This window comes from Kribbella sp. NPDC051137 (assembly GCF_040682535.1).
In the GTDB taxonomy this organism is placed as follows: domain Bacteria; phylum Actinomycetota; class Actinomycetes; order Propionibacteriales; family Kribbellaceae; genus Kribbella; species Kribbella karoonensis.
Map to the genome: position 1 here is coordinate 1,063,040 of NZ_JBFBBI010000003.1, position 113,167 is coordinate 1,176,206.

The 113,167-nt window shown below is 69.7% G+C and carries 106 protein-coding genes (1 of these 106 only partly in view); 65 read left to right on the forward strand and 41 right to left on the reverse strand.

The features are described from left to right. On the forward strand, positions 1 to 14 hold the final stretch of the coding sequence (locus AB0M51_RS20255) for a DJ-1/PfpI family protein (protein ID WP_344197664.1). The gene continues 904 nt to the left of window position 1, outside the view; 14 of the gene's 918 nt are visible here — the last part of the coding sequence; the start codon falls outside the window, past its left edge; it ends in the stop codon at positions 12 to 14. 34 nt (positions 15 to 48) lie between these two features. Here AB0M51_RS20255 and AB0M51_RS20260 read toward each other — a convergent pair whose 3' ends face one another. Beyond that, complete coding sequence (locus AB0M51_RS20260) at positions 49 to 711, reverse strand: hypothetical protein (RefSeq protein ID WP_344197666.1); 663 nt, start codon at positions 709 to 711, stop codon at positions 49 to 51. Between the two features lie 107 nt (positions 712 to 818). Here AB0M51_RS20260 and AB0M51_RS20265 point away from each other — a divergent pair, with 107 nt between their 5' ends. The 3 genes from AB0M51_RS20265 to AB0M51_RS20275 all read left to right on the forward strand — a co-directional run bounded on the left by AB0M51_RS20265 (position 819) and on the right by AB0M51_RS20275 (position 7,436). Then, positions 819 to 2,648 carry a S8 family serine peptidase gene (locus AB0M51_RS20265; RefSeq protein ID WP_344197668.1) on the forward strand — a complete coding sequence of 610 codons (1,830 nt, stop codon included), beginning with the start codon at positions 819 to 821 and terminating at the stop codon, positions 2,646 to 2,648. A gap of 82 nt (positions 2,649 to 2,730) precedes the next feature. Beyond that, positions 2,731 to 3,693, forward strand: coding sequence for an LLM class F420-dependent oxidoreductase (locus tag AB0M51_RS20270; protein WP_344197670.1), 963 nt, complete (start codon positions 2,731 to 2,733; stop codon positions 3,691 to 3,693). A 116-nt stretch (positions 3,694 to 3,809) separates the two neighbouring features. Continuing rightward, the gene (locus AB0M51_RS20275; RefSeq protein ID WP_344197672.1) at positions 3,810 to 7,436 is read left to right on the forward strand and encodes a S8 family peptidase; all 3,627 of its coding nucleotides are present in this window, start codon (positions 3,810 to 3,812) and stop codon (positions 7,434 to 7,436) included. A gap of 112 nt (positions 7,437 to 7,548) precedes the next feature. Here AB0M51_RS20275 and AB0M51_RS20280 read toward each other — a convergent pair whose 3' ends face one another. Next, a complete protein-coding gene (locus AB0M51_RS20280; protein WP_344197674.1) occupies positions 7,549 to 8,913 on the reverse strand; it encodes a lytic murein transglycosylase in 1,365 nt (454 codons plus the stop codon). 256 nt (positions 8,914 to 9,169) lie between these two features. Between AB0M51_RS20280 and hemL the strand changes: the two genes are divergently transcribed. The 9 genes from hemL to AB0M51_RS20325 all read left to right on the forward strand — a co-directional run bounded on the left by hemL (position 9,170) and on the right by AB0M51_RS20325 (position 17,978). Beyond that, on the forward strand, positions 9,170 to 10,492 hold the full coding sequence (gene hemL / locus AB0M51_RS20285; protein ID WP_344197676.1) for a glutamate-1-semialdehyde 2,1-aminomutase: 1,323 nt from the start codon (positions 9,170 to 9,172) through the stop codon (positions 10,490 to 10,492). A gap of 37 nt (positions 10,493 to 10,529) precedes the next feature. Next, positions 10,530 to 11,153 (forward strand): histidine phosphatase family protein, encoded by a 624-nt coding sequence (locus tag AB0M51_RS20290; RefSeq protein WP_344197921.1) that lies wholly within the window; start codon positions 10,530 to 10,532, stop codon positions 11,151 to 11,153. Further along, the gene (locus AB0M51_RS20295) at positions 11,153 to 11,716 is read left to right on the forward strand and encodes a TlpA disulfide reductase family protein (protein WP_344197678.1); all 564 of its coding nucleotides are present in this window, start codon (positions 11,153 to 11,155) and stop codon (positions 11,714 to 11,716) included. The genes AB0M51_RS20290 and AB0M51_RS20295 overlap by 1 nt, the downstream gene beginning before the upstream one ends. A gap of 4 nt (positions 11,717 to 11,720) precedes the next feature. Beyond that, complete coding sequence (locus AB0M51_RS20300) at positions 11,721 to 12,464, forward strand: cytochrome c biogenesis protein CcdA (RefSeq protein WP_344197680.1); 744 nt, start codon at positions 11,721 to 11,723, stop codon at positions 12,462 to 12,464. Between the two features lies 1 nt (position 12,465). After that, positions 12,466 to 14,046, forward strand: coding sequence for a cytochrome c biogenesis protein ResB (locus tag AB0M51_RS20305; RefSeq protein ID WP_344197682.1), 1,581 nt, complete (start codon positions 12,466 to 12,468; stop codon positions 14,044 to 14,046). Continuing rightward, positions 14,043 to 15,119 carry a c-type cytochrome biogenesis protein CcsB gene (ccsB, locus tag AB0M51_RS20310; protein ID WP_344197684.1) on the forward strand — a complete coding sequence of 359 codons (1,077 nt, stop codon included), beginning with the start codon at positions 14,043 to 14,045 and terminating at the stop codon, positions 15,117 to 15,119. The genes AB0M51_RS20305 and ccsB overlap by 4 nt, the downstream gene beginning before the upstream one ends. Position 15,120: 1 nt before the next feature. Beyond that, positions 15,121 to 15,372, forward strand: a complete 252-nt coding sequence (locus tag AB0M51_RS20315; RefSeq protein WP_344197686.1) for a DUF4229 domain-containing protein — start codon at positions 15,121 to 15,123, stop codon at positions 15,370 to 15,372. A gap of 389 nt (positions 15,373 to 15,761) precedes the next feature. After that, positions 15,762 to 16,358 (forward strand): TetR-like C-terminal domain-containing protein, encoded by a 597-nt coding sequence (locus tag AB0M51_RS20320; RefSeq protein ID WP_344197688.1) that lies wholly within the window; start codon positions 15,762 to 15,764, stop codon positions 16,356 to 16,358. 57 nt (positions 16,359 to 16,415) lie between these two features. Next, positions 16,416 to 17,978: an MFS transporter gene (locus AB0M51_RS20325; protein ID WP_344197690.1), complete on the forward strand. Its 1,563-nt coding sequence runs from the start codon at positions 16,416 to 16,418 to the stop codon at positions 17,976 to 17,978. Between the two features lie 70 nt (positions 17,979 to 18,048). Here the strand turns inward: AB0M51_RS20325 and AB0M51_RS20330 are convergent, their stop codons facing one another. The 3 genes from AB0M51_RS20330 to AB0M51_RS20340 are packed head-to-tail and all read right to left on the reverse strand — an operon-like array spanning position 18,049 to position 19,917. Next, on the reverse strand, positions 18,049 to 18,525 hold the full coding sequence (locus tag AB0M51_RS20330) for a GNAT family N-acetyltransferase (protein ID WP_344197692.1): 477 nt from the start codon (positions 18,523 to 18,525) through the stop codon (positions 18,049 to 18,051). Between the two features lie 38 nt (positions 18,526 to 18,563). Continuing rightward, positions 18,564 to 19,583 (reverse strand): M48 family metallopeptidase, encoded by a 1,020-nt coding sequence (locus tag AB0M51_RS20335; RefSeq protein ID WP_344197694.1) that lies wholly within the window; start codon positions 19,581 to 19,583, stop codon positions 18,564 to 18,566. 19 nt (positions 19,584 to 19,602) lie between these two features. Beyond that, complete coding sequence (locus AB0M51_RS20340) at positions 19,603 to 19,917, reverse strand: hypothetical protein (protein WP_344197696.1); 315 nt, start codon at positions 19,915 to 19,917, stop codon at positions 19,603 to 19,605. A gap of 81 nt (positions 19,918 to 19,998) precedes the next feature. On the opposite strand from AB0M51_RS20340, the gene AB0M51_RS20345 reads away from it, so the two are divergent. Beyond that, entirely contained in the window at positions 19,999 to 21,117 is a 1,119-nt protein-coding gene (locus AB0M51_RS20345; protein WP_344197698.1) for a PLP-dependent cysteine synthase family protein, read from the forward strand. Between the two features lie 364 nt (positions 21,118 to 21,481). Here the strand turns inward: AB0M51_RS20345 and AB0M51_RS20350 are convergent, their stop codons facing one another. Continuing rightward, positions 21,482 to 22,492 carry a zinc-binding dehydrogenase gene (locus AB0M51_RS20350; protein ID WP_344197700.1) on the reverse strand — a complete coding sequence of 337 codons (1,011 nt, stop codon included), beginning with the start codon at positions 22,490 to 22,492 and terminating at the stop codon, positions 21,482 to 21,484. Between the two features lie 103 nt (positions 22,493 to 22,595). Between AB0M51_RS20350 and AB0M51_RS20355 the strand changes: the two genes are divergently transcribed. Both AB0M51_RS20355 and AB0M51_RS20360 read left to right on the forward strand, forming a co-directional pair. Continuing rightward, on the forward strand, positions 22,596 to 23,174 hold the full coding sequence (locus AB0M51_RS20355) for a helix-turn-helix domain-containing protein (RefSeq protein WP_344197703.1): 579 nt from the start codon (positions 22,596 to 22,598) through the stop codon (positions 23,172 to 23,174). Then, positions 23,171 to 23,617, forward strand: coding sequence for an AAA family ATPase (locus tag AB0M51_RS20360; protein ID WP_344197705.1), 447 nt, complete (start codon positions 23,171 to 23,173; stop codon positions 23,615 to 23,617). The genes AB0M51_RS20355 and AB0M51_RS20360 overlap by 4 nt, the downstream gene beginning before the upstream one ends. Here AB0M51_RS20360 and AB0M51_RS20365 read toward each other — a convergent pair. Continuing rightward, entirely contained in the window at positions 23,601 to 24,479 is an 879-nt protein-coding gene (locus AB0M51_RS20365; protein WP_344197707.1) for an AraC family transcriptional regulator, read from the reverse strand. The genes AB0M51_RS20360 and AB0M51_RS20365 overlap by 17 nt on opposite strands. 86 nt (positions 24,480 to 24,565) lie before the next feature. On the opposite strand from AB0M51_RS20365, the gene AB0M51_RS20370 reads away from it, so the two are divergent. After that, the gene (locus AB0M51_RS20370) at positions 24,566 to 25,600 is read left to right on the forward strand and encodes a saccharopine dehydrogenase NADP-binding domain-containing protein (RefSeq protein WP_344197709.1); all 1,035 of its coding nucleotides are present in this window, start codon (positions 24,566 to 24,568) and stop codon (positions 25,598 to 25,600) included. On the opposite strand, the gene AB0M51_RS20375 is transcribed toward AB0M51_RS20370, so the two are convergent. Beyond that, the gene (locus AB0M51_RS20375; RefSeq protein WP_344197710.1) at positions 25,587 to 26,342 is read right to left on the reverse strand and encodes a hypothetical protein; all 756 of its coding nucleotides are present in this window, start codon (positions 26,340 to 26,342) and stop codon (positions 25,587 to 25,589) included. The genes AB0M51_RS20370 and AB0M51_RS20375 overlap by 14 nt on opposite strands. 153 nt (positions 26,343 to 26,495) lie before the next feature. Further along, the gene (locus AB0M51_RS20380) at positions 26,496 to 26,942 is read right to left on the reverse strand and encodes a MarR family transcriptional regulator (protein ID WP_344197711.1); all 447 of its coding nucleotides are present in this window, start codon (positions 26,940 to 26,942) and stop codon (positions 26,496 to 26,498) included. Between the two features lie 79 nt (positions 26,943 to 27,021). Here AB0M51_RS20380 and AB0M51_RS20385 point away from each other — a divergent pair, with 79 nt between their 5' ends. Next, positions 27,022 to 28,218, forward strand: coding sequence for an FAD-dependent monooxygenase (locus AB0M51_RS20385; RefSeq protein WP_344197713.1), 1,197 nt, complete (start codon positions 27,022 to 27,024; stop codon positions 28,216 to 28,218). A gap of 23 nt (positions 28,219 to 28,241) precedes the next feature. Here the strand turns inward: AB0M51_RS20385 and AB0M51_RS20390 are convergent, their stop codons facing one another. Next, positions 28,242 to 29,480, reverse strand: coding sequence for an MFS transporter (locus AB0M51_RS20390; protein WP_344197715.1), 1,239 nt, complete (start codon positions 29,478 to 29,480; stop codon positions 28,242 to 28,244). Between the two features lie 21 nt (positions 29,481 to 29,501). Then, positions 29,502 to 30,374, reverse strand: coding sequence for a 1,4-dihydroxy-2-naphthoate polyprenyltransferase (locus tag AB0M51_RS20395; protein ID WP_344197717.1), 873 nt, complete (start codon positions 30,372 to 30,374; stop codon positions 29,502 to 29,504). A gap of 135 nt (positions 30,375 to 30,509) precedes the next feature. Here AB0M51_RS20395 and menE point away from each other — a divergent pair, with 135 nt between their 5' ends. From menE to menD, 3 genes are read left to right on the forward strand one after another with little or no spacing between them, the layout of a single operon-like run. Next, on the forward strand, positions 30,510 to 31,601 hold the full coding sequence (gene menE, locus AB0M51_RS20400; protein WP_344197719.1) for an o-succinylbenzoate--CoA ligase: 1,092 nt from the start codon (positions 30,510 to 30,512) through the stop codon (positions 31,599 to 31,601). Further along, a complete protein-coding gene (locus AB0M51_RS20405; RefSeq protein WP_344197721.1) occupies positions 31,598 to 32,524 on the forward strand; it encodes an o-succinylbenzoate synthase in 927 nt (308 codons plus the stop codon). Before menE ends, AB0M51_RS20405 begins: the two co-directional genes overlap by 4 nt. Further along, positions 32,521 to 34,161, forward strand: a complete 1,641-nt coding sequence (gene menD, locus AB0M51_RS20410; RefSeq protein ID WP_344197723.1) for a 2-succinyl-5-enolpyruvyl-6-hydroxy-3-cyclohexene-1-carboxylic-acid synthase — start codon at positions 32,521 to 32,523, stop codon at positions 34,159 to 34,161. Before AB0M51_RS20405 ends, menD begins: the two co-directional genes overlap by 4 nt. On the opposite strand, the gene mptB is transcribed toward menD, so the two are convergent. The 4 genes from mptB to AB0M51_RS20430 form a co-directional block, all read right to left on the reverse strand. After that, a complete protein-coding gene (gene mptB / locus AB0M51_RS20415) occupies positions 34,148 to 35,551 on the reverse strand; it encodes a polyprenol phosphomannose-dependent alpha 1,6 mannosyltransferase MptB (RefSeq protein WP_344197725.1) in 1,404 nt (467 codons plus the stop codon). The two genes, menD and mptB, sit on opposite strands and share 14 nt — an antisense overlap. 40 nt (positions 35,552 to 35,591) lie before the next feature. Further along, positions 35,592 to 36,356, reverse strand: a complete 765-nt coding sequence (locus AB0M51_RS20420) for an ABC transporter permease (RefSeq protein ID WP_344197727.1) — start codon at positions 36,354 to 36,356, stop codon at positions 35,592 to 35,594. Further along, the gene (locus tag AB0M51_RS20425; protein WP_344197729.1) at positions 36,353 to 37,339 is read right to left on the reverse strand and encodes an ATP-binding cassette domain-containing protein; all 987 of its coding nucleotides are present in this window, start codon (positions 37,337 to 37,339) and stop codon (positions 36,353 to 36,355) included. Before AB0M51_RS20425 ends, AB0M51_RS20420 begins: the two co-directional genes overlap by 4 nt. Before the next feature lie 63 nt (positions 37,340 to 37,402). After that, positions 37,403 to 38,038, reverse strand: coding sequence for a PadR family transcriptional regulator (locus tag AB0M51_RS20430; RefSeq protein ID WP_344197731.1), 636 nt, complete (start codon positions 38,036 to 38,038; stop codon positions 37,403 to 37,405). A gap of 55 nt (positions 38,039 to 38,093) precedes the next feature. Between AB0M51_RS20430 and AB0M51_RS20435 the strand changes: the two genes are divergently transcribed. Beyond that, entirely contained in the window at positions 38,094 to 38,924 is an 831-nt protein-coding gene (locus tag AB0M51_RS20435; RefSeq protein ID WP_344197733.1) for a GNAT family N-acetyltransferase, read from the forward strand. Here AB0M51_RS20435 and AB0M51_RS20440 read toward each other — a convergent pair. Both AB0M51_RS20440 and AB0M51_RS20445 read right to left on the reverse strand, forming a co-directional pair. Further along, positions 38,917 to 39,534 (reverse strand): MBL fold metallo-hydrolase, encoded by a 618-nt coding sequence (locus tag AB0M51_RS20440; protein ID WP_344197736.1) that lies wholly within the window; start codon positions 39,532 to 39,534, stop codon positions 38,917 to 38,919. The two genes, AB0M51_RS20435 and AB0M51_RS20440, sit on opposite strands and share 8 nt — an antisense overlap. 1 nt (position 39,535) lies before the next feature. After that, positions 39,536 to 40,816 (reverse strand): isochorismate synthase, encoded by a 1,281-nt coding sequence (locus tag AB0M51_RS20445; protein ID WP_344197738.1) that lies wholly within the window; start codon positions 40,814 to 40,816, stop codon positions 39,536 to 39,538. 224 nt (positions 40,817 to 41,040) lie between these two features. Here AB0M51_RS20445 and AB0M51_RS20450 point away from each other — a divergent pair, with 224 nt between their 5' ends. From AB0M51_RS20450 to AB0M51_RS20535, 18 genes are all read left to right on the forward strand, one after another. Continuing rightward, entirely contained in the window at positions 41,041 to 41,739 is a 699-nt protein-coding gene (locus AB0M51_RS20450; protein WP_344197739.1) for a demethylmenaquinone methyltransferase, read from the forward strand. A 154-nt stretch (positions 41,740 to 41,893) separates the two neighbouring features. Then, positions 41,894 to 43,207: a geranylgeranyl reductase family protein gene (locus AB0M51_RS20455; RefSeq protein WP_344197741.1), complete on the forward strand. Its 1,314-nt coding sequence runs from the start codon at positions 41,894 to 41,896 to the stop codon at positions 43,205 to 43,207. A 102-nt stretch (positions 43,208 to 43,309) separates the two neighbouring features. Next, entirely contained in the window at positions 43,310 to 43,669 is a 360-nt protein-coding gene (locus tag AB0M51_RS20460; protein WP_344197743.1) for an NADH-quinone oxidoreductase subunit A, read from the forward strand. Between the two features lies 1 nt (position 43,670). Continuing rightward, on the forward strand, positions 43,671 to 44,225 hold the full coding sequence (locus AB0M51_RS20465; protein WP_131286677.1) for an NADH-quinone oxidoreductase subunit B: 555 nt from the start codon (positions 43,671 to 43,673) through the stop codon (positions 44,223 to 44,225). Continuing rightward, complete coding sequence (locus AB0M51_RS20470; RefSeq protein ID WP_344197745.1) at positions 44,222 to 44,929, forward strand: NADH-quinone oxidoreductase subunit C; 708 nt, start codon at positions 44,222 to 44,224, stop codon at positions 44,927 to 44,929. Before AB0M51_RS20465 ends, AB0M51_RS20470 begins: the two co-directional genes overlap by 4 nt. Then, positions 44,929 to 46,266, forward strand: coding sequence for an NADH-quinone oxidoreductase subunit D (locus AB0M51_RS20475; RefSeq protein WP_344197747.1), 1,338 nt, complete (start codon positions 44,929 to 44,931; stop codon positions 46,264 to 46,266). The genes AB0M51_RS20470 and AB0M51_RS20475 overlap by 1 nt, the downstream gene beginning before the upstream one ends. After that, positions 46,267 to 46,986, forward strand: coding sequence for an NADH-quinone oxidoreductase subunit NuoE (gene nuoE / locus AB0M51_RS20480; protein ID WP_344197749.1), 720 nt, complete (start codon positions 46,267 to 46,269; stop codon positions 46,984 to 46,986). A gap of 2 nt (positions 46,987 to 46,988) precedes the next feature. Further along, positions 46,989 to 48,296, forward strand: a complete 1,308-nt coding sequence (nuoF, locus tag AB0M51_RS20485) for an NADH-quinone oxidoreductase subunit NuoF (protein ID WP_344197751.1) — start codon at positions 46,989 to 46,991, stop codon at positions 48,294 to 48,296. After that, a complete protein-coding gene (locus tag AB0M51_RS20490; RefSeq protein WP_344197753.1) occupies positions 48,293 to 50,722 on the forward strand; it encodes an NADH-quinone oxidoreductase subunit G in 2,430 nt (809 codons plus the stop codon). Before nuoF ends, AB0M51_RS20490 begins: the two co-directional genes overlap by 4 nt. After that, complete coding sequence (gene nuoH, locus AB0M51_RS20495; RefSeq protein WP_344197755.1) at positions 50,719 to 52,026, forward strand: NADH-quinone oxidoreductase subunit NuoH; 1,308 nt, start codon at positions 50,719 to 50,721, stop codon at positions 52,024 to 52,026. Before AB0M51_RS20490 ends, nuoH begins: the two co-directional genes overlap by 4 nt. After that, positions 52,019 to 52,567 (forward strand): NADH-quinone oxidoreductase subunit NuoI, encoded by a 549-nt coding sequence (gene nuoI / locus AB0M51_RS20500; RefSeq protein WP_344197757.1) that lies wholly within the window; start codon positions 52,019 to 52,021, stop codon positions 52,565 to 52,567. The genes nuoH and nuoI overlap by 8 nt, the downstream gene beginning before the upstream one ends. Continuing rightward, complete coding sequence (locus AB0M51_RS20505) at positions 52,564 to 53,403, forward strand: NADH-quinone oxidoreductase subunit J (RefSeq protein WP_344197759.1); 840 nt, start codon at positions 52,564 to 52,566, stop codon at positions 53,401 to 53,403. The genes nuoI and AB0M51_RS20505 overlap by 4 nt, the downstream gene beginning before the upstream one ends. Continuing rightward, positions 53,400 to 53,699 (forward strand): NADH-quinone oxidoreductase subunit NuoK, encoded by a 300-nt coding sequence (gene nuoK, locus AB0M51_RS20510; RefSeq protein WP_130384807.1) that lies wholly within the window; start codon positions 53,400 to 53,402, stop codon positions 53,697 to 53,699. The genes AB0M51_RS20505 and nuoK overlap by 4 nt, the downstream gene beginning before the upstream one ends. An 11-nt stretch (positions 53,700 to 53,710) precedes the next feature. After that, positions 53,711 to 55,579 carry an NADH-quinone oxidoreductase subunit L gene (gene nuoL, locus AB0M51_RS20515; RefSeq protein WP_344197761.1) on the forward strand — a complete coding sequence of 623 codons (1,869 nt, stop codon included), beginning with the start codon at positions 53,711 to 53,713 and terminating at the stop codon, positions 55,577 to 55,579. After that, the gene (locus tag AB0M51_RS20520; RefSeq protein WP_344197763.1) at positions 55,576 to 57,099 is read left to right on the forward strand and encodes an NADH-quinone oxidoreductase subunit M; all 1,524 of its coding nucleotides are present in this window, start codon (positions 55,576 to 55,578) and stop codon (positions 57,097 to 57,099) included. Before nuoL ends, AB0M51_RS20520 begins: the two co-directional genes overlap by 4 nt. 5 nt (positions 57,100 to 57,104) lie before the next feature. After that, entirely contained in the window at positions 57,105 to 58,685 is a 1,581-nt protein-coding gene (gene nuoN, locus AB0M51_RS20525; protein ID WP_344197923.1) for an NADH-quinone oxidoreductase subunit NuoN, read from the forward strand. Next, entirely contained in the window at positions 58,682 to 59,704 is a 1,023-nt protein-coding gene (locus AB0M51_RS20530) for a polyprenyl synthetase family protein (protein ID WP_363749731.1), read from the forward strand. The genes nuoN and AB0M51_RS20530 overlap by 4 nt, the downstream gene beginning before the upstream one ends. Positions 59,705 to 59,743: 39 nt before the next feature. After that, the gene (locus AB0M51_RS20535) at positions 59,744 to 60,196 is read left to right on the forward strand and encodes a hypothetical protein (protein ID WP_363749733.1); all 453 of its coding nucleotides are present in this window, start codon (positions 59,744 to 59,746) and stop codon (positions 60,194 to 60,196) included. Positions 60,197 to 60,219: 23 nt separating this feature from the next. Here the strand turns inward: AB0M51_RS20535 and AB0M51_RS20540 are convergent, their stop codons facing one another. Continuing rightward, on the reverse strand, positions 60,220 to 61,734 hold the full coding sequence (locus AB0M51_RS20540) for a phospholipase D-like domain-containing protein (RefSeq protein WP_363749735.1): 1,515 nt from the start codon (positions 61,732 to 61,734) through the stop codon (positions 60,220 to 60,222). Positions 61,735 to 61,827: 93 nt separating this feature from the next. Here AB0M51_RS20540 and AB0M51_RS20545 point away from each other — a divergent pair, with 93 nt between their 5' ends. The 4 genes from AB0M51_RS20545 (at position 61,828) to AB0M51_RS20560 (ending at position 67,084) form a co-directional block, all read left to right on the forward strand. After that, positions 61,828 to 63,003: a helix-turn-helix domain-containing protein gene (locus tag AB0M51_RS20545; protein WP_363749737.1), complete on the forward strand. Its 1,176-nt coding sequence runs from the start codon at positions 61,828 to 61,830 to the stop codon at positions 63,001 to 63,003. A gap of 125 nt (positions 63,004 to 63,128) precedes the next feature. After that, positions 63,129 to 65,465, forward strand: a complete 2,337-nt coding sequence (locus tag AB0M51_RS20550; protein WP_344197772.1) for a molybdopterin cofactor-binding domain-containing protein — start codon at positions 63,129 to 63,131, stop codon at positions 65,463 to 65,465. A 7-nt stretch (positions 65,466 to 65,472) separates the two neighbouring features. Further along, positions 65,473 to 65,955, forward strand: a complete 483-nt coding sequence (locus AB0M51_RS20555) for a (2Fe-2S)-binding protein (RefSeq protein ID WP_344197774.1) — start codon at positions 65,473 to 65,475, stop codon at positions 65,953 to 65,955. After that, on the forward strand, positions 65,948 to 67,084 hold the full coding sequence (locus tag AB0M51_RS20560; RefSeq protein ID WP_344197776.1) for an XdhC family protein: 1,137 nt from the start codon (positions 65,948 to 65,950) through the stop codon (positions 67,082 to 67,084). Before AB0M51_RS20555 ends, AB0M51_RS20560 begins: the two co-directional genes overlap by 8 nt. Here AB0M51_RS20560 and AB0M51_RS20565 read toward each other — a convergent pair. Beyond that, positions 67,062 to 68,363 carry a cytochrome b N-terminal domain-containing protein gene (locus tag AB0M51_RS20565; protein ID WP_344197778.1) on the reverse strand — a complete coding sequence of 434 codons (1,302 nt, stop codon included), beginning with the start codon at positions 68,361 to 68,363 and terminating at the stop codon, positions 67,062 to 67,064. The two genes, AB0M51_RS20560 and AB0M51_RS20565, sit on opposite strands and share 23 nt — an antisense overlap. 166 nt (positions 68,364 to 68,529) lie before the next feature. Here AB0M51_RS20565 and AB0M51_RS20570 point away from each other — a divergent pair, with 166 nt between their 5' ends. Continuing rightward, positions 68,530 to 70,566 (forward strand): serine/threonine-protein kinase, encoded by a 2,037-nt coding sequence (locus tag AB0M51_RS20570; RefSeq protein WP_363749740.1) that lies wholly within the window; start codon positions 68,530 to 68,532, stop codon positions 70,564 to 70,566. Between the two features lie 30 nt (positions 70,567 to 70,596). On the opposite strand, the gene AB0M51_RS20575 is transcribed toward AB0M51_RS20570, so the two are convergent. Continuing rightward, entirely contained in the window at positions 70,597 to 72,696 is a 2,100-nt protein-coding gene (locus tag AB0M51_RS20575; protein WP_344197782.1) for a hypothetical protein, read from the reverse strand. 101 nt (positions 72,697 to 72,797) lie between these two features. Further along, a complete protein-coding gene (rarD, locus tag AB0M51_RS20580; RefSeq protein WP_344197784.1) occupies positions 72,798 to 73,715 on the reverse strand; it encodes an EamA family transporter RarD in 918 nt (305 codons plus the stop codon). A 109-nt stretch (positions 73,716 to 73,824) separates the two neighbouring features. On the opposite strand from rarD, the gene AB0M51_RS20585 reads away from it, so the two are divergent. Further along, positions 73,825 to 74,577, forward strand: a complete 753-nt coding sequence (locus AB0M51_RS20585; RefSeq protein ID WP_344197786.1) for a TIM barrel protein — start codon at positions 73,825 to 73,827, stop codon at positions 74,575 to 74,577. On the opposite strand, the gene AB0M51_RS20590 is transcribed toward AB0M51_RS20585, so the two are convergent. Beyond that, positions 74,574 to 75,965, reverse strand: a complete 1,392-nt coding sequence (locus tag AB0M51_RS20590) for a hypothetical protein (protein ID WP_344197788.1) — start codon at positions 75,963 to 75,965, stop codon at positions 74,574 to 74,576. The genes AB0M51_RS20585 and AB0M51_RS20590 overlap by 4 nt on opposite strands. Continuing rightward, the gene (locus AB0M51_RS20595) at positions 75,962 to 76,507 is read right to left on the reverse strand and encodes a SigE family RNA polymerase sigma factor (protein ID WP_344197790.1); all 546 of its coding nucleotides are present in this window, start codon (positions 76,505 to 76,507) and stop codon (positions 75,962 to 75,964) included. Before AB0M51_RS20595 ends, AB0M51_RS20590 begins: the two co-directional genes overlap by 4 nt. Positions 76,508 to 76,668: 161 nt before the next feature. Here AB0M51_RS20595 and AB0M51_RS20600 point away from each other — a divergent pair, with 161 nt between their 5' ends. After that, the gene (locus AB0M51_RS20600; RefSeq protein ID WP_344197792.1) at positions 76,669 to 77,415 is read left to right on the forward strand and encodes a D-Ala-D-Ala carboxypeptidase family metallohydrolase; all 747 of its coding nucleotides are present in this window, start codon (positions 76,669 to 76,671) and stop codon (positions 77,413 to 77,415) included. Here the strand turns inward: AB0M51_RS20600 and AB0M51_RS20605 are convergent. The 3 genes from AB0M51_RS20605 to AB0M51_RS20615 are packed head-to-tail and all read right to left on the reverse strand — an operon-like array spanning position 77,412 to position 80,876. Then, entirely contained in the window at positions 77,412 to 78,659 is a 1,248-nt protein-coding gene (locus AB0M51_RS20605) for a DUF445 domain-containing protein (protein ID WP_344197793.1), read from the reverse strand. The two genes, AB0M51_RS20600 and AB0M51_RS20605, sit on opposite strands and share 4 nt — an antisense overlap. Positions 78,660 to 78,694: 35 nt before the next feature. Then, a complete protein-coding gene (locus AB0M51_RS20610; protein ID WP_344197795.1) occupies positions 78,695 to 79,900 on the reverse strand; it encodes an MFS transporter in 1,206 nt (401 codons plus the stop codon). Next, the gene (locus AB0M51_RS20615; RefSeq protein WP_344197797.1) at positions 79,878 to 80,876 is read right to left on the reverse strand and encodes a hypothetical protein; all 999 of its coding nucleotides are present in this window, start codon (positions 80,874 to 80,876) and stop codon (positions 79,878 to 79,880) included. The genes AB0M51_RS20610 and AB0M51_RS20615 overlap by 23 nt, the downstream gene beginning before the upstream one ends. Before the next feature lie 164 nt (positions 80,877 to 81,040). Between AB0M51_RS20615 and AB0M51_RS20620 the strand changes: the two genes are divergently transcribed. Genes AB0M51_RS20620 through AB0M51_RS20645 form a run of 6 tightly spaced genes read left to right on the forward strand, consistent with a single transcriptional unit; the run spans position 81,041 to position 85,505 of the window. Beyond that, positions 81,041 to 81,613 carry a TetR/AcrR family transcriptional regulator gene (locus tag AB0M51_RS20620; RefSeq protein ID WP_363749745.1) on the forward strand — a complete coding sequence of 191 codons (573 nt, stop codon included), beginning with the start codon at positions 81,041 to 81,043 and terminating at the stop codon, positions 81,611 to 81,613. Further along, a complete protein-coding gene (locus AB0M51_RS20625; protein WP_344197801.1) occupies positions 81,597 to 83,261 on the forward strand; it encodes a nitrilase-related carbon-nitrogen hydrolase in 1,665 nt (554 codons plus the stop codon). The genes AB0M51_RS20620 and AB0M51_RS20625 overlap by 17 nt, the downstream gene beginning before the upstream one ends. Further along, complete coding sequence (locus AB0M51_RS20630; protein WP_344197803.1) at positions 83,149 to 84,171, forward strand: alpha-hydroxy-acid oxidizing protein; 1,023 nt, start codon at positions 83,149 to 83,151, stop codon at positions 84,169 to 84,171. The genes AB0M51_RS20625 and AB0M51_RS20630 overlap by 113 nt, the downstream gene beginning before the upstream one ends. A gap of 28 nt (positions 84,172 to 84,199) precedes the next feature. Beyond that, positions 84,200 to 84,451 carry a type II toxin-antitoxin system prevent-host-death family antitoxin gene (locus tag AB0M51_RS20635; RefSeq protein ID WP_344197806.1) on the forward strand — a complete coding sequence of 84 codons (252 nt, stop codon included), beginning with the start codon at positions 84,200 to 84,202 and terminating at the stop codon, positions 84,449 to 84,451. After that, a complete protein-coding gene (locus AB0M51_RS20640; RefSeq protein ID WP_344197808.1) occupies positions 84,448 to 84,828 on the forward strand; it encodes a PIN domain-containing protein in 381 nt (126 codons plus the stop codon). Before AB0M51_RS20635 ends, AB0M51_RS20640 begins: the two co-directional genes overlap by 4 nt. Beyond that, entirely contained in the window at positions 84,825 to 85,505 is a 681-nt protein-coding gene (locus tag AB0M51_RS20645; protein ID WP_344197810.1) for an HAD family hydrolase, read from the forward strand. Before AB0M51_RS20640 ends, AB0M51_RS20645 begins: the two co-directional genes overlap by 4 nt. On the opposite strand, the gene AB0M51_RS20650 is transcribed toward AB0M51_RS20645, so the two are convergent. The 4 genes from AB0M51_RS20650 to AB0M51_RS20665 form a co-directional block, all read right to left on the reverse strand. After that, entirely contained in the window at positions 85,502 to 85,801 is a 300-nt protein-coding gene (locus AB0M51_RS20650) for a hypothetical protein (protein ID WP_344197812.1), read from the reverse strand. The two genes, AB0M51_RS20645 and AB0M51_RS20650, sit on opposite strands and share 4 nt — an antisense overlap. 27 nt (positions 85,802 to 85,828) lie before the next feature. Further along, positions 85,829 to 88,654 carry a hypothetical protein gene (locus AB0M51_RS20655; protein WP_344197814.1) on the reverse strand — a complete coding sequence of 942 codons (2,826 nt, stop codon included), beginning with the start codon at positions 88,652 to 88,654 and terminating at the stop codon, positions 85,829 to 85,831. Positions 88,655 to 88,752: 98 nt separating this feature from the next. Continuing rightward, positions 88,753 to 89,832 (reverse strand): 2-oxoacid:ferredoxin oxidoreductase subunit beta, encoded by a 1,080-nt coding sequence (locus tag AB0M51_RS20660; RefSeq protein WP_344197816.1) that lies wholly within the window; start codon positions 89,830 to 89,832, stop codon positions 88,753 to 88,755. After that, positions 89,829 to 91,796 carry a 2-oxoacid:acceptor oxidoreductase subunit alpha gene (locus AB0M51_RS20665; RefSeq protein ID WP_344197818.1) on the reverse strand — a complete coding sequence of 656 codons (1,968 nt, stop codon included), beginning with the start codon at positions 91,794 to 91,796 and terminating at the stop codon, positions 89,829 to 89,831. Before AB0M51_RS20665 ends, AB0M51_RS20660 begins: the two co-directional genes overlap by 4 nt. Positions 91,797 to 92,056: 260 nt before the next feature. Here AB0M51_RS20665 and AB0M51_RS20670 point away from each other — a divergent pair, with 260 nt between their 5' ends. From AB0M51_RS20670 to AB0M51_RS20685, 4 genes are all read left to right on the forward strand, one after another. Then, the gene (locus AB0M51_RS20670; protein ID WP_344197820.1) at positions 92,057 to 92,824 is read left to right on the forward strand and encodes a hypothetical protein; all 768 of its coding nucleotides are present in this window, start codon (positions 92,057 to 92,059) and stop codon (positions 92,822 to 92,824) included. A 10-nt stretch (positions 92,825 to 92,834) separates the two neighbouring features. Continuing rightward, positions 92,835 to 93,191, forward strand: coding sequence for an NADH-quinone oxidoreductase subunit A (locus AB0M51_RS20675; RefSeq protein ID WP_344197822.1), 357 nt, complete (start codon positions 92,835 to 92,837; stop codon positions 93,189 to 93,191). A gap of 16 nt (positions 93,192 to 93,207) precedes the next feature. Next, complete coding sequence (locus AB0M51_RS20680) at positions 93,208 to 94,557, forward strand: serine hydrolase domain-containing protein (RefSeq protein ID WP_344197824.1); 1,350 nt, start codon at positions 93,208 to 93,210, stop codon at positions 94,555 to 94,557. Positions 94,558 to 94,726: 169 nt separating this feature from the next. Next, the gene (locus AB0M51_RS20685) at positions 94,727 to 94,933 is read left to right on the forward strand and encodes a hypothetical protein (protein WP_344197825.1); all 207 of its coding nucleotides are present in this window, start codon (positions 94,727 to 94,729) and stop codon (positions 94,931 to 94,933) included. 8 nt (positions 94,934 to 94,941) lie between these two features. On the opposite strand, the gene AB0M51_RS20690 is transcribed toward AB0M51_RS20685, so the two are convergent. From AB0M51_RS20690 to AB0M51_RS20715, 6 genes are all read right to left on the reverse strand, one after another. After that, the gene (locus AB0M51_RS20690; protein ID WP_344197826.1) at positions 94,942 to 97,863 is read right to left on the reverse strand and encodes an AAA family ATPase; all 2,922 of its coding nucleotides are present in this window, start codon (positions 97,861 to 97,863) and stop codon (positions 94,942 to 94,944) included. 113 nt (positions 97,864 to 97,976) lie between these two features. Next, the gene (locus AB0M51_RS20695) at positions 97,977 to 98,138 is read right to left on the reverse strand and encodes a hypothetical protein (RefSeq protein ID WP_344197828.1); all 162 of its coding nucleotides are present in this window, start codon (positions 98,136 to 98,138) and stop codon (positions 97,977 to 97,979) included. A gap of 15 nt (positions 98,139 to 98,153) precedes the next feature. After that, complete coding sequence (locus tag AB0M51_RS20700) at positions 98,154 to 98,291, reverse strand: hypothetical protein (protein ID WP_344197830.1); 138 nt, start codon at positions 98,289 to 98,291, stop codon at positions 98,154 to 98,156. Positions 98,292 to 98,770: 479 nt separating this feature from the next. Then, on the reverse strand, positions 98,771 to 99,472 hold the full coding sequence (locus AB0M51_RS20705) for a GntR family transcriptional regulator (RefSeq protein WP_344197832.1): 702 nt from the start codon (positions 99,470 to 99,472) through the stop codon (positions 98,771 to 98,773). Further along, complete coding sequence (locus AB0M51_RS20710; RefSeq protein WP_344197834.1) at positions 99,469 to 99,981, reverse strand: cysteine hydrolase; 513 nt, start codon at positions 99,979 to 99,981, stop codon at positions 99,469 to 99,471. The genes AB0M51_RS20705 and AB0M51_RS20710 overlap by 4 nt, the downstream gene beginning before the upstream one ends. Before the next feature lie 3 nt (positions 99,982 to 99,984). Beyond that, on the reverse strand, positions 99,985 to 101,436 hold the full coding sequence (locus tag AB0M51_RS20715) for a cytosine permease (RefSeq protein WP_344197836.1): 1,452 nt from the start codon (positions 101,434 to 101,436) through the stop codon (positions 99,985 to 99,987). Between the two features lie 88 nt (positions 101,437 to 101,524). On the opposite strand from AB0M51_RS20715, the gene AB0M51_RS20720 reads away from it, so the two are divergent. Genes AB0M51_RS20720 through AB0M51_RS20730 form a run of 3 tightly spaced genes read left to right on the forward strand, consistent with a single transcriptional unit; the run spans position 101,525 to position 103,751 of the window. Beyond that, entirely contained in the window at positions 101,525 to 102,082 is a 558-nt protein-coding gene (locus tag AB0M51_RS20720; RefSeq protein WP_344197838.1) for an NADH-quinone oxidoreductase subunit B family protein, read from the forward strand. Then, complete coding sequence (locus AB0M51_RS20725) at positions 102,079 to 102,816, forward strand: NADH-quinone oxidoreductase subunit C (protein ID WP_344197840.1); 738 nt, start codon at positions 102,079 to 102,081, stop codon at positions 102,814 to 102,816. The genes AB0M51_RS20720 and AB0M51_RS20725 overlap by 4 nt, the downstream gene beginning before the upstream one ends. An 11-nt stretch (positions 102,817 to 102,827) precedes the next feature. Further along, positions 102,828 to 103,751 (forward strand): GNAT family N-acetyltransferase, encoded by a 924-nt coding sequence (locus tag AB0M51_RS20730; protein ID WP_363749755.1) that lies wholly within the window; start codon positions 102,828 to 102,830, stop codon positions 103,749 to 103,751. 58 nt (positions 103,752 to 103,809) lie between these two features. Here AB0M51_RS20730 and AB0M51_RS20735 read toward each other — a convergent pair whose 3' ends face one another. After that, positions 103,810 to 104,976, reverse strand: coding sequence for an NAD(P)H-binding protein (locus AB0M51_RS20735; protein WP_363749757.1), 1,167 nt, complete (start codon positions 104,974 to 104,976; stop codon positions 103,810 to 103,812). A 62-nt stretch (positions 104,977 to 105,038) separates the two neighbouring features. Here AB0M51_RS20735 and AB0M51_RS20740 point away from each other — a divergent pair, with 62 nt between their 5' ends. Next, positions 105,039 to 105,986, forward strand: a complete 948-nt coding sequence (locus AB0M51_RS20740; protein WP_344197850.1) for a complex I subunit 1 family protein — start codon at positions 105,039 to 105,041, stop codon at positions 105,984 to 105,986. Here the strand turns inward: AB0M51_RS20740 and AB0M51_RS20745 are convergent. The 4 genes from AB0M51_RS20745 to AB0M51_RS20760 are packed head-to-tail and all read right to left on the reverse strand — an operon-like array spanning position 105,983 to position 109,483. Continuing rightward, complete coding sequence (locus AB0M51_RS20745) at positions 105,983 to 107,251, reverse strand: ABC transporter permease (RefSeq protein ID WP_363749759.1); 1,269 nt, start codon at positions 107,249 to 107,251, stop codon at positions 105,983 to 105,985. The two genes, AB0M51_RS20740 and AB0M51_RS20745, sit on opposite strands and share 4 nt — an antisense overlap. Continuing rightward, a complete protein-coding gene (locus AB0M51_RS20750) occupies positions 107,248 to 107,913 on the reverse strand; it encodes an ABC transporter ATP-binding protein (RefSeq protein WP_344197854.1) in 666 nt (221 codons plus the stop codon). Before AB0M51_RS20750 ends, AB0M51_RS20745 begins: the two co-directional genes overlap by 4 nt. Beyond that, on the reverse strand, positions 107,910 to 108,989 hold the full coding sequence (locus tag AB0M51_RS20755; protein ID WP_363749762.1) for a peptidoglycan-binding domain-containing protein: 1,080 nt from the start codon (positions 108,987 to 108,989) through the stop codon (positions 107,910 to 107,912). Before AB0M51_RS20755 ends, AB0M51_RS20750 begins: the two co-directional genes overlap by 4 nt. After that, a complete protein-coding gene (locus tag AB0M51_RS20760) occupies positions 108,962 to 109,483 on the reverse strand; it encodes a hypothetical protein (protein WP_363749764.1) in 522 nt (173 codons plus the stop codon). The genes AB0M51_RS20755 and AB0M51_RS20760 overlap by 28 nt, the downstream gene beginning before the upstream one ends. Before the next feature lie 105 nt (positions 109,484 to 109,588). On the opposite strand from AB0M51_RS20760, the gene AB0M51_RS20765 reads away from it, so the two are divergent. The 4 genes from AB0M51_RS20765 (at position 109,589) to AB0M51_RS20780 (ending at position 113,040) form a co-directional block, all read left to right on the forward strand. Continuing rightward, positions 109,589 to 110,245, forward strand: a complete 657-nt coding sequence (locus AB0M51_RS20765; RefSeq protein ID WP_363749766.1) for a response regulator transcription factor — start codon at positions 109,589 to 109,591, stop codon at positions 110,243 to 110,245. A 62-nt stretch (positions 110,246 to 110,307) separates the two neighbouring features. After that, entirely contained in the window at positions 110,308 to 111,453 is a 1,146-nt protein-coding gene (locus AB0M51_RS20770) for a HAMP domain-containing sensor histidine kinase (RefSeq protein WP_363749768.1), read from the forward strand. Positions 111,454 to 111,490: 37 nt separating this feature from the next. Beyond that, on the forward strand, positions 111,491 to 111,832 hold the full coding sequence (locus AB0M51_RS20775; protein WP_363749770.1) for a YciI family protein: 342 nt from the start codon (positions 111,491 to 111,493) through the stop codon (positions 111,830 to 111,832). Then, complete coding sequence (locus AB0M51_RS20780; protein ID WP_363749772.1) at positions 111,829 to 113,040, forward strand: RNA polymerase sigma factor; 1,212 nt, start codon at positions 111,829 to 111,831, stop codon at positions 113,038 to 113,040. The genes AB0M51_RS20775 and AB0M51_RS20780 overlap by 4 nt, the downstream gene beginning before the upstream one ends. Positions 113,041 to 113,167 lie beyond the last annotated feature (127 nt).

Genomic DNA, 113,167 nt, shown 5'->3' on the forward strand with positions numbered 1-113,167 from the left:
GCGTCTCTGTCTAGACCGGTACAACTTCCCCGGAACAGGCCGTGGAATTCACCCGCAGCTGACCAGCCGCATATGCGGACGCTCTCCGGCGGCGAGTTCGGCACGCACCAGCTCTGCGTTGCCGACAGCAACAGTCCCGTACGGCGCGGCCCGCCGACTCGCCACCCAGTCGATCAGGGCGGTCGGGTGGGCGATGTCGCCGGTGAAGTGCAGGAGATTCAGGTACCAGATGTCACGCCGGGTGGTCTCGTACCAAGCGTCTGTCCCGAGCTCGGCAGTCAGCCGGTCGCTGAAAGAGTCGGCGACCGAGCCGACCGGCTCCGCGCAGGCCATCACGGTTCCCGGGGTGAGCGTGAGTCCCGTGACCCGGAACGTCGCCGGGCCGGACAGCTTGGCGCGGGTGAGGGCCGATCGGTAACGGTCGGCGGTCGGATCGTCGGTAGGGATGTGTTCGCGGCGGGGTTCGAGGGCGCGGACCGTCAGGTGGGCGGAACCGAGCTGACCGGTCTGCCAGTGGTCCGGACCTGCCAACGCGGCCGCCTCGCGGGTGAGTACGTCGAGTGACCGGGCGAGCGCCGTACCGGGATCGGGCCGGAGGACGACCGACAGGGGCCAGCGGCCGCCCTCGCGGGGGACGGGCTCGCGGTGGTGGGTGCCGGCGGCGATCCGCGGGGCCGCGGACGTGAACAGCTGGTCGAACTTTGTGGTCACGATGGTGAAACCTCCTCAGGAGAGGTACGACGCAAGTACTGGACAGCTGGTTGGTGGGTAGATGACTGTGGGTCGCGACCGCTCAGGAGGGGGAGAGGACTCACCGAATGAAGCTCCGCTACGTGTTCAGCAGCATCATGTTGATGGCTCCGCTGGCGATGGTTGCCCCGGCAACCGCCGCACCACAGCCCGCACCACAGGCCCAAGCACCCGACCCGGCAGCCGCCGCGAAGGTGCCGTCGATGCTCCGCGACGCCGCCAAGGCCGCGGCAGCCAAGCAGGCCGGCGTGGCCGCGCGGGCGATGGGTGTCGAGAGCAACGGCCGGGTCGGCGTCCAGGTGTACGCCGCCGCGCCGATCACCGCCGCGCAACAGGCCCAGTTGACCGCGCTCGGCGTCTCCGTCGAGAAGAACGCCGCCGACTTCACGAGCACGATCGACCTGCCGACCACCGGCCTGGTCTCCGCCACCGTCCCGTCCGACAAGCTCGACGCCGTCGCCGCACTCGACTGGGTCAGCGCCCTGCGCCCGGCCCTGCGTCCCGCGGTGGACGCCGGCCCGATCACCGCCGAGGGCGTCCGGTTGCACCAGGCCGACAAGGCCCAGGCACGCGGACTGACCGGCCGCGGCCAGAAGATCGGCGTGATCTCCGGCGACGCCGACCACGTCGCGCAGGCGATCGCCGCGGGTGAGCTGCCCGCGGACACCAAGGTGCTGCAGAGCGCGTCGTACGACAACGACGAGGGCACCGCGATGATGGAGATCATCCACGACCTCGCGCCGGACGCGAAGCTGGCGTTCGCGAGCACCCTGGAGACGAACGCCGATTACTTCCAGGCGTTCCACGTACTGGCGGACGCGGGCGTCACGATGATCGCGGAGGACATCGCGCTGGACGACGAGCCGGTGTTCCAGCAGGGGCTGGGTGCCGCGACCGCCGAGGCGCTCGCCAAGCACGGCATCTGGGTCAGCTCGTCGTCCGGCAACCTCGGCAACCGGCACGCCCCGCGGGTGACCGCGGTCGGCACCGGCAAGGGCCCCGACGGCGTCACCGGCCCGTACACGGGCTGCCCGAAGGATCCCGGCAACGTGGTGAAGCTGCGCGGCGACGACACGACGTACGACCTGAATCTCCTGCCCGGTGCGGGGATCCTGCCGACGCTGCAGTGGAGTGAGCCGCGGGCGATCTACCCGACCGCCGGTCAGGGCGGGTTCACCGACCTGAACCTGTACCTGATGGACAGCACCGGCACCAAGTGCCTCGCGTCCAGCACGAACGTCCAGGCGAACGGCGTCGGCGACACGATCGAGCAGTTCCAGTACTTCAACACGACCGGCACGGCCCAGCGGGCGAAGCTCGTGGTGGACGTCGCGGGTACGTCGACCGCGCGGAAGGCGCCGACCCTCGACCTGCGCTGGCGGGCCCTGTCGGCCGGCGTGCAGACGCTCGACCCGACCGACGCGGCCGGCTCGCTGAACCCGGACTCGAACTACACGATCTTCGCCACCAGCGCGGGGGCCGTGAACTCGAGCGTGTCGACGGACCCGGCGACCGCCCCGGTGGAGCCGTACAGTGCCGCCGGTCCGGTGCAGCTCGTCACCACGACCCGCTGTCCGGGCAACCGGCCCGGTCCGTGCACCGGCGTACCGGGGATCGGCGCGCTGAGCTTCCCGGCACCGAACTGGCTGGCCGCCGACGGTGAGTCGGTCAGCGGCGCGGGCGGCTTCGGCTCCGGCACCTGCCCGACCAGCACCGAGGGCGCCTGCCGCTTCTTCGGTACGTCGGCCTCCGCACCGACCGCCGCGGGTGTCGCCGCACTGACCCGGCAGGAGTTCGGCGGCCGGCTCGCCCCGATCGCCCTGAACGCGCTGCTCGCGGCCAACGCCGTACACCGCGGCGAGCCGGGCTCCGGAGCCGGGGTACTGAACGCGAATTAAGAAGTCGTAGTGGTCCGATTGAGAACGAATTCAGTACTCGTATTCATGGACCGATGCCGCCATCCCCGGAAAGGATGGCGGCATGACTACACGTTTCGGGGTATTCGTACCGCAGGGCTGGAAGATGGATCTGGCCGAGATCGCCGACCCGATCGAGCAGTGGGAGGCGATGACCGCGGTCGCCAAGCGCGCCGACGAGCAGTCCTGGGACTCGATCTGGCTGTTCGACCACTTCCACACGGTGCCGGAGCCGAGTGACAACACCACGTTCGAGTGCTGGAGCGCGACCGCCGCGCTGGCCCGCGACACCAAGCGGGTGAACATCGGCCAGATGGTCGGCTGCAACGGCTACCGCAACCCGTCGCTGTACGCGAAGATCGCCTCCACCGTCGACGTCGCCAGCCACGGCCGCCTGTACGCCGGGATCGGCGCGGGCTGGTACGAGCACGAGTGGAAGGCCTACGGCTACGAGTGGACCGACATCCCGCAGCGGATGGCGGCGTTCCGCGAGGCGACCGAGATCATCTACAAGATGTGGACCGAGGACAAGCCGGTCTACAACGGCAAGTACTACTCGATCGACGCTCCGATCAACGAGCCGAAGGGCGTCCGCAAGCCGCACCCGAGCTTCTGGATCGGCGGCGGCGGCCCGAAGGTCACGCTGAAGCTGGTCGCGCAGTACGCCGACGCCGCGAACATCGGCGGCGGCAACCCGGAGACGTTCCGGGAGAAGGCGGACATCCTCCGCGGGCACTGCCAGAAGGTCGGCCGGGACTACGACGAGATCATCAAGTCGACGAACTTCAACATCTTCCCGATCGACAAGGGCGACGACCCGCAGAAGGCGACCGTGAAGGCGCTCGGGCCGATGAACCGGGAGAAGTTCGACCGGGACAACCTGATCGCGACCGAGGACGAGATCGCGGACAAGGTCGAGGCGGTCCTCGAGGCCGGCGCCGACTACGTGATCTTCTACGTCCCCGGCGTCGCGTACGACCTGGACCTGCTGGAGCGCGCCGAGAGAATCGCGAAGCGGTTCGCCTGACCAGATCCGGCCATGGCGGATGTAGGTCAGGGGTAACGGTGGACCGGGACTGAGGGCAACTGTCAGGGTGCCTGACGATGGCCTCGCGTGGGTCGGGGCATCGGAGGTGTCCGCCTGTGTTTTCCCGAATGTTCCGGACCGCGACGGGCCTGCTGACGGCGGCGGTCGTCGGTTCGCTGCTGTCGCCGACCGCAGCGCATGCCGGCACCGCACCGGGCGTCCAGCCGACGCCCGGTGCGACCAGCAAGCGCATCACGCTGGTCACCGGCGACGTCGCCGAGCTGACCACGAACTCGGCCGGCCAGGTCTCCGCCCGCCTGCTCGACGACGAGCCGTACTACTTCGGCACGTTCGACGGCGAGGTCACGCTGATCCCCGGAGAGGCGTACCCGCTGTTGTCCGCGGGCCGCCTCGACAAGCGCCTGTTCAACCTGACGGAGCTGGCCGCCCAGGGGTACGACGACGCGAGCAGCTCCACGCTTCCGCTGCTCGTCACCGGCTCCGCCGCCACGCTGCGCAGTACGGCCGCCACGGTCCGCCGTACCCTTCCCAGCGTCGGCAGCACCGCGGTCTCCGTGCAGAAGTCCGACGCGAAGGCGTTCTGGGACGGCGTCAGCGGGCCGGCCACGTTCAAGTCGAGCCAGATCAGCAAGATCTGGCTGGACGGCCGGACGCACGCCACCGACGAGCAGTCGATGCCGCAGATCGGCGCGCCGACGGCCTGGAAGCAGGGGTACGACGGCCACGGCGTGAAGGTCGCGGTCCTCGACACCGGGTACGACGCCGGGCATCCCGACCTCGCCAAGCAGGTCGTCGCGGCGGAGAGCTTCGTCCCGGACCAGGCGGTACAGGACCTGCACGGCCACGGCACGCACACCGCGTCGATCGTCGCCGGCCTCGGTACGGCGTCCGACGGCAAGCGGAAGGGCGTCGCGCCCGGCGCGGAGCTGCTGATCGGCAAGGTGCTCGACAACGGCGGCAGCGGTACCGACTCCGAGGCGATCGCCGGCATGGAGTGGGCCGTCCAGCAGGGCGCCAAGGTGATCAGCATGAGCCTGGGCGGGCTGCCGTCCGACGGCACCGACCCGATGAGCGAGGCCGTCGACCGGCTGGCCAAGTCCAGCGGCGCGTTGTTCGTGATCGCGGCCGGCAACGCCGGCGCCGAGCAGACCGTCGGCGCCCCGGGCGCGGCGTCCGAGGCGCTGACCGTCGGAGCGGTCGACCAGAACGACAAGCTGGCGAGCTTCTCCAGCCGCGGCCCGCGCCTCGGCGACGGCGCACTCAAGCCGGAGGTGACCGCGCCCGGCGTCGAGATCGCCGCGGCCCGCGCGGCCGGCACCGAGCAGGGCCACGTGCTCGGCCAGTACTACACCGCGATGAGCGGTACGTCGATGGCGACGCCGCACGTCGCGGGCGCCGCCGCGATCCTCGCGCAACGGCACCCGGACTGGACCGGCCCGCAGCTGAAGGCCGCGCTCGCGTCCACCGCCGTACCGTCCGCGGACGCCCGTACCGACCAGCAGGGCCTGGGCCGGATCGACATCCCGAACGCGCTCGACCCGAAGGTGCTGCCGGACACCGCCAACCTGTTCTTCGGCGACCTGTCCTGGACCGGCCCGACCGCCCCCGCGCCGGTCGACCGTACCGTTGCCTACCGCAACAACTCGGGCCGCCCCGTGACGCTCACGCTGTCCGTCGGCGCGCAGTCCGCGGCCGGCGTACCGGCCGGGCTCACCGTGAGCCCGACCCGGTTGACGATCCCGGCCGGCGGTACGGCGTCCGCGACCGTGACGCTCGACCTCGCGAAGACCCGGGCCGGTGACTACGCCGGCGTACTGACCGCCAAGGCCGGCGGAGCGGCGTACCGGACCGGGCTCGGGTTCGCGGCCGGTGGGCGGCTGAACCAGGTGACCGTGAAGGCGATCGGCCGCGACGGGCAGCCTGCCACCACGAAGGCGGGGGCGAGCGGTGTCCAGTTGTGGAACCAGGACACCGGCGACGTCACCGCGATCGCTTTCGACCAGACCGGCACCCGCGTCCTCGACGTACCGACCGGGCGCTACAGCGTGATGGCGTACGCGGTCGGCGGCGACGAGGCCGACTGGGCCAACTCGCTGACGCTGCTCGGTGACCCGGACGCGTGGATCGACGGCGACCGGACGTTCACCTTCGACGCCCGGACCGCGCACAAGGTGACGATCAAGACCCCGAAGCCGGCCGACGCGCAGAGCATCGGTGTCGCCTGGCACCGCAAGGTCGGTGACCGGGACGCGGTGTCCGGCTGGGCGTTCAACGGCAAGATCGCGAACGGCGTGTACGTGCAGGACTTCGGAAAGGTTGCCAACGGCACCTTCCAGGTCGTGCAGCGCTGGGACCTCGCGCAGCCGCAGCTGACCGTCGACCTGCCCGGCACCGGAAAGCTCCCGACTCCCGGCCCGGGCTCGTCGCGGACCGTGTACGTCGGCAACGGGACCCTGCCGCTGTCGAACGGCGGCGACGGCACGCCCGCGGAGCTGGCTGCCGCCAAGGACAGCATCGCGCTGATCCGCTGGGGCGGGTACTCCAAGACGGTCGCGCAGGTCCAGGCCGCGAAGGCGGCCGGCGCCAAGGTGGTGTTCCTCTACAACGAGGCGCCCGGCTGGTGGGGCACCTCGACCGAGCAGGGCATCCCGGTCTACATCCTGCAGTCCGTCCAGGGGAAGCAGCTCATCGAAGCCCTCGCGAAGGGCCCGGTGTCGCTGCAGCTGAGCGGCGTCCGCGACAGCACCTACCGGTACGACGTGGCGCTCGGCCCGTCGGTCGTGAAGGGCGGCCTGACGTACGACGTCGCGAAGATGAACCCGGCCGTCGTGACGACCGACTTCCAGCAGAACGACGCGTTCTGGCTGCACGGCGACAAGCGGGTCGCGCACCTTCCGGGGATCGCCACGGGGTTGACGGCGTCCAGGACGATCGCGGCCGCGGTCAAGCGGACCGACTACCTCGTCACCGACGTGAAGGGTGTGACGTGGGACGAGCAGACCTCCGCGGGCGAGTGGAACGAGACCGGGTTCGAGTCGACGATCCCGCGGTCGTACCGGCCGGGCGAGCACGTCACGCGCGGCTGGTGGGAGCCGCTGACGCGTCCCGCCGTACCGGGGTTGTCCGATGCGCCGGGTGACGTGGCGCAGGGCTGGCCGCCGGCGCGGTTCGAGAACGCGCTGCGGATCGCGATTCCGCAGTACGTCAGCGGGGACCGGAGCGTGTTCGGCTGGGGCGACCGCGGTGACGTGACGAGTATGACGCTGAGCAGCGACGGGGTGCGGTTGGGCAGCAAGAACTGGTCGGTCGCACAGTTCGCGGTCCCGGCGAAGGCGGCCTGGTACGACCTGACCCTCGACCAGAAGCGCGGGCCGAACAGCTGGGCGAAGACCTCCACGTCGACGCACACCCAGTGGCACTTCCTGTCGGCGCCGTCGCGGAGCACCGCCGAACTACCGCTGGTGCAGGTCGACTACAAGCACACGAACGGGTGGCTCGAGCTGACACCGCGGTATCAGCCGGGCGTCCGGGGCGTGGGGCTGTTCCGCACTACCGCGGAGATCTCCTTCGACGGGAAGACCTGGCAGAAACTCCCGCTGGCCGGTTTCGGAACGTTCCGAACACGTGTTCCGGCCGGTTCCTACCCGAGCATCCGGGTGACTGCCACGGACCTGATCGGGAACAGCATCACGCAGACGATCGACCGCGCCTGGCAGAACTGAACGTTAAAAGGGCGACGCCACGAAGCCGGGGGGAGGTGCTCCGTGGCGTCGCCAGGGGCGCGCCGAGGGAGGGGTGGGGGCAGGCGCGCCGGTCTTCGGTTGGTTGGGAGGATCAGCTCCCGAGGACGCCTCCGCCGAGGACGCCCAGCAGGCCGAGCAGCGAGAGCAGGTTACGGATGACCTGGTCCACGGCCTTCGTACCGCCGGTCTGGTAGGCGGTCACGCACTTCTGCAGCTGTGCCTGCGTCGGCTTGGTGATCGTCACCTTCGCCATCTCGGTCTGACAGTACGTTGTGGCCGTCTGCAACTCGTGCAGGGTGCTGCCGACGGTGCCGACGATCAGGCCGGCGGCCGTCTTGAGCGTTGCGACGCCGGGCGGCGTGGTGGTCGTGGTGGGTGTCGTCGGCTTGGCCGTCGGCGTCGGGGTCGGCACCACCGGCGGCGGGGTGGCCGTCGGCTTGCCGGTCGGCTTCTCGGTCGTCGGCCGCGGGGTCGGCGTCGCGGTCGGTCGGGTGCCGCCGCGCTCGTCGGTGATGACCGGCGTCGGCGTGGCCGGCGGCGGCGTCGGGATGTCGCGCGCCTGCGGCAGGTCCTTGTCGGTCGGCGGGTTGATCGTCTGGTCGCCGATCTGGTCGCCGGCCTTCAGGTCGTCGTCACCCGTCGAACCGTTGCCGACCGCGATCCAGCTGCCGCCCGCGTACGCCTTGGCGATGCTGATCACCAGGTCGGCGTACTGCTGCGAGTGGTTGTAGCGCAGGACCGCCGCGTTCAGGTCGCTCGCCTTCGACAGGTCGGTGTTGCCGGAGCACAGGTACACCCCGGTCGACAGCGCCGCGTCGTTGATGTCCTGCGGGTTCCGCACGCCGTCGGCGTCGCCGTCCACCCCGACAGCTCGCCAGGTGCTGGGGATGAACTGCATCGGTCCGACCGCGCGGTCGAACGCCCCGTCGCCGTCGAACGCGCCCGCGTCGGTGTCGGCGATCTTCGCCGTCCCCGCGGAGCCGTCCAGCCGCGGACCGTAGATGCCCGGTACCGCGACGCCCTTGGAGTTCAGCGAGTTGCCGCCGAACCGGCCGTGGTTGGACTCGACCCGGCCGATCGCGGCCACCAGCGTCCACGGCAGGTGACAGCCCGGGTCCGCCTGCGCCAGCAGTTGCTGGGCGCGCGAGTAGGCCTTCAGCGCGGCGTTCGGAATGCCGTTGCCGGACAGCCCCGAGACCACCTGGTTCGGCTGCTCGCCGGGGTCGACCCCCGGCCCGACGGTGCCCGGCACCGGCACGTTCGCCGGCTGCGCGATCGGTTGCTTCGGCACGACGACCGGGTTGTTCCCGGACAGTCCGTTCTCCAGCGACGCGGTGGCGATCACCGGATTGTCCGTGGCACTGACGGTGAACGCACTCGCGAACAACGCCACCGGGATCAGCGGCGCCACCTGACGCCACCCGCTACCCGAGGCGCGGCGCTTGCCCTTCGCCATCGATGATTCCCCTCCGTGACTCATCGACCGGTCCGGCCCCACGCTGCGGACAGTCTGTGCGTCTTGTCGGTTGCCGTCGTAATAGGTCTAACGTCCGCCCCGTTGCGTGGGTTACGCGCCGGACCCAGACCGTCTACGTGCGGTCACCGAGTATCCATACTGGCGCGTAACAAAGCCTGTGTGAACCCCCTGGGAACGATCGGGACCGGAAATCTGCCCTGCCCTGGTGATCGGCCCTTGTGACCACGGGGGGAGAATGGCCGGCGTGCCCGATCACACAGAACAGTCCGCCAAGCTCTTCGCCAGGGCCTTCACTGTCACGCCGGGCGGGGTCAACTCCCCGGTCCGGGCGTTCCGCGCCGTCGGCGGCGTACCGCGCTTCATGGCCTCCGGTGACGGATGTCACATGACCGACGTCGACGGCAACCGGTACCTCGACCTGGTCAGCTCCTGGGGTCCGCTGCTGCTCGGCCACGCCCACCCCGAGGTGATCGCCGCCGTCCAGGCCGCCGTCGCCCGCGGTACGTCGTTCGGTACGCCGAGCGAGACCGAGGTGCTGCTCGGCGAGGAGATCGTCGCGCGGACGCCGGTGGACAAGGTCCGGCTGGTGTCGTCCGGGACCGAGGCGACGATGTCCGCGCTGCGGCTGGCCCGCGGGTTCACCGGCCGCGCCAAGATCGTGAAGTTCGCCGGCTGCTACCACGGTCACGTGGACGCGCTGCTCGCCCAGGCCGGTTCCGGCGTACTGACGCTGGGCATTCCCGGGACCCCGGGCGTCACCGAGGCCACCACGGCGGACACGATCGTGCTGCCGTACAACGACCAGGCGGCCGTGACCGCGGCGTTCGCGGAGTACGGCGACCAGATCGCGGCCGTGATCACCGAGGCGGCGGCCGGCAACATGGGTGTCGTCCCGCCGCGCGACAACTTCAACGGCTTCCTCGCGGACATCTGCCGCAAGCACGGGGCGCTGTTCGTCTCCGACGAGGTGATGACCGGGTTCCGGATCACCAAGTCGGGCTGGTACGGCGTGGACGGCGTCCGGCCGGACCTGATGACGTTCGGCAAGGTGATGGGCGGCGGCTTCCCGGCCGCGGCGTTCGGCGGCCGCGCGGACGTGATGTCGCACCTCGCGCCGGAAGGGTCGGTCTACCAGGCCGGCACGCTGTCCGGGAACCCGATCGCCACCACCGCCGGGCTGACCACGCTGCGACTGGCCACCGACGAGGTGTACGCGAAGATCGACGAGACCTCGCTCACCATCCAGCGACTGGTCTCGACCGCGCTGGACAAGGAAGGTGTGCCGCACGTCATCTCCGCGGCCGGGAACCTCTTCAGCGTCTTCTTCGTGGAGTCCTCGGAGGGACCTGCCGAGATCCGGGACTTCGCCGGAGCCAGTGCCCAGGTGCTGCCCCGGTTCACGGCGTTCTTCCATGCGATGCTGGACGCCGGTGTCTACCTGCCGCCGAGTGCGTTCGAAGCCTGGTTCGTGAGCGCGGCGATCGACGACGACGCGCTCGCGGAGCTCGAGTCCGCCCTGGCGCCGGCGGCCCGGGCCGCGGCCGCGGTACAGAACTGAGAGGACAGCGGTGACCGAAACGACGGTCGTGCACCTGATGCGGCACGGCGAGGTGCACAACCCGACCGGTGTGCTGTACGGCCGGATCCCCGGGTACCACCTGTCCGAGCTCGGCCGGCAGATGGCCGAGCGGGTCGCCGAGCACGTCAAGGGCCGCGACATCGTGCACCTGGTCTGCTCGCCGCTGGAGCGCGCCCAGGAGACGATGGAGCCGATCGCCAAGGTGTTCGGGATCACCCCGGACATCGACGAGCGGGTGATCGAGGCCGCGAACCTGTTCGAGGGCAAGAAGTTCGGCGTCGGTGACGGCGCGCTGAAGAACCCGAGCGCCTGGTGGCTGCTGCGGAACCCGTGGAAGCCGTCCTGGGGCGAGCCGTACCAGCAGCTCGTCCGCCGGATGCGGGACGCGGTCGAGACCGCTCGCGAGAAGGCTGCCGGGCACGAGGCGCTGATCGTGTCGCACCAGCTGCCGATCTGGGTCGTCCGCTCCGCGATCGAGGGCCGCCGGATGCTCCACGACCCGCGCAAACGGCAATGCAGCCTGGCGAGTTTGACGTCGTTCACCTTCCACGGCGACCAGATCGTGTCGGTCGGTTACTCGGAGCCCGCGAAGGATCTGCTGCCCGTGAAGGACCAGAAGAAGTTCGTCGGAGGAGCCTGATGCGTCGCGTCGTAGTGCTGGTCGCCGGTGTGCTGCTGGCGGTGACCGCGTGCTCGTCGGGCCAGCAGGCGGCGCAGAACCGGCAGGGCCAGGCGGGTTTCGTCAGCGGCAACGGGAACGTGTCGATGTTCGCGGCCGCCGACCGCAAGGTCGCGCCCGAGCTGACCGGCAAGACCCTGGACGGCAAGACCTGGACCCTGTCGGAGCAGAAGGGCAAGGTCGTCGTCCTGAACGTGTGGGGCTCCTGGTGCCCGCCCTGTCGCAAGGAGGCGCCGGATCTGGTTGCCGCGGCCAAGGAGCTCGGGTCGTCGGTGCAGTTCGTCGGGCTGAACACCCGTGATCTCGATCCGGCGCCCGCGAAGAAGTTCGTCCAGGAGTTCGGGGTGCCGTACCCGAACGTCTACGACCCGAACGGCAAGGCCCTGCTGCGGTTCCGCGGTCAGATCTCGCCGGCGGCGATCCCGACCACGCTGGTGATCGACAAGTCCGGCAAGGTCGCCGGGCGGGTCGTCGGTGAGGTGACCAAGCAAACGTTGCTGGGCATGGTGAAGGACGCCGGTTGAGCTGATGGGACAGTGGTTCGCCTCGTCGATGACGGGCTCGATGCTGGTCGCGCTGCCGATCGCGGTGCTGGCCGGAGCGATCTCGTTCTTCTCGCCGTGCGTCGTACCGCTGCTGCCCGGCTATCTCTCGTACGTCACCGGCCTGTCCGCCGCCGAGCTCGGCTCCGCGAAGCGCGGCCGGATGCTGGCCGGTACGGCGTTGTTCGTGGCCGGGTTCTCCGCCGTGTTCATCCTCACCGGCGTGCTGTTCGGCAAGGCCGGTGACCTGCTGATCGACCACCAGACCGCGATCACCCGGGTGCTCGGCGGGCTCACCGTCGTGCTCGGGGTCGTGTTCCTCGGCGGCTTCGGGTTCCTGCAGAAGGACGTCCGGGTGCACCGGGTGCCGGCGGTCGGGATCGCCGCCGCGCCGCTGCTCGGCGTACTCTTCGGATTCGGCTGGACGCCGTGCATCGGTCCGACGCTCGGGACCGTGATGACGCTGGCCACCACCCAGGGCAGCACCGGGCGCGGCGCGGCGCTCGCGTTCGTGTTCAGCCTCGGGCTGGGGATCCCGTTCATCGTGGCGGCGCTGGCGTTCCGGCGGATGCTGGCCGCGGTGGCCTGGGTCCGCAAGCACCAGCTGCTGGTGATCCGGATCGGCGGCGTACTGATGATCGCGGTGGGACTGCTGCTGCTGACAGGAGTGTGGGACTCGATGACCGCGGACCTTCGGCAGTGGGTCGCCAACTTCGGGTCGGCGGTGTGACGTGACCGAGGTCAAGGACTCCATCACCGCACCGACCGGCAACTCCGGCAACGAGCCGCCGCCCGCGCTCGGCCTGGTCGGCTGGCTGCGCTGGACCTGGCGGCAGCTGACCTCGATGAAGACCGCGCTGGTGCTGCTGTTCCTGCTCGCGCTCGGCGCGGTGCCCGGTTCGCTGATCCCGCAGACCCCGATCGACCCGATCAAGGTGTCGGACTTCCTCACCGCGCACCCGAAGCTCGGCCCGCTGTACGACAAGCTCGGGCTCTTCGACGTCTACAAGTCCGCCTGGTTCTCGGCGATCTACCTGCTGCTGTTCATCTCGTTGATCGGCTGCGTCGTACCGCGGCTGTCCGTGTACTTCAAGGCGTTGCGGTCCCGGCCGCCGAAGCCGCCGCGGAACCTGAACCGGCTGCCCGGCTACCAGCGCTTCGAGGTCGACGCCGCGGGGGACGTGCTGGAGCAGGCGGCGCGCGAACTGAAGCGCCGCCGCTTCCGCATCCAGTCGTACGACGGGGCGGTCGCGGCCGAGCGTGGCTACCTCCGCGAGGCCGGCAACCTGCTCTTCCACTTCTCGCTGATCCTGGCCCTGATCGGCGTCGCCTGGGGCTCCCTGTTCGGGTACCGCGGCTCCGTACTGGTTGTCGTCGGCAACGGTTTCTCCAACTCGGTGGCGCAGTACGACGACTTCACCCCGGGCCGGGCCTTCAGCGGCGACAACGACCTGCCGCCGTTCTCGCTGACCGTCAAGGACTTCCAGGTGAAGTTCCAGCAGGACGGCCCGCAGAAGGGCGCGGCGCGCGAGTTCAAGGCGCAATTGTCCTACCAGGAGTCGCCGGACGCGGCCGAGAAGTCGTACCTGCTCGAGGTCAACCACCCGCTCCAGGTGGACGGCAGCAGCGTCTACCTGATCGGCCACGGCTACGCGCCGCGGGTGACGGTCCGCGACGGCCAGGGCAACGTGGCGTTCTCCGGGCCGGCACCGTTCCTGCCGCAGGACGGCAACTTCTCGTCGTTCGGCGTGGTCAAGGCCCCGGACGCGCGGCCGCTCACCCTCGGCTTCGAGGGGTTCTTCCTGCCGACCGCGGTGATCGGGCCGAGCGGCCCGGTGTCGGTGTTCCCCGACTCGCTGAACCCGGCGCTGGTGATGACCGGGTACTACGGCCGTCCGCAGCCGGAGACCGGGAAACCCGAGTCCGTGTACCAGCTGGACAAGTCGAAGCTGACGCAGTTCACCAAGGACGGCGACAAGTGGCGCTTCCAGCTCGCACCGGGCCAGAGCGTCGCGCTGCCGGACAAGGCCGGGTCGATCACGTTCGACGGATACAGCCGCTGGGTGAAGCTGCAGGTCAGCCACACGCCCGGGACCGGGCTGGCGCTGGCCGGCATACTGCTGGCGATCCTCGGCCTGATGGGCTCGCTGTTCGTGCATCCGCGGCGTACCTGGGTGCGCGTCCGCGAGCAGGACGGGCGTACCGTGGTCGAGGTCGCCGGTCTGGACCGTGGCCCCGAGCGGGGGCTCGGTGAGGAGATCCAGGCCGTCACGGACCGCTTGAAACCTTCGAGCAACCAGGAGCAGCCATGACCCCGGAGACCTATGCACACGTCTCCAACCTGCTGATCCCCACCGCCACGGTGATCTACGCCCTGGCGATGGTCTCGCACGCCATGGAATGGGCCCTCGGCCGCGCCGCGGTCGCCCGCAAGACGGCGCCCGCCGAGCAGGCGGAAGCGCAGGTCCTGGTCAGCTCCGCCGCCACAGCGAACTCCGCCACGGTCTCCGCCGGCGTGGGGACGACCACCGGCGTGGGTACGGCCACCGCTGTCGGCACGACCTCCGCCGCTGGTGGCTCGGGTGCCTCCTCCACCTCTGGCGCCGCGGGCGCCGCGACCGAGCGGTTGGATGCCGCGAGCCGGATCGGGTTGCTGCTGACCTGGATGGGCTTCGTGTTCCACCTCGGCGGTGTGGTGACCCGCGGCCTCGCGGCCGGGCGGGTGCCGTGGGGGAACATGTACGAGTTCTCGATCACCGCCTCGCTCGCGGTGGCGATCGTCTACCTGATCTTCGTGCAGCGCTACAAGCTCCAGTGGCTCGGCCTCGGCGTGACGCTGGTGGTCGCCAGCGTCCTCGGCCTCGCCTCGCTGGCGCTCTACACCCCGGCCGGCCCGCTCGTCCCGGCCCTGCACTCGTACTGGCTGGTCCTGCACGTGTCCGCGGCCGCGACGTCCGGCGGCGGCTTCACCGTCGGCGGCCTGATCTCGGTGCTGTACCTGCTGAAGGCCCGCGCCGAGCGCCGGGTCCTCGAGGGCGGCACGATGTCGACGGCCCTGCGCCGGCTGCCGAGCGCCGAGTCGATGGACGGTACGGCGTACAAGGTGCTGGCGTTCTCGTTCCCGCTATGGACCTTCGCGGTGCTGGTCGCCGGGCCGATCTGGGCGCAGTACGCCTGGGGCCGCTACTGGGGCTGGGACCCGAAGGAAGTCTGGTCGCTGGTGACCTGGGTGGTGTACGCCGCCTACCTGCACGCCCGCGCCACCGCGGGCTGGCGGGGCCGTCGGGCCGCGACGATCGCGATCGTCGGCTGGTTCGTGTTCCTGTTCAACTTCGTCGGCGTGAACCTGTTGGTCTCCGGCATGCACTCCTACGCCGGGGTGTGACATGAAGGAGTTCGGCATCTACACCGGCCTCCGGGCCGGGCTGTTCGCGGTCTGCCTCGGGGTGCTCTGGCTGGCGCTGCACAGCTGGCTGTCGATCTGGCCGATCGCGCTGCTGGCGCTGATCGTGTCCGCGATCCTGTCGATCTTCGTGCTCCGGGCCGCCCGTGACCGGCTGGCCGGCAAGATCGACACCCGGGCCGCGAAGATCTCCTCCCGCCTCGAGCAGGCCCGCTCCGCCGAGGACGACGACTAACCACCCACGTCGCTCGGTTCAGCGCGGGCAGGGTGTCGTTCGCCGTGACGACAACCGCCCAAACGCCTCCACCCCGACCCAACCGGCATCCCGGCACCGGCCCGGCCCGGCGCCAACCCGCCAAGCGGGCGGGGGCTGAGACCCCTGGTCGGGGCCGCGCACAGGCAATATCAGGTCCCCGGCCACCAGGACCTGTCTCAGGGCACGCCAGCTTGACTGCACGCTGCCCAACGCCGTACCAGTGATTGACTGGTACGGAGAGTGACCTATGCCACTCGTGAATTCCGGGCAAATTCGTTTGTGCACTCCTTCACATGAGTCGTAACGTAGTGGATGAAACGAAACGGTTTCGTTCCATCGTGATGATGCGGCTACGCAGGGTGATTGATGTGGAGACAGCGCGGCAGCGGCCCCGGGTCGAAGGCGGGCGCGAGGAGGAGATCCTCGACGCGACCGTCGCGGTGGTGGCCGAGCTCGGCTACGACCGGCTGACGATGGACGCGGTGGCGACCGCGGCGAAGGCCAGCAAGGCCACGCTGTACCGGCGCTGGTCCACCAAGGCCGAGCTGGTCGTGGACGCGATCAGCCGGGCCAAGGGCTGCCCGATGCCGGAGGACGTCGACACCGGCAGCCTGCGTGGCGACCTGATCTCGATGGCCTGCGGCGACGGCGGTTTCACCGACGAGCTGCCGATGTCCGTGGTGGCCGGCCTGCTGACCGCGCTGCACCGCGACGACGACCTGCAGAAGGCCTTCCGGGAGCGCTTCCTGGCGCCGCGGAACGCGCTGACCAGCAAGGTGTACGAGCGGGCCGTCGCGCGCGGCGAGATCGCACCCGAGGTGGACGTCGAGCTGCTGTCGGTGACGCTGCCCGCGGTGATCATCCACCACGCCTACATCCTCGGCGTCGAGCCGACCGACGAACTCATCCTCCGAGTGATCGACAACGTGATCATGCCTGCGGCGCGGGGGTCGCAGGCGAGCTGAACCGGTGAGGGGCCGGTTCGCGACCTAGACAGTCTGCCAAGAGGGGAAGTCTTTCTTATGTCCGAAGGAACCATCAACGCCGATCCGCCGGAAGGACGGCCGGTCGACACCGTGGCCGAGGCCCCGGCGCACGGCCACCGCAACCTCGGCATCGCGCTCGCACTGATCTGCATGGCGCAGCTGATGGTGGTGCTGGACGGCACGATCGTGAACATCGCGCTGCCGCACATCAAGGACGCGCTCGGCTTCAGCGACGCCTCGCTGCCGTGGGTGGTGAACGCGTACGCGCTGGCGTTCGGCGGTCTGCTGCTGCTCGGCGGCCGGATCGGCGACATCCTCGGTCGCCGCAAGGTGTTCGTGGTCGGCGTCGTGCTGTTCGGCCTGGCGTCGTTCGTCGGCGGTATCGCGCAGAGCGAGGGCGTGCTGCTGACCAGCCGCATCCTGCAGGGTGTCGCGGCCGCGATGGCCTCGCCGAACGCGCTGGCACTCATCACCACGACGTTCCCGGCCGGCAAGGAGCGCAACAGCGCGATGGGCGTGTACGCCGCGATGTCCGGCGCCGGTGCGGCCGTCGGCTTGATCCTCGGCGGTGCGCTGACCGAGGCGTCGTGGCGCTGGACGTTCTTCATCAACACGCCGATCGGCCTGCTGGTCGCGGTGCTGGCGTTCCGCTTCCTCGGTGAGTCGGAGCGGCAGACGGGCAAGTTCGACCTGGCCGGCGCGATCACCGGGACGGCGGGTCTCACCTCGCTCGTCTACGGCCTGACGCACGCGGCCACGAACGGCTGGGGCGACACCTGGACGCTGATCTTCATCTTCGCCGGCCTGGCGCTGATCGGCGCCTTCCTGGCGATCGAGGCCCGTTCGCGGCACGCGCTGATGCCGTTCCGGATCCTGGCCAACAAGACCCGTGGCGTGAGCTTCTTCGTGATGCTGATCGTCGGCGCGGCGATGTTCTCGATGTTCTACTTCCTGGGCATCTTCGTGCAGTCGATCATGGGCTACAGCGCGCTGAAGACCGGCGTCTCGTTCCTGCCGTTCAGTGTCGGCATCGTGGTCGCGGCGCAGGTCGCGTCGGCGCTGGTGGCGCGGATCGACCCGCGCTGGATCGTCGGTGCGGGTGGCGTGTTCGTCGCGGCCGGCATGTTCGGGTTCAGCCGGCTCGAGGTGGACTCGACGTACCTGACCCACCTGCTGCCGTACATCTTGGTGCTGTCGTTCGGGATGGGCCTGATCTTCGTGCCGCTGACGCTGACCGCGGTCAGCGGGGTCGCGGCGGAGGATTCGGGTGTCGGCTCCGCGGTACTGAACACCGTGCAGCAGATCGGTGGTGCGGTCGGCCTGGCGCTGCTCGGGACGATCTCCACGAACGCGATCAAGGACAAGTTCGCCGAGCTGGCCCCGGGCCTGCAGAAGGCGGCCGAGTCCGGGCAGTCGCCGGAGCAGATCAAGCAGCTGCAGGGGCAGTTCACGGCGCTGGCCACGACGCACGGGTTCACCCGCGCGTTCCTGTGGTCGTCGTTCCTGGCGCTCGGCGCGGGCCTGATCACGCTGATCGGCCTGTCGATCAAGCACAAGGACCTGGCCAACGACGGCCAGAGCCCGGTCCACATGGGCTGATGAATCTCGAAGGGCCCTGCTTCCCGGGAGGGGGGAAGCAGGGCCCTTCGTCTGTTGCCTTCCTGCGTCGTCAGAGCGGTTTGCGCATCACCAGTTCACGGCGTACGCCGTCGGCCATCAGGTCGCCGGGCTCATCGGTGTCGACGTACCCGTGGCGGAGGTAGAGGTTGTGCGCCGGGTCGTTGCCGGGGACAACGGAGAGCTCGAGGGCGGTGGCGCCGGTGCCGCGGGCCCAGTCCTCGACGGCCCGCATCAGCGCGTTGCCGACGCCCTTGCCGCGGCCTTCCGGTGCGACCCACATCGAGACCAGCTCGGCCTTGTCACCGTCGGGGAATCCTCCGGCCATTCCGGCCGGCGTACCGTCGATGCTCGCGATCACCTGGTAGGCGCCCGGCTCGGAGAGCCGCTGCCGCCAGCGGTCCTCGGGCGCGTCGGCCCAGTCCTCGTACCGCGAGCCGAACGCGAACGCGGCCTCCTGCAGCGCGGCCAGGCGGAGGTCGCGCCAGGCCTTCCAGTCGTCCGGGCCGATTGCTTGTACGTCGATCACGTCGTACAGGATGCAACCGGCCCGGCCTCGGAGACCAGTCAGTTTCGGGGCGGGAACTTCGAGGAGACCCAGTCGCGGACGCCGCCGAGGCCCTCGCCGAGGTCGCGGAGCAGCTTGGCCAGCGGGTCCTGGGACCGGCTGAACGCCTCGGAGTACGACTTGGCCGCGTTCTTCGCCTCCTGCGAGATCGACGCGTCGGCGTCCTCCTGACGCTTCGGGTAGTCGCCGGACACGATCGTCGTGTACTCGCCCTCGTCCACCCAGCGGCGCAGCTCGTGCGCCCGGATCACGGCCAGCGGGTGCGACTGCGCCTCGAGCAGCAGCAGCTTCAGCACGCTGTCGCGCAGGTCGCCGGCGCTCTCGTACTCCGTGCCCTGGGCAAGGAACGCCGTGGTGTCCAGTTCGCCCAGCTGGCCGCCGCTGGCGAGCTTCATCTGCACCCGGAGCGCGACCGCCGGGTCCTGGGTCGCGAGCAGCCCGGCCCGGTCGCCGGACAGCTCCGCCTTGCGGGACCACTCGTGCAGCGCGGCGATGATCGCGCGCAGGCCGAGCGCGCCGATCGGCATCCAGTTGAACGCGCCGGTGAGCCGCATCAGCCACATCAGCAGCGACTGGTACAGCGCGTGGCCGCTCTGCGCGTGGCCGAGCTCGTGCCCGAGGACGAACCGCAGCTCCTCCTCGTCGAGACCCTGGAGGAGCGCGCTGTTCACCACGATGAACGGCTTGTCCATACCGATCGTGACCGCGTTCCAGATCGGGCTGTTGGTCACGAACAACTCGGGCAGCTCACGGACGTCGAGGGTGCTCGCCGCCTCGGTGTACAGCCGGTTCACGGTCGGGAACTGCCGCTCGTCGACCCGGATCGCCGACCCGAGGTACTGCAGCCGGAAGGCGCGCTCGTTGATCAGCCCCGACATCTTCCGCAGTACGTAGTCGAACCCCTTCAGCTGCCGCAGCGCCACCAGCGCGCCGCGGTCCGCGGGGTGCTCCCACGCCCGCGAGCTGATGTCGGTCAACGTCACCCGCTGCCGCGTCGGCCGATCACTGTTCTCGCTCATCGTTCCCCCTGCCCGGTCGTCATGGATTCCGACAGTAGCTCGCTTTCGGGGTCCTGCGGGGATTGAGCGCCCACGCGACCAGCAGGCTCGGCAGCCACCCGACCGGAACCGCCCACCACCGGATGTACGTCGCCGTCGCGAACGTCGTACCCACCGACAGCCCCGTACCGCAGAACCAGTACCAGACCGCCCGCCACCGCCCGCCCCGGCGGTACCCCACCCACCCGAGCAGCAGCGTCGCCGGCAGCGCGAGCGCCACCGCCCCGAAGGCCAGCACGGCAAGGATCAGCGCGACGTCAGATGGCGAGAACTCGATCGGTCCGAGGGGGATCATGCCTCCGATCCTCCCGATCGGTGGCCCGGTCACCGAGCGTAGGAATACTCAAATCGGCCTCCACGACTTAGCCTGGCCCGCATGAGTGAGGTTGACGGGGTGTGCCGCGAGGTCGATCGCCGCGACGAGAAGGCCCGGGCCTGGGTGTCGGAGGCGATCCGGATCGTGGACGCCGACGCGAACCGGAGCGCGGACACGCACCTGCACGTGTTCCCGATGCCGGAAGGTACCGGTGTGGACCTGTACCTCAAGGACGAGTCCGTGCACCCGACCGGTTCGCTCAAGCACCGCCTGGCCCGGTCGCTGTTCCTGTACGCACTCTGCAACGGCTGGATCCACGAGGGCACCACGGTGATCGAGGCGTCCAGCGGCTCCACCGCGGTCAGCGAGGCGTACTTCGCGCGGCTGCTCGGCCTCCCGTTCGTCGCCGTGATGCCGCGCTCGACCAGCCCCGAGAAGGTCGAGCTGATCGAGTTCTACGGCGGCCGCTGCCACTTCGTCGAACGCTCCGGCCAGATCTACGGCGAGGCCAAGCGGCTCGCCGAGGAGACCGGCGGGCACTACATGGACCAGTTCACGTACGCCGAACGTGCGACCGACTGGCGCGGCAACAACAACATCGCCGAGTCGATCTTCGGGCAGCTCTCCCTGGAACAGCACCCGATCCCGACCTGGATCGTCGTCGGCGCCGGCACCGGTGGTACGTCGGCCACCATCGGCCGGTACGTCCGCTACCAGCGCCACGAGACCTCGGTCGCGGTCGTCGACCCCGAGAACTCCGCGTTCTTCCCGGCCTTCGAAGCCGGCGACCACGAGTTCTCCACCGGCCGCCCGTCCCGGATCGAAGGCATCGGCCGCCCCCGCGTCGAACCCTCCTTCGTCCTCGGCGTCGTCGACCGGATGATCTCCGTCCCCGACGCCGCCTCGATCGCCGCGATGCGCTTCTGCTCCCGCGTCACCGGCCGCCTGGTCGGCGGCTCCACCGGCACCAACCTCTGGGGCTCGTTGCGCCTGGCCGCCGAGATGCGCCGTACGGGCGCCCGCGGAAGCATCGTGACGCTGCTGTGCGACAGCGGCGAACGCTACGGCAACACCTACTACGACGACGCCTGGCTCCGCACCAGCGGCATCGACATCACCCCCTACGCCACCACCCTCGAAACCTTCGCCACCACCGGCCACTGGACCGAACCGGAGTAACTCGCGCCCACGGGCGAACGGGAGGTGCCGGCCGGGCAGGCCGGCTGCCGCCGGCGGGTGACGGCTTGGCTCGGGCCCGTAGGTGGAGCGGGAGGTGATGGCCGGGCGCGTGTGGCTTACCGCCGGGTGCCTCGGGCAAGTGGTGGGCTTTTGCGGCACCCTGTGCGGGTGGGTGCACGCCTGGCGGCCAGCCCCCACGCACCCTGCCCGAAGCGGGGACGAGCCCAGCGGGGCGGCGACCTTGTGCATCAAGTCCGCACGATCGGGGACTGCGCGTGCGGATCTGGTGCACAAAGACGTCGAGGGCTGGGCGCTGGGGCCGCCTCGACCTTCTACTTCAAGGCTTACGTGAGCGGCATTGGGGCTAGGGCACCAGGGCGAGTTTGCCGATTGTGGTGCGGGACTCCAGGGCGATGAGTGCCTCGGGGCCGTCGGGCAAGGGGTAGGTGGTTGGGGCCGTGGGGGTGAGGACTCCTGCGGCGATCAGGGCGAAGAGTTCGGTGAGGACTTCGCCGTACACGTGGGGTGTGTGCTGGATCAGGGCGCCGAGGTTCAGGCCGATCACATGGACCTGATGTTTGTAGACCAGGTCCCAGTTCGTGACGGGTGAGACGCCGGCGGCGAGGCCGTAGACGACTACTCGGCCGGTGACTGGCTTGGTTACCTCGAGGCTGGTTGTGAGGGTGGTTGACTCGAGGGAGAGGTCGACGCCGGCGGTCAGGTCGAGGATGTCGGTGGACAGGGTGGGGGAGCGCGAGTCCAGGACGTGGTCCGCGCCCAGGGAGCGGATGGCGTCGTGCTTTTCCGGGGAAGCCGTGGCGATGACCGTGGCCCCGTAGTGCTTGGCGATGCGGACGGCGGCTTGGCCGGTGGCGCCGGCGGCGGCTTGGACGAGGACGGTTTCGCCGGCTTTCAGGCCGCCCAGTGGGCGTAGGGCTGCGAGAGCGGTCGGCCAGTTGACGACCAACCCGAGCGCCTGCGCGTCCTCCCACCCGGGCGGCACGGGGAGCGCGGCGACGGCGGGCAGTACGGCGTACTCCGCGAACGCCCCTCCGCCGATACACACCCCGATCACGTGCATGCCAACCGCAAGCCCAACACCCGCCCCGGTGCCGGCGCCCGCCCCTCCGCCGACGCCTTCCGCAGCGCCGCCTTCGCCGAGGGTGACGATCTGCCCGGCGGCTTCGATTCCGGCGGTGTACGGCGGTTGTGGGCCGCCCGCGAACGTGCCGTAGGACTGTGAGATGTCGACGTAGTTCACCCCGGCGGCGGTGACCCGGACGAGTATCTCGCCCGGTCCGGGGCGGGGGACCGGCTCGTCGGTCAGCTTGAGATCCTGCGGTCCGTCCAGCGACGTCTGCACCAGCGCCTGCATCCCATACCCCTTTGTTGGTCGATCGACCAACAAAGCCTGGCATCGCCGGACCGAGGCGTCAAGATAAACTTGGTCGATCGACCAACAAACCTCGGAGGAGCGGATGGCGACCCGCGGCAGACCGCGTACGTTCGACCCGGACATCGCCCTGCGCCAGGCCCTCGACGTCTTCTGGGAACGCGGCTACGAGGGCACCTCGCTGAGCGACCTCGCCGAGGCGATGGGCATCCGGTCGGCCAGCATCTATGCGTACTTCGGCAGCAAGGAGGGCCTGTTCCGCCAGGTCATGAGCCTGTACGGCGCCACCGCCGGCGAGCCGCCCCGCCGGGCGCTCCGTGACGGCGCGACCGCCCGCGAGGCGATCCACGCCATGCTGCGAGCGACCGCGGACCAGATCACGCACCCCGAGCACCCGCACTACTGCATGCTGATCCTCGCTGCACCCACCGGCGCCGTCGAGAACCACGCCGTACGCCAATTCCTCGCTGACGGCCGCCACGGCATGTACGAGGAGATCCGCGAGCGCCTCGCCGACGACGTACCGCCGGCCCGGCTCGACGCGATCGCCCGCTACTACACGACCGTCGTTCAAGGCCTGTCCGTCCAGGCTCGCGACGGCGCCACCCGCGCCGAACTGGAGACCGTCATCACCTGCGCGATGGCCGCCTGGGACGCGCTGTGACGCGCATCCTCGTCACCGGCATGTCCGGCGCCGGCAAGACCACGGTCCTCGACGAACTCGCGCGCCGCGGCCACCACACCGTCGACACCGACTACGACGGCTGGACCCGCCCCGACGGCACCTGGGACGAGCCCCGGATGCACCGGTTGCTGACGGATCCCGACGTGATCGTCTCAGGCACCGTCGAGAACCAAGGCGCCTTCTACGGCCGCTTCCACCATGTCGTCCTGTTCACCGCGCCGCTCGAGATCCTGATCGACCGAGTACGCCGCCGCACCAACAACCCGTACGGCCGAACCTCCACAGAACAAGCCGAAATCGCCCAGTACGTCGAAACCGTCGAGCCCCTGCTCCGCCAGGGCGCAACCGTCGAACTCGACACCCGCCAACCGGTATCCACCCTCGCTGACACCATCGAGCGCCTGATCACCCAAGCGTCCTGAACCGCCCCGGGCTCTCGCCGTGCGCGCGCTTGAACGCGTGCGCGAACGCGAACTCGGACGTGTACCCGACCTGCCGCCCGACCGCCCCCACGGGCGCAGTGGTCGTCCGGAGGAGTTCCGAGGCGCGCGCCATCCGCCACCATGTCAGGTACGCGAGCGGCGGTTGCCCCGTCCTGCTGGTGAACCGCCGCGAGAACGCCGACCGCGACAGCCCAGCCTCAGCCGCGAGCGTTGCCACGGTCCACCCGACCTCCGGGTGGTCGTGGATCGCCTGCAGGGCTCGCGCGACGGGCGGATCGTGCAGGGCGGCCGCCCAACCGCTGGTCTCGGTGTCCAGGTGGCGGCGCAGTACGCCGAGAAGCACCAGGTCGAGGAGGGCAGGGAGTACGGCGTCGACGCCGGGCCGCTCCGTCTGTAGTTCGGTCCGCAAGAGTTCGAGGACCGACCGCAACCACCGCCCGCCTGACTCCGCGGGCAGGTGGATGACGTCCGGCAGCGCGCTCAGTGCGGGATGAACGCGCCGCCGGTCGACGGCGTACGCCCCGCAGATCAACGTGGTCCCGGGGCCGTTCACGGGCTCCGGCTGGAGCGACGTGAGCGGTGGCGACGTACGCCGGGTGGTCGTCGGCCCGTCGGCGATCCCGTGTGCCGCGCCGTGCGGGAAGAATGCGAGGTCGCCCGGGCCGAGCACGAGCGGCTCGCCGGACTCGGGGAACAGCCAGCAGGTCCCGCGGACCACTGCGTGGAATCCGACGGCCTCGCTCGCCGCGAAGGCCCGCCCGAACCGGCCGGGCAGCTGGACGTACGACGAGTGCGGCCTCCCGGTGCGCATCAGCCGGACCGCGTCTGACAGAACATCCATGCGTCCGATGCTAGGCAGGACGATCACGTATGCAGAAGGCACATTCAAGCATTCATCGTCGCAACAGTGGTTCTTAGGTTGAGAGCATGGATGAAGCGATCGCCGTGTACGGCGGCAACGGATACCAAGGCAAGCTCGTACTCGCGGAGTTGGTGGCGCGCGGGATCCGCCCGATTCCGGTCGGCCGGGACCGGGCGCGACTGAGCGCCGCGGCGCTGGCGGTCGGGCTCGACGACCCGGAGATCCGGGTCGCGGCGCTGGAGGATGAAGCGGCGCTCGTGGCGGCGTTCGAGGACGTGGAGGCGGTGATCAACTGCGCGGGTCCGTTCACCGGCACCGGGCGTCGCGTGATCCGGGCAGCGGCGGCCGCGAGGACGCCGTACGTCGACACGGCGGGCGAGCAGGAATACGTCAAGAGCGTGTTCGACACCTTCGCCGGCGCTCCGGTGAGTGTCGTGCCGGCGGCCAACGACGGCTGTGTGCCGGTCGATCTGCTCGCACACCTGATGGCCGGCGAGGTACGGCGTACCGACCGGATCGTGCTCACCCACGTGATCGCGGGCGGCGGCGGACCGTCGCGCGGGTCGCTCCGATCGGCTCTCGGAACGCTGGATTCCCTTGTTTCCGGCGGTTTCACCTACGTCGACGGCGAGTGGCGTACGGCGGTACCCGCGTCCGTGGAGCAGGTGACGCTACCGGGCCACGACCGGCCGACCGACGTCGTCCGGCTGCCGTTGTGCGAGGTGGTCACGATCCCCCGACATGTTGCCGTGGGCAACGTGGAAAGCGTTGTCGAGGCGGTCGTGGGTGAGCGCCTTCGGACGCCGATCCCGCCCGAACTGATCGAGACGTTGCCCGACGGCCCGAGCGCCGAGGCACGTGCCGGTCAGCGATTCACTTATGTCGTGGACGTCTGGCGTGCCGGCGAGATCGTCTCCCGAGGTGTGGTGGAGGGCGTCGACACGTACGGAACGACGGCGGTCATCGCGGTGGAGGCTGCGCGACGGCTCGGGGCCGGTGGTGCGCCACGTGGAGTGCTCGCGCCGGCGAATGCGTTTTCTGCGGCGGATTTCCTGAATTTCCTCGGCTCTGCGGGTCTTCGGTGGTCTATGCGTCCTTGAGGATCCACGCGAGGAGATCGCGGACGTCTTCAGCGCGTTCGGTGGGCGTGCTGTACGTCGTGGGGGTGCCGGGGGATTCGCGGATGGCGAGGGCTTCGCGGGCGAGCTTGTGCCAGCGGGGGTCGAGGGAGTCGATGACGTATCGGCCGGCGCCGCTCTTCGAGGTGAGGGTGCGGGTGGTGAGGAGGTGGTGCAGGCGGGGTGCGCCGAGGGTGACCCAGGCGACGTGGGCGTCGTTGCGGCCGGCGGTGGCCAGGTCGGCGGTCGCGATCCGGTCGGCGATGGCGCGCCAGTAGGTGTCGAGGTTGGTCCGGGTGTACGAGATCAGGTCGTCGAGGTTCGTGTAGACCGGCGGGAGTTCGCCGCGGACGATCACCGCGCGCTCGGCCAGTTCGTGCCAGGTGACGAGGTTGATGTCGCAGGTGCCCTCCGGGTCGAACGTGCCCTGGAAGAACACCGGGCGCGTCCCGAGGGTTGCCGGATCGGCGGCCAGATCGGCCGGCGTGCAGTGGAATCCGTCGAAGGTCAGGTCGGCCTTGGCCGCGTCGTGGATCTCCTGCAGGACGGCGTCTTCTGGAATTTCCTTCCAGACCGCGACGAAATCGACGTCACTCCCGGGGAAGAACTCGCCCCAGCAAATCGACCCGTGCAGGAACAGTCCGATCAGCCGGCCCGGGAGGCGGCGGTCCGCTTCGGTCAGGAAACGCCCGGTCAGGTCCGCGACCACACCCGGCAAGCTCATGCCGCCGAAGCCTACCCAAGCAGACCGGACAGCCGTGGTGACGGCGCCAGGTGGTCGGGTCGGGCGCGTGGGGAGAGTGGCTAGGTGGGCGGGCTGGTAGGTCGTGGTGACGGGGCCTGCGTGGGTGGGGCGGGTGGGGGTGGTGGTGGCTGGTTAAGGCAGGCGGTTTGTTATGTCGTCGGCAAGTTTGCCGAGTAGGCGGCCGAGTTCGGAGCGGTCGTGGGCCGGCCAGTCGGCGACGACGTCGCGGAACCAGCCGATGATCGTCGAGGTGTAGCGGTTCGCCGCCTCGGCGCCGGTCTCGGTGGCCTCGATCAGGCTGGCCCGGCGGTCGCTCGGGTCCGCGACGCGGCGGACCAGCCCGCGCTGCTCGAGCGCCTGCACCTGGCGGGTGACGTGCGGGCCGACGACCTGCATCCGGTCGGCGATCTCCCCGACCCGGAGCGGGCCGTCGGCCATCGCCAGCGTCAGCAGGATCGACATCGCCGGCCGGTCCAGCGTCAGCCCGGTCGCCTCGGTCGCGCGCTGCACGACCTGGCCGCGGCTGATCGCGGTACTCATCCGCATCAGTCGCGGCAGGAAGTCGAGCTCGTCCGCCACTTGATTACCTACCTTAGGTATGTATACCGTGAAGACAATTACCTACCTAAGGTATCTATTTCCGGAAGGGATCTCCACCATGACCACTGTGCTCATCTCGGGAGCCAGCATCGCCGGCCCCGCACTGGCCTACTGGCTCGACCGCTACGGGTTCGAAGTGACCGTGGTGGAGCGGTCGGACGCGGTTCGCGGCGGCGGGTATCCGATCGACATCCGCGGGACCGCGCGCGACGTGGTCGACCGGATGGGGCTGCTCCCGCAGCTGCGGAAGGCGCACGTCGGCACCCGGCGGATCTCGTTCGTCGACCCGGACGGTACGCCGATCGCGGCGCTGGAGCCCGAGACGCTGACCGGCGGCGACGACGGCCTGGACCTCGAGGTGCGGCGGGGAGATCTGGCCGACGCGCTCTACGCGCCGATCAGGGATCGCGTCGAGTTCCGGTTCGGTGACTCGATCGCACGCCTGGACGATCGCGGCGACCGGGTCGACGTGGAGTTCGAGAGCGGCACGGCGCGGAGCTTCGACCTGGTCGTCGGCGCCGACGGCCTGCACTCGAACACCCGGCGGCTCGTCTTCGGGCCGGAGGAGCAGTTCCACCGGTACATCGGGTACGCGTTCGCCGGGTTCACGATGCCCAACGATTTGGGGCTGTCGCACGAAGGCGTCGTCTGGAACGTGCCGGGTCGGGCTGCCGTGTTCTACGCGCAGGAGCCGGACCAGCCCGTGCACGGCTTCCTCACGTTCCGCCAGCAGGAACCGCCGTACAACGCTTTCCGAAACCCGGAAAACCAGCGCGAACTGGTTTCCGCCCAGTTTCCGGAGCGGAGCTGGCACGTCCCGCGGCTGGTGCAGGCGATGGGCGAGGCGGCCGACCTGTTCTTCGACGTGGTCAGCCAGATCCACATGCCGGCCTGGTCACGCGGACGAGTCGCGCTGGTCGGCGACGCGGCGTACGCGACGTCGTTCCTGTCCGGCCAGGGGTCGAGCGTGGCGTTGGTCGGTGCGTACGTGCTGGCCGGCGAGCTGGCGACGTACGCCGACCACGCCGAGGCGTTCACCGCCTACGAACAGCGGATCCGCGGTTTCGTCGAGCAGAACCAGGCCCTGGTCGACGCAGGCCGGGTCAGCCTGGCACCCGAGACCCAGGAACTCATCGACGCCCGCAATGCCGCGCTGAGGGCAGGAGCACCAGCTACGGCCGAAGGGCACGCCGCCGCTCACAGTGCGTTGGTGCTACCCACCTATCGCCGGCTGAGCGGGTCATGCGCTGAATGAAACGTCGGGACCGCGCCCCACTACTACATCACCGTCGTCCGGAGCCTCTGCGTGATGGCGAGGCGGACGGTGATTGTCAGGCAGAGGCAAGCCTGTGCTGTGCCGGCCAGGACCATCGAGGTGCGGGGGCCCAGGTGTTCGACGAGGGTGCCTACGAGGGGGCCGCCCACGGTGGTGCCGCCGTAGAAGGTCAGTACGTAGATGGCCATGATCCGGCCGCGCATCGTGGGTGGTGAGGCCAGTTGGACGGTGGAGTTGGCGGAGGCGTTGACCAGCATCGTCGTGGCGCCGATGGCGACCAGCGTCGCGCAGAACACGAGTTGTGTCGGGGCGGCCGCGGCCGTCACATAGAGCAGCGAGAGTATCGCGGCGAACAGCATCAAGATGCGTAGTCGTGTGCGTCCGAGCCGGGCCGAGAGCAGTGCGCCGAGCAGTGCGCCAGTCGCTACGACGGTGTTGAAGAGGCCGTAGCCGCCGGGGCCGTTGCGGAAGACGGTCCTGGCGTACGGCGCGAGTACGACAGGCAGATTCGCGGTGAAGATTCCGAAGGTGCTGACGAGAACAGTCGGCCAGAGGATGTCGGCCCGCCGGACCGCGTACCGGAATCCCGCACGCAGTGGAGCGCGCTGCGCAGGCGGGGTTCGTACGTCGTCGCCGCGCATCCTGGCCAGCGCCACGATGGGTACGACGTACGACGCCGCGGTGATGACGAACGACCAGCCGACGCCGGCCACGCCCATCAGGAGGCCGCTCAGTGCCGGGCCGACAAGCCCTGCGAGTTGTAGCGCCGCACTGTTGAGGCTGACCGCGTTGCGCAGCTGCCCCGGGCCGACGAGTTCGTGCACGAACGCCTGCCGTGCGGGTGTGCTGAGGGCAGCGGTAACTCCAGTGCCCAGGGCGATCAGCTGTACCTGCCACACCCGTACCGCGTGTGACAGGGTCAGTCCGGCCAGCAGCGCCGCGATAAGGGCGAATCCGACGTACGAGATCTGCACGATCCGGCGCATCGGCCAGCGGTCGGCGAGTGCTCCGCCGGCCACCGTCAGCAGGAGCGTAGGCAAGCTCTGCAGTGCGACGGTCAGTCCCACCGTGGCAGGGCTGCCGGTCAGGCTCAGCACGAGCCAGTCCTGCGCGATACGGAGCACCCATGAGCCTGTGCTCGAACTGACGCTCCCGGCCAGGTACAGCCGGAAGTCACGGCTCCGCAGTGAGCTGAACGTGGCCCTGCGTTGAGGGGACGCCAAGGCCCCCGTGCGGCTCATCGGGATCCCGTTGGCGAGAAGTCAGCTGCCCAGGGCGAGGCCCAGTCCGAGGCCGACGGCGTAGAGAAGTTCGGTGAGGCCGGTGTACTTCAGTACGGGGATCAGCGCCGGGCCGACCGCGTCGCTGAGGATCACCCGGGTGGACTTGATCGCCAGGGGGACGGCGATGAAGGCCAGCAGCGCCCACGGTGTCGCCACGGCCGAGACGGCGGCCAGCACGAACGCAAGGGCCGTCAGTGCGGCGTACAGGCGGCGGGAGTTGGCCGCTCCGAGGACCACGGCCAGCGTGCGCTTGCCGGTCACCGAGTCGGTCGGGATGTCGCGGAGGTTGTTGGCGACCAGCAGCGCGCAGGCGATCGAGCCGACCGACACCGCGCCCGCGACGGCCGTCCAGTGCAGCGTCTCGGCCTGGACGTACGTCGTACCGAGCACGGCGACGAGGCCGAAGAACAGGAAGACGCTGACCTCGCCGAGGGCGCGGTAGCCGTACGGCTTCTTGCCGCCCGTGTAGAACCACGCGCCGAGCAGTGACGCGGCACCGGCGACCAGCAGCCACCATGTGGTCGTGGCGCACAGCACGATGCCGAGCGCGGCGCCGACGCCGAAGCAGGTGAACGCGGCCGTCTTCACGGCGCCCGGAGTGGCGACCTTGGAGCCGACCAGGCGGAGCGGGCCGACGCGGTTCTCGTCGGTACCGCGGATCCCGTCGCTGTAGTCGTTGGCGTAGTTGACGCCGATCTGCAGCGCGAGCGCGACGCCGAGAGCCAGCAGCGCCTTCCACCAGACGAAGCCGTCCAGGAACGCGGCAGCGCCGGTTCCGACAAGCACGGGGGAGATCGCGGCGGGCAAGGTGCGGGGGCGGGCGCCTTCGATCCACTGGGCAGGGGTAGCCATGAGCGTCGATTCTGTCAGCCACACGGGCAACCGGACGCGGCGGCCCGGTTGTGTGGCTTGGTTGTGTGGCTCGGTCGGGTGGCCCGGGACTCCGACGTGCTGCGAGCCGACCGTGGGCCGTACGCTCGGTGTGACATGTCTACCTTGCGGCTGATTCCCGGTACGCCGGATGCGGTGTTGACGGCGCTGAGCGACGTACTCGAGGGGAGCGGTACGCCGTTCGCGCCCGTGCCGGAGGACGCGGTCGGGGCCGCGCGGGTGCACCAGGCGGCGGCGCCGGACGAGCCGCTCGAGGACGACTGCGCTGTGGTGCTGACCACGTCCGGCTCCTCGGGTGAGCCGAAGGGCGTGCTGCTCTCGCGGGACGCGCTGATCGCCTCCGCGGTCGCCACCCACGACCGGCTCGGCGGACCCGGGCAATGGCTGCTGCCGATGAAGCCGTACTTCGTCGGCGGCCTGCAGATCCTCACCCGCTCGCTGGTCGCCGGTACGACGCCGGTCCCGGTCGGCGACAGCTTCACCGCCGCGGCCGGCCGGCTCACCGGCGACCGCCGGTACACCGCGATGGTCCCGACGCAGCTGGCGCGGTACCTCGACACGGACCTGGAAGCGCTGCGGTCGTTCGACGCGATCATCATCGGCGGGGCCTCGACGCCGGAGCCGCTCAAACTGCGCGCGCGGGACGCCGGCGTGACCGCGATCCCGGCGTACGGGATGACCGAGACCGGCAGCGGCTGCGTGTACGCCGGAGTGCCGCTGGACGGTACGTCGATCGACCTGGACGACGGGCGGATCCTGATCAAGGGCAGCACGCTGTTCTCCGGGTACCGGCTGCGCCCGGAGCTGACCGCCGACGTACTGCGCGACGGCTGGTTCCGTACGCAGGACCGCGGTGAGCTGGTGGACGGACGGCTGCGGGTTGTCGGCCGGGTGGACGACGTGGTGATCTCCGGCGGCGTGAACGTGACCCTGACCACGGTGCAGGCGCGGTTGCTCGAACACCCCCGGGTGAAGGACGCCGTCGTGCTGGGAGCTCCTGACGCGGAGTGGGGGACCCGGGTGGTCGCCTTCGTCGTCGGCGAGCCTGCGCGGGACGAGGTCCGCGACTGGGTCAGCGAGACGCTACCGCGGACCTGGGCGCCGCGGGACGTCGTACAGCTTGAGGCGTTGCCGATGCTTGCTTCGGGCAAGGTCGACCGGCAGCGGCTGCTGGAGGGCCTGCGGTGATCACGTACTCGCTCGGGATGAAGAACAAGTTCCGCGGCATCACGGTGCGCGAGGGCATGCTGTACGAGGGCCCTGCGGGCTGGGCGGAGTGGAGCCCGTTCCTGGACTACGACGACGCCACGTGCGTCTCCTGGCTGCGTGCGGCGCGTGAAGCAGCCGAGGACGGGTGGCCGGCACCAGTACGCGACCAGGTCCCAGTCAACTGCACTGTGCCGGCGATAGGTCCCGAGAAGGCGGCGGCGATCGTCAGAGCATCGGGATGCGGTACGGCGAAGGTAAAGGTGGCTGAGCCGGGTCAGACCCTCGCTGACGACCTGGACCGTTTGGAAGCGGTACGGGATGCCATAGGCAACGGAAACGTCCGCATCGACGCCAACGGGCTGTGGTCGGTCGACCAGGCACTGCAGAGCCTCAAAGAGCTGCAGCGGTTCGAGTTGGAGTACGTCGAGCAGCCCTGCGCGACTGTGGAGGAGCTGGCGGAGGTCAGGCGGCGTACGGACGTGCCTGTTGCGGCTGACGAGTCCATCCGCCGGGCCGAGGACCCGCTGCGGGTCAAGGAGCTCGACGCGGCCGATATCGCCGTACTGAAGGTGCAGCCGATCGGTGGTGTTCGTGCGTGCCTGGACATCGCAGAACAGATCGGTCTGCCCGTTGTGGTGTCTTCCGCGCTGGAAACCTCAGTAGGTATCGCGGCCGGCATTGCGCTCGCAGCTGCGCTTCCTGAGCTGCCGTACGCGTGTGGGCTGGCCACGGTCTCGATGTTTACGCAAGAGGTCGTCGCAGAACCCTTGTTGCCTGTCAACGGGTTCCTGCCGGTCAAACGCGTCGCCCCGGATCCCCGGCTACTACAGGCCGCCCGTGCTGATGCTGAGCGGACCAGGGCGTGGGAAGAGCGCCTGTCCCGAGTAAGGAGTGCCGGATGAACCCGTCCACAGCGTTCGCGACTGTGGTGGTCGACGAGCTGATCCGCTGCGGTGTCCGCGAGGCCGTGGTGTCGCCTGGCTCCCGGAGCGCGCCCCTGGCGTTGGCACTGGCGGCAGCGGACCGGGACGGGCGGCTGCGCTTGCACGTGCGCATCGACGAACGTACTGCGGGCTTCCTGGCGATCGGGTTGATGCGCGGTACGGGTCTACCGGTGCCCGTTGTGACGACGTCGGGTACTGCGGTGGCCAATCTGCACCCCGCGGTGCTGGAGGCGTCGCACAGTGGACTCCCGCTGATCGTGCTGAGCGCCGACCGACCGCCTGCGTTGCGAGGCAGCGGGGCGAATCAGACGACTGACCAGCTGAAGGTGTTCGGGTCTGCGGTCCGGCAGTTCCACGAGATGGGTACGCCGGTGCGTGAGCTGGGGCAGGTCGCGTACTGGCGGTCGCAGGTCGCGCGGGCGGTGGCCAACGCAACAGGTGCTCGGTCTGCGGCTCCTGGGCCTGTGCAGCTGAACTGCCCGTTCAGTGAGCCGTTGGTGCCTACCGAGGGCCCCGACTGGCCTGAGCCGCTGACAGGTCGCAGTACTGGGCCATGGACGGCTGTGCACGCTGCGAATGCGCAACCTGCGGCAGTGTCTCCAGGGCCGAGGACCGTGGTGGTTGCCGGAGACGGGGCTTCACAGGCAGCGCGGTTGGCTGCGGAGGCAGGGCGGTGGCCGTTGTTCGCGGAACCGTCGAGTCGGGCGCGCACGGGGCCGTCGTTGATCTCGTTGTACCGGTTGCTGCTACAGGCAAGTGAACTGGCCGGGGAGATCGAGCGGGTGCTGGTGTTCGGGCACCCAACGCTGTCGCGGCCGATTTCGCAGTTGCTGGCACGGGCCGACGTACAGGTGATCGTGGTCTCGCCGACCGGGTTGTGGCCGGACCCGGCGCACCGGGCGGCATCGGTGGTGACCGGGCTGGAGGTCACCGCGCCCGATACGACCGACTGGCTCGCACGGTGGCAGGCTGCCGACCAGGCGGCCCGGCCGGAGGTCGACAAGCTGCTCGCGGACAGCCTGAGCGGCCCGCGGGTCGCCCAGCTCGTCGGCGAGGCGGTCGGTGCCGACGGCATGCTGGTCGTCGCCTCCTCGAACCCGGTCCGCGACCTCGACCTCGCCTCGGTCGTGCCGATCCGGACCATCGCCAACCGCGGCCTGGCCGGGATCGACGGCACGATCTCGACCGCCGTCGGCGCCGCGCTCGCGAACGCGGGCCCGACGTACGCGCTGATCGGGGACCTGGCGTTCCTGCACGACAGCAACGGCCTGGTGATCGGACCGGACGAGGCCCGCCCGGACCTGCGGATCGTCGTCGTCAACGACAACGGCGGCGGCATCTTCTCGACCCTCGAACAAGGCGACCCGAGTCACGCCGCGCACTTCGAGCGCGTCTTCGGTACGCCGCACGACGTGGACCTGTCCGCACTCTGCGCCGCCAGCGGTACGCCGTACACGCTGGTGCGGACGGCTGACGAGCTCAGCGCCGCTCTTGTGCCGACGGTGGCCGGGCTGGATGTGGTCGAGGTACGCATCGACCGTGCCGGCCACCGGCCGCTGAGCCGGTCGCTGGTGGACGTGCTCAAGCAGCTGTAACCGGGACCTTCCGCGCCGGCTGCAGCGTGCGGAGGTGGTTGAGCAGTGGCAGGGCGATCGCGATCACGAGAGCCGTCGTCGTCAGGATCGGGATCGTCGCACCGCGCAGCGACGAGTTGAGCGGTGCGGCGATCGTGAAGATCAGGCTGACCGCGGTGATGATCGTGGTCAACCGCCGGCCGGGCCGGGCGACGGCCAGGAACGGCAGGCACCAGAGGAAGTACCAGTCGTGCGCACTCGGCCCCAGGACGACAACCGCGAGCAGGGCGACTCCCACAGCCCGCGCTGCGTAGTGGATGGACGACCTGAGGCTCAGCCAGGCGATCAGGCTCAGTGCGGCGATCATGCCGATCAGCCTGACGATCTGTAGAGCCTGTGCGGCGGCAGTGTCCTCGCCCAACCAGCCGAGTACGCCGGACGCCGCCATACCGATCAGATTGGCGATAGAGAACGGGGAACGGACCAGCCCCGGTACGTCGAGAGCACCGAGCCAGCCGGAGCCCACACCGGTCAGAGCGCCGATGGTGACGAGTGTCAGCACCGAGACGGCGCCTGCGATCACCAGGCTGGCGAAACGGTGCAGCCGGCCTGCCAGCGGGCTCATGACCGCAGCGATGGCTATTGCGACCAGCCCGCCCGGGAGCTTTACCGCGGCAGCAACACCTGCCAGTACGGCCGCCGTACCCCAACGACCCGTCAGTGCGAGTGCGAACGCGCTACAGGCGAGTCCCAGCATCAGGATGTCGTTGTGGGCGGCGCCGATGCCGTGGGTGATCAGCATGGGATTCAGGACGACCAGCCAGGTGGCAAAGGCCGCGTCGACGCGGCAGGCGGTCGCAAGGCGCGGTACGGCCCAGGCGATGAGGACTATGCCGAGTACGGCGAGCAGGCGGTGCGCCAGCATCAGTAGGTACGGGTTCATGCTCAGGTGGGCGACCAGGCCGCCGTACGCGAGTGGAAGGGGACCGTACGGTGCGGGGGTCTGCATCCACATCGGGTCGACGGCCTCGACGATGTGGCCGGACAGTACGCCGGGTCCTACGTCGTACGGGTTGTAACCCTTCGCTACCAGCGCGCCCTGGGCCGCGTAGCTCCAGGCGTCCCGGCTGAACAGCGGCGGCGCCAGCAGCAGCGGGACGCTCCAGTACGCCGTCATCCGAAGCAGATGGAGCCGTTCGCCGGCCATCACCCGCCGGCCGGCGGACAGCCAGGCCCAGGCCATCAGCCCGAGCCCGGCGACCATGAACGTCAACCCGACCATTCGCCCGGCCAGCGAGTCCCGCAGCGGGAACGAGGCCACCCAGGACGACTGCGGCACCACCGACGTCACCAGACTGGCGACAGCGACGACGACCGCCCCGACGACCCCACGGACCATCGGCGAGCGCATGGCGGCACCGTAGCGCCGCCATGCAACCGCCTGATGAACGCTAGGCAGATTCCTTCCGGAAGGTTCTTGCGCCGACAGCTAGTCCGATGATCGTCAGCAGGACGACCCAGAACAGGCCCCACAGGGACGCCGAGCTCGTGATGTCGCCGCGGAACAGGGCGCGGACGCCGTTGACCACGTGCTTCAGCGGGCTGATGTCGGACAGCCGCTGCAGCCACTTCGGGCCGATCTGCATCGGCAGCAGGATGCCGGACAGCAGCAGGAGCGGCATGGCGATCCCGTTCAGCAGTGGGGCGAGCGCGTCCTCGCTCTTGGTGATGAGCGCGACGGAGTACGACAGTGAGGCGAACGTGGCGCCGAGCAGCGCGACGATCACCAGCGACAGCAGGACGCCGCCCCACGGCGCACGCAGGCCGAGGGGGAGTGCGGCGAGCAGCAGCAGGACCGACTGCACGACCAGTACGACGACGTCGCGCAGCACCCGCCCGGCCATCAGCGCGATCCGCGACGCCGGGGTGACCCGGTCCGCCTCGATCACGCCGGCCCGGTACTCCGCGATCAGGCCGAAGCCGACGAACATCGCGCCGAACATGCCGAGCTGCACGATCAGGCCGGGGATGAACACCTGGTACGCGTTCGTCGTGTGCCCCTGGCTGATCTGCGCGGTGATCGGCTTCAGCAGCGGGCCGAACAGGAACAGGTACATCAACGGCTGGCTGAGCATCAGGATCGACCACATCGGGTTCCGCAGCGACATCCGCATCGCCCGGTGGAACACGATCCACGTCTCGCGGAGGACGGTCATGCTGCGGTCTCCTTGTCTTCCTCGGGCTTGGTGTCCTCGTCGCGGAGGGATCGGCCGGTCATGGTCAGGAACACGTCGTCGAGCGTCGGGCGGTGCACCTCGACGCCGTGCAGTTCGATGCCCTGGGCATCGATCGAGCGGAGCAGCCCGGGCAGCACCGAGCCGCCGCGCGGGATCCGGAACCCGACCACGTCGTCCTCGGCCCCGACCTCGACGGCACCGTCGAGCTCGCGGACGATCTTCATCACCGCCGGCGCCTGCGCGGCGTCCGCGATGCTCAGCCGGACCGCGTCGCCGGAGACCTGCTGCTTCAGGTTGTCCGGCGTACCGGAGGCGACGATCCGGCCGTGGTCGATGACCAGGATCCGGTCGCAGAGTGCGTCCGCCTCGTCCAGGTAGTGCGTGGTCAGGAAGATCGTCGCGCCGCGGTCCCGCAGGCCGCGGATGTGCTCCCAGAGGTTCGCCCGCGCCTGTGGGTCGAGGCCGGTGGTCGGCTCGTCCAGGAAGATCAGCTTCGGGTCGTGGATCAGGCCCATCACGATGTCCAGCCGGCGCCGCTGGCCGCCGGACAGCGTCTTGCACTGCCGCCGCCACAGCCCCGGCAGGTCGAGCTCCTCGAACAGCCGCTGCCCGTCCGCGGTGGCCTTCGCCTTCGGTACGCCGTACAGCCGGGCGTGGTCGACCACCTCGTCGCCGGCCACCGCCTCGGGCAGCGTGGAGCCGCTCTGCGGGACGTACCCGATCCCTCGCCGTACCCCGACCGGGTCCTTCGCGAGGTCGTAGCCGACCACCGTCGCGGTCCCGCTGGTCGGCTTGATCAGCGTCGCCAGCATCCGCATCGTCGTGGTCTTGCCGGCCCCGTTGGGCCCGAGAAAGCCGACGATCTCCCCGTCGGCCACCTCCAGATCAACTCCTTGGACGGCCTGGACCGCCCCCCGCTTGGTCTTGAACGTCCGCACCAGCCCGCGCGCTTCGATCATCATGCGAGCCAGTGTCGGTGATCAACATTGACTAGTCAATGTTGATTATCAGAATGAACGGCGGGATCAGGTGGCCCGTGGGGGCGGATCCGGGATCTCGCCCCAGTGCGTCACCATGCCCGGGTACGGCGCCCAGTCGGCGGGCTCGCCGGCGAACGCGTAGGCGCCGTCGCGGATCCGGTCCAGGAACTCCCGGGTCCACTGCAGCTCACCGTTGTCGCGGGCGGTGGTGATCCGGAACATCTCGACCACGTGGTTCGGCGTACCGGGATCCTCGAGGATCGCGCGTTCGGAGAACGGCTCGGACTTCAGCCACGACTCCAGCTGGCTGATCCGCGCCTCCAGCGCCGCGATCACCTCGTCGCGATGCAGCGACCACATGAAGCTGATCGTGGCCTGCATCTTGTCCGGGTGGAACCCGTCGACGGTCCACAGCATGCCGCGCAGCAGCGAGAAGTACTCCGTCTCGCCGTCCGCGGTGAGCTTGTACGACGTGCGTCCGGGCCGGTGCGCGCCGTCCTGCTCGATCTCCTGCAGGTACCCGTGCTTGGCGAGCGTCCGGAGGCCGGTGTAGATCGAGCCGGGGTTGATGTTCGCCCAGTCCTGCACGTTCCAGGTCAGCAGCTCGCGGCGCAGCTGGTACCCGTAGGCCGGCTGGAAGATCCGCACGACGCCGAGCAGCAACAACCGGGTGGTGGACATGTTCGCAGTGTAATTCCGGGCGACCGTGCGGGCCGGAAGGCGTACGCTCCGCTGCATGGATGTCCGGGTGACGAGCGATCCGCAGGCTTTCGAGCAGGCCGTCTTCCCTTTCCTGCAACAGGATCCGGTGCTGCACACGATCATCATGAGCAACGTCCACGAGCGCGCGAGCGGTACGGCGCAGTCCGAGGACGAGCCGTCGTACTTCGTGTCCGTGCACGCCCCGGACGTCGTCGGCGTCGCGATGCGGACGCCGGGGCGCGGGGTGTACGTCGGTGCGCTACGCGAGGACCTCGCGGAGCCGATCGCCGACGCGTATGCCGACGTTCTACCGCGGTTGCAGGGTGTCGCGGGTGACCGGCCGGCGGCGCACCGGTTCGGACGGCGCTGGTGCGAGCTTCGCGGCGGCGCGGCGACCGAGACGCGCGGCACCCGGCTGCACAAGCTGGTCGAGCTCACGCCGCTCACGGCGGAAGGTGGCCCGCGCCCGATGCGGGCCGACGACCTCGACCTGGTCGCCGCCTGGGGCGAGGGCTTCGCCGCCGAGATCGCCGACCAGGTCGGGACCGACAACCACGAGTGGGCCGAGCGGCGGCTCGCGGAGCACACGCTGTGGATCTGGGAGGCGAACGGCGAACCGGTCAGCATGGCCGGCCACCGCCTGCCGCTGTACGGCGTCTGCCGCGTGGGTCCGGTCTACACCCCACCGGAGCACCGCCGGCACGGCTACGCCGGCGCCCTCACCAGCCACGTCACCGCCAACATCCTTGCCGCCGGCAACCAGGCCTGCCTCTACACGGACCTGGCCAACCCGACGTCCAACAAGATCTACCACCAGGCGGGCTACCGCCCGGTGGCAGATTTCGTCGACGTCGAGTTCAGCTGATCTCGGTCGACTCGCCCGGGGCGAGGCCGAGGTAGGGGCGTTCGTCGGTGTTGAGGAACCGGGAGAACATGCTCAGGCCGATCGGGCTGAGCAGGCCGTCGTGGATGCCGACGAGCTGCTGCGACTTCACCGTGCGGGCGTAGTCGACAGCCGGCGGCAGGGCGAACCACGGGCCGGAGATCGGCACCAGGTTCGTGTGGACGGCACGGTCGGGCTGGGTGAACGAGTCGCCCGGGTGGTAGACGGCGTCGTCGATCAGGAAGCCGACGTTCTCGCACGGCACGCCCCACTCGGGCAGGATCACCGCGTGGTCCTTGCCGTAGGCACTGACCGAGAACCCGGCCGCCTCGAACGACTGTCCGTCCGCGACCACGTGCACCCGGTCGCCCAGCGCGGTCAGCTGTGCCGCGACCCCCGCGTTCGTGTAGACCGGTACGTCGAGCGCGGCGACCCGGTCGACGTCCAGGTGGTCCTGGTGCTCGTGCGTGACCAGGATCGCGTCGGCCTTCTCGAAGACGGCGTCCTCACTGAACGACCCCGGGTCGACCAGCAGCGTCTTGCCGTCCTTCTCCAGGCGGACACAGGCGTGTGCGAACTTGGTGAGCTTCAACTCAATCTCCTAGAGCGTCTCGCATCGGTACCAGCTTGGCGTTCGTCTCGGCCAGTTCGGCGTCCGGGTTCGACCCCGCGACGATGCCGGCGCCGGCGAACAGCCGCATCCGGCGGGGGTCCTCCGGGTCGGCCTGGCCGCAGCGCAGCGCGATGCACCACTCGCCGTCGCCGTCCGCGTCCATCCACCCGACCGGTCCGCTGAACCGGCCGCGCTGCATGCCCTCGATCTCGCCGATCAGGTCCCGCGCGACCGGGGTCGGCGTACCGCAGACCGCCGCGGACGGGTGCAGCGCGGCGGCCAGGCCGAGCGCGGAGGCGCCGTTGTTCGCGACGCCGGCGACATCGGTGGCCAGGTGCATCACGTTCGGCAGGTGCAGCACGAACGGCGTCTCCGGGACGTTCATCGACGAGCAGTGCGGCTCGAGCGCGTCGGCGACCGAGCGGACCGCGAACTCGTGCTCCTCGAGGTCCTTCGAGGACCGCGCCAGCGACGCGGCCAGTGCCAGGTCGTGCGCGTCGTCCCCGGTACGGCGGATCGTCCCGGCCAGCACCCGGGACGTGATCAGGCCCTTCTCCCGGCGGACCAGCAGCTCGGGGGTCGCGCCGATCAGGCCGTCGACGGAGAACGTCCAGCAGTTCGGGTACGCGGTCGCGAGCCGGTGCAGCGGCCAGCGCAGGTCGATCGGCTGCTCGGCGATCGCGATCAGGTCGCGGGCCAGCACCACCTTGTCCAGGTCGCCCGCGGTGATCCGGCGGACCGCGTCGGCGACGATGCTCGACCAGGCGGTCCCGGTCCGGGCGCCGTCGGCGAACGTCACGTCGTACACCGGCGACGGCTCGTGCACCCGCAGCTCAGGCGGCGCGGCCAGCGAACTGGCCGGCGAGACCGTCGTCACCCAGGTGCTGCCGCCCCGGCGGCCGACGATCACCTCGGGGACCACCAGCTCGCCCGGGTCCTGGTCGGTGAAGCCGAAGGACCCGAAACAGACCAGCCCGGAGCCCGGTACGCCGAGCTCGTCGCGGACCACCGCGGCCCCGACCAGCTCCTGCCACCAGCGCGCGGCCTCCTCGAAGCGGTTGCTCCCGGCAACGTCCAGCCGGGCGGCGACGCCCCAGCCGACGTGGCCGTCGCCCCGCCGTACCCACGCGAGCCCGCCGTCGTCCGGCAGATGGTCGAGCAGGTGCGCCGACACGCCGTCCACCGGTTGACTGCGAACCACCAACTGCGGTGCGGGGCCTCGGGTCGCGAGGGCCGCACGGCTACCTGGAGATGCACTCACGAAATGCAAGAGTATGCCTCCCGTCCCTCGGCCCCGTGCTCGCGTGATGAACCTCGCGTCCTGCACCGCCCTCCGCACACCATCTCCGGCGCCCAGGTGGGCACCTCGCTGTGTTGGAGGGCGGGGCACGATGAAACCCGCATCGAGCCCCGCCCTCCGCCTTGCGATGCACCCACCTGGACACCGGAGCTGGCGCACGGATGACGGTGCAGGACACTAGACAGGTGACCCGCGCAGACCTGAGCAAACAGCCGCACGACGTGGCGGCCATGTTCGACAACGTGGCCGAGGGGTACGACCGGACCAACGCGGTCGCGACGATGGGGCTGGAGAAGCTGTACTGGCGGCCCGCGACGCTGGCCGAGATCGCGCCGCGGAAGGGGCTGAAGATCCTCGACCTGGCGGCCGGCACCGGCGCGTCCAGCATCAACCTGCGCGAGTCCGGCGCCGAGGTGGTGTCCTGCGACTTCTCGGTCGGCATGCTCACGGTCGGCAAGCGCCGGCACCCCGAGCTGGACCTGATCGCCGGGGACGCGCTCCGGCTGCCGTTCGCGGACGAGTCCTTCGACGTGGTGACGATCTCCTGGGCGCTGCGGAACGTGAACGACGTACCGCTGGCGCTCCGCGAGATGCTCCGGGTCACCCGGCCCGGCGGGCGGCTCGTCGTGCTCGAGCAGTCGCACCCGACCTGGAAGCCGTTCCGGGTGGTGTACCTGGAGTACATGATGCGCGCGGTGCCCGCGGTCGCGAAGGTCGTGTCGACGAACCCCGAGGCGTACGAGTACCTGGCCGAGTCGACCCGCGCCTGGCTGCCGCAGGAGCCGCTGGCCCGGGCGATCGAGGAGGCCGGCTGGACCCGCGTGCAATGGCGCAACCTGACCGGCGGCCTGGTCGCCATCCACCGGGCCGTCAAGCCCAGTTAATTACGCAACGGAAATTATGCGAAATTGGCTTGCCCGCAAGGCGGTTGGGGCGAGTTTCGTGTCCACGTCAGGCAGTCCTAGACTGTCGAGTGAAGAGTGCTCGTGAAGTCGTTCACGAGCGCACACGCCCCCCAAGAACATCCAGGCCGGAGAGATGAGCCAGAGCGTGCCGAGCGGGCAGCAGGCGGAGACCGCCGATGTGATCGTCGTCGGTGCCGGACCCGCCGGATCGGCAGCCGCGTACCACCTGGCGAACGCCGGTCTCGACGTACTGCTGCTGGAGAAGACCGCGTTCCCGCGGGAGAAGGTGTGCGGTGACGGGCTGACCCCGCGCGGCACCAAGCAGCTGATCAACATGGGCATCGACATCTCCGAAGAGGCCGGCTGGATCCGCAACTACGGCCTCCGGATCCAGGGCGCCGGACACCAGTTGCAGCTCGACTGGCCGGATCTGGCCAGCCACCCGAACTACGGCCTGACCCGGAACCGGATGGACTTCGACGACATGCTCGCCCGGCAGGCCGTGAAGGCCGGGGCGCGGCTGCGCGAGCGGACCAACGTCAGCGGCCCGATCCTCGACGACCGCGGGCACATCGTCGGTGTCACCGCGAAGCCGGTCGACGACAACGGCCGCCGGGCCGGCGCCGACCTCGAGTTCCGGGCGCCGCTGGTGATGGCGGCCGACGGCAACTCGTCCCGGCTGAGCATCGCGATGGGCCTGCACAAGCGCGACGACCGCCCGATGGGTGTGGCGGTCCGGACGTACTTCACCAGCCCGCGGACCGACGACGACTACCTGGAGTCCTGGCTGGAGCTGTGGGCCGACGACCCGAAGCAGCCGGGCGGGAAGGTGCTGCTGCCCGGGTACGGCTGGATCTTCGGGATGGGCGACGGCACGGTCAACGTCGGCCTCGGCATCCTGAACACCTCCGAGGCGTTCGGCAAGGTCGACTACGCCGACCTGCTGAAGGCGTGGCTGAAGAACACGCCGGAGGAGTGGCAGTTCCGCGACGAGTTCCAGACCATCCCGATCCGCGGGGCGGCGCTGCCGATGGGCTTCAACCGGCAGCCGCACTACACCCGCGGCCTGATGCTGCTCGGCGACGCCGGCGGCATGGTCAACCCGTTCAACGGCGAGGGCATCCCGTACGCGATGGAGTCCGGGGCGTTCGCCGCCGAGGTCGCCGCCCAGGCCCTGCGCCGGCAGCCGAACCAGCGCGAGCGCGCGTTGTCGGCGTACCCGAAGGCGCTCAAGCAGGAGTACGGCGGCTACTACACGCTCGGCCGGATCTTCGTGAAGCTGATCGGAAATCCGGAGGTGATGCGGCTCTGCACGAAGTACGGTCTGCCGCGCACCACCCTGATGAAGTTCACCCTGAAGTTGCTTGCCAACCTCACCGACCCGCGTGACGGGGACGTCATGGACAAGATCATCAACGGGCTCACCAAGCTGGCTCCCGCCGCCTGAGCGGCGGGGCGAGTGAGCTGAGCCACAGCGGTACTGATAACAACAGACACAGACAGACAAAGACACAGACAGACCACCGGCTGAAGGAGGGAGCACGCAGCGATGCACCCCTACACACCGATTCTTGCTCTTGGTGTGCTCGCGCTGCTCTTCGTGGCGGGCAGCATCACCGTGAGTGCGCTGGTCGGCCCGAAGCGGTACAACCGGGCCAGGCTGGACTCGTACGAGTGCGGCATCGAACCGACCCCGCAGCCGGTCGGCGGCGGCCGCTTCCCGGTGAAGTACTACATCACCGCGATGCTGTTCATCGTGTTCGACATCGAGATCATCTTCCTCTACCCCTGGGCCGTCGCCTTCGACCAGATGGCGATGTTCGGGCTGGTCGAGATGGTCATCTTCATCGTCACCGTCTTCATCGCCTACACCTACGTGTGGCGTCGCGGCGGACTGGAGTGGGACTGACATGGGTCTTGAGGAACAGCTTCCGGCAGGCGTCCTGCTGAGCACGGTCGAAGGACTGCTCGGCTACATGCGCAAGGCCTCGTTGTGGCCGGCAACCTTCGGGCTGGCCTGCTGCGCGATCGAGATGATGACCACCGGTGCGCCGCGGTACGACGCGGCCCGGTTCGGCATGGAGGTCTTCCGGGCGTCGCCGCGGCAGGCCGACCTGATGATCGTGGCCGGCCGGGTGAGCCAGAAGATGGCCCCGGTGCTGCGCCAGATCTACGACCAGATGCCCGGCCCGAAGTGGGTGCTGGCGATGGGCGTCTGCGCCTCCTCGGGCGGCATGTTCAACAACTACGCGATCGTGCAGGGCGTGGACCACGTGGTCCCGGTCGACATGTACCTGCCGGGCTGCCCGCCGCGGCCGGAGATGCTGCTGGACGCGTTCCTGAAGATCCACGACCAGATCCAGCACATGAAGCTCGGCGCGCACAAGAAGGCGCTGCAGACCGAGCAGGAGGCCGCGGCCCTGACCGCCGCGCCGACGATCGAGATGAAGGGTCTGCTGCGATGAGCGACTCCCAGCCGGAGAACCTTCCGGCGACCTCGGCGGCGAGCGACGCGCAGACGCCGCAGGCCGAGGTGATCGACCAGCGCGAGGGCATGTTCGGTGTCCGCGGTACCGGTGACACCTCCGGCTTCGGCGGCCTCAAGCGCCAGGTCGCGCTGCCCGGGGCCACCCCGCGGCCGTACGGCTCCTGGTTCGACGGCGCGGTGGACCGGCTCGAGGGCCTGACCACCGCGGGCGCGATCGAGAAGGTCGTCGTCGACCGCGGCGAGCTGACCCTGCACATCAAGCGCGAGCACATCGTCGAGGTGTGTCAGCAGCTGCGGGACGACGAGGCGCTGCGGTTCGAGTTCTGCTCCGGCGTCAGCGGGGTGCACTACCCGCACGAGACCGGCCGCGAGCTGCACGCCGTCTACCACTTCCTGTCGATCACCCACAACCGCCGGATCCGGCTGGAGGTGGCGGCGCCCGACAGCGACCCGCACATCCCGTCGATCGTCTCGGTCTACCCGGCCAACGACTGGCACGAGCGGGAGACCTGGGACATGTTCGGCATCGTCTTCGACGGGCACCCGGCGCTGACCCGGGTCCTGATGCCCGACGACTGGCCGGGACACCCGCAGCGCAAGGACTACCCGCTCGGCGGTATCGACGTCGAGTACAAGGGCGCCGTCATCCCGCCGCCCGACACGCGGAGGTCGTACAACTGATGACCACTACAGACCCGTACGCGACGACCCGGGACACCACCGAGGGCAAGGTCTTCACCGTCACCGGCCAGGACTGGGACTCGGTGGTCTCCGGCCTCGGCGAGGAGCCGGAAGAGCGCGTCGTCGTCAACATGGGCCCGCAGCACCCGTCCACGCACGGCGTACTGCGGCTGATCCTGGAGCTCGACGGTGAGAACGTGACCGAGGCCCGGTGCGGCATCGGCTACCTGCACACCGGTATCGAGAAGAACATGGAGTTCCGCTCCTGGACGCAGGGCGTCACGTTCTGCACCCGGATGGACTACCTGTCGCCGTTCTACAACGAGGCGGCGTACTGCCTGTCGGTCGAGCGCCTGCTCGGGATCGAGGACCAGATCCCGGAGAAGGCGAACGTCATGCGCGTGCTGCTGATGGAGCTCAACCGGATCAGCAGCCACCTGGTCTGTATCGCCACCGGCGGTATGGAGATCGGTGCGCTGACCGTGATGACGATCGGCTTCCGCGAGCGCGAGAAGACCCTGGACCTGTTCGAGCTGATCACCGGGCTGCGGATGAACCACGCGTTCATCCGGCCGGGCGGCGTCGCGCAGGACCTGCCGCCGGGTGCGCTGGACAACATCCGGGAGTACATCACCTGGATGAACAAGCACCTGGGCGAGTACGCCGAGCTCTGCAACGCGAACCCGATCTTCAAGGCCCGGCTGCAGAACGTCGGCTACCTGGACCTGGCCGGCTGCATGGCGCTCGGTATCTCCGGCCCGACGGTGCGTTCCACCGGGTACGCGATGGACCTGCGCAAGACCCAGCCGTACTGCGGGTACGAGACGTACGACTTCGACGTACCGACCTGGGACAGCTCCGACGCCTACGGCCGCTTCCGGGTCCGGCTGCAGGAGATGCACGAGTCGCTGAAGATCGTCGAGCAGTGCGCCGACCGGCTGGAGAAGATGGACGGCCAGCCGGTGATGGTCGCCGACAAGAAGATCGGCTGGCCGAGCCAGCTGGCGGTCGGCGCCGACGGGATGGGCAACTCGCTCGACCACATCAAGCACATCATGGGCGAGTCGATGGAAGCCCTGATCCACCACTTCAAGCTGGTCACCGAGGGCTTCCGGGTCCCGGCCGGCCAGGCCTACGTGGCGATCGAGTCGCCGCGTGGCGAGATGGGTGCGCACGTCGTCTCCGACGGCGGCACCAAGCCGTTCCGGGTGCACTTCCGTGACCCGTCCTTCGCAAACCTGCAGGCGATGCCGATCATGTGCGAGGGCGGCCAGGTCGCCGACGTGATCGTCGCCGTCGCCAGCCTTGACCCGGTGATGGGTGGAGTGGACCGCTAAATGGCCGAGAACCACACGACTGCTACCGACAAGACCGTGCCGTACAGCACGGGCGACTCGAAGATCACCGAGACCACGATCGCGGAGTTGCGCGAGATCGCGGCCCGGTATCCCGAGGCCCGGTCGGCGCTGCTGCCGATGCTGCACCTGGTGCAGTCGGTCGAGGGCCGGGTCACCCCGGAGGGCATCGAGGCCTGTGCCGACCTGCTCGGGCTGACCGGCGCCGAGGTGTCCGCGGTGGCCACCTTCTACACGATGTACAAGCGCCGTCCGGTCGGCGACTACCACGTCGGCGTCTGCACGAACACGCTGTGCGCGGTGATGGGCGGCGACCTGATCTTCGAGCGGCTGAAGCAGCACCTCGACGTCGGCAACGACGAGACCACCGAGGACGGCAAGGTCACCCTCGAGCACCTCGAGTGCAACGCGGCCTGCGACTACGCGCCGGTGATGATGGTCAACTGGGAGTTCTTCGACGACATGACGCCGGAGACCGCCACCCAGCTGGTCGACGACCTGCGGGCCGGCACCGAGGTGAAGTCGCCGCGCGGTGCCACGATCTGCACCTGGCGTGAGGCCGAGCGCGTGCTGGCCGGCTTCCCGGACGGCCGCGCCGACGAAGGCCCGACCGGCGGCAAGGCCACGCTGGCCGGCCTCCGGCTGGCCCGCGAGCGCAACTGGTCGGCCCCGAACGGCTCCGAGACCCCGAAGGAGGGCTGACGATGACCACGCTGACTCCGGTCCTGTCCGACAACTGGGACCAGATCAACGCCTGGCAGCTGGCGTCGTACCAGCGCACCGGCGGGTACGACGCGCTGCGCAAGGCGCTCGCGATGCAGCCGGCGGACGTCGTCGCCACGGTCAAGGACTCCGGTCTGCGCGGCCGCGGCGGCGCGGGCTTCCCGACCGGGATGAAGTGGTCGTTCATCCCGCAGGACAACCCGAAGCCGAAGTACCTGGTGGTGAACGCGGACGAGTCCGAGCCGGGCACCTGCAAGGACATCCCGCTGATGATGGCCTCGCCGCACACGCTGGTCGAGGGCGTCATCATCGCGTCCTACGCGATCCGCGCCTCGGCGGCCTTCATCTACGTGCGCGGTGAAGTGCTGCACGTGATCCGCCGGCTGCAGCAGGCGGTCCAGGAGGCCAAGGACGCCGGCTACATCGGCACGGACATCCTCGGCAGCGGCTACGACCTGGACGTCATCGTGCACGCCGGCGCCGGCGCCTACATCTGCGGCGAGGAGACGGCGCTGCTGGACTCGCTGGAAGGACGTCGCGGTCAACCTCGGCTGCGTCCTCCCTTCCCGGCCGTCGCCGGTCTGTACGGGTGCCCCACTGTCATCAACAACGTCGAGTCGATCGCATCCGTTCCCGTGATCATCAAGAACGGTGCGGACTGGTTCGGCTCGATGGGCACCGAGAAGTCCAAGGGCATGACGCTGTACTCGCTGTCCGGGCACGTCACCCGCCCTGGGCAGTACGAGGCGCCGCTCGGCATCACGCTGCGCGAGCTGCTGGACATGGCCGGCGGGGTCCGTGCGGGCCACCAGCTGAAGTTCTGGACGCCGGGCGGTTCGTCGACGCCGCTGCTGACCGCGGAGCACCTCGACGTACCGCTGGACTACGAGGGCGTCGGCGGTGTCGGCTCGATGCTCGGTACGAAGGCGCTGCAGATCTTCGACGAGACCACCTGCGTGGTGCGCGCCGTACTGCGCTGGACCGAGTTCTACAAGCACGAGTCCTGCGGCAAGTGCACCCCGTGCCGCGAGGGCACCTGGTGGCTGGTGCAGATCCTCGAGCGGCTCGAGGCCGGCAAGGGGTCCGAGGAGGACCTGGACACCCTGCTCGACCTGTCCGAGAACATCCTCGGCCGGGCCTTCTGTGCGCTCGGTGACGGTGCCACGGCGCCGATCACCAGCTCGATCCAGCACTTCAAGGACGAGTACCTGGCGCACTTCGAGCACGGCGGCTGCCCGCTCGACCCGATGGCAAGCACTGTCTTCGCGACTGCTGGAGCTAGCGCATGACGATCCAAGCGAACCCACCGGCCGGTGCCGAGGTGGAGCGGACCGACCTGGTCACCGTGACCATCGACGACATCGAGGTCAAGGTCCCGAAGAACACGATGCTGATCCGGGCCGCGGAGCAGATCGGGATCCAGATCCCGCGGTTCTGCGACCATCCGCTGCTGGACCCGGTCGGCGCCTGCCGGCAGTGCTTGGTCGAGATCACCGATGCCGGTAACGGCCGGGGCATGCCCAAGCCGCAGGCCTCCTGCACGATCGCGGTTGCCGACGGCATGGTGGTCCGGACCCAGGTTTCCTCACCCGTCGCCGACAAGGCGCAGCACGGGCAGATGGAGTTCCTGCTCATCAACCACCCGCTGGACTGCCCGGTCTGCGACAAGGGCGGCGAGTGCCCGCTGCAGAACCAGGCGATGAGCAACGGCGCCGGTGAGTCCCGGTTCACCGAGGTGAAGCGGACCTACCCGAAGCCGATCAACATCTCGGCCGAGGTGCTGCTGGACCGCGAGCGCTGCATCCTGTGTGCGCGCTGCACCCGGTTCTCCGAGCAGATCGCCGGTGACCCGTTCATCGCGCTGATCGAGCGCGGAGCGCTGCAGCAGGTCGGCATCTACGAGAAGGAGCCCTTCGAGAGCTACTTCTCCGGCAACACCATCCAGATCTGCCCGGTCGGTGCGCTGACGAGTGCGGCGTACCGCTTCCGCTCCCGGCCGTTCGACCTGGTGTCGGTGCCGTCGGTGGCCGAGCACGACTCGTCCGGCGCGGCGATCCGGATCGACTACCGGCGCGGCAAGGTGATGCGCCGGCTGTCCGGCGACGACCCGCAGGTCAACGAGGAGTGGATCTCCGACAAGGACCGGTTCGCGTTCCAGTACGCGAGCACCGGCGACCGGCTGACGCACCCGCTGATCCGCGAGGACGGCGAGCTGCGGCCGGCCTCCTGGCCGGAGGCGCTGACCTTCGCCGCGGCGAAGCTGACCGCGGCGCACGGCAGCGCGGCGGTGCTGACCGGCGGCCGGCTGACCGTCGAGGACGCCTACGCGTACTCGAAGTTCGCCCGGGTCGCGCTCGGCACCAACGACATCGACTTCCGGGCCCGGCCGCACTCCGCGGAGGAGGCCGACTTCCTGGCCGCCGCGGTGGCCGGCACCGGTCTCGGTACGACGTTCGCGGACCTGGAGAAGGCCGACACGGTGCTGTTCGCCGGGTTCGAGCCGGAAGAGGAAGCGCCGTCGGTGTTCCTGCGGGTCCGCAAGGGCGTGAAGACGCACGGCACCAAGGTGTTCACGGTCGCGGCGTACGCGTCGCGCGGTGTGGAGAAGCTCGGCGGCGTCGTCGTCCCCGCGTCGCCCGGCACCGAGGCCGCCGTACTCGCGGACCTCGGCAACGCCGGTGAGGCCGGGGCGGCTGCCCGGGGCGCGCTCGGCGCGGACTCGATCATCGTCGTCGGCGAGCGGCTGGCGAGCGCGCCGGGCGGGTACTCGGCCGCGCTGCGGCTGGCGCTCGACACCGGTGCGCAGCTGGCCTGGATCCCGCGGCGTGCGGGTGACCGGGCCGCGCTCGAGGCGGGCTGCCTGCCGGGCCTGCTGCCCGGCGGCCGGCTGGTCGCCGACCCGCAGGCGCGGGTCGACATGCAGGCCGCGTGGGGCGTCGAGAACCTGCCCGCCGAGAACGGCAAGGACCTGACCGAGATCATCGCCAACGCGGGATCCCTGCAGGCACTGGTCGTCGCGGGTGTCGAGATCGACGACCTGCCCGACCCGGCCGCGGCGCTGGCCGCGCTCGAGGCGGCGCCGTTCGTGGTCAGCTTCGAGGTCCGCAACTCGCAGGTCACGGAGTACGCCGACGTGGTCTTCCCGGTCGTGCCGACGGTCGAGAAGTCCGGCACCTTCGTGAACTGGGAGGGCCGTGAGCGGCCGTTCCCGGTGGTGCTCAAGGTGCCGGCCGCGATGCCGGACACCCGGGCGCTCGCCGCGCTCGCACAGGAGATGGGCACGCCGCTCGGCTTCAGCACCCCTGAGGGTGCGAAGCAGGAGTTCGACGAGCTCGGCCGCTGGGACGGCGAGCGCGCGCAGGAGCCGACGTACCAGGCCGGTCCGGCGCTCGGCGCGTTCGACTCCACCCGGCTCGCGACCTGGCGGATGCTGATCGACGACAGCCGGGCCTGCGACGGCGAACCGCACCTGACCGCGACCGCGCGCAAGCCGGTCGCCCGGATCTCGCTCACCACCGCACACCGGATCGGTGTCGCCGACGGGGACGAGTTGGCGGTGAGCACCGACGCCGGGAGCATCCGGCTGCCGGTGGTGATCACCCCGATGACCGACAACGTGGTCTGGCTGCCGACGAACTCGGCCGACTCCCACGTCCGCCGGTCGTTGCACGCTGACCATGGCTCGATCGTGACGATCGCCGGAGGGAACGCATGAACATCCCGCTCGCGGTACCTGACGCGGGGGTCGGGCACGACCCGTGGTGGGTCATCCTGATCAAGGTCCTCTTCATCTTCGTCTTCCTCGTCGTGCTGACGCTGTTCAACATCTGGTGGGAACGCCGGGTCGTTGCGCGGATGCAGCACCGGATCGGCCCGAACGTGCACGGACCCGCGGGTCTGCTGCAGTCGCTGGCCGACGGCGTCAAGCTGATGCTGAAGGAAGACCTGATGCCCAAGGGCGTCGACAAGGTCGTCTTCATCCTGGCGCCCGCGATCGTCGCGATCCCGGCCTTCCTCACCTTCGCGGTGATCCCGTTCGGGCCGACGGTGCGGATCCCCTGGACCGACACCTACACCCGGCTGCAGCTCACCGACCTGCCGGTCTCGGTGCTGTACGTGATGGCGGTCGCCTCGATCGGCATCTACGGCATCGTGCTCGGCGGCTGGTCGTCGAACTCGACGTACTCGCTGCTCGGCGGTCTGCGCTCCAGCGCCCAGATGATCTCGTACGAGGTCGCGATGGGCCTGGCGCTGGTCACGGTGTTCCTGTTCGCCGGCTCGCTGTCCACCTCGGAGATCGTGGCCGCGCAGGGGCACCAGACCGTGCACTGGTTCGGGGCGTCGATCCCGCTGCCCGGGTGGTACGGGTTCCTGCTGTTCCCGTCGTTCGTGATCTACGTGATCTCGATGGTCGGCGAGACCAACCGGGCGCCGTTCGACCTCCCGGAGGCCGAGGGCGAGCTGGTCGCGGGCTTCCTGACCGAGTACTCCTCGATCAAGTACGCGATGTTCTTCCTCGCCGAGTACATCAACATGGCGACCGTGTCGGCGCTGGCCACCACGCTGTTCCTCGGCGGCTGGCGGGCCCCGTGGCCGATCTCGATCTGGGACGGCGCGAACTCGGGCTACTGGCCGGTGCTGTGGTTCATGGGCAAGCTGATGTGCTTCATCTTCTTCTACATCTGGCTGCGCGGAACGCTGCCGCGACTGCGCTACGACCAGTTCATGAAGCTCGGCTGGAAGATCCTGATCCCGGTCTCGCTGGTCTGGATCCTGCTGGTCGCCACCGTCCGCGCGGTCGGCCGGGAGACGAACTTCAGCCGGACCACGCTGCTGGTCGCCGCCGCGATCGTGCTGGTGATCGCGATCGTCAGCATGTTCGTCCCGGCCAAGCCCAAGCCCGAGAAGGCGGAGGTGGCCGACGGCAAGGACTTCGACGCCTTCGCGGGCGGCTTCCCGGTGCCACCACCAATGGCCGTCAACACCCACAGCCAGAGCAAGGAAGGCAGCCGTGGCTAGTGTCAAAGAGTCCCTCTGGGACCCGGTAGCCGGTTTCGGCGTCACCTTCCGGACGATGTTCCGGAAGGTGTTCACCGAGCAGTACCCGTTCGAGAAGAAGCCCACCGCACCCCGGTTCCACGGCCGGCACCAGCTGAACCGCTGGCCGGACGGGCTGGAGAAGTGCGTCGGCTGCGAGCTGTGCGCGTGGGCCTGCCCCGCGGACGCGATCTACGTCGAGGGCGCCTCGAACACCGAGGGTGACCGGTTCTCGCCGGGCGAGCGGTACGGCCGGGTGTACCAGATCAACTACCTGCGCTGCATCCTCTGCGGGCTGTGCATCGAGGCGTGCCCGACCCGGGCGCTCACGATGACCAACGAGTACGAGCTGGCCGACAGCAGCCGCGAGTCCCTCATCTACGAGAAGAAGGACCTGCTGGCGCCGCTGCTCCCGGGCATGCAGGAGCCGCCGCACGAGATGCAGCTCGGCAAGACCGAGAAGGACTACTACCTCGGTCTCACCGGTGCCGCGACCAAGGCCGAGGGGAGTGACGCGAAGTGATCGGTCTCGTCACCGGCCCGCAGGTCGCGTTCTGGCTGCTGGCCCCGGTCATGATCCTGGCCGCGATCGGCATGGTGCTGGTCCGGAAGGCGGTGCACTCGGCGCTGCTGCTGGCGACCGTGATGATCTGCCTCGCGGTGCAGTACGCCGCGCAGGACGCACCGTTCCTGTTCGCCGTCCAGATCATCGTCTACACCGGCGCGATCCTGATGCTGTTCCTGTTCGTGCTGATGCTGGTCGGCGTCGACGCGTCGGACTCGCTGGTCGAGACCATCCGCGGTCAGCGGCTGCTCGCCGGGATCGCCTTCCTGGCCTTCGGCGTCCTGCTGATCGCCGCGGTCGGCAACGCGATCTACGGGCACCCGACCGGCCTCGCCGACGCGCAGCCGGACGGCAACCCGAAGGGCATCGCGCAGCTGCTGTTCGGCAAGTACGTGTTCGCGTTCGAGGTCACCTCGGCGCTGCTGATCACCGCGGCGATGGGCGCGATGATGCTGGCGCACCGCGAGCGGCTGACCAAGAAGAAGACGCAGCGCGACCACGCCGAGGAGCGGATCCGCAAGTACGCGGAGCAGGGCATCCACCCCGGCCCGCTGCCGACTCCCGGTGTGCTCGCCCGGCACAACGCCGTCGACACCCCGGCGCTGCTGCCGGACGGGTCGATCGCACCGACCTCGGTTTCGCGTGTGCTGCAGGCACGTGGCACCGTGTTCCCCGAAGCCGAGGAGCGGGCGGACGTCGAAGAGGTCCGCGAACTCGACCTCGGCGAGGCGTACCCGTCCGAGGCGGAGAGCACCGACACGACCGGATTCGTCGGACAGGAGGACAAGAAGTGACCACCGAGCCGTATATCGTGCTCGCCGCGATCCTGTTCAGTATCGGTGCGCTCGGCGTGCTGGTCCGGCGGAACGCGATCGTCGTCTTCATGTGTGTCGAGCTGATGCTGAACGCGACCAACCTCGCGTTCGTCAGCTTCGCCCGCCAGCACGGCAACCTCGACGGCCAGATCGCCGCCTTCTTCGTGATGGTGGTGGCCGCGGCCGAGGTGGTTATCGGGCTGGCCATCATCATGGCCATCTTCCGCACCCGTCGTTCGGCCTCGGTCGACGACGCCAACCTGCTCAAGTACTGAGGTAGCAACCGATGAGTCATGAGCTGACGTGGCTGCTGGTCGCGGTACCGGCACTGTCCGCGGCGATCCTGCTGCTCGGTGGCAAGGCCACCAACGCGTGGGGTCACCTGCTGGGCACGCTGGCGCCGGTGATCTCGTTCGCCTTCGGCGTCGTGCTGTTCTTCCAGATGCGTGGCAGGTCCGGCGAGGACCGGTCCGAGACGGTGCGGCTGTTCGAGTGGTTCTCGGTCGGCCACATCAAGGTCGACTTCACGCTGCTGATCGACCCGCTGTCGATCCTGTTCGTGCTGCTGATCACCGGTGTGGGTTCGCTGATCCACATCTACTCGATCGGCTACATGGAGCACGACCCGCGGCGGCGCCGGTTCTTCGGGTACCTGAACCTGTTCATCGCCTCGATGCTGCTGCTGGTGCTGGCCGCCGACTACCTGCTGGTCTTCGTCGGCTGGGAGGGCGTCGGTCTGGCGTCGTACCTGCTGATCGGCTTCTGGCAGCACAAGAACTCGGCTGCGGTCGCCGCCAAGAAGGCCTTCGTGGTGAACCGGGTCGGTGACATCGGCCTCTCGCTCGCGGTGATGAGCATGTGGGCGCTGTTCGGCTCGTCGGCCTTCGCCTCGGTGAACGCCGGTGCCGGGCACCTGTCCAAGACCTGGGCCACGCTGCTCGGCCTGATGCTGCTGCTCGCCGCCTGCGGCAAGTCCGCGCAGGTGCCGCTGCAGTCCTGGCTGCTGGACGCGATGGAGGGCCCGACCCCGGTGTCGGCGCTGATCCACGCGGCGACCATGGTCACCGCCGGCGTCTACCTGGTGGTCCGCTCGCACGCGATCTACGCGGTCACCGACGCGGCGTCGACCGCGGTGGTGATCGTCGGTACGGTCACCGCGCTCGCGGGTGCGATCATCGGTTGCGCCAAGGACGACATCAAGAAGGCGCTCGCCGGTTCGACGATGAGCCAGATCGGCTACATGATGCTCGCCGCCGGCCTCGGCCCGGTCGGGTACGTGTTCGCGATCTTCCACCTGCTCACGCACGGCTTCTTCAAGGCCAACATGTTCCTCGGTGCCGGCTCGGTGATGCACGGCATGAACGACGACGTGAACATGCGGCACTACGGTGCGCTGCGGACGCCGATGAAGATCACCTTCGTGACGTTCGCGTTCGGTTACCTGGCGATCCTCGGCATCCCGCCGTGGGCCGGCTTCTTCAGCAAGGACAAGATCATCGAGGCCGCGTTCGCGGACAACACGGTGATCGGCCTGTGTGCCCTGCTCGGTGCCGGCATCACCGCGTTCTACATGTCGCGGGTGATGCTGATGACGTTCTTCGGCAAGAAGCGCTGGGCGGACGACGTGCATCCGCACGAGTCGCCGAAGGTGATGACGTGGCCGCTGATCATCCTGGCCGCGCTCTCGCTCGGCGGCGGTGCGCTGTACTTCGTCGGGCACTGGATCGTGAACTGGCTCGAGCCGATCGTCGGCCACGAGGAGGCACACCCGCCGCTGAACGCGACGGTGATGACGATCATCACGCTCGCGGTCGTCGCGGTGGGCATCGCGATCGCGGTGCTGATGTACCGCCGGGACATCCCGCGGGAGGCACCGGCCGGTTCCCCGGTCACCACGTTCGCGCGCCGTGACCTGTTCGGCGACGCGCTCAACGAGGCGCTCTTCATGCGTCCCGGGCAGTACCTGACCCGGACGCTGGTCTGGCTCGACAACCGGGGCGTCGACGGCCTGGTGAACGGGCTGGCCGCACTGTTCGGCGGACTGTCCGGCCGGCTCCGCCGGTTCCAGACGGGCTTCGTCCGTTCGTACGCACTCAGCATGGTCTTCGGCGCCGCATTCGTGGTCGTCGCCCTCCTCGCGGTGAGGTTGTCGTGAACATCGGTTGGCTGACCCTGTTACTGCTCCTGCCGTTCGTCGGGGCCATCGCGACGATGCTGGTGCCGAAGGCGAAGGCGCTGACGGCCAAGCAGGTCGCGCTCGGGTTCTCGCTCGTGACGCTGGTACTGACCGTGATCGTCGCGATCGGGTACCACCGCAACGGCGCCGCGGACTACGCCGAGACGCACACCTGGATCAAGGCGTTCGGCGCGCACTACGCGCTCGGCCTCGACGGTCTCGGCATCGTCATGGTGGTGCTGACCGCGCTGCTGTCGCCGATCGTGATCATCGCGTCCTGGAACGACGCCGCACACGGCCGCTGGTCGGAGAAGTCGTTCTTCGCCTGGATCCTCGGCCTGGAGGCACTGTCGATCGGCGTCTTCTCCGCCACCGACGTGTTCCTCTTCTACGTGCTGTTCGAGGCCACGCTGATTCCGATGTACTTCCTGATCGGCGGCTTCGGCGGCCCGCAGCGTTCGTACGCCGCGGTGAAGTTCCTGCTCTACTCGCTGCTCGGCGGTCTGCTGATGCTGGCGTCGGTCGTCGGCCTGTACGTCGTCTCGGCGAAGCACGGCGCCCCGTCGTACCTGCTGGCCGACATGGTGAAGCTGGACATCAGCCAGAACACCGAGCGCTGGCTGTTCCTCGGGTTCTTCTTCGCGTTCGCGGTGAAGGCGCCGATGGTGCCGTTCCACACCTGGCTGCCGGACGCGGCCGGTGAGGCGACGCCGGGTACGTCGGTGCTGCTGGTCGGCATCCTGGACAAGATCGGCACCTTCGGGATGATCCGGTTCTGCCTGGGCCTGTTCCCGAACGCGTCCCAGTGGGCCACTCCGGTGATCCTGGTGCTGGCCCTGATCTCGGTCCTGTACGGCGCCCTGCTGGCGATCGGGCAGACCGACATCAAGCGGCTGATCGCGTACACGTCGATCTCGCACTTCGGCTTCATCGTGATGGGCATCTTCGCGCTGACGTCGCAGGGCCTGACCGGGTCGACGCTGTACATGTTCAACCACGGTCTCTCCACCGCGGCGCTGTTCCTGGTCGCCGGGTACCTGATCTCCCGGCGTGGGTCCGCCCGGATCGCCGACTACGGCGGTGTCGAGAAGGTCGCGCCGGTACTGGCCGGAACCTTCCTGTTCGCCGGCCTGTCCAGCCTGGCGCTGCCCGGCCTGTCGCCGTTCATCTCCGAGTTCATGGTGCTGGCCGGGACGTTCAGCCGGCACAAGGTGATCGCGGTGATCGCGGTGCTCGGGATCGTGCTGGCCGCGCTGTACATCCTGCTGATGTACCAACGCACGATGACCGGTCCGGTCCGCGACGGGATCGAGAAGCTGAAGGACCTGAACCCGCGTGAGGTGCTGGCGATCGCACCGCTCGTGATCCTGATCATCGGGCTGGGCATCTTCCCGAAGCCGATCGTCGACATCATCAAGCCCGCGGTCGACTCGACCATGCAGCGGGTGGGCGTGACCGACAAGGCACCGCAGATCCCCGTGACGGAGGGACAGAAGTGACCGCGATGTTGCTGCCGCTGGCGGACTTCACGAAGCCCAGCATCGAGTACGGCGAACTGGCTCCGCTGTTCGTCGTCTTCGGTGCGGCTGCCGTCGGCGTCCTGGTCGAGGCGTTCCTGCCGCGACCGCTGCGGCACCTGGTGCAGTTGGCGATCACGGTGGTCGCCGTGGTCGCGGCCGGCGTACTGACCGGCATCGAGATGCACAAGGGCAAGGAACTGGTCGCCGCCCAGGGCGCGATCGCGATCGACGGCCCGGCGCTGTTCACCTGGATCATCCTGCTGGCGCTGACGCTGATCAGCGTGCTGCTGTTCGCCGAGCGGTCGATCGACGGCGGCCTGTCGGCGTTCGCCGGCCAGGCGGCCGCGGTCCCGGGCTCGGAGGCCGAGCGGGAGGGCACGGCGGCCCGCGTCGAGCACACCGAGATCTTCCCACTGACGCTGTTCGCGGCCGGCGGCATGATGCTGTTCGCGGCCTCGAACGACCTGCTGATCCTGTTCGTCGCGCTCGAGGTCTTCTCGCTGCCGCTGTACCTGCTCTGCGGCCTGGCGCGCCGTCGCCGGCTGATCTCGCAAGAAGCCGCGATGAAGTACTTCCTGCTCGGTGCGTTCTCGTCGGCGTTCCTGCTGTTCGGTATCGCGCTGCTCTACGGGTACGCCGGCACCATGTCGCTCGGCGGGATCGCGGACGCGCTGGGTACCCAGACCGGCGGCGACACGATCCTGCTGGCCGGTACCGGTCTGCTGGGTGTCGGCCTGCTGTTCAAGGTCGGCGGCGTACCGTTCCACTCCTGGACGCCGGACGTGTACCAGGGCGCTCCGACGCCGGTCACCGGTTTCATGGCGGCCTGCACCAAGATCGCCGCTTTCGTCGGCCTGATGCGGGTCTTCTACGTCGCACTCGGCGGAACGCGCTGGGACTGGGCGCCGATGATGTGGATCGTCGCGATCCTCACCATGGTGGTCGGTTCGATCGTCGCGATCACCCAGACCGACGTGAAGCGGATGCTGGCGTACTCGTCGATCGCGCACGCGGGCTTCCTGCTGACCGCGTTCGTCGGCCTCGCGCAGGCGGGCAACGGCGTGCACAACGGGATCACCTCGACCCAGGCGGTGCTGTTCTACCTGGTCTCGTACGGCTTCCCGACGATCGGCGCGTTCGCGGTCGTCACGCTGGTCCGGGACGCGGGCGGCGAGGCGACGCACCTGTCCCGCTGGGCCGGCCTGGGCAAGAAGTCGCCGCTGCTGGCCGGCATCTTCGCGTTCTTCCTGCTGTCCTTCGCCGGCATCCCGCTGACCGCGGGCTTCACCGGCAAGTGGGCGGTCTTCAGCGCGGCCTGGACCGGCGGCGCCTGGCCGCTGGTCGTGGTCGCGGTGCTGTCCAGCCTGGTCGCCGCGTTCTTCTACATCCGGGTGATCGTGCTGATGTTCTTCTCCGACCTGCCGGCCGACGCGCCGGACGTGGCACTGCCGGGCTGGCAGACCACGTCGGCGGTGGCGCTGGGTCTCGCCGCCACGGTGGTGCTCGGTCTGGTTCCCGGACCGGTGCTCGACCTGGCGGCCCGAGCTGGTGAGTTCATCCGTTGAGTCCGACCCCGCTGCCGGCCGAGAGCCTGGGACTCGAGTTTGCCGACTCAGGCCTCGAGTCCCGGGTTCGCGCTGGGCTGGAGGCCGTCGAGCAGGTACTGCGTGACGCCAGCCAGTCCGAGGCGCCGTTCGTCACCGCCGCCGCCCAGAACGTCATGTTCGTCGGCGGCAAGCGGTTCCGGCCGCTGCTGGTGCTGATGGCGGCCGAGTTCGGCCCGGACCCGGCCGCGGCCGAGGTGGTGAAGGCCGCGGCGGTCGTCGAGCTGACGCACGTCGCGACGCTGCACCACGACGACGTGATGGACGAGGCGGCGCTGCGCCGCGGCTCGGCGACCGCGAACGCCCGCTGGGACAACTCGATCGCGATCCTGTCCGGCGACTGGTTGTTCGCCCGGGCCTCCGACCTGGTCGCGGACCTCGGCCCGGAGGCGGTCCGGATCCAGGCACGCACCTTCGGCCGGCTGGTCGAGGGGCAGATCCGGGAGACGCTCGGGGTCGGCGAAGGCCAGGACCCGCTCAAGCACTACCTGTCGGTGATCTCCGACAAGACCGGCTCGCTGTTCGCCACGTCGGTGCTGTTCGGCGCCCGGTTCGCCGGCGCCTCGGTGGAGATCCAGGAGGCGCTGCAGACCTTCGCCGAGGAGATCGGCATGGCCTTCCAGCTCGCGGACGACATCCTCGACATCGCCTCGGAGTCCGACCAGTCCGGCAAGACCCCGGGCACCGATCTGCGCGAGGGCGTGCCGACCCTGCCGGTGCTGATCTTCCGCGCCCAGGCCGACCCGGAGAACCCGGCCGACGCCCGGCTCCTCGAACTGCTCGACTCGGACCTGTCCGACGACGACCGCCTCACGGAGACGCTGGACCTGCTCCGCGCGCACCCGTCGTTCCGCCAGGCCGAGGACGACGTCCGCCGCCGCGCCGCCGACGCCCGCAAACTCCTCACCACCCTCCCCGAGGGCCCCGCCCGCGACGCCCTCGACGCCCTCTGCGACCTGGTCGTCACCCGCTCCGCCTGAGGGGATGAGCTCGAGCTGCAGCGGTCTTAAGGTTGGCGGATGGTCAGCACACTCGTGGGTGGTGCGGTCGCCTTGGTGGGATCGATCATCGGCATCCTGCTTAGTCAGCGACTTCAGCGAAAGAGCACTCGGGACGTACAGATTCTCGAGGCCAAGGTGCGGATCTTCGGCGAGTGCACCGAGGCGCTGTACGAATACACCCGAGCGAACTTCGGCCGTGCGAGAGCTCGTATAGAGGGGCGACCGGAGAGCGTCCGAGAGACGCTCCGTCAGGAGGTGTACCGCTGTGAAGCCCGAGCTCGATCGGCGATCGGCCAAGCTGTCTACCTAAGTGGAAGCAACGGTCTGGACGATGGCTTCGAGTCGGTGCACAAAGCAGTGCACGCCTTCAGCAAAGCGGCCGACCAGGGTGAGCTCGAGCATCGCCATCAACTGGTCCAGAAGGACCTGAAGATCATTCTGCGAACCGTACGCGCGGACCTGCAGAGATAGCTGTTGGCGCGAGGCCCGACCAACTAGAACACGTCTCGCCGACGGGCGGCGTGAGGTCGGCCGTCGGGGTCGTAGACGTGGTGGGCGAGCCAGCCTGCCCAGCGCGACGTCGTACGGCCGAGGGGTTTCGGTCGGTGGGGGCGGATGCGACCCGGGGGTCGTGGTCCCCGGCGGTTGTCGGCGTACCAGTGGTCGAGGGTTGCGGCGGCTGTCTGCCATTGGGTGAAGCCGGTGGCCAGATCCAGGTCGGGGTCGGTGATGCCCAGGTGTTCGGACCAGAGCTGTGATCGTAGTGAGCGGGCGAGGTCGGGGGAGTCGATCGCGCAGGTCAGCTCGCTGTCGCTGGTCCAGGACCTGCGGTTGAAGTTGTCGGATCCGCAGGTCATCCAGCGGTCGTCGACGATGCAGACCTTCGCGTGGACGTAGATCGGTACGCCGTCCTCGTTCTCGAGGTCGTAGATGGCGAACCTGTCGGAGTGCAGCCGGCGCAACGCCTCGAGTTGCGCGTACCGGGCGGGCGGTCCGCTGAACCGGCCGTCGTGGTCGAGGTACCGCGGCACGACGGCGATGATCCGCAGCGCGGGCGATCGTTCCAGTGCCTCCCGGAACACGTCGGCCACCGTCCGCGACCAGAGGTACTGGTCTTCCACGTAGACGAGCGACTCCGCGCGGCCGAACGCCTTCAGGTATGCCCGCGCGATGCTGTGCTCACCCCGCGGCGCGAACGGGAACCCGGGGTGCTTGTGCGCGTACGTCCGCAGCACCTGGACCGCGTGCGGGCCGGCCGCCGGCGGATCGGGGAAGCTTTCCGGCAGCTTGCCCGGGTGTCGGGGCATCCGGGCCAGCCGCTGCATCAGCATCCGGTACGGCGTCCGCCGGTCGAGTGGATGCCGATCGTCCCAGCGCTCGACGAAGCAGCGCAGCAGGATCCCCACCACCGGCCCGCGGAGCTCGAGCATCAGGTCGTGCCACGGCGCCCGGGACCCGTACCGGCGATCCATCAGCGCGGGCTGCGGATCGCCGAGGTGCCGTTCGTCGTCGCGGCGCCCGTGGCACAGGTCGATGCCGCCGACGAAGGCGACGTCGGCCGCCGGAGCGTCCCGGTGCCGGATGACGAACAGCTTCTGGTGGTGCGAGGCCAGCCGACGGACCCGCTGGTCCAGCAGCACCTCGCCGCCGGCCTCGTTGAGCTCGGTGCCGAAGTGCTCGTTCTCCTGCGAGTTGAAGTTCAGCCGGTCGGAGTGCGAGCGCCACATCAGCGCGCGGACCTGTACCCCCGAGCGGGCGAGGTCGCACAGCACCTGGCCGATCGACGGCCCGTCGTCGGTCAGCCTCTCGTTCGGATCGCCGCGCCAGTCGGTGAAGAACACCTGGTCACCGGACCGCAGTCCGCGCAGTTCGTCGTACAGCCGCTGGAAGTACGTCGCTCCGTGCACCAGCGGCCGGACCAGGTTGCCCTCGGTCCAGGCACCGTCGGAGTCGATGTCCGTCGCCGGGTTGCCGCGTTCGGTCGCCGTCAGGAACCAGTCGTGTGCCACCAGACCCCGGTGCCCGGATCAGCGCCGCCCATGCCGTGAGGTCTGTGCGGTGCGGCGACTGTGTGCGATGCTGTGCCGACTATGGGTAAGGCTGTGGATCAGGCTGTGCTGACGCCCGCGTCGCTGGCGCAGCAGGTGCTGGGGCGGTTGCCGGCGTTGACGGACCGGCTGGTCGCGATCATCTACGCGCAGAATCCGGCGTACCTGGAGCTGGACTCGGTGCCGCGGCAGGACCTGTGGCGGTCCTGTCATGACAACGTCGCGCAGGTCGTGCAGATGATCGCCGGCGGCGACGACCGGTTCGACGCGGCGCAGGCGACCGGGCGCCGGCGGGCGGAGCAGCGGATGCCGTTGGACGACGTGCTGAAGTCGTTCCGGCTCGGTGGGCGGTTGGTGTGGGAGGCGCTGATCGACGAGGCCCGGGCGCAGGGGACCGCCGAGTCCGAGGTGCTGCTGGACGTGGCCGGCAAGGTCTGGGAGGTCGTCGACCGTACGTCGTCGCAGGTGGCCACGGCGTACCACGCCGCCGAACGGTACCTGGTCCGCGCCGACGAGCAGCGCCGCTCGACCCTCTGGGAGGGCCTGCTGCAGGGGCGGGCGAACCGCGCCTTCGTCCAGGACGCGGCCAGCGTCCTCGACGTACCGGTGAACGGCCCGTACGTCGTGGTGGCGATCGACAACCTGGTCGACGACGACTGTACGACGACGTCGTTCGCGCGCCGGCTCGCCGGGATCCGGGTGCCGTCCGCGTGGCAGGTGCGCCCGCAGGCCGTCGTCGGGTTGATTGCCCTCGGCACCGAATCCGTAGATGCGGTACTGCGGTTGCTGCGGGAACTCGTAGATGCGCCGGCAGGGCTGTCCGGAGTGGTCGCAGGTCTGGCGGAGGTGGATGTCGCGTACCGGCAGGCGCTGCTGGCCCGCCGTACCCTCACGCCCGGCCGGATCGACGTTGCCGCCTTGCCCGAGCACCTGCCGGAGGCCTTGTTGCTGAGCGCACCCGAGCTGGCCGACCAGCTGATCCGGACCTGGCTGATGCCGTTGACAACGACGTCCGCCCCGGAACGTGAACTGTTACTGGACACCTTGGACAAGTGGGTCCTGTCCGCCGGATCGGTCCGCCGTACGGCGGAGCTCGCACACTGTCACCGGAACACGGTCCTCAACCGCCTGCACAGGGTCGAGCAGATCACCGGGCGTGACATCACGGAGAACGGCTCCCAGTTGGAGCTCGGCCTTGCGCTGAAGGCTTTCCGGCTCTTCCCCGCGTGACGGAACGCCCTGCTGTGCGTTGTGCACAGTGAAGGTACTGAAAACCTGGGCATTGCGGCTATCCCGCCGCTTCGCCGCCGGTGCCAGACTGCGTTCCCAGCATTGCCAGAGCCCGGAGGTCCCGCATGACCGAACACCGTCGATCGTTGGCGTCACCAAGCGAAGAGAAGCCCGGTCTGCTGGGGCGCCGGCGGGTCCTCGGGTACCTGATCGCCGCACCGACGCTCGCGGTCGGGGTGAGCTGGCTGGTCAACGACTCCGACCCGCGGCCGGCCGACGCCGCCGTACCGTCGCTGGCGCAGCCGGCGGACGTCTTCGACCTCGGCGACCTGCAGAACCTGGCCGCCGCGCCGACCTCCGGCCTGATCACGGTCGAGCTGCGCACCGACGGTACGGCGCACTTCGCGGTGCCGCGGGCCGAGGTCGGGCAGGGCATCACGACCGCGTTCGCGATGATCGTCGCCGAGGAGCTGGACCTGCCGATCGAGAAGGTCGAGATCTCGCTCGCGGACGCCCGCCCGGAGCTGTTGATGAACCAGCTGACCGGCGGCTCGAACTCGATGCGCAGCATGTACGTCCCGGTCCGCACGGCCGCCGCGATCACACGCCAGCGGCTGATCGAGGTGGCCGCGCTGCAGTGGGGTGTCGCGGTCGACAAGGTGACTGCGGCCGCCGGGGTGCTGACCGGGCCGAACGGGCTGACCGCGACGTACGGCGCGCTGGCCACGGCGGCGGCGGTCACGAAGACCGTCAAGGTGGCCGCCCAGCTGAAGGCCAAGGCCGACTTCAAGGTGCTGGGCAAGCCGCACAACCGGGTCGACGCGCACGCGATCGTCACCGGCCGTAAGCAGTTCGCGATGGACCTGCACGTCAAGGGTGCGAAGCCGACGATGGTGGCCCGGCCGCCGACGATCAACGGCACGCTGCGCGGCATCAACAACCTCGCGGCGCTGCGGGCGCTGCCGGGTGTCACCGATGTCGTTGGCATCACCCATGGTGTGGCGATCCGTGCGGACACGTTCGGGCAGTGCATCGACGCGATCCAGAAGGTCGACGCGACCTGGGGCCCGGGCACCGTCGACGACGAGTCCGACGCCACCGTGCTGAAGAAGCTGCGTGCCGCGCAGCTGCCGATGGCCGTCCCGCCGCTGCTGGCGCAGACGATCGACGCCGAGTTCGTGTTCGCGTTCGCCAGCAACAGCCCGCTGGAGCCGGACTGCGCGATCGCGGACGTCCGCGCGGACAGTGCCGAGATCTGGTCCAGCCTGAAGGTGCCGATCGTCGCCCAGGAGGACATCGCCAAGCAGCTGGGGCTGCCGGTCGACGCGGTCAAGGTGCACGTCGTGCAGGGCGGCGGCTCGTTCGGCCGGCACCTGTTCCACGATGTCGCGGCCGAGGCGGCGGAGATCTCGCAGAAGATGGGTAAGCCGGTCAAGCTGTCCTGGTCGCGGACGGACAACTTCCGGCAGGGCCGCACGCACCCGATGAGTACGTCGCGGGTCCGGGTGAACTACGCCGCCGGCAACGTGATCAGCTACGAGCAGCGGCACACCAGCGTGCAGACGGACTTCGGCCACGGGCTCGGCGAGATGCTCACGGCGTACGCGGCCGACCTGCCGATCGCCGGCAACCTGTCGTTCGCGGAGTCGATCTTCGAGCTCACCCAGACATCGCCGTACAACTTCGGCGTGACGACGCAGCTGCTGAACGAGGTCCCGCTGAAGTTCAACACCGGCAGCATGCGGAACATCTACTCGCCGAACGTGGTCTGCGCCGAGGAGCTGATGGTCGACCAGCTGGCCGCGAAGATGGGCCAGGACCCGGTCCGGTTCCGCCGGAGCTTCCTGAAGGACCAGCGGCTGCTCGCCGTACTGGACAAGGCGGCCGAGGTCGGCAACTGGGGCAAGGCGATGCCGAAGGGTACGGCGCAGGGCATCGGCGTGCACTCGGAGTACCGGGCCGCGGTCGCGACGCTGGTCGAGATCGACTGCCGGCCGGCGACGGTGGACCGGCCGCTGCCCGTCGAGGGGGTGACCGGGCCGCGGGTGACCAAGGCGGTGATCGTCGTCGACCCCGGGTTCTGCATCAACCCGAAGGGCCTGGAGGCGCAGATGTTCGGCGGCCTGCAGGACGCGATCGCGCTGGCGCTGACGTCCAGCCTGCACATCAAGGACGGCATCCCGCTCGAGGGCAGCTGGGACAACTACTTCTACACCCGGGAGTGGAACTCGCCGCTCGACGTACAGGTGGTGATCATGCCGAACACCAGCGACAGCCCGAGCGGTGCCGGCGAGCTGGCGGTGGCGCCGGCGTTCGCCGCGGTCGCGTGTGCGTACGCCCGGGCGACCGGCACGCTGCCGAAGTACTTCCCGATCAACCACGGCACGCTCGGGTTCGAGCCGCTGCCGGTGCAGCCGTCCACCCCGCAGTCGCCGACCGACGGCCTCGACCACACGTTCTGAGGAACCCATGCCAACTCACACCTTCAAGCTCAACGGCAAGCAGATCAGCGTCGACGCCGAGGACTCGGTGCGGCTGCTGTGGGTGCTGCGAGACCTGCTCGGCGTCACCGGACCGAAGTACGGCTGCGCGCTGAACGTGTGCAAGGCCTGCACCTCGCACATCAACGGCAAGGCGTTCAACCCGTGCTCGGTGCCGGTGAAGGACGTCTCCTCGAGCGACGAGATCACCACGATCGAAGGGCTGCCGGACACCGTCGGCAAGGACCTGCACCCGATGCAGGAGGCCTGGCTGGAGTACGACGTGGCGCAGTGCGGATACTGCCAGCCCGGGCAGATCATGGCGGCGGTCGCGAAGGTGAAGCAGGTTCGTGCGGAGGGCCGCGAGATCACCGACGCGGACCTCGACGAGCTGCGCAACATCTGCCGCTGCGGGACGTACACGCGGATCCGCGAAGCGGTGAAGGCCGGCGCGGAGCACATGGGTGCGTGACGTCCTCGCGACCGTCCGCGAGTGGTACGCGTCCGGCGAACGGTTCGCGCTGGCGACGGTGATCGACACGTTCCGGTCGGCGCCGCGCCAACCGGGGGCGACGATGGCGGTGTCCGCGGACGGCGTGGTCGTGGGCAGTGTGTCGGGCGGCTGTGTCGAAGGCGACGTCTATGCGGTGGCGCAGGAGGTCATCCGCTCGGGCGTTCCGGTGGTCCGCCGGTACGGAATCTCCGACGACGACGTCTTCGCGGTCGGGCTGACCTGCGGCGGCGTGCTCGACGTACTCGTGGAGCCTGTGGACCGGGTGTCGTTCGCGGAGTTCGGCGCGGTCGCGGAGGCGGTCGGGTCGGGCCGGCCGATGGCGGTGGCGACGGTGGTCACGGCGGGCGAGCGCCTGGGCCGGCGCCTCGTCATCGGCCAACCAAGCAGTGGCAGTCTCGGCGACCCCGGGCTCGACGACGCGGTGGCCGAGGACGCGCTCGGGATGCTCGGCAGCGGTTCCACCGGGATCCGCAGGTACGGCGCGCGCGGCGAGTGCGACCGGACCGAGGTCGCGGTGTTCGTGCAGGCACTGGCGCCGCCGCCGCGGATGTTCGTCTTCGGCGCGATCGACTTCGCGGCGGCCGTCGCGCGGGTCGGGAAGTTCCTCGGGTACCACGTGACCGTGTGCGACGCCCGCGGCGTGTTCGCGACCCGGGCGCGCTTCCCGGAGGCGGACGAGGTGGTGGTCGACTGGCCGCACCGGTTCCTGGCGGGCGAGCTGGACACGGTGGACAGCCGTACGGCGTTGTGCGTGCTGACGCATGACCCGAAGTTCGACGTACCGCTGCTGGAGCTGGCGTTGCGGACGGACGCCGGGTACGTCGGGGCGATGGGGTCGCGGCGTACCCACGAGGACCGGCTGGTGCGGTTGCGGGCCGCGGGGTTGACCGAGGGCGAGCTGGCCCGGATGTCGTCGCCGACCGGGCTGGACCTCGGCGCGCGGACGCCCGAGGAGACGGCGATCTCGATCGCGGCGGAGATCATCGCACGCCGGTCCGCCGCGAGCGCCAGTCCGTTGTCGACGACCACCGGCCGGATCCATGGCGGGACCCGACCGGCCGCGCTCAGTGGGACGGCAGCTCGGTAGGAACACTCGCCGGGCGGTGGACTTCGACGTACCCGCCGTCGGGCCGCCGGATGATCCGGCCGGTCTCGATGCCGTGTTCGGCGATCGCGGTGTCGCTCTGCTGCAGGCCGAGGCAGATGCGACGGGTGAGGAACAACGCCGCGGGCGGGCCGACGACCAGCAGCACCTGGAACGCGCGCAGCAGCAGGTTCATCGAGAGATGGAACTGGACCGCGATCGTGTCCGCCCCCGCGGCCGCCCAGAGCACGCCGTAGAACGTCATCCCGGCGACGCCGATCCCGGTCCGGATCGGGTTGTCGCGCGGCCGCTCGAGGACGTGGTGGTCCCTCTTGTCACCGGTCAGCCGCTCGTCGATGAACGGCCAGCCGGCGACGAGCGCGAGGAACAACGTGCAGACTCCGACCGGCAGCAGCACCGCCAGGCTGATCGTCCTGCCCCACACGACGACCTCCCAGCCCGGCGCGAGCCGGAGCGAACCGTCGAGGAACGCGAGGTACCAGGCCGGGCCGACTCCGGCCGAGACGGCCGCGGGATCGGCCGGCCCGTAGAGCCAGACCGGGTTGATCGTCGCCGTCGCGCCCATCACGATCGCGACCCCGGCCACGAACGCGAACAGGCCCGCCCCCTGCACCGCGGCGACCTTGGCCGTCTTCGTCCGTCCGTCGGCGTACTGCGCAGGCTCGCGCCTCAGCCCGAGGAACGCACCGGCGGCGAAGAGCAGCAGCAGTACGACGGGAAGCACGATGACGTGCAGCGGATAGAACCGCGAGATCACGTCACCCGGGAACTCGCCGCCGAACAGGACGTACGACAGGGCGGATCCGACGAACGGCGTCGCCTGCAGGACGCCGTCGAGTACGGCGAGACTCGTACCGGATGCCATGTCGTCCGGCAGCGACGTGCCAGTGAGAGCTGCGCCGAGCGTGATGACCAGCAGGCCGAAGACGACGAGCCAGTTCAGCCGACGCGGACGGCGGAAACCGGAGGTGAAGAACAGCCGCAACAGGTGCAGCGTGATCGCCGCGACCATGATCAGCGTGGACCAGTGGTGGACCTGCCGCACCAGCAGGCCGCCGCGAACGTCGAACGACAGCCGCAACGTCGAGTCCAACGCCCGCGACATCGGCAGGCCGCGCAACGGGGCGTACGTTCCGTCGTACACGACCTGGCTGACGGACGGCTCGTAGTACACCGTCAGCACCACGCCGGAGACGATGAGCATGAGGAAGCTGTAGAAGGCAATCTGGCCGAACAGCAACGACCAGTGATCCGGAAACACCCGCGCTCGAAGGCCACTCCAAGGACGCCTCATACCCTTACGACACCGCAGCGCGGGAGAGTGTGACGCGCCGTGGCACACCTCACGTCTGGCCGGTTCCGGTCGGAGTACGGACAGTGGTTGCCGGTCGACGGCGGGTGGAACTCCCGGCCGTTAGGGTCGTCCGATGACCGAACGTAGTTTGGCCGGTGGCCGGTACGTCCTGGGCGAGCGGCCGCTCGGTGCGGGCGGCATGGGGACCGTCTGGAAGGCTTTCGACACCGTGCTGCACCGCGAGGTCGCGGTGAAGGAACTGCGCATCCCCGACGGGCTGAACGCTGTCGAGCAGGACAAGCTACGGATGCGGGCGCTGCGCGAGGCGCGGGCCGCCGCCGGGCTCGATCATCCGGCGATCGTGACGATCCACGACGTGATCGACGAGGGCGGGCGGCCGTGGATCGTGATGAAGCTGCTGCCGGGGCGCTCGCTCGACCAGGTGGTGCAGGCACACGGTCCGTTGAGTCCGCGGCGGGCGGCCGAGCTCGGCGTACGGCTGATCGAGGCGTTGAGCGCGGCGCACGGGAACGGCGTACTGCACCGGGACGTGAAGCCGCAGAACCTTATGCTCGGCGGCGACGACCGCTGGATGCTCACGGACTTCGGGATCGCCTCGGTGGCCGGCGCCACGCGGACGCTGACCGGCACCGGGATCGTCACCGGGACCCTCGGGTACGTCGCCCCGGAACGGATGTCCGGTGCCGAACCGGGCGCGCCGGCGGACCTGTGGGCACTCGGGGCGACGCTGTACTTCGCCGTCGAGGGCCGGAACGCGTACGACCACGACGACCTGCCGGCGATGATCGCCGCCGTCCTCACCCGCGACCCCGCCCCGATGCGCCTGGCCGGCCCGCTGGCACCGGTGATCCACGGCCTGATGCAACGTGATCCGGCGGCACGGTTGACCGCCGCGGCGGCGCGCGAACAGCTGCAGGCGGTGGCCGGCGGCTACCCGACCTTCGAAACGCCCACCCAGAAGATCAGCACCGGCACCAAGGTTCTGCACACCGGACCGGTCCCGCACACCGAGCCGGTCCCGCCCGCCGAACCGTCGACACCTGCGCTGCGCGCCGGGCACTGGTTGGCGGCTGTGTTGACGGGGAGTGTCTTCACCCAGCTCATGCTCTTCGCGAGCTCGGCGGTCAGCGGCATGCCGTACTGGATCGGCGGGATGATGGCGGGGGCAACCGTCCTCGGCCTGGTGCTGGGCCGGGTTGTCGCGCGCTGGTTCGAGGGTCTGCTGGGAACGACGGCCGCGCTCACCGCGGCCGCACTCCTGATCGGTGAGTCGATTGTTGGCGGCGCCATCGTTCTGGAGTACGACCGCCCGCTGCCCGCCGCGATCCTGTGCACGATCGCGCTCTTCTCCTTCCCGCCTGCCTACCGTCTCGCGACGTCCCTCCTGCGCGCCGTCGCGCCTTCGCACGACCCGGTCCGGCTCCGCAAGACCCGGCGCCGCAACGGCATCATCGCTTCGGTGCTCGGCTGTCTGCTCGTGGGTGCCTGCATCGGGCTCAGCATCGCGCTCCACCTGAGCGATGTCACCCCGCAGTTCGCCATGAGCTTCCTCGGCGGCGCCCTCGCGCTCACCGCCCTGGTGGCACTCCCCACGCTCCGTCGCACCCGGCTGCCGCGGGCGCCGCGGGCCGGTGTCGTCACGACCGTCGTCATACTCCTCGTCATCCCGATCCTCGTCGCCGTCCGCTCGACGGTCTACGCCGTCCAGGCACTCGACGACTTCGAGCGAGCACCCGACATCTGTACGTCGACCGCGTTGTCGCAGAAGGCCGTCGCGGTGCTCCTGCCCGACCCGCCGGACCTCGACGAGAGCACGTACTCCGACTCGGTCGACTGCACGTGGTCGCGCGACGACAGCGTCGGCGGGCTCTGGATCACCGTGTACCGGTACGGCAACGAGCGGATCGCGGCGCGGCGGATCGCCGAACGCAAGCACGACGACGGAGGCGTCCTGCTCGATCTGGCCGACGGCGGCCTCCGGCAGTCCGACTCGTACTCCGACAGCGCGGAGTGCACCGTCGTCGTACGGATCGACAACCTGCTCCTGAAGCTGGAGCTCACCCGCCCGTCCGACGCCGGCGAACCGGACGCCCAGCAGCTGATCACCCTGGCGGAGGACCTGCTGCCGGACATCCAGTCCCAACGCTGACCGGTTCCAGCGAGTACTCGTGAGGGACGATCAGGTACGGCGGACCGCCAGCCCGTCGATCTGGTAGACCTTCCCGGCGGTCGTCGTCCGCAGCAGCACCGAACCCGTCAGGAACGTCGCCGGCACCGGCAGCGGGACGATCGCCTGGTACGCCAGGCTGGCGGAAGCGAGGTTGACCGTACCGACGGCCTTCCCGTTGTAGTAGACGGTGAGTGCGCCGCACGTGCTGCATCGGGTCGCGACCAGGAAGAGTCGTTTGGCCTGCACGCTGCTACGCGCGATGGCGACGCCGGCCGCCTTGGTGGAGGTCGCGGTGCCCAGGTAGTACACACGGTTGCTCGCCCGCGTCCAGCCCGCGGTGACGCTCATCGCCCGGTCATCCGACGGCCTGGAGAAGCAGCGGTCGGCGGTCCAGGCGGACACGTTGCCGAACCCGTCGCGAGCCCGGACCGACACGCAGTACTCGTACCCCGGAACGAGGCCGATCTGGACGCTGGTGGCCGACGTCCCCGACTTCACCGGGGCGTACCCGCCGAAGGCGCCCGCGGTCGGCGCGATCCGCCAGCGGCTGTCATACGACTTGACCGGGGTGCCGCTGTTGTCCGCCGCCGTGTACGTGACGGTGGCGGTGGGAGCCGTCGTCGCGTCGAAGGCCGGTCCGGTGATCCGCACGTTCGGCGGGGTCGCGTCGACGTTCACTGTGTGGAAGGACACGCTGGCGTGGTCCTCGCCGTCGATGGCCTTGAGCCGGAGGGTGTGCAGTCCGGTCGGAACGTTGTTCCGCACGAACTCCCCGGCGCAGGGTGCGTACGGTTCGGCGTCGAACTGGCAGTAGGTGCGCGACGCGACACCGCCGTCGAAGAGCATCAGCACGTTCGGACCCGACGGGCCGTAGGTCGGCGAGATCATGGCCCGCGGCCCCTGCCACATGGCCGAGCCGATTCGGTCGGTGCCTTGTGTGCGGTAGACGGTGCGGCCCGCACCGACAGAGCCGTCGGTACCGACCGGAAGGTCCACCAGGGCGCTGCCCCCGAACGCGATCGGCTGGGTCATCAGCAGTTCGGTGCCGTCGGGGTACCAGCTGAGGTACGTGGGTCGCTGCTCGGTCGGCGTCCCGCGTCTCGGCGTCCCACCGCCGACCGGGATCACGGCCGGCGCGTTGCCGTCGATGTAGCCGATCCAGCGGCCGTCGGGTGAGGCGGTCGGCATGATGCCCTGCTCGGTACCGGCGTACGTGCCGAGGATCGCCCCGCCGGCCCGCGGCTGGACCCGGGCCAGCCGGCTCGTGGCCGCGTCCTTGACGATCAGTTCGCTGCCGTCCGGGGACCAGGTAGGCATCGAGAGGCCGCAGCCGACCTGGACCGGGGTGCCGCCGAGCCGCGGCACGATCTCGATACAGGATGACGAGTCCGGCTGCAGCCGTTCGTAGGCGATCTTCGACTCGTCGGGCGAGTACGCCAGCCGGATGATGCCGCTGGAGCCGCCGAGGACCTTGACGGGCGCCCCGGGCGAGAAGTCGGCCCCGGTCCGCCAGATCTCGGACTGCCCCCGCACGAAGGCGAGCTCGCGCCCGTCGGGCGAGGAGGCGACGACGTCGCCGATCACCTGGGTGGGGCCGTCCGGCGCGATCGGCACGACCTGCTGCCCGTTCGGATCGGCGATCTGGCCCGCGTACGTGAGGGTGTTGCCGTTCTCCAGCCAGACCGTGTGGCCGACGGTGATCGACCGGTTGACCGTCGGCCGCCGGATCGGAGTACTCGCAGCGCCTTCGCCTTCGGCGTTCACCGCGGTGACGGAGTACGTCGCACCCGGGACGGTGCGCGACTCGTGCCACTGGTACCCGACATCGTTCCAGGCGGGCTGCCAGGGTACGACGGTGTCGACGCCGTCAAACCCGACCCGATGGATGTTGTAGCCGGTGACGGCATCGTCGTTTGCGTCCGGAGCCGGGGTCCAGCGCAGGTCGATCCCGGTCAGGGTTGCGGCCAGCTTCACGTCCACCGGGGCGGACGGCAGCTTGGCCGAACGGCTGGCGGCGGTCGGGGCGGCGTCAGCTGGGGTGGGCAGGATCGAGGCCAGTCCGACGGCGGCCAGCGCGATCGGTACCACGGCTCGGAGGGTGATGCGCATGGGCACCTCGAATCGGTGTGCGACAGCCGGAGGCTCTCGTCCGCCTCGTATATCGATGCACCGGCACCGCTGTTACGGCGACTGCAGCAAGCTGCAACGCCTCAGGCCGCGGAGGCGGTGAGGGCGGCGCGTTCGAGGGCGAGGGTGCGGCGGCGGGTGTGCATGCTGTCGAAGGTGAACAGGGCGAGGGCCACCCAGACGAGGCCGAAGCCGGCCCAGCGCATCGTGGTCATCTGTTCGTGGAAGATCACCAAGCCGCAGATGAACTGCATGATCGGGGCGATGTAGTTCAGCAGACCGAGCGTGGTCATCGAGACGCGGGTCGCGGCGGCGCCGAAGAGCAGCAGCGGTACGGCGGTGATCGGGCCGGTCAGGAGGACCAGCACGAGGTACGCCGTGCCGTGGTGCGTGACCGTGCTGTCGCCCTGGAGGCCGAGGATCAGGATCGCCGCGGCCGCGAGCGGGGCGACGGTGCCGGACTCGATCGCCATGCCCTCGATGGCCCCGGCGCCGGCCTGCTTCTTGGCGAGGCCGTAGAAGCCGAACGAGAAGGTCAGGATGATCGCCACCCACGGCGGCCGGCCGTTCTCGATCGTCAGTCCGACGACCGCGACGAACGCGATCCCGAGCGCGGTCCACTGCACCGGGCGGAGGTGCTCCTTCAGGACGAAGACGCCGAGCAGGACGGTGAACAGCGGGGTGATGAAGTACCCGAGCGAGGTCTCAACGACGTGGCCGTGGCCGACACCCCAGATGTACGTGCCCCAGTTCGCCGAGATCAGGAACGCCGCGGCGATCAACGGCCACCGCCGGCGGGGTTCCGCGAGCAGTGCCTTCACCTGCGCGAACTTCCGCAGTACCGCGACCAGGATCACGATCGTGACCAGCGACCAGAGGATGCGGTGGGCCAGCAGTTCGATCGCGCCGGAGTGGTCGAGGAGCTTCCAGTACAGCGGGAACATGCCCCAGATCAGGTACGCGGTGAAGCCGTAGGTGAAACCTTTTCGCTGTTCGGGCACGGCGTTCAGCGTAAGCCCCGGCGACAGTCGCATCCAACTACTTTGCTCATGACGTGAGACACCCTGGTCCGATGCGGTTGGATAGAGGGGTACAGACGAGGAGGCGCGTGTGGGTGTGAGGACCGGTCTGGTCTCGGTGACGTTCCGCCAGTTGGCCGTCGACCAAGTGGTCGAGGTCGCGGCGGAGTCCGGGCTCTCGGCGATCGAATGGGGCGGTGACATCCATGTCCCGCTCGGCAACCTGGTGAACGCCAAGCGCGTCCGGAACCTCACCGAGGTGCACGGCCTGCAGGTGGCGGCGTACGGCTCGTACCTGCGGGCCGGCAGCGTCGACCGGGAGGAGATGCGGTCCGCGGTGGCCACCGCGGAGGCGCTCGGCGCGCCCCGGATCCGGGTCTGGGCCGGCAACGTCGGCACGGCGGACGCCGGCGTGGGCGACCGGATGGCGGTCACCCGCGGGCTCGGCGAGCTCGCCGACATGGCCGCCGGGTCGGGGATCGAGATCGCGATGGAGTTCCACCGGAACACGCTCACCGACGAGGTGGATTCGACGATCACGCTGCTGCTCGACGTCGGCGCGCCGAACCTCAAGACGTACTGGCAGCCGCCGGTCGACCTCGACGATGCGGAGTGCCTGCAGCAGCTCGAGTCGTTGATGCCCTGGTTGAGCACGGTGCACGTGTTCTCCTGGTGGCCGTCCAACAACCGGCTGCCGCTGGCAGCCCGCGAGTCCCTGTGGCGCCCGGTCCTCGAGCGGCTGGCCGCGGAGCCCCGCGAGATCAACGCGCTCCTCGAGTTCGTCGCCGACGACTCCACCGAGCAGTTCACCCGGGACGCCGCCGACCTGCACAGCTGGGTCTAGGGCACCGGTTCGTACAGCCCGATGGCGAGCTTGCCGCCGGTCGGTTTGCCGGCGTTGACGTAGAAGTCGACGGTCTTCGGCTCGGTCTGGGCTTCCTCGGTGGTCCAGCGGAAGCCGCCGGATCGCGGTCCGTCCTGGTGGGCGGTCAGGCCGTCCCAGCGGGTCCAGACGGTGGGGCCGACGTCGACGCTGCCGAAGGTCCAGAGGAACGGCGTACCGACCGGCGAGGTCAGCGAGACCTTTCCCGCCGTCGCAGGGACCACGACCGAGCGGACGAACCGGTAGCGGGTGCCGTCGGCCTCCCTCACGCGGTCGAAGTCGATCCCGTTCTGCGTGATCTGCGGCCCGGCGTCGTACACCGCGACCCCGATCCGCGCCTTCGCCGACATCGGCACCTCGTGTCCGTCCTTGTCCACCAGCCGCGCAGTCACCGCCACCGGGCGACCAGGTGGTGCGGTCAGCTGGAGCTGACTGCTGAGGTCCCGCTGCAGCTCGTCACCGTACGCGCTGTCGCAGTTCACGACGGTCCCGTCCCCGAACCGCACCTGCACCCGATACTCCGTCCTCAATGCGGCCCACGGAACCACGTAGTCGTCCTGTGTCGAGACCACCTGGACGACGACCGACCGGCTCTTCGGGACGACGCTGGTCGCGACCTCCTTCTGACCGCGGTTGCCGATCACCGCGCCGAGCCGGGTCTGATAGCCCACCTGCTGCCGGAACCGCAGCCCGTTGCTCGCGTAGTCGTCCGGCTTGGCCGGTCCGGACGGCTTGCCGCCGGTGCCGCCCGACTTGTCGGTGTAGATGCCGACCCCGAGCTGCTGCTTCGCATCCGCCAGCGGGCGGCCGTCCGTGGTGAACAGATCCACCGTGACCTTGGCCGGCTTGCCGATCGGCGCGTCGGCCCAGAGCGCGGTCACCGCGGGCAGGCTGTAGTTGTTCGGGTGGCCGTCGTCCTGGCAGAAGTTGTGGCTGACGTCGTGTCCGTTCACACGGACCCAGGCCGCGGCGTCGGCATCCTGCTTGCAGTAGGCAATGAATTTGACGTCCTTCGACGTCGGCGTCCAGGTGAACTCGACGTGGTTCTCGCCGACCTTGCCGGCCCAGCCCTTGACCAGTGGCTGGCCGTCGCTCACACCTGGCAGCGTGAAGCCGTTCTGCGTGTACGACGGTGTTCTGGCGGGGTCGGGCTGCGAGGGCGAGAGCACACCCGGTACGACCGTGATCGCGAGGGCGACCGCAGCGGCGGCCGCGCCGAGAGCGGTGACGGTACGGCGCTGCTTCGTGCGGCGGATCTTGTGCCGTACGCCGGGGAGCAGGTCGCCCTGGTGCCGGTCGGCGTCGGCGGCGCGGGTGCTGAGCTCGTCGCGGAGGTCTTGGAGGTTCATCGCGGGGTCTCCAGGTCTGCCGGCGTCGTACCCAAGGCTGGATCGAGACGGAGTTTGGCCAGGGCCTTGGCGGTCTGGCTCTTGACGGTGCCGACGCTGCTGCCCATCAGGCGCGCGGTCTCGGCCTCGGTGAGGTCCTCGTAGAAGCGCAGGACGACGACGGCGCGTTGCCGGCGGGGGAGGCGACCGATCGCGTCCCACAGGTCCAGGCCGTCCTCGGTGCGCGGAGCGGGCGTGTCCGGGAGGTCCGCGGTCGGGATCTCGCCGTTCCAGCGCCGGCGCCACCAGGACGAGTACGTCGTGACCAGGATCCGGCGGACGTACGGCTCCGGGTTGTCCTCGCGGATCTTCGCCCAATGGAACCAGGCTTTCGCGAGCGCGGTCTGGACGAGATCCTCGGCGAGCGCGTGGTCGCGGGTCAGCAGGTAGGCAGTCCGGACCAGGGCCTGCGAGCGGGCCCCGACGAACGCGTCGAAACTCGTCGTCCCGTCGGTGGACACCGCTCTCACCCCCGCCGTCATCACGCCGTCGTCGATGCTCACATCCTGTCGGACCATCTGGGTCGGGCAGATGGTTGCCCCGCCGGGCTCGGCAAGGTGAGCGGCCGGTGACGGAAAGTTTCCGTGACTACTGGCCAAGGGGTGGAAAGTGCCGGGATGCTGGTGCGCGACAGGTTCCCTTCACCGCCCCGGAGGTTGTTCCGATGTCCCTCACCCGACCCCTGCCGCGGCTGCTCGCCGTACTGTTGCTGTTCGCGGCGACCCTCACCACGTCACAGGTCCTGGCCACCACGGTCGCGCACGCCGACGGCTGCTACACGTGGGGCCGTACGCTCAGCCAGGGCACGTCCGGCGAGGACGTGCGTCAGCTCCAGATCCGCGTCGCCGGCTGGCCCGGGTACGGCGCTCATCTCGCGATCGACGGATCCTTCGGGCCCGCGACGAAGGCCGCCGTGCAGCGGTTCCAGTCGGCGTACGGGCTGGTGTCCGACGGGATCGCCGGACCCGCGACGTACAGCAAGATCTACGCGCTGCAGGACGACGACTGCACGCCGATCCACTTCACGTACGCCGAACTCGACGACGGGTGCGGCGGTTCCGGGTTCGACGGCGGGCCGCTCTCCGAGGCCGCGACGAAGGCGAACGCGCTCCGCACCATGTGGCAGCTGGAGGCGCTCCGGCACGCACTGGGCGATCAGCCGCTCACTATTTCCAGCGGTTTCCGGAGCATTCCGTGCAACCGTTCCGTCGGCGGCGCCAGCAACAGCGAACACCTCACGGGCCGGGCCGCCGACCTCACCGGCGTCCACTCCTTCTGCACCATGGCCAAGGAAGCCCGCAACCACGGCTTCGGCGGCATCTTCGGCCCGGGCTACCCCGATCACAACGACCACACCCACGTAGACATCCGCACCAGCAACACCTGGTCCGCCCCGAACTGCGGGATCTAGATCAGCTGGCTGATCGTGTGGATGATCAGGCCGACGAGGGCTCCTACGACGGTGCCGTTGATGCGGATGAACTGGAGGTCGCGGCCGACGTGGAGTTCGATGCGGGCGGCGGCTTCGCGGCCGTCCCAGCGCTCGATGGTGTCGGAAATGACCGAAACGATCTCCGTTCCGTACGTGCGGACGACGTAGCCGACGGCCTCGGCGGCGCGGGTGTCGACCCTGGCGCGCAGGGTTTCGTCGTTCTGCAGGCGGTCGCCGAGGTCGTGCAGGACCTTGATGCCACGGATGCGGAGCGTGCTGTTCGGGTCGTTGATCGAGTCGATCAGCGCGGTCCGCATCGCGTCCCACACGGCGGTCAGGCTGTTGCCCATGTCGGGGTGCGTGAGCATCCGCGCCTTCCACGCCTCGAAGCGTTCCATCGTCTCCGGGTCGTGCTGCAGGTCGTCGGCCAGCTGCCCGAGCAGCCGGTCGACGGCTCGGCGGGCGGGATGCGTCTGGCTGTCCCGTACGTCGGCCAGCCACGCGAGCGCCTCGCGGTGGATCCGGTCGACCACGAGCCGGTCCACCCACTGCGGCGACCACCGCGGCGCGCGCGGGCCGACCACGTCCGCGAGCAGGTCCCGGTTGTCGGCCAGCCAGTCGTACGCCTCCACCATCAGCAGGTCGAACAGCGCGTGATGCGCCCCGTCCTCCACCACCGACTGCACGAAGTGCCCGGCGATCGGGCTCAGCGGCTCCTTCACGAACCGCGGCAGCAGCGACCCGCGGACGAACGCCGCCACGTCGTCGTCGCCGAGCTTCGGCAGCGCCGCGCCGACCGTCCGGGCGCCCTCGGCCACGATCCGCTCGGCATGGTTGCCGTCGGCGAGCCACTCGCCGACCCGGCGGCTGATCTCCGCGGTCCGCATCTTCTCCGCGACGACCTCCTCGGAGAGGAAGTTCTCGGTCACGAACTGTTCGAGGCTCTCCGCCAGGCTGTCCTTGCGGGTCGGCACGATCGCGGTGTGCGGGATCGGCAGCCCGAGCGGATGCCGGAACAACGCGGTCACCGCGAACCAGTCCGCCAGCGCACCCACCATCGCCGCCTCGGACGCCGCGTTCAGGTACGCCCAGCCGCCGGTCCGGTGCAGCGTCGCCACGTAGATCGCCGCGGCCAGCACCAGCAGGGCCAGTGCCACCGAGCGCATCCGCCGCAGCCCGCGCCGCCGTACCAGATCGGCCGCGCCCAACGTCAAGGTCGCCATACCCCGATCTAACCAAGTCCCCGGTCAGGAAACCCTCAGGCAAGTACCTGATTCGCCCCTCGGCGTTCCATCAGGCCCGAGACGACGGCCAGGACCAGGCCGGCCAGGGCGAGGCCGGCGCCGAGGCGGCTGGGCCATTCGTAGCCGTAGCCGGCGGCCAGGACGACACCGCCGAGCCAGGCGCCGAGCGCGTTCGCGATGTTCAGCGTCGAGTGGTTCAGCGACGCGGCCAGGGACTGGCCCTCGTGGGCGACGTCCATCAGGCGGGTCTGCAGCGCCGGCACCAGGATGCTCGCGGAGCAGCCCATCGCGAACACCGCGACCAGTGCCCCGGGCCGGGTCTGCGCGAGCCAGCCGAACGTTCCCAGTACGACGGCCACCGCGACCAGGCCGCCGTACACGCTGCCCATCAGCGAACGGTCCGCCAGCCGCCCGCCGAGGACGGTGCCGACCGTCATGCCGACGCCGTACACGCCGAGCACGATCGTCACCGCGGACTCGGAGAAACCGGCCAGTTCCGTCATCGTCGGCGTGATGTAGGAGTACGTCGCGAACATCCCGCCGAAGCCGACCATCCCGACCAGCAGCGCCATCCACACCTGGGGCCGGGCCAGGGCGCTGAGCTCGCTGCGGACGTTCACGTCGCTCCCGACCGGCTGCGGCGGCACCCAGAACCAGACCGCGACCAGCGTCAGCAGCCCGAGGACGCCGACCGCGAGGAACGGCACCTGCCACCCGTACCGCTGCCCGAGCAGGGTCGTCACCGGTACGCCGACGATGTTCGCGACCGGGAGTCCGACCATGGTCATCGACACCGCCCGCGCCCGCCGCTCGGGCACCACCATCGAGGAGCCGACCACCGCGCCGATCCCGAAGAACGCCCCGTGCGGCAGCCCGGACAGGAACCGCGCGGCCATCAGGAACTCGTAGCTCGAGGCAACGGACGACAGCACGTTGCCAACCACGAAAACCGCCATCAGGCCAAGCAGCAAGCGTTTTCTTCCCGTTCTCGCACCGAGCGCCGCGATCACCGGAGCGCCGACCACGACGCCCAGCGCGTACGCCGAGACGACATGGCCGGCGGTCGGGATCGAGATCCGGACTCCGTCCGCGATCTGCGGGAGCAGCCCCATCGTGACGAACTCGGTGGTCCCGATCGCGAAACCACCGGTCGCCAGCGCGAACAACGCCAGGTTGACGTGCCGCGCAGTACGGCTGTCAGGAGCGAACGAACTTGTCACACCTGATTGTCGCAGAGATCAGCAGGGCCACCGCGAGCAGGGCGAACACCGCGTTGCCGATCAGGTCGACGGTCCTCGAGGCGTCGAAGACCGGGCTCTCCGGGAACGCGTGCCATGCGTAGGTGAGCATCGCGCCGCCCGCGGCGGCCAGCGCGTGCATCCGGGTCCAGCCCGCCCGCCGCGACCAGGCGACGAACAGCCCGATCGCGAGGACGTCGATCGCGAGCGACACCGCCGCGCAGAGCCAGCCGTTCTTGAGTTCGTCGTTCGCGAGCATCCAGCCGCTGCTGATCACGAGCGCGGCGACGCCGACGATCCACGCGGCCGGGACGGATCCGCTGGTACGGCGGGGCGCGCGACGGCCGACCAGGACCGCGAGGGCGATCAGTACGGCGACCGCGACCGCGACGCCGAGGTTCTGCCCGACGGAGGCGCGGAACGAGTCGTTCGTGTACCCGAACGCGGTGGTCGCGACGACGCCGACGACGAAGAGCACGGCGTACACGCTGAGCCCGAGTTTGCCGAGCCACGGCTCGCGCGGGCGACGGGACAGTGACTCCATCACGACGATCGGGACCGTGATGCTCCACAGCGTGTGCAGGCCGAGGACCATCAGCGTCCACGGGGCGCCCATACCGAGGAACGAGATGTGGCCCGGGTCGAGGAGCCGGAGGCCGGCGTAGTTCGGGTTGAACAGTGACTGGGTGGTGATGCCTTCCTCGATCACGCCGTACGCGAGCGCCAGGATCAGGATGCTCGGGTAGCCCCAGCCGCGGCGGCGGGCCACCTCGCGGATCAGGACCGCCCCGCCCCCGTACAGCGGCGCCAGGCCGGCCAGGGCGAACAGGGCACTGATCGGGATGTTCCCGAGCAGGAACTCGGCGACCATCGGGGACAGGAAGAACAGGCCGAGAGCCGGCAGTCCGCGCCGCACGCCGCTACGTCGGGGAGCGGCCACCACGTTCGTCTTCGTCATGGTCGTCACTCTGGTCGCGACGGGCGTCCGCCGCGGATGCGATCCGTCCCGATTACGGGCTGACGTCCGGTCCGGTCCGGTGCCTGACGGATGTCACGGTCTCGGGGTTCAATCAGGGTTGAAATGCCTATACGGCGTATAGGGAATGCGTTCTAATTGTTTTCATGAGGACGAAGGAGCGGATCACCGCGGCGGCGACGTACCTGCTGACCGAGCACGGTGCGGCCGGGGTGACGATGCGGAAGGTGGCCGCCGCGGTCGGGATCACGCCGATGGCGATCTACCAGTACTTTCCCGACCGGGAGACGTTGCTGAACGCGGTCGCGGACGCGGCGTTCGCCGAACTGGTGCGGCGCTGGGAGTCGGCGGACCGGCCGGTCGCGGCGGACGAGCGGCTGCGGGAGATGCTGATCGACCACGTCGACTTCGCGCTGGAGCAGCCGCGGCTGTACGACTACATGTTCACCGAACGGCGTGACCAGGCGCGGCAGTTCCCCGAGGACTTCCGGGCGCGGCGGTCGCCGACGTTCAACCTGGTCGCCGACGCGGTCGGCGCCGGCGTCGAGCAGGACCTGTTCCGCGACGAGGACGTCTGGGAGACGAGCCTGATGTTCGCGGCGCTCCTGCACGGGTTGATCCAGCTCCACCACGGCGACCGCATCGGCATGCCGGACGACGCCTTCCGAACACTCTGCCTCCGCCTGGGCGAAAGGATGATCGATGAACTCCGGAAATGAGGGTCCCGCCCGGGTGCAGGCGGCGGGGCGGGCGCGGTTGGTAGGGGTGTGGGCGTGGGTCGCGGGAGTGTCAGCCGCGGTTGCCACCGGGGTGCTGCTGTTCTTGGGGTCGGGGTTGCACACGCTTCCTGCGCTGACTTGGTCCGCGGCGGTGCCGGTGTTCTTCGTGGCACCGTTGCTGCGGGCGCGGGCGGCAGGGATGGCTGCGTTTGCGGGGTGGTTCCTGGGGTTGAGCAACCTGGTGCGGTACCTGCTGACGGACCTCGAGCTTCCGGCTGTCGCGCTCGGGTTCTTGGCGGCGTTGGCGGCGGTGTTCGCGCTGACCGTGCTGTTCTTCAGGGCGCTGGTGGTGCGCGGGCATCCGGTGATGGCGGCGTTGGCGGCGCCCGCTTTGTGGGCAGCCCTCGACTATCTGATCGCGAACTTCTCCCCGCACGGAGCGTTCACGAGTCTCGCGTACACGCAGGCGGATGTTGCCCCGATCAACCAGATCGTCTCGCTGACAGGCCCGTGGGGCTTGAGCTTCCTGCTGCTGCTTCCGGCCGCGGTGATCGCAGCCCGCCGATGGATCCTGGTCGGCGTCCTGGTGGTAGTTGCCGCAGGCACCTGCTTGTACGGTGTCGCGCGACTCGGCCACACCACCGCTCCGCAGCTGAAGATCGCCGTACTGTCCGCCGAGGGTGCTGACGATGCGGGCTGGCCGGATGCGGGAGGTCCGGTGATCCTTGACCGCTACCGCCCACTGATCGTCGACGCCGCAAAGCAGGGCGCGCAGATCGTCCTGCTCCCGGAGAAGATGATCGACGTTCACGACGGTCAGCTGCCGCCCCTCTTCCAAGAGCTTGCCACTAGCAACAAGATTCAGCTGGTCGTCGGTCTCGGCGGCGACCACAACCGCGCGCTGATCTTCCACCCCGACGGCAGTACGCCGACGTCGTACGACAAGCACCACCTGATCCCCGGCCTCGAGTCGTACCCGCGGGGTGACCACCTGGCGACGTACGACGGCTGGGGGCTGATGATCTGCAAGGACATGGACTTCCCGGCGCTCGCCCGCCAGTACGGCAAGCTCGGCACGGGTCTGCTGCTGGTCCCCGCGCTCGACTTCGTCGACGACGGGTGGCTGCACAGCCGGATGGCGATCCTGCGCGGTATCGAGAACGGCGTCCCGATCGCCCGCGACGGCAGCAAGGGCCGCCTCACCCTGACCGACGCGTACGGCCGCGTCGTCGCCGAGACGACGGCCCCGGCCGACGCCCCCGCGACGCTGATCGGCGAGCTCCGCCCGGGTATCGACCGTACCGTCTACACCGCCTGGGGAGACTGGTTCGCCTGGCTGTGTGGGCTGGTCGTGCTGGCCGGAGTGGTGCTGTTGAGTCGGCGTGGTGGGCGTGGGAGCATCCGGCATGGCCAACTTCGGGGACTACCAGTTGCAGATCTACCTGCAGGGGATGCTGCAAGGGACGACGCCGGAGATCACCACGGATCTGGCCCGGCTGGAGTCGCAGGCGGCCGGGAAGCTGCCGGTCGAAGCGATGGGGTACATCGTGCCGAGCGCGGGCAGCGGAGCGACCGCCCGCGCGAACCAGGCGGCGTTCGACCGCTGGCGCCTGGCACCACGGATGCTCCGCGGCAGCACGGACCGTGACCTGTCCTGCACGGTCCTCGGTACGTCGATGCCCGCCCCGGTGCTGGTCGCGCCGATCGGCGTCCAGACCCTGGCGCACCCGGACGGCGAACTCGCGACCTCCCGCGCGGCGGACGCCCTCGGCCTCACGTACACGCACTCGACCCAGGCCAGCCACGCGATCGAGCAGATCGAGGCGGCGAACAAGTGGTTCCAGCTGTACTACCCGACCGACCGCGACGTCTGCCTGAGCTTCCTGCGGCGCGCGAAGGCGGCCGGGTACGCCGTACTCGTGGTGACGCTCGACACCGGGACGATCGGCTGGCGGCCGGCCGATCTGGACCGCGGGTTCCTGCCGTTCCTGAAGGGGGAGGGGCTGGCGAACTACTTCAGCGACCCCGCGTTCCAGGCGAAGCTGGTGAAGCCGGTCGCCGAGGACCCGGGGGCGGCGGTGATGCACTGGGCGCAGATGTTCCCGAACGTCGGGCTCGCGTGGGACGACCTGTCGTTCCTGCGCGACAACTGGGACGGGCCGATCGTGCTGAAGGGCATCACCCACGTCGAGGACGCCAAGGTCGCGGCCGAGCACGGCGTCGACGGGATCGTGGTCTCGAACCACGGCGGCCGCCAGGTCGACGGCGCCGTCGCCGCGCTCGATGCGCTGCCGGCGATCTCCGACGCCGTCGGCGAGCAGGTCACGATCCTGTTCGACTCCGGCGTTCGCACGGGCGCCGACGCGGCGAAGGCGCTCGCGCTCGGCGCGAAAGCCGTCCTGCTCGGCCGGCCGCTGCTGTACGGCCTGGCGCTAGCGGGACAGGCCGGGGTCGAGCACGTCCTCCGCTGCTTCCTCGCCGAACTCGACCTCACCCTGGCCCTCTCCGGCTACGCCAACCACCGCGAACTGAACCGCGACTCGGTGGTGCGGAGCTAGGAGGTAGCACAGGTGCTACCGTTTGAGCGTGGATGCGTTGGGCCTGCGGGAGTTACGGCAGCACGCGAGTGACCTGGTGCGCCGGGCCGAGTCTGGTGAGCGCCTGCTGATCACCGTGTCGGGCCGGCCCGCTGCCGTGCTCGGGCCGCCGGAGCGTGACCACTGGCGGCGGTACGAGCAGGTCGCCGATGTACTGCGTCGCCGAACCGACGAGGACTGGGCAACCGATCGCGAACTCGTCGACCACAACCTGGCAGACCCGTCGGAGCCGAACCGGTGAGAGCGCTGCTCGACACCAGCGTCCTCATCGAGGGCTTGGACGACCCGATCGACGGGGACCTCGCGATCAGCACCATCAGCTTGGCCGAGCTGCATTTCGGCGTGCTGGTGGCCCAGTCGGCTGAACTTCGGGCGGCGAGGTTGCGCCGCCTTGCCGGAATCGAGCGTGCGTTTGACGCACTGCCAGTGACGGACGCCGTCGCTCGAATGTACGGGACCGTCGCGGCGGCGGTCGCAGCCGGCGGGCGGCGACCAAAGGCCCGGGCGTTCGACCTGGTCATCGCCGCCACCGCGGCCGCCCACGATGCTGTCCTGTACACCCGCAACCCGAAGGACTTCGCCGGTCTCGAGGACCTGGTGGGAGTTGTCGGTCTGTGAAGGCTGTTGTTTTCGATCTCGACAACACGTTGTTCGACCACACCGGGTCCGCCGGGCGGGCGCTTCGGGCGTGGATCGCGGAGCTCGGGGTGGTGCCGACGGACGAGTTGGTCGCCGAGTGGTTCGAGATCGAGGACCGGGTGTACGACGCGTACCTTCGGCGCGAGCTCACGCACCAAGGCCAGCGGCGGGCGCGGTTGCGGGCATTTCTGCCGGTTCTCGGGCGCGAGGTGCCGGCGACGGATGCCGAACTGGACGTGGTGTTCGAGGGATACCTGCAGCAGTACCGCGGCAACTGGGTCGCGTTCCCGGACGCGCGGCCCACGTTGGAGGTTGCTCGGGGCAACGGATGGCGGATCGGGGTGCTGACCAACGGGAACACCGTGCAACAGAACGCGAAACTCAAGGCAATCGGTCTCGCGGAGCTGGTGGATGTGGTGTGTGCTTCCGAATCGCTCGGCGTCAGCAAGCCCGATCCGTTGGCGTACCAACATGTTTGTGAAGCGCTTGGTGTGGAGCCGTCAGATGCGCTGATGATCGGCGACAACCTGGAGCTGGACGTGCTGGCACCGCAGGCCGCCGGGTTGAGCGCCCGGCACCTGGACCGCGCCACCGGTGGCACGCTGCTGGACCTGCTCTCCGACGATCCGCCGCCCCACCACTCGCCGAAGAACTAGAAGTCGCGCCCCGGGGTGGGCTTGGTGCCGCCCATGACGTCGCCGATGCCTTCCTTGCCGTTGATGATCCAGAACAGGATGAAGTAGGCGATGAACCCGGCCGCGAGACCGACCGAGTACCAGCCGAACATCGCCTTGTCCTTGAACAACCCGAGCACGGCCGCCCCACCGACGGCCGCGATCACCGACGAGATGTCCGAGAGCGCTGCCCGGTCCGTACGGCGTACCAGCGTGCGGTAGGTGATCCAGCCGACGACCACTCCGAAACAGAGGGCGCCCAGTGCCGCGATCGTCATGGCGATTCCCTTCCTAGGGACTCCGAGCTAGGACCGCTCGAGCGTCAGATCCATCGAACAGAACGGGGTGTAGACGAGCCCGGCGATGTTGCCCTTCCGGAGCAGGTCGATGCGGGTCCGGTAGAGCGCCGTACCGACGCTCGCTCCGGCGGACCCGACGAAGTGCCGGTAGAAGTTCAGCGCGACCTCGCCCGCGACGCGCTGGGAGACCGAGATCTCGGTGCCGATCACGCCCGCGGCGTGCAGACCCGCGAACGCGTCCACGAAACTCACCACGTCCGAAGGCTGCAGTGCCGCGGTCTCGCAGCCGTTGATGAACACCAGCGGCGCCGTCTCACTCCAGTGCGCCGAACCCCAACCGCCGGCCTCGTGCCACGCCCCGAGCGAGCCGGGCGCGATCCGCGTGTCCTGCCCGATCTCCAGGTACGGCGTGACGACGTCGGCCTGCATCTCCGTCCGGCCGTGGCAGTAGAAGTACGCCAACGGCAACTGTGGATCCGCCAACGCGGTCTCGAGGGCGGCTTTGTCATCGCACGGCACCAGCCGGAACTGCCCGGCGAAGCACGCTGCGAGGTCGGTGAAGTGCGTCGTCGTCAAGGCCGCGTTCAGCGCCAGGCTGCGCGCCGCCACGGCCTGCGCCGGCTCGACCACCTTGATGCTCGTCCGCAGGATGCCGGTCCGCACGGAGGGCGGCTGCTCGATCAGGTGCCGGAAGCCCCAGAACCCGTACGGACAAATGACGTTCAGCCCGTGCGACTCCTCCGCCGGGCACCGCGCCGGATAGTCCCGCAGTTCTGCCGACCGGGTGTCCCAGTCCTCCAGCAGCGGACAGAGCTCGCCGTCCTCCTCCGGATCCCGCGGGATGTCGTAGATCAACGCCCACGGGAACACCGTGTACGTCGCCCGCGTGATCTGGATCTTCGCTCGCTCGGCCAGGTGCTCCCGCAGGTACGCCCGGTCCGCCACATCCGGTACGACGGCCTGCCACAACTGCGCTCCGCTCAGCGCCATGCGCCGTAGGTCGGTGATGAACCCGGCCGCGGGCTTGCGATTCTGGTCGTCGTACTGGGACTTGTTGCCCTTGGCGCCTAACGTGATCTCGGTAAGGCGCTTGCGGATCGCGGTCAGGACGGTCGTCGCCTGCTGGTCGGAGACCGTGACGGCGATCGCCCGGTCGCCGTTGTTGACGACGATCTTGTGCGTGCCGCTCGGTCCGTCGTTGGTGAGGACGTTCAACCGCCGCTCCGGCAACTCGATCGATCGGGCGACGTCGTCGGTCAGTGAGTAGTCGACCATGCCCTTGATGTGTCCGGTACGGCGCCCGCGGCGCTCCACGTCGAAGTCGATCCGTGCCGACTGTACGGCGTTGTTCCGGTGGTACAGCGTGACCCGAAGGGCCGCCGGACCGAGCGTTTCCACGGTCCGGAACGGGACGTACAGGTACGTGCTCGCGCCGGTCAGCGGAAGAGTGAGCCGGTACGGCCCGGGGTCGACCGTGACGTCACTACTGCTGACCACGACGTCGAACCGGTATCCCTCGGCGTCGTCGGGTTCGTCCAGCTGGAGCGGGACGGGATTGATGATGACCGAGTCCTCGACGAGCGGGCCGACGTCGATGCGGATCTGGTACCCGCCGTCCGGCCGCAGCGGGGTCGTCGTACTCAGCAACTGCCGCTCCGAGTCGGTCAGCGCCACGTTGAGCACCCGGGGTGCGGGCGTCGGCTCCGTCTGGACGAACGACCACGAGAGGCCGCCCGGCCGGAGCAGAGCGCCGAACGTGAGCCTGGACAAGGACTGCGCGATGAAGGCAGCACTGCGCGCGTCGCCACTGTCGGCCGGCGTCAGGCTGACCTCCGCGGAGGTGCCGGACAGCTGATGGTCAGGGATGGACTCGAGGGCTGTCCGGCGGCTGATCGCGCTGAGGTCCAACGTCGTTCCGTCGTCGAAGGCAACCATCGCCGGCACGTCGTAGAACCGCTTGTAGAACAGGTCGACCACCCGCTGCGTGGCATCCACGTCCGGGATCGACAAGGTCAGCCCCACGCGGGACAGGTCAACCGGCCATTCGATCGGCTCGGCCGGGGCCAGATCGGCATGGTCCCGCCAGGTGTCTCTCGCATCCTCGAGCCGCAATGGCTGCGCCGGATTCCCTTGTGCTGACAGGCGGACGACGTCCGGCAGGCCTTCCAACGTGTCCAGTTGGTTGTCGTCGAGGTACAGCTCCTCGAGCGGCAACTCCGCGAGTACGGCGAGCGCGTCCGACGTGAGGTGGTTGCCCGACAGATCCAGCCGGCGCAGCGCGCGCAACTGCGAAAAGGCTTCGGGTAGCGTCAACAGCTCGTTGCCACTCAGGTCGAGTGCGGTGAGCGTCGGCGGACCGGGAGCGGTGGCGAGTTCGGACAGCTTGTTGTCGGCCGCGTCCAGGATCAGCAAGCCAGGTACTTCGGCGAGCGGCGTGAGGTCGCTCAGGAGGTTGCCGGAGACATCGATCCGCTGCAACTCCTGGCAGTTCGCGATCTCGGGCGGGATCGCCCGGAGGCGGTTGCCGGAGACATCGAGCAGGCGCAATGCGGCTGCCTGCCCGATGTTGGCGGGCAGCGCGGTCAGCCGGTTCCCCGCGAGGATCAGGCGTTGCAGGCGCGTCGCGTCATACAGCCAGGCGGGCGGCAGCTCGGCCAGCTGGTTGCCGCTCAGGTCGAGGCTGGTGAGGAACCCGAGGGACGGCACATGGTCCGGCAGCGCGTGCAGTCCGAGCCGGCGCAGCGACAGGTGCCCGGACCGCTGCCAGTCCTGGGCCTCCATGGCCGCGGAGACCCGCGCGACATCGTCCGCCTGGTTCGCGGCGCCGCTCATGGACGGACGTCAGACGGCTCCATACCGCCCCCCTACCGTGATTCCCCCTCAGGAGTTCTCACGATAGGGGTTTGCCGCCGGAAGTAACAGAGCGTGAGTCAGGCCACTGTCCAGGTGTCCGCGCCGGTCACCAAGGCCTGCAGATCGCCGGAGCCCTGGGCTTCCTGGGCGGTGACGATCTGCTGGCGGACCAGGTCGTCGTACGCCGGGCGGTCGACGTCGCGGAAGACGCCGACCGGGGCCCGGTGCAGCACGCCGCCGTCGGTGAGCCGCGACAGTGCGAACGCGTACGCCGGGTCGTCGACATGCGCGTCGTGCACCACCAGATCGGCCTCGCCGTTCGGCAGCGAAGCGATCTCACGGACCGCGAGGGACGCGAACCCGTCGCGGACCACGCCGAGCCGCCCGTCCGTGCCGAAGCGGATCGGTTCGCCGTGGACGAGCGGGATGATCGCGTCGTCCCGGGTCTCCGGGTCCTTGAACGCCTCGAACGCGTTGTCGTTGAAGATCGGGCAGTTCTGGTAGATCTCCACGAACGCCGTACCGCGGTGCTCGGCCGCGGCCCGCAGCACCGACGTGAGGTGCTTGCGGTCCGAGTCGACGGTCCGCGCGACGAACGTCGCCTCCGCGCCGAGCGCCAGCGAGACCGGGTTGAACGGGTTGTCCACCGACCCCATCGGCGTCGACTTCGTCACCTTGCCGGGCTCCGAGGTCGGCGAGTACTGACCCTTGGTGAGCCCGTAGATCCGGTTGTTGAACAGCAGGATCTTGAGGTTCACGTTCCGCCGCAGCGTGTGGATCAGGTGGTTGCCGCCGATCGACAGCGCGTCCCCGTCACCGGTCACCACCCAGACGCTCAGATCGGGACGCGCGGTCGCCAGACCGGTCGCGATCGCCGGCGCGCGGCCGTGGATCGAGTGCATGCCGTACGTCGACAGGTAGTACGGGAACCGGGACGAGCACCCGATCCCGGAGACGATCGCGACGTTCTCGCGCTTGATCCCGAGCTCGGGCAGGAAGCCCTGGAAGGCCGCGAGCACGGCGTAGTCGCCGCAGCCGGGGCACCAGCGGACCTCCTGGTCCGACACGTATTCCTTGCGGTTCTGCGGCTCGGTCGCGGGCGGAACGTTCCGCAGGCCGTCGGGCAGGCTCGGCATGCCGAGCTCTACGGCGCTCATCGTGCACCCTCCTTGAGATGGCCGTTCTGGTCGGCCAGTGCTTCACCGTGCTTCAGGGCGGCGGCCGCGGTGCCGAGGTGCCGCGCGTCGTCGTCGATGCCCTCGGTCTCCTCGACCAGGTTGCCGATCACCTCGGCCAGCTCCGCGGCGCCCAGCGGCATCCCGCGGACCTGCGCGTACGAGACCACGTCCACCAGGTACTTCGAGCGCAGCAGCATCGCCAGCTGGCCGAGGTTCATCTCCGGGACGAGGACCTTCTCGTACGACTTCAGCACGTCGCCGAGGTTCGAGGGGAACGGGTTCAGGTGCCGCAGGTGCGCGTGCGCGACCTTGCCGCCGACCGTGCGGACCCGGCGGACACCGGCGCCGATCGGGCCGTACGTCGAACCCCACCCGAGCACCAGGACCTTCGCCGTACCGTCCGGGTCGTCCACCTCGACCGGCGGGATCGAGCGCGCGACCGCGTCCACCTTCGCCTGCCGGGTGCGGATCATCAGGTCGTGGTTGGCCGGGTCGTAGGAGATGTTCCCGGTCTTGTCCTCCTTCTCCAGACCGCCGATCCGGTGGTCCAGGCCCGCGGTCCCCGGGACCGCCCAGGCACGGGCCAGGGTCTCCGGGTCGCGCAGGTAGGGAAGGTACTTGCCGTCGGGCGTGTTCGGCGCGGTCGTGAAGTCCGGGTCGATCGTCGGCAGGTCCTCGACGACCGGGATCTGCCACGGCTCGGACCCGTTCGCCAGGTAGCCGTCGGACAGCACGATCACCGGCGTCCGGTAGGTGATCGCGATCCGGGCCGCCTCGATCGCGATCGCGAAGCAGTCCGCGGGGGACTGGGCGGCGAGCACCGGTAGCGGCGCCTCGCCGTTCCGCCCGAACATCACCTGCAGCAGGTCGGCCTGCTCGGTCTTGGTCGGCATCCCGGTGGACGGGCCGGCGCGCTGGATGTCGCAGATCACCAGCGGCAGCTCGAGCATCACGCCGAGGCCGATCGTCTCGGACTTCAGGCTGATACCCGGGCCGGACGACGTGGTCACGCCGAGCGCCCCGCCGAACGACGCGCCCAGGGCGGCGCCGACGCCGGCGATCTCGTCCTCGGCCTGGATCGTGGTGACGTTGAACCGCTTGAGCTTGGACAGCTCGTGCAGCACGTCGGAGGCCGGGGTGATCGGGTACGCGCCGAGCACCAGCGGCAGACCGGCTCGCTGCGCACCGGCCACCAGGCCGTACGCCAGCGCCAGGTTGCCGGAGATGTTCCGGTAGGTCCCGGTCGCCATCCGGGCCGGCTTCACCTCGTACCGGACCGAGAACTCCTCGGCGGTCTCCCCGAAGTTGTAGCCTGCGCGGAAGGCCGCGATGTTCGCGTCCCGGATGTCCGGCGCCTTCGCGAACTTCGTCTCCAGGAACGTGATCGTCGACTCGACCGGCCGCTGGAACAGCCAGGACACCAGGCCGAGCGCGTACATGTTCTTCGCCCGGGACGCGTCCTTGCGGGTCAGCCCGAACTCCTTGACCGACTCCACCGTCATCCCGGTCAGGTTCAGCGGTACGACGTGCCAGCCGTCGAGCTCACCGGTCTCCAGCGGGTTCTCGTCGTACCCGATCCGCTTCAGGTTGCGCGCGGTGAAGTCGGCGGTGTCGACGATCAGCGTCGCGCCCCGCGGCACGTCCTTCAAGTTGGCCTTCAGGGCGGCCGGGTTCATCGCGATCAGGACGTCGGGCGCGTCGCCCGGCGTCAGGATGTCGTGATCGGCGAAATGCAACTGGAAGGAGCTGACCCCGGGCAGGGTTCCGGCTGGTGCGCGGATCTCCGCCGGGAAGTTGGGCAACGTCGACAGGTCATTGCCGAACGACGCCGTTTCCGCTGTGAACCGGTCCCCCGTGAGCTGCATCCCGTCACCGGAGTCGCCGGCGAACCGGATCACCACGCGGTCGAGCTGCTTGACCTCGATGGTCACTGTTCTGTTCATCTCCAAGTCGAAGCTTGGGTCGGCCTGCCGCGTCGTGGGCGACACGTCGATCCCCCCAGTCAGGGCGATAACCCCAATATTAGTTCGCCCTTAGAACGGAACCATGCGGAAGCCCCGGTGGTCCACAGCCTGGGACGCGGTGTGAGAAGCCCCTCCGGTCCGGTAAGGGGGTGTCTCACCCTCCGCGAACGTTCGGTTGCGATCCGGAGTGAGAACCGGCAGGGTGGCGGCAACTGCTTGCGACTTCAGGGAGCTGTGTGATGCGCCGACTGCCGGCCGGACTGCTAGCTGGACTGCTGATGGTGCTGCTGCTCGGCTGCGTGGTCCCGGGCGCGTCCGCGGTCCCGTCGCCGGTGCGCGCCGTGAAGATCACCAGCATTCGTACGACGGACGCGACCAAGGGCGTGATCACCGTCGTCGGCACGCTGACCCCGGCGCCCGCGAACGGGACCCGGATCCCGCTGCACCAGTGGATCCCGTCCCAGAAGCGCTGGCAGGAGATCGCGCACGGCTACTCGACCGGCAGCAGCGTGACGATCACCACGGTCCAGCCCGGGTCGATCCGGACCTACCGGATCGCGGTCGGGGCGCAGGCGCCGTACGCCGCGGCGCTGTCGCCGATGATCTCCTTCAAACACTACGTGTGGCGGGGGCTGTTCAAGAAGGGCGTGGTCGCGGTCGGCGGGGCCGGGCAGCCGCAGTTCAACGTCGTACCGCCGAAGGAGGGGCCGCGGCGGTCCGAGGCAGACCTGCTGGCGGACCAGGGCGGGTACGTCTGGGGCGAAGTCGACTCGACCGGCTGCCGGTACTCGCGCACCTGGCTCGGCAACCTGACCGACGGACTGGTCCGGGTTTCGCTGCACAACGGGACCACGGCGGTCACCTCGGTCCGCATGCAGCAGGAGACCGAGCGCTGGCTGAACTACGACATCGCCGGCATCACCCGCCTCCGCCTCCAGGTCGCCGACATCCGCTCCGGCTACGGCCCGTACGTCTCGATCGACTCCTCACTGCTCTGCACGAACTAGACTGCTGCCCGTGTCGGACAGCTATGGGGTCGTCGCCGCGGTGGTCGCGCTCGGCCTGGTCGGGCTGGTCGGGGCGTTCGCACTGAACAAGGCGCTGACGGTCACGTATCCGACCGAGGGCAAGCTGAAGACGTACGAGTCCGGCGTCGACCCGGTCGGCGAGGGATGGGCCCAGGTCCACATCCGGTACTACCTGTTCGCGTACCTCTACGTGATCTTCGCCGTCGACGCGATCTACCTGTTCCCCTGGGCCACCATCTTCAGCACACTCGGCTTCGCCACCCTGATCGAGATGTTCGTCTTCCTGGCTTTCGTCGCGGTCGGCCTGCTGTACGCCTACCGTAAGGGCGTACTGCGCTGGACCTGACCGAGGAGCGACGAACGTGCAGAGCTGGCTGGACGAGAACCTCACGGACCTGATCACCAAGCACGGCGTCCCGGCGGCGTCGGTCGCGGTGCTGGCCGGCGGCGTGGTGAGTACGGCGGCCGCGGGCATCCTGAACCGGAACACCGGCGTCGAGGCCACCACCGACTCGGTCTTCCAGATCGGGTCGATCACCAAACTCTGGACGACCACGCTGGTCATGCAGCTGGTTGCCGACGGCAAGCTGGACCTGGACCGGCCGGTCCGCGAGTACCTGCCCGGCTTCCGGCTCGCCGACGAGGCGGCCGCCGCGGCGATCACCCCGCGGCAGCTGCTCACGCACTCCAGCGGGTTCTCGGGCGACGCGTTCACGCCGACGTCCCGCGGCGACGACGCGGTCGAGCTGTTCGTCGACGACGTACTGCCCGGGCTGCCGCAGGAGGTCCCGCCCGGCGCCGGGTTCTCGTACAACAACTCGGGTTTCGTGGTGCTCGGCCGGATCGCCGAGGTGCTGCGGGGCAAGCCGTACCACCAGCTGATCCGCGAGCAGATCGCCGTACCGCTCGAGCTGGAGCACGTCGCGACGATCCCGGACGAGGCCCTGCTGTACCGCGCCGCGCTCGGGCACATCGCACCGAAGCCGGGGGACCCGCTGCAGGCGGCGCCGATGTGGAGCCTGGTGCACGCGATGGCGCCGGCCGGGTCGCTGCTGGCGATGAGCGCGGGCGACCTGCTGACGTTCGGGCGTGCGTACCTGGACGCGACGCTGCTCGACCGGGAGACCGTCGACCGGTTGTGGGAGCCACAGGTCGACGTACCGTCGATCGGCGGGTTCGCGGACCACTGGGGCCTGGGCTGGATGATCTTCGACCTCGACGGCGGCCGGCTGTACGGCCACGACGGCGGCACGGTCGGCCAGTCGGCGTTCTTCCGGCTCGCCCCGGAGCAGGGCGTCGCGGTGGTGCTGCTCACCAACGGCGGCGACACGGGCGCGCTGTACGACGAACTCGTCGGGCACGTGCTCCGCGAGACGACGGGGATCGAGTTGGCGGCCCGTCCGGTGCCGCCCGAGGAGCCGGTGCGGGTCCCGGCGGAGCTGGTCACCGGTCGCTACACCGGCGTACTCCAGCAGTCGACGGTGAGTGTCGAGGACGGGGAGTTCTGGGTGCTCGACGAGCCGGTCAGCGAGGAGGCGCGGGCGCTGATGCCGGAGTCGCGGCGGATCCGGCTGGTCGGGCTCGACGAGACCCGGCTGATCGCCGCCGAGCCGGAGCGCGGGGTGCACGAGGTGCTGGCGTTCCGGAGCCCGGCGGACGGTCGCGCGGCGTATCTGTTCCGGGGCGGGCGGCTGACGCCGCGGAGTAACTGAGAGTCATTCCACTTTCTGTTGCCTGATCACCGCTTGTGATTGCGTCGGGCAACAAGCGTCAGTTTCAAGCGTTCTGTTCAACGGAATGCGTACACCCGGTCGCCAAGCGCAGGGTTGCGAGCTATGGTGATTACTCGGGGGAACGGGGCGAATACGTGGTGGTGAGGCTATGTCGTGGCAACTGTGGGTAGTGATCGCGCTAGCTGCAGCCGGGGTCGTGTTGCTGGCCGCAGCCCGGATGCGGCACGCCCGCCAGGTCTTCGACGACATCACTGAGCCCGAACGTCCCCGGGTCGAGGAGACCCAGGCCGACGAGCTGGCCCGCGCCCGCGCCCGCCACGTCACCCACGAGCAGGGCCACCGCCGCCACGGCTAGGGTGCGTCTCAGGCGTCTTCGAGCAGACCGTCCCGTCGTGCGACCGCGGCGGCTTCGGTGCGGGAGCGGACGCCGAGCTTGGCGAGGATGTTCGAGACGTGCACGCTGACCGTCTTCTCGCTGATGTACAGCTCTCGCGCCAGCTGCCGGTTCGTCCGGCCCTCGGCGAGCAGCCGCAGTACTTCGGTCTCCCGTGAGGTCAGCGCACTCGCGCCGTGCGGATCACCGCCACCCGCCTCCTCCAGCAGCGGCCGCGCGCTCAGCTCCCGCCCGACGTCCGCGGCCAGCGCGGCCTGCTCGTTGGCCTCCGCAACCCGCCCCGCGGCCCGCAGCGCCGCCGACAACCGGACCCGCGACCACGCCTGCTCGAACACGTACCCGTACCCGAACGCGTCCGTCGTCCGCTGCCACGCGGCGACGTGGTCCTCCGGCGTCGGCGCGTCGACCCCGGCCAGCCAGCGCAGCCGATCCCACTCCGACTCCAGCCGGGCCAGCCACGCCAGCCCCTCGACCCCCATCAACCGCCCCGGCGGCAGCCCCTTCTCCGCGGTCGCCTGGCCCGCGGACACCAGCTCCGCCCCGCGCGCGACCAGCTCCGCGGCGGCCGACGGCTCACCGACGGCCCGGTGACACAGCAACTGCAACCCGAGCGTCGCGAACCGGATCCGGCCGAGGAACCACTCGGTCTGGAACACGTCCGCGCACAGCGTGGTCACGTCCGCGACCAGCTTCTCGGCCGCGGCCGGCTTGTCGAGCGCGCGGTACGCGTCCACGGCCGGCTGCAACCCGATGATCGGCAGCATGATGTCCAGGTCCCACCACTTGCGGGACAGCTCGAACTCCTCCGCGACCGTGGTGTCGCCGCGCCCGCCGCGGACCGAGAACTCGACCGCCCGCAGCGCGGCCCCCGCCGCAGCCGGCGTCATCGAGTCGGTCCGCGCGGTCGCCGACGCGTCGTCCCACTCGCCGAGCATGAACTGGGTCAGCGCCAGCATCCGCCGCGCGTCGAACCCGTACGCCGCCCACTGCCGCCCGAGCTCACCGGCGCGCTTGGTCGCGAACGACAGCGCCGCCTTCGCGTTCAGCAGATCGCCCTGCTCATACCGCGTCGACCCGAGCAGGAACCGGCTCCGCACCTCCGCGGCCGGGTCGCCGGTCAGCTGCGCCCGTACGGCGGCCTCCTCGAGCTGCTTGGCCGCCGTCTCCGGGTCGCCGGCCCGGCGGCGCAGCTGGGCGAGCGTGATGCCGGCGTCGCTGGCCGCGGACTCCTGGCCGGCCTCGCGGGCGATCTCCAGCGCCTTGTGTGCCCAGCGCTCGGCCTCCATCGGGCGGCCCAGCGCGTCCGAGACCCGCGCGTACAGCGAGGCGACCTGGGCCTTGAAGACACTCGCCGGCTCGTCGCTGACCAGCTTCTGCGCCTGCGAGACAGCCTCGTTGGACTCCTGGTCGTTGTCGATGATCAGCGCGATGTCGGCCAGCGGCAGCAGCAGCTCGGCGCGCTGCCGCTTCGGCGCGTCGGCCGGCAGCTCGGCCAGCGCCTTCCGGAGCAGCTTGAGGGCGCGCAGGTGCTGCGAGGACAACGTGGCCGCGGTCGCGGTGTCGACGATCAGCCAGGTCTTGTCGACCGTGGTCGTCGGCGCCGCGTTCGGGAACAGCTCGAGCGCCATCTCGTAGTGCTTCAGCGCCTCCTGCGGCGCCGCGACCGACAGCGCCTCCTGCCCGGCCCGGACCCGGGCCTCGAACGCCGTCGCCAGATCGTGCGACCGGGTCGCGTGCCCGGCCAGCTCGGCGGCCGTGCCCGCGACGGTCTGGTTCTCCAGGGCCTGCACGTACGCCGCGTGCTCGCGGACGCGCTCGCCCGGCAGCAGGTCGTCGTACACGGCCTCGGCCAGCAGCGCGTGCCGGAAGTAGTACCGATCACTGGTCGGTACGTCGATGATGTGGGCGTCGATCAGCTCCCGCAGCGCCTCGTCGAGCTCGCGGTCCGGGAGGTTCGCCACCGCGGTGAGCAGCGTGTGCGGGACGCGGCGCCCGGCGACCGCGATCACCCGGGCCACCTGGCGGGCGTTGTCGGACAGCGGGTCGAGCCGCACCAGCAGCAGATCGGCGAGATCCGGCGGCACGCCGTCGTTGTCGCCCATCGAGGCCGCCGCCGCCAGCTCCTCGGTGAAGAACGCGTTGCCGCCGGCCCGCTCCAGGATCCGGCGCTCCTCCTCGGCGGGCAGCGGATCGGTCAGCAGCGAGTGCAGCAGCGTCCGGGCCTCGTCGGCGTCGAGGGGCAGCAGGTTGACCCGGCGCACCCGCGGATTCCGCGACCACTCGGCGATCGGGCGGCGGAGCGGATGCCGGCGGTGCAGGTCGTCGCTGCGGTACGAGACCACCAGGGCGAGACGCTGCGAGGTCAGCCGGGTGATCAGGAAACCGATCAGGTCCCGGGTCGAGTCGTCGGCCCAGTGCGCGTCCTCGATGATCACCAGCAGCGGCTCGCTGGTGGACAACGCGGTGAACGCGCCGAGCACCGCGTCGAACAGCGCCGCCCGGTCCAGCTGGCCCTCCTGCTGCGGCGCGGGCTGGGCGCCGAGCAGCCGGTGCGCGGGCAGCAACCGGCCGATCGCCGGGAAGTTCGTCAGTACGCCCTCGACCAGGTCTGGCCGGTCACCGGCCAGCCGGCCGAAGATCTCCGAGAACGGCTGGTACGGCAGGCCGGCGTCGCCGAAGTCGGTGCAGTGCCCGACCAGTACGCCGAAACCGCGCTCGTGGGCCCCGGTCGCGACCTCGTCCAGCATCCGGGTCTTGCCGACGCCGGCGTCACCGGACAGCAGCACGGCACCGGCGCGGCGCGTCTTCGCGTCGTCCACGGCGCTGAGCAGGGCGGCCATCTCGGACGAGCGGCCGACGAGAGGTGTCGAGTTCCAGGGCACGTCGTCCATCTTCGCCCCTGGCGCCGACACAAATCGACGGCATCCCGTTCCGTGGTGTCTCCCAGTCGCAGAAACGCCGTCCCTGATCACGATTTCTCGATCAGGGACGGCGGTCTCGGCGGTCATGCGACGGGACGGGGACGAAGGGCGTGCCGCGGCTTCGGCTCGGTGGCCTTCACCGTGCGCTCCCGGCGGTTCGCGGCCCGGTAGTCACGCTTGGCGCGCTCCAGGCGGTACGCCGCCTCCGCTCGCATCGAATCGGGGGTCAGTGGAACTGTGATCATGGTGTGTCCCTCCCTTCAGGCTTTCCGGCCGAACAGGTGGCTGATGGTCCGGCGGCCGCGGTTGCCCGAGTGGCCGCGGTGCTGCCGGAAGTCGCGGCTGAGGCGCTCCCTGCGGTAGTCGACCTCTGCCTTGACGCTTGCGTTGGTGAACATGTGTTCCTCCGTTGTTCTGCGCCGGCTCCCTGCCGACACCCTTAATCTGCTCGTCTGAGGTGGGCCCGCACATCGGAACTCCTCCCTATCCCCGCCGTAGGCAGACCCCTAGGTGCGCTCAGGCAGTCCTAGGACCCCTGAAAAGACGGTGGCGCGGCCGGCTCTCGGGGAGCCGGCCGCGCCGGGGGAAGGGGGTCTTGGGCGGTGAACGTGCGGTCACATCGCGGGCCGGGCCCGGAGTTCGGGCGCGCAGGGCTGGGGCGGCTGCGGTACACGCTTACGGAACCACGAGGGACGCTGGAAGTCGCGACGGATCCGCTCTTGGCGATACTTCATCTCCGCCTGAACCGCGGCGGTCGAGTAAACAAACATGGTCTCCTCCGGCTGCTCTCGCTGCTGAGAAAACAGTCCGTCTCTGAGGAGACTCCTCACATCAGCACAACTCCCTATGCCTCGGGCAACTACACCCTTAGGGCATGTCAGCTGTTGTAGGTGAGGTTGAGCTCGTAGTGGGTCGGGTCGAGGAGTTCGTCGGCGTACTCGGCGACCTGGTCGGTGGCGGTCCAGCTGGTGCGGGTGGTGTGCAGGAACCAGGTGCCTTCGGGGCGGTCGAGGTGGCCTGCTTCGACGGGAGTGAGGGGACGGCCGCGGAGGCGTTGTTCGCAGTGGTCGAGGTACAGCCCCGCGCGGTTCAGCGTGACGCTGATCGAGCCGTTGTCGAGTCCGCGTTCGGGCAGGTCCCGCAGGGCGTCCACCGCCGGGACGTGGCTGCGTTCGAGCGAGATCGCCGTACCGTCGGTGAGTTGCCGGACGCGTTCGATCACCACGAACGACGCCGACGCGAGCTCGAGCCGCGCGGCGAGCTCCGGGTCCTCCTCGAGCTCGATCCGTACCGTCCGCATCCGCGTCTCGACGCCCTGCTCGGACAGCGCATGCGTCCATCCGAGCCGCCCGTCCAACGGCCGCCCGTCGAACAGCACGTACGAACCCTTCCCGGTCCGTGTGGCGATCAGCTCGTCCTCGGCGAGTACGGCGAGTGCCGCGCGGACCGTGTTGCGGCTGACGGCGAAGCGCCGCGCCAGCTCGACCTCGCCCGGCAGTTGCGTTCCCGGCTGTACGACGCCGGACTTGATCTCCCGCGCCAGCACCCGCGCCACCCGTTCGTGCTTGAGCCGGATCATCGCAACTGCTCCACGCTCACGATCTCCAGCATCGGCGCGTACAACCGCATCAGGTCGATCGCCTTCGCATGGTTCTCCGCGGTGGACCCGGCGCACGCCTCCTCCACCACCTGCACCTGTACGCCGGCGTCGACCGCGGCCAGCGCCGTACTGATCACGCAGCAGTCGGTCGCCACCCCGGCCAGCACCAGCCGCCCGTCGACCCGCGCCGCCAGCTCGGGGCCCCAGGCGCCGAACGTCGTCTTGTCCAGCGTCGGGGCGCCTTCGAACTCGTCCACCAACTGGTAGTCCGCCGCATCGGCCGGCTGCAACGCGAAGGGGAACGCTTCGTAATACCCCACCCACGCCCCGTCAGGTTTTTCCGGCGCGACGAACCGCGTGAACACCACGTCGGGCGAGAACAGCTTGATCAGCTCCCGCGCCGGTTCCACCACCCGGCGGAAGTCCGGCGTCGCCCACCCCGACGAAGGATCCGCGAAGATCCGCTGCAGATCGATCAGCGCCAGCACGTGTCACGCCTCCTGACGCCGTACGGCGGACCGGCCGCCGAACCACTGCGCGACGAACCCGATCACCAGCGCGGCCAGGACGCCGAGGTTCGCGAACGCCCACGCGCCGTCCTTGCCGCCGAGCCCGAACGCCCCGAGCAGGTACCCCTGCCAGGTCAGCCAGGACGCGTACGTGTTCGTGACCAGTCCCCAGCCGATGCCGGTGGCAACGATCATCGTGACCACCGGCAGCCACCGGATGTCGCCGTACCGCCCGCTCGGCCGGTACAGGTCGTCCTCCGCGTAGTCGCGGCGGCGCGACGCGATGTCGGCCAGCATGATCCCGCACCAGGCCGCGATCGGCACGCCGAGCGTGATCAGGAATCCCTGGAACTGCCCGAGGAACTTCCCGCCGTAGAACACCACGTAGATCGTGCCGGCGATCATCACCACGCCGTCGACGAACGCGGCGACGTACCGTTTCACAGGCAGCCCGAGAGACAGCAGCGCGAGCCCGGACGAGTAGATGTCGAGCACCGCCCCGCCGACCAGCCCGAGCACCGCGACGATCACGAACGGCACCAGGAACCAGGTCGGCAACGTCGCCGCCAGCGCACCGATCGGGTCCGCGCTGATCGCGGTGCTCAGATCCTTCGACGACCCGGCGAGTAGCAGCCCGAACGCCAGCAGTACGACGGGAGCGACCGAGCCGCCGAACGTCGTCCAGCCGACCACGCCGCGGCTCGACGCCCGGCGCGGGAGGTACCGCGAGTAGTCCGCCGCCGCGTTCACCCAGCCCAGCCCGAAGCCGGTCATCAGGAACACGAGCGCGCCGATCACCGCCTGGGCGGAACCGTTCGGAATGTCCGAAACCGTTTTCCAATGGATCTGGTCGGCGACCAGGACCATGTAGACGACGGTCAGTACGCCGGTGACCACCGTGATCACCGTCTGCGCCCGCATGATCAGGTCGAACCCGAGTACGCCGCACGCCACCGTCAGCAGCCCGACCACGACCAGCGCGATCACCTTGGTCAGCGCGCCGCCGCCCCAGCCGAGCCGGTCGAACACGGTCGCGGTCGCGAGCGTCGCGAGGATCGTCAGCACCGTCTCCCAGCCGACCGTCAGCAACCAGGAAACCAGCGCCGGAAACTTGTTTCCCCGGACCCCGAACGCGGCCCGGCTGAGCACCATCGTCGGCGCCGAACCACGTTTTCCGGCCAGCGCGATCAGCCCGCAGAGCAGGAACGAGAACACCACGCCGATCAACCCGGCGACCACCGCCTGCCAGAGCGAGATCCCGAAACCGAGCGCGAACGCGCCGTAGCTCAGTCCCAGCACGGACACGTTGGCCCCGAACCACGGCCAGAACAGCTGGCTCGGGCGGCCCTTCCGGTCCGCGTCCGCGATCACGTTCAGCCCGTTGCTCTCGACGGAGAGCGCGCGGGTCTGCTGCACCTCGACCTGATCGGTCATGTCGGCTCCTTTAGGGACCTGTTCAGTCCTGTTCAAAACGACGGTAGGACGCGGCTCCGGAGCGGTCAACGAGTTATAGGCTGATCTCATGGCCGAGACCGAACTGGGGATGCCGACCGTGCGGCCGGCCGTGGGCGCGCTGACGAAGCTCGCACCGGAGCCGGTCCGGTACCTGCTGAACTGGGGCCGGAAGTACTCGCTCTGGGTGTTCAACTTCGGCCTCGCCTGCTGCGCGATCGAGTTCATCGCGGCCTCGATGGGCCGGCACGACTTCATCCGGCTCGGCGTGATCCCGTTCGCGCCCGGCCCGCGGCAGGCCGACCTGATGGTGGTGTCCGGCACGGTCACCGACAAGATGGCGCCCGCGATCAAGCGGCTGTACGACCAGATGCCGGAGCCGAAGTACGTGATCAGCTTCGGCTCCTGCTCGAACTCCGGCGGCCCGTACTGGGACTCGTACTGCGTGACCAAGGGCGTCGACCAGATCATCCCGGTGGACGTGTACGTGCCCGGCTGCCCGCCGCGGCCGGAGGCGCTGTTGCAGGGCATCCTCAAGTTGCAGGAGAAGATCGCGGGCGAGACCGTCGCGAGCCGGTACGAGGAGCCGTCGGCGGCCGCCCTGACCCGGGGCCTGGTGCAGCCTTGACCTCCGACGCTGTCGAGGCGCTGACCGGCGCCGGGATCGCCGCGACGTCCGCGAGCAGCTTCGGGCCGGTCGCGATCGACGTACCGGCATCGGCGTGGGTCGCGGCCCATGAGGTACTGCGGGACGCGGTCGGGTTCACGTTCTTCGATTTCCTGAGCGCGTCGGACGAGCTCAAGGACGGGTTCCGGGTGGTGTCGCACCTCGCGGACTTCTGGGGCGGGGCGCACGTCGACCATGTGCTGGTGCGGACGCTGGTGCCGCGCGACAACGCCGTACTGCCGACGCTGACCGAGGTGTACGCCGGGGCGAACTGGCACGAGCGGGAGACGCACGAGATGTTCGGGATCGCCTTCGACGGGCATCCGAACCTGACCACACTGCTGCTCCCGGACGAGTTCGAGGGACACCCGCTGCGCAAGGAGTTCGTGCTCGCCTCCCGGGTCGCCAAGCCGTGGCCCGGCGCCAAGGAGCCGGGCGAGTCCGACCACGCCCCCGCCGGCGCCCCCAGCCGCCGCCGCACCCTGCCACCCGGCGTCCCCGACCCCGAAACCTGGGGCCCCCGCCCACCCGGCTCCGCGAACCCCGACCCCCTCGCCCCCGCCGAAGCCGCCTCCACCCCCGCCCGCCCCCGCCGAGGAGGCAGCCCGGGCGAACGCCGCACCCGCCGCCAAACCCCCACACCATCCGACACCGCACCGCCCGCGTCCGCGGGGGAGGACGCAGGCGAGTCGTAGGCTGGGCCGTTGTGATTCCTAGTGCTGAAGAGCTGGCCGGCTGGACGTTGGAGCGGCAGCATCCGGTCACGCGGGGCTGGGTGGACGACGCGCGACGGCTGGCGATCCTCGCCGAGGAGCATGCCGCGCTGGACATCCTGCTGGCCGAGGACCTCGACGTCGCCGCCGCGCGGGCGCAACGGCTGGCGCCGGGCAAGCCGGCCGAGTCGATGCTGAACCGCTGGGTTGCTGCAGGCAACGACCTGCGGGCGATGTTCAGCATCCGCTTCGAGAACCTGAACCCGGCGAAGCCGTTCGTCGACGCCACCCCGATGACCCGCTCCCCGGAGCCGTCCGACCTCCCCGCGATCGCCGCCGCGGCCCGCGAGTACTACGGCATCCACCACCCGCTGTACGTCCGCCTCTGGACCGCCGACGCCGGCATCGACGGCACCACCCCCGACCGCCGGTTCCTCGGCGCACCGATCGGCGACCTGCGCCCGTACGACGGACCGCCCGGCCTGGCGCTCCGCCCGGCGAAGACCGTCGACCACTACGAGGACGCCCGCCGCGCGTACGCCGCCGTCGACGCCGAACACCCGCACCACGCGGAGGAGGCGACCCTCCAGGACCTCGACGACCTGCAGGAATCCGCCGACGACGGCCTCCTGTACGACATCACCGTGAACGACGAGTGGGCCGGGTACGCCGCCGCGATCATCAAGCCCGACGACGCGCTCGGCCTCCCCGCGTACGTCGTCCGCGAGCTGATCCTCGCCCCCGAGCACCGCGGCCACGGCTACGGCCCGCACCTGAGCACCCTCCTGGCGCAGGCCCTCCCCGACCCCACCCGCATCCTGATCGGCACCATCCACTCCGCCAACCACGCCGCCCGCACAGCCGCCCTCAAATCCGGCCGCCAAGACGTAGGCGGCTGGGTTCAACTCGCCCTCTGACCCAGCCGCTCGACTGCTCAGGCCGCCGAACCATTCGCCACGAGTCGGCTCGTGTTCGTCAGGGGTGTGCCGGGGTGTAGTAGAAGACCTCTTCACGGGTGATGCGGCCGGACTCGACTGTGCAGAGGGAGAGTTTGGTGGTGTGGGTGGTGTTGTGGTGGAAGGTGAAGCGGATGGCGAAGTGGTCGTCCGTGACGAGGGGGCCCAGTACGTCGATGGCGTCGTACTGGATGCCGGCCGTTTGCCGGCGGGCGTGGTCGAGGATGGCGTCGGTGCCTTTGATCTCGATCTCCTCGCCGCCGGTTTCCAGGGGTGCGACGCGGACCATGTCAGGGGCGGTGAGGGCGAGCGCTTCGGTGAGCCGGCCTGCGGACAGGGCCGCGGTGTACTGCTGGGCGACCTCTGCTGTTGTCGGGACGCGGAACTCGGCGGCGTGATCGGCGGCCCATTCGGCGAACGTGCGCGCCGGGCGGCCGGTCAGTTCGGCGACCGTGGTGGTGACCGGTTCGGGGTTGTCGACGAGTGAGGCCCAGTACTTGACCGAGCTGTCGGCGAGGATCGGGTCGGCGCCGAGGTCGAGCATCGCCTGCCGGGCCGCGGCGTCGTCGAGCGCCTCGATCCGCATCGGCTTGCCGACGGTGCGCGCGATGGTGCGGATCTGCTCGGCCTGGGTCAGCGCCTCGGGGCCGGTGATCTCGTACGTCCGGCCGATGTGGTGGTCGTCGAGCAGGGTGAGTACGGCGACCGCGGCGATGTCGCGCTCGTGGATCAGCGATCGCGCCGCCTCGGGTGACGCGACGCGGACGACGTCGGCGGTGCGGAAGTCGTCCGCCCAGTTCTGCGCGTTGACGGCGAACCCGCTCGGGCGGACGAACGTCCGGTCCCGGTCCTGCAGCAGCTGCTCGACGTCACCCCACACGCCGCCGGACTCCGCGTTCAGTGACGACAGGTAGACGACGCGCCGGGGGAGTTCGCGGACCACAGCGGCGGCGCCGTCGGCGCTGAACGACGGCCACAGCAGGAACGCCGCGTCCACGCCGTCCGCGGCCCGTCGTACGGCGGCGGGATCGGTGATGTCGCCCTGGACCAGCTCGACGTCGGGCGGGAGCGCGGCGCGTTCCGGCGTACGGACGAGGGCCCGGACCGACACGCCGGCCGCGCGCAGCCCGTCGACGACGGGTCGGCCGACGCGGCCGGTGGCTCCGGTGACAAGGATTGTTCTCATGAACCCCACCCTCGGACCTGAACGTTGGTTGAGGTCAAGCCGCAACCACTAGGCTGATCGTCATGCTGGAGTTCGTGGTGCGGGTGGTGGGCGTACTGGTCGCCTTCCTGGTGGCGCCCTTGCTGGTCGGCCAGGCCGAGCACAAGGTGATGGCGCACATGCAGTCACGGCTCGGCCCGATGTACGCGGGCGGGTTCCACGGCTGGGCGCAGCTGGTCGCGGACGGCGTGAAGTTCGTCCAGAAGGAGAGCGTGGTCCCGGCCGCCGCGGACAAGCGGGTGTTCGAATGGGCGCCGGTGGTCGCGATCCTGCCGTACCTCGCCGCGCTGGCCGCGATCCCGCTGGCGCCGGGGCTGGTCGGCGCGGACCTCGACTCCGGGCTGTTCTTCGTGCTCGCGGTGATGAGCATCGGCGTACTGGGGTCGCTGATGGCGGGCTGGGGGAGCGGGAACAAGTACAGCCTGCTCGGCGGGCTCCGGGTGGCGGCGCAGCTGATGAGCTACGAGCTGCCGTTCGTGCTGTCCGCGGCCAGCGTCGCGGTGGCCGCCGGATCGCTGAGCTTGACCGGGATCGCCCACGCGTGGAATCCGTGGTGGCTGCTGTGGCAGCTGCCGGGCATGATCGTGTTCTTCGTCGCCGGCCTGGCCGAACTGCAACGGCCGCCGTTCGACATGCCGGTCGCGGACTCCGAGGTGATCTTCGGTCCGTACACGGAGTACACCGGGCTCCGGTTCGCGATGTTCCTGCTGGCCGAGTACGCCGGGATCGTCGTACTCGCGGGACTCACTACAGTGCTGTTCCTCGGCGGCTGGAGCGGTCCGGGGCCGGAGTCGATCGGGTGGATCTGGACGCTGCTGAAGGTGGCCCTCGTGTCGGTCGTGGTGATCTGGGTGCGGGTGTCCTTCCCGCGGATGCGCGCCGACCAGCTGCAGAAGCTCGCCTGGCAGGGCCTGGTGCCGGTGGCGCTGCTGCAGCTCGCGCTCACCGGCATCGGCGTCGTTCTGTTCTAAGGAGTTGCGAGCGCCTCGGTCGGGGAGAGCCGGGAGGCTCGTACGGCGGGGTAGAGGCCGGCCAGGGCACCGATGACCAGGGTGGCGAGGACCCCACCCGCGAGCGCCCAGACCGGGATGACGGTGAGCCAGTTCTGGTACGACGCGTACGCCGCCGTCACCGCTGATCCGAGGAGTGCGCCGCCCAGGCCGCCGAGCGCGGAGAGCAGCAGCGACTCGGTGAGGAACTGGGTGCGGATCTGCGCGCGGGTGGCGCCGAGCGAACGCCGGAGACCGATCTCGGCGCGGCGTTCGAGCACCGAGATCACCATGATGTTCGCGACGCCGACCCCGCCGACCAGCAGCGCGACGGCGCCGAGGCCGAGCAGCAGGCCTGTGAACGCCTGCCCGGCGGCCTGTTTCGCGGCGAGCGCGTCGGAGGGGCGGGAGACCTCGACCTCGTTCGGGGCCTCGGGGTTGGCCGTTGCCCCGAGCACCGACCTGACCGCTGCTACCTGGGTGTCGTCGGATCGGGTGTAGATCGTGGTCGGGTGCCCGTCGAAGGACAGCTTCCCGCTGGCCGCGGGCCAGCCCATCAGGGCCGCGCTGTCCAGCTCCGGGGCGAGGGCGGCCGGCTCGAGGATGCCGAGCACGGTGAACCAGGTGTTGCCGATCAGGACCTGGACGTCCGGGCCGGCCTTGGTGATCCCGAGCCGGTCCGCGGCGGCCGCGCCGAGAACGGTCGCCGGAAAGTTTCCGGTAGCGGTGTCCAGCCATTTCCCGCTGCGGACCGTCGCGCCGATCGTGTCGAGCAGGTTGGGGCGGGCGGCGTACGCGATGATGCCGTTCGTCTGCACGTCCGGGATCTTGTTGGTCCGGTACACCGAGGCGTCGTCGACCTTGCCGATCGCCGACTCGGCCCGCACGGGGGCGATCCGGGCGACCATCTCTTCCGCGGTCAACGGCAACTGCGCGTCGCCGCCGGTCAGCCGGGTGCCTGGTGTCACGGTCAGCAGGTTGGTGCCCAACGCATCCAGCTGCCCGTCGAGCTGCGCCCGCGACGACGACGAGATCCCTACCACGGCAACCATCGCCGCGATCCCGATCGCAATCCCCAGCGCCGACAGCAGCGCCCTGGTGGGCCGCGTCCGCAACCCCACCGCCCCGACCCGCACCACGTCCCGCAAACCCAACGCCGCGGGCTTGAGCTCCCGGGCACCTTGTGCACGACGTCCGTACGTTTCGTCCGCCGGCGTACGGAGGTGGTGCACAGAGTCGTGATTCATGCGTGGACCTCCTCGACTATGTGGCCGTCGCGCATGTGGAGCCGGCGGGGGAGGGAGGCGGCGATGTCGCGGTCGTGGGTGATGACGATGACGGTGGTGCCGCCGGCGTGCAGGTCGCGGAGGAGCTGCATGACGCCGGCGCCGGAGGCGGAGTCGAGTGCTCCGGTGGGTTCGTCGGCCAGCAGTACGGCGGGTTCGCCGGCGACGGCCCGGGCGACCGCGACGCGTTGGCGCTCGCCGCCCGAGAGCTCGTGGGGTTCGTGGCGCAACCGATGGCCGAGTCCGACCCGCTCCAACGCGGCGGCAGCCCGTTTCCGGCGGGCCGGCAATCGCAGCCCGGAGTACAGCAATCCGTCCGCCACGTTGTCGACCGCCCGTACGCCGGCCGCGAGGTGGAACTGCTGGAACACGAACCCGATCCGGCTCGCGCGTAACGCCGACAGCCCCGCGTCGGACAGCCGTGCCACGTCGTACCGGTCGATCCGGACCGTCCCGGAGGTCGGCCGGTCGAGGGTCCCGAGCACGTTCAGCATCGTCGACTTCCCGGAGCCGGACGGCCCGACGATCGCGACGAGTTCGCCGCGCTCGATCCGCAGGCTCACCCCGCCGAGCGCCCGCACCCCGCCGGCGTACACCTTCGTCACGTCCTGCAACTCGATCATTTGGGGATCCCCACCGTCGTCCCGGCGGTGATCCCGGTGCCGCTGATCTCGACCTGCCCGCTCGCGAACAGCCCGGTCTTCACCGGCACGTACCGCGACGTCGTACCGTCGGTGACCTCGACGCCGAAGCCGCCCTCGCGGAGCGCGACCAGCGCCGCGACCGGGACGGTCAGCACGTTCTTGCGCTCCGACGCGGTGAACGTGACGTCGGTGGCCGCGGACGTCCACGCCGCCACCGCCTTCTGGTCGGCGATCGCGACGATCACCTGGATCTTGGTCTCCGGGTCCTTGTCCGGGCTGTCCGCCGGGATCACCACCGTGGAAACTTTCTGAATCTTTCCGACAACGCTTTCCCCGTTCGGCAGCGCGATCGACGTCGCCGCGCCCGTCACCGCGAGCCGCTGATCCGCCGCGTCCAGCTGCGCGGTGACCGCGCGGGTCGTCCCGGTGTAGTTGAGCACCGGCTGGTTCGGCCCGAGCGGCGACCCTTCCTCCGCCGGCACGCTGTCCACCCGGATGTGTCCGGGCGCGAACAGCACGCTGCCCAGCTCGACCACACCCGTCTCGTCCAGCCCGAGATCGTCCTGCCACGCCTTCACCGCGGTCGCCGTGGCCTCCGTGTACTCGTCGTCGACGGTGAACCCGGTGTATCCCATCGCCTGCAGGTTCTGCTCGAGCTGCAGTACGTCGGTGCCCTCGGTCCCGACCGCGAGTCTGCGATAGGCAGGCAACGCGCCGTACAGCAGCGTGGTCGGCTTGTTGTCGATGCTGTAGACGGTGTTCCCGCGCCGCAGCTCCTGCCCGCTGTCCGGTACGGCGGTGACCGTGCCGGCGACCCGGTTGACCGCCGCGGTCGTGGTGCCGAAGCCGAGCGTGCCGTCCTGCGTCTCGGTGTCCTTCAGGGTCTGCTGCGTGACCTTGGTGGTGTTGACCGGGAGCGGCTGCGCGGCCTGATGTGTGGCCTGGCCGGCATCGCCGCGGTTCACCAGGAAGACGCTTGCGGCGCCGCCGGCGGCGAGCACCGCGACCGCAGTGATCGCCTTCCGCATCACCGCGCCGCCAGGATGCTCTGGCACGCGTCCTGCGCCTTCTTGAAGTCCGGGTCGTCCGCGACGCCCGGGCCGATCATGATCCCGGGCTGGTCCGGCTTCGGGTCCGGAAACTTCTCGACACCGTTTTTCCGCATGCATTCCGCGTATTTCCGGCCGTTCTCCTGCTGCTGCGGGTTCGCGCTGCCCTGGGACTGCGGGTTGTACTGCCGGCACGCCTCCATGGCCTTCTGCACCTGGTCCCGGGTGACGCCGGAGTTCTTGTCGAACTTCAGCATCGGACCCTTGCCCGGCTCCGGGTCCGGCACGTTCAGACCGTGCTCCCGCAGGCACTGGGTGAACTTGACCGCCATCTCGTCCTGGCTGAGGCTGGCCGGCGCACTGCTCGCCGAAGTGGACTGCGGTTCCCCGCCGGACGCGACCTGGGCATCGGGCTTGTCGGCTCCGCACCCGGTCAGGATCAGGCCGGCCGCCAGAACGGAAAGCGTGATGGCGGAAACGGCCCGGATGGTGATGTGCATCGCTGCTCCTCTCGTTTCCGGAAACCCTGCTCGGAACACCGTTTCCGGACCGTTTCCGAGGACGGAAACACCGGGGAAACAGCGCCGTCGGGCACCATGGGGTGCGTGCGGGTACTGGTGGTCGAGGACGAACCGTTGCTGGCGGCAGCGATCGCGGAGTGGTTGCGCGACGACGCGCACGCCGTCGACGTGACCGGTGACGGCGCCGCCGCCCTCGAGCGGCTGACCGTGAACGGGTACGACGTACTCGTCCTGGACCGCGACATCCCGGTCGTGCACGGCGACGAGGTGTGCCGGCAACTGGTGGCGTCCGGATCGGCCACCCGGGTGCTGATGCTGACCGCGGCCGCCGCGGTGACGGACCGGGTGGAGGGCCTCGGGCTCGGGGCGGACGACTACCTGACCAAGCCGTTCGCGTTCGCCGAGCTGGCCGCCCGGGTGCTCGCGCTCGGCCGCCGCAGCCGCCCGGCCGACCCGCCCGTACTGCGTCGTGCCGGGGTCGCACTGGACCCCGCGCGGCACGAGGTGTTCCGCGACGGCCGGTACGTGCCGTTGTCGAAGAAGGAGTTCGCCGTACTCGCGGAGCTGCTGCGGGCCGACGGCGCGACGGTGTCGGCCGAACAACTGCTGGAGAAGGCATGGGACGAGCACGTGGACCCGTTCACGGGGGCGGTACGACTGACGATCCTGAAGCTGCGCCGGAAGCTCGGCGAGCCGGGGCTCGTGGAGACCGTCACCGGCGTCGGCTACCGCATCCCCTGAGGAAGCTCTCCCTGCGCGGCCGCCTGACCCTGCTGTACGGCGGCCTCTTCCTCGTCGCCGGTGTGCTGCTGCTCGGCGTCACCTACGCCCTCTTCAGCGCGAACCTCGGCCAGCAGTACCGCGTGATCATGAAGGGCACGTACTTGAGCCCGGAGTCCGGCCGGACCGCCCCGCCGCCTCCGTCGAACGACGTGTACGTGATGAACAAGGACGGCGCCGTACTCACGGGCTCCGATGCCGAGCGGGTGATGCAGCAGCAGCGCGAGCAGGTGCGGCAAGCAGCGATCAAGTCGATGCTGACGCAGGGGAGCATCGCACTCCTCGCTGTCGGTGCACTGGCTGCTGGATTCGGCTGGCTGGTCGCAGGGCGGGTCCTGGCGCCGTTGCATCGGGTGACGGATACGGCTCGCCGGATTGCGGCTTCGCCCGCGGCGTTGCACGAGCGGATCGGCCTGCGCGGCCCCGACGACGAGGTGAAGAACCTGGCGGACGCGTTCGACACGATGGTCGAGCGGCTGGACCATTCGTTCGACGGCCAGCGCCGGTTCGTCGCGAACGCCTCCCATGAGCTGCGTACGCCGTTGACGCTCGGCCGTGCGCTCGTCGAGGTCGCGATGCATCGGCGTACGGCGTCCGCGGACGTGAAGGAGCTGGGCGAGAGCCTGCTGACCATCAACGCCCGGCACGAACAGCTGATCGAGGGCCTGCTGATCCTCGCGGACTCGGAGAAGCAGTTGACCGCGGTCTACCCGGTGAACCTGAGCGACGTCGTCACTCACGTCGCGGGCCAGCTCTCGAGCGAGGCCGCCGCGGCCGGCGTCGAGCTGATCCGCGGTCCGGGCGACGCGCCGACCAAGGGCGACGCGCTGCTGCTGGAACGCCTCGTCCACAACCTGGTCGAGAACGGCATCCGCCACAACCAGCCTGACGGCGAACGCTGGGTTCGCGTGCTCAGCAAGCGCACCGCCGACCACGTGCAGGTCGTTGTCACCAACACCGGCCCCGAGATCCCGCCGTACGAGGTGGAGAGTCTGTTCAAGCCGTTCTACCGCCTCGGCGCCGAGCGGCTGGTCGGCGGGAAGGGTGCCGGGCTCGGACTGTCGATCGTCCGGTCGGTGGCGGAGGCGCACGGCGGCACCGTGGACGCCGTACCGCGCGCCGGAGGCGGTCTGGAAATTACTGTGGTGCTGCCTGTCGATCCAGGGTGAGGCCGTTCGTGTAGGTGACGAGAAGGAGGAGGACACCATGAACCAGTACGTGCTCAGCATCTACCAGCCCGACGGGCCGCCGCCCGCGCCCGAGATCCTCGACCCGATCATGCGCGACCTCGACGTCCTCAACACGGACCTCAGGGAGGCCGGCGTCTGGGTGTTCGACGCCGGCATGCACCCGCCCGAGACCGCGACCGTGCTGCGGGCGAAGGGCGACGAGGTCCTGGTGACCGACGGCCCGTTCACCGAGGGCAAGGAACACCTGGGCGGCTTCATCGTGATCCGGGTCGAGGACCTCGACGCCGCACTGCACTGGGGACGCCGTCTCGCCAAGGTGCTCGGCCTCCCGGTAGAGGTCCGGCCCTCGCAGTCGTGACCCCGGATCTCGCAGCGATCTTCCGGGCCGAGCACGGGCGCGCGGTGGCGGTGCTGACCCGCGTGTTCGGCGACCTGGAGATCGCCGAGGACGCCGTCCAGGACGCGTTCGCCGCGGCGCTGGAGAAGTGGCCGGCGACCGGCGTACCGCCGAGTCCGGCCGGCTGGATCATCACGACCGCGCGGAACCGCGCGATCGATCGCCTGCGCCGGGAGTCGGCGCGGGCGGACAAACACGCCCAGGCGGCGCTGCTGCACGCCGAGGCCGAGCCGGTGGAGGAGGGTGCCGTGCACGACGACCGCCTGCGGCTGATCTTCACCTGCTGCCACCCGGCCCTCGCGCTGAACGTCCGGGTCGCGCTCACACTCCGGATGCTCGGCGGCCTCAGTACGGCGGAGATCGCCCGCGCGTTCCTGGTCCCGGAGCCGACGATGGCGCAGCGGCTGGTCCGCGCGAAGGCGAAGATCAGGGTCGCGGGGATCCCGTACCGCGTCCCGTACGAGGCGGATCTGCCGGAGCGCGTCCGTGGAGTCCTGGCGGTCGTGTACCTGATCTTCAACGAGGGGTACGCCGCCTCGTCCGGCGAGACCCTGGTCCGTGACGAGCTCGCGCTCGAGGCGATCCGGCTCGGCCGGCTGCTCGTCGACCTGATGCCGGACGAACCCGAGGCGGTCGGGCTGCTCGCGCTGATGCTGCTGCAGCAGTCCCGCCGCCCGGCGCGGGTCGCCCCCGACGGCTCGCTGATCCGCCTCCGCGACCAGGACCGCGCCCTCTGGGACCGCGCCCTGATCACCGAAGGACATGCGCTGGTACGTCGCTGCCTCCGCCGCAATCAGCCGGGTCCGTATCAGCTCCAGGCGGCGATCAACGCCGTACACGCGGACGCCGCCACCGCCGAGGCGACCGACTGGGCCCAGATCCTGCAGCTCTACAACCACCTGCTGGCACTCGACCCAACCCCGGTCGTCGCTCTCAACCGGGCCGTCGTCGTCGCCGAGGTGGAAGGCCCGGCCGCCGCTCTCGCGCTCGTCGACGACCTCTCCCTGGACAGCTACTACCTTTTCCACGCCATCCGCGCCGACCTCCTCACCCGACTCGGCCGGACGGCGGAAGCACAGGCGGCGTACGAATCCGCCCTCACCCACAACACCAACCAGGCCGAACAGGCCTTCCTGATACAGGCAGCGGAGCGCGGCATGGGACGCTAGTGTCCTGTTAAGCGACGGGAGGTGGAGTGTGGGGCTGCCTGGTAAGGGGCTGGTCGAGGGGTTGAAGGTCACTGCGCGGACGCTGGCCCGGCGATCCGTCACCGAGCAGTACCCGGACGTCCAGCCG

Bases quoted from the DNA above. Each gene is read 5' to 3' on its own strand.
- AB0M51_RS20535 (WP_363749733.1), top strand. From the start codon at position 59,744: ATGGTCAGCACACTCGTGGGTGGTGCGGTCGCCTTGGTGGGATCGATC.
- AB0M51_RS20660 (WP_344197816.1), bottom strand. From the start codon at position 89,832: ATGAGCGCCGTAGAGCTCGGCATGCCGAGCCTGCCCGACGGCCTGCGG.
- AB0M51_RS20335 (WP_344197694.1), bottom strand. From the start codon at position 19,583: ATGAGCGAGAACAGTGATCGGCCGACGCGGCAGCGGGTGACGTTGACC.
- AB0M51_RS20600 (WP_344197792.1), top strand. From the start codon at position 76,669: ATGTCCCTCACCCGACCCCTGCCGCGGCTGCTCGCCGTACTGTTGCTG.
- AB0M51_RS20385 (WP_344197713.1), top strand. From the start codon at position 27,022: ATGACCACTGTGCTCATCTCGGGAGCCAGCATCGCCGGCCCCGCACTG.
- nuoE (WP_344197749.1), top strand. From the start codon at position 46,267: ATGGCCGAGAACCACACGACTGCTACCGACAAGACCGTGCCGTACAGC.
- AB0M51_RS20685 (WP_344197825.1), top strand. From the start codon at position 94,727: ATGTCGTGGCAACTGTGGGTAGTGATCGCGCTAGCTGCAGCCGGGGTC.
- AB0M51_RS20700 (WP_344197830.1), bottom strand. From the start codon at position 98,291: ATGTTCACCAACGCAAGCGTCAAGGCAGAGGTCGACTACCGCAGGGAG.
- menD (WP_344197723.1), top strand. From the start codon at position 32,521: ATGAACCCGTCCACAGCGTTCGCGACTGTGGTGGTCGACGAGCTGATC.
- AB0M51_RS20695 (WP_344197828.1), bottom strand. From the start codon at position 98,138: ATGATCACAGTTCCACTGACCCCCGATTCGATGCGAGCGGAGGCGGCG.
- AB0M51_RS20345 (WP_344197698.1), top strand. From the start codon at position 19,999: ATGAGTGAGGTTGACGGGGTGTGCCGCGAGGTCGATCGCCGCGACGAG.
- AB0M51_RS20735 (WP_363749757.1), bottom strand. From the start codon at position 104,976: ATGAGAACAATCCTTGTCACCGGAGCCACCGGCCGCGTCGGCCGACCC.
- AB0M51_RS20390 (WP_344197715.1), bottom strand. From the start codon at position 29,480: ATGAGCCGCACGGGGGCCTTGGCGTCCCCTCAACGCAGGGCCACGTTC.
- AB0M51_RS20420 (WP_344197727.1), bottom strand. From the start codon at position 36,356: ATGACCGTCCTCCGCGAGACGTGGATCGTGTTCCACCGGGCGATGCGG.
- AB0M51_RS20625 (WP_344197801.1), top strand. From the start codon at position 81,597: ATGAACTCCGGAAATGAGGGTCCCGCCCGGGTGCAGGCGGCGGGGCGG.
- menE (WP_344197719.1), top strand. From the start codon at position 30,510: ATGTCTACCTTGCGGCTGATTCCCGGTACGCCGGATGCGGTGTTGACG.
- AB0M51_RS20490 (WP_344197753.1), top strand. From the start codon at position 48,293: ATGACGATCCAAGCGAACCCACCGGCCGGTGCCGAGGTGGAGCGGACC.
- AB0M51_RS20590 (WP_344197788.1), bottom strand. From the start codon at position 75,965: ATGAACCTCCAAGACCTCCGCGACGAGCTCAGCACCCGCGCCGCCGAC.
- AB0M51_RS20460 (WP_344197743.1), top strand. From the start codon at position 43,310: ATGCACCCCTACACACCGATTCTTGCTCTTGGTGTGCTCGCGCTGCTC.
- AB0M51_RS20455 (WP_344197741.1), top strand. From the start codon at position 41,894: ATGAGCCAGAGCGTGCCGAGCGGGCAGCAGGCGGAGACCGCCGATGTG.
- mptB (WP_344197725.1), bottom strand. From the start codon at position 35,551: ATGCGCTCGCCGATGGTCCGTGGGGTCGTCGGGGCGGTCGTCGTCGCT.
- AB0M51_RS20395 (WP_344197717.1), bottom strand. From the start codon at position 30,374: ATGGCTACCCCTGCCCAGTGGATCGAAGGCGCCCGCCCCCGCACCTTG.
- AB0M51_RS20470 (WP_344197745.1), top strand. From the start codon at position 44,222: ATGAGCGACTCCCAGCCGGAGAACCTTCCGGCGACCTCGGCGGCGAGC.
- AB0M51_RS20340 (WP_344197696.1), bottom strand. From the start codon at position 19,917: ATGATCCCCCTCGGACCGATCGAGTTCTCGCCATCTGACGTCGCGCTG.
- AB0M51_RS20370 (WP_344197709.1), top strand. From the start codon at position 24,566: ATGGATGAAGCGATCGCCGTGTACGGCGGCAACGGATACCAAGGCAAG.
- AB0M51_RS20555 (WP_344197774.1), top strand. From the start codon at position 65,473: ATGCCAACTCACACCTTCAAGCTCAACGGCAAGCAGATCAGCGTCGAC.
- AB0M51_RS20325 (WP_344197690.1), top strand. From the start codon at position 16,416: ATGTCCGAAGGAACCATCAACGCCGATCCGCCGGAAGGACGGCCGGTC.
- hemL (WP_344197676.1), top strand. From the start codon at position 9,170: ATGGCCGGCGTGCCCGATCACACAGAACAGTCCGCCAAGCTCTTCGCC.
- AB0M51_RS20475 (WP_344197747.1), top strand. From the start codon at position 44,929: ATGACCACTACAGACCCGTACGCGACGACCCGGGACACCACCGAGGGC.
- AB0M51_RS20300 (WP_344197680.1), top strand. From the start codon at position 11,721: ATGGGACAGTGGTTCGCCTCGTCGATGACGGGCTCGATGCTGGTCGCG.
- nuoF (WP_344197751.1), top strand. From the start codon at position 46,989: ATGACCACGCTGACTCCGGTCCTGTCCGACAACTGGGACCAGATCAAC.
- AB0M51_RS20665 (WP_344197818.1), bottom strand. From the start codon at position 91,796: ATGAACAGAACAGTGACCATCGAGGTCAAGCAGCTCGACCGCGTGGTG.
- AB0M51_RS20740 (WP_344197850.1), top strand. From the start codon at position 105,039: ATGCTGGAGTTCGTGGTGCGGGTGGTGGGCGTACTGGTCGCCTTCCTG.
- nuoH (WP_344197755.1), top strand. From the start codon at position 50,719: ATGAACATCCCGCTCGCGGTACCTGACGCGGGGGTCGGGCACGACCCG.
- AB0M51_RS20775 (WP_363749770.1), top strand. From the start codon at position 111,491: ATGAACCAGTACGTGCTCAGCATCTACCAGCCCGACGGGCCGCCGCCC.
- AB0M51_RS20745 (WP_363749759.1), bottom strand. From the start codon at position 107,251: ATGAATCACGACTCTGTGCACCACCTCCGTACGCCGGCGGACGAAACG.
- AB0M51_RS20615 (WP_344197797.1), bottom strand. From the start codon at position 80,876: ATGACGAAGACGAACGTGGTGGCCGCTCCCCGACGTAGCGGCGTGCGG.
- AB0M51_RS20705 (WP_344197832.1), bottom strand. From the start codon at position 99,472: ATGATCCGGCTCAAGCACGAACGGGTGGCGCGGGTGCTGGCGCGGGAG.
- AB0M51_RS20295 (WP_344197678.1), top strand. From the start codon at position 11,153: ATGCGTCGCGTCGTAGTGCTGGTCGCCGGTGTGCTGCTGGCGGTGACC.
- AB0M51_RS20355 (WP_344197703.1), top strand. From the start codon at position 22,596: ATGGCGACCCGCGGCAGACCGCGTACGTTCGACCCGGACATCGCCCTG.
- AB0M51_RS20715 (WP_344197836.1), bottom strand. From the start codon at position 101,436: ATGACCGATCAGGTCGAGGTGCAGCAGACCCGCGCGCTCTCCGTCGAG.
- AB0M51_RS20605 (WP_344197793.1), bottom strand. From the start codon at position 78,659: ATGGCGACCTTGACGTTGGGCGCGGCCGATCTGGTACGGCGGCGCGGG.
- AB0M51_RS20430 (WP_344197731.1), bottom strand. From the start codon at position 38,038: ATGTCCACCACCCGGTTGTTGCTGCTCGGCGTCGTGCGGATCTTCCAG.
- AB0M51_RS20575 (WP_344197782.1), bottom strand. From the start codon at position 72,696: ATGCGCATCACCCTCCGAGCCGTGGTACCGATCGCGCTGGCCGCCGTC.
- AB0M51_RS20425 (WP_344197729.1), bottom strand. From the start codon at position 37,339: ATGATGATCGAAGCGCGCGGGCTGGTGCGGACGTTCAAGACCAAGCGG.
- nuoN (WP_344197923.1), top strand. From the start codon at position 57,105: ATGTTGCTGCCGCTGGCGGACTTCACGAAGCCCAGCATCGAGTACGGC.
- AB0M51_RS20690 (WP_344197826.1), bottom strand. From the start codon at position 97,863: ATGGACGACGTGCCCTGGAACTCGACACCTCTCGTCGGCCGCTCGTCC.
- AB0M51_RS20750 (WP_344197854.1), bottom strand. From the start codon at position 107,913: ATGATCGAGTTGCAGGACGTGACGAAGGTGTACGCCGGCGGGGTGCGG.
- AB0M51_RS20265 (WP_344197668.1), top strand. From the start codon at position 819: ATGAAGCTCCGCTACGTGTTCAGCAGCATCATGTTGATGGCTCCGCTG.
- AB0M51_RS20720 (WP_344197838.1), top strand. From the start codon at position 101,525: ATGGCCGAGACCGAACTGGGGATGCCGACCGTGCGGCCGGCCGTGGGC.
- ccsB (WP_344197684.1), top strand. From the start codon at position 14,043: ATGACCCCGGAGACCTATGCACACGTCTCCAACCTGCTGATCCCCACC.
- AB0M51_RS20280 (WP_344197674.1), bottom strand. From the start codon at position 8,913: ATGGCGAAGGGCAAGCGCCGCGCCTCGGGTAGCGGGTGGCGTCAGGTG.
- AB0M51_RS20670 (WP_344197820.1), top strand. From the start codon at position 92,057: ATGCGCCGACTGCCGGCCGGACTGCTAGCTGGACTGCTGATGGTGCTG.
- AB0M51_RS20630 (WP_344197803.1), top strand. From the start codon at position 83,149: ATGGGGTACATCGTGCCGAGCGCGGGCAGCGGAGCGACCGCCCGCGCG.
- AB0M51_RS20570 (WP_363749740.1), top strand. From the start codon at position 68,530: ATGACCGAACGTAGTTTGGCCGGTGGCCGGTACGTCCTGGGCGAGCGG.
- AB0M51_RS20375 (WP_344197710.1), bottom strand. From the start codon at position 26,342: ATGAGCTTGCCGGGTGTGGTCGCGGACCTGACCGGGCGTTTCCTGACC.
- AB0M51_RS20365 (WP_344197707.1), bottom strand. From the start codon at position 24,479: ATGGATGTTCTGTCAGACGCGGTCCGGCTGATGCGCACCGGGAGGCCG.
- AB0M51_RS20465 (WP_131286677.1), top strand. From the start codon at position 43,671: ATGGGTCTTGAGGAACAGCTTCCGGCAGGCGTCCTGCTGAGCACGGTC.
- AB0M51_RS20290 (WP_344197921.1), top strand. From the start codon at position 10,530: ATGCGGCACGGCGAGGTGCACAACCCGACCGGTGTGCTGTACGGCCGG.
- nuoL (WP_344197761.1), top strand. From the start codon at position 53,711: ATGAGTCATGAGCTGACGTGGCTGCTGGTCGCGGTACCGGCACTGTCC.
- AB0M51_RS20760 (WP_363749764.1), bottom strand. From the start codon at position 109,483: ATGCACATCACCATCCGGGCCGTTTCCGCCATCACGCTTTCCGTTCTG.
- AB0M51_RS20620 (WP_363749745.1), top strand. From the start codon at position 81,041: ATGAGGACGAAGGAGCGGATCACCGCGGCGGCGACGTACCTGCTGACC.
- AB0M51_RS20315 (WP_344197686.1), top strand. From the start codon at position 15,121: ATGAAGGAGTTCGGCATCTACACCGGCCTCCGGGCCGGGCTGTTCGCG.
- AB0M51_RS20350 (WP_344197700.1), bottom strand. From the start codon at position 22,492: ATGCAGGCGCTGGTGCAGACGTCGCTGGACGGACCGCAGGATCTCAAG.
- AB0M51_RS20655 (WP_344197814.1), bottom strand. From the start codon at position 88,654: ATGAGCGGCGCCGCGAACCAGGCGGACGATGTCGCGCGGGTCTCCGCG.
- AB0M51_RS20550 (WP_344197772.1), top strand. From the start codon at position 63,129: ATGACCGAACACCGTCGATCGTTGGCGTCACCAAGCGAAGAGAAGCCC.
- AB0M51_RS20650 (WP_344197812.1), bottom strand. From the start codon at position 85,801: ATGACGATCGCGGCACTGGGCGCCCTCTGTTTCGGAGTGGTCGTCGGC.
- AB0M51_RS20435 (WP_344197733.1), top strand. From the start codon at position 38,094: ATGGATGTCCGGGTGACGAGCGATCCGCAGGCTTTCGAGCAGGCCGTC.
- AB0M51_RS20270 (WP_344197670.1), top strand. From the start codon at position 2,731: ATGACTACACGTTTCGGGGTATTCGTACCGCAGGGCTGGAAGATGGAT.